This is a genomic window from Pseudomonas sp. KNUC1026, assembly GCF_021650705.1.
GTDB lineage: Bacteria > Pseudomonadota > Gammaproteobacteria > Pseudomonadales > Pseudomonadaceae > Aquipseudomonas.
In genome coordinates, this window is the sequence record NZ_CP087138.1 from 4,369,731 (window position 1) to 4,485,073 (window position 115,343).

Genomic DNA, 115,343 nt, shown 5'->3' on the forward strand with positions numbered 1-115,343 from the left:
CACAGCAGCCGACGCAGGCAAGCGCATAACCGCGCAAGCCGTGCCGCCCCGGCGCGCATAGCGCGGCAACCAGGCACAATGCGCCCACTGCGCCGATAAAGAAGCGCTGCACAATGCATAACGAACAAGGCACCAGGTTCACGACTTTTTCCAGATACAGGGCCGCGCCCAACGCTGAGACAGCGATCAGAAAACCCAGGATGAAGGGGCGACGCGAACGAACCAGCGGCATGTGCAAACCTGAAGGCCGGAAACTGGACGGCAACGGTAGAACATCGCCCGCGCCGCTATCAAGAGCGGCCCGGTCAGAGCGCTCTGAAAGTCAGCGCGCCGCAGGTAATGGCAACGCCAGCAAGCGTTCGTCGAGCAGAGCCAGGCCTTCCTGAAACAACTGATTGCTGCGTTCGGTGTCCCCCAGCCGGCCCAACAGGCGTGCCAGTTCGGCGCAGGCTTCAGGATGGCGCTGCAAGCGCAGGCTTGCTTCCAGATAATCGCGGGCCTTGCCCCACAGGCTGTTTTGCAAGCACAGCCGCCAGGGTCAGTTGCAAGCCTGGGTCGTCAGCATGCTCTTTCACCCAGCCCTCGGCGAGCTGCAGTTGCTTGAGCGGGTCCTGGCCTCGTACCAGGCCATAGAACCGCGCCAGGCGGCTGTCGTATTGGCGCTTGAGTACCCCGCGCAGCGCCGCTTCGGCTTCAGCGCTCGCCCCCTGGCGACGAAGCTGCTCGGCGTACGCAAGAACCAGTGCAGGCTCCTGGCGCTGCGCAGAGCTCAAGGCATTCCAGGATTGATCTAGCGCCTCACGCTGGCCCTGCCCCTCAAGCGGTGCAATCAGCAAGCCTTCGCGCCAGGTTTGCTGCTCCAGAGCCGCCAGCTCGCGGGCAGGCAGCGCCTTGGCCTTGCGCAGCTCGGGCAACAGGCGAATCAGCCCGGCCCAATCGTCGCGTTCGTGCATCAGCCGGTACAACTGGCGCAACACCTGCACATTGTGCGGATAGCGCTCTCGCATCACTGCCAGCGTTTCCTGGGCGGCCTCAGGCTCACCTCGGTCGACCTGCAATTGCGCGTGGCTCAGCGCTACCGCCAGCTCGGCGTCGGGTTGGCGATCGAGCGCCCGCTCGAGCAACGCGTCGCTCTTCTCGTATTCACCCAGCTCATTGGCCGCGCGTGCTGCGCCCAGGTAGTAGAACAGCGGAAACCGCTCCGCCTCGGCGGCGATTCGCAAATGGCGTTGGGCGTTGGCCCAACGCCTCGGCCAGCTCTACCTGCCCTTGGGACACCGCCGACTGAATCCGACGCCGGCGGTTGCGGCGCGACCACGGATTGACCACCCCGGTGGACGTCAGCAGCAAGCGTACGCAACCGGTAACCAACAGCACCACCAGCCCGATGGCCAACATTGCGGCCAGCGTAGACCACAGCCCCGATTCATACCTGAACACATGGGGGTAATCGATCAATACGTAACCAGGATGCTTGGCGATACCCAGGCCGATCACCAGCGCCAGAAGCACCGCGACGAAAATGATCGCGTCGAGCCGCTTCATGGCTTGGCCTCCCGCTGGAAGGCAGGTTCAGGCGCCTGGCGCTGCGCCAGATAGGCTTGAAGCGCCTTTATGCTGGGCCCTAGGTCTGGGGTTTGTACCTGCACAGGGGCCTGCGCCAGCTTGGCCACCTGTTCCGCCAGGTTGCGGGCCTGAACATTTTCCTGGTTGAAGGCAGTCTTGACCACGTCGCCTGCCTGCTTCATTGCCTGCTGATAAACCGCCTGCTGGCCATTGAGCGCCCCACTGGGCCTGCTCCAGCGCCAGGCTCGAAGCCATGCGAACCTGATCCAGCGCCTGCCCGGCAAGCAGCGGCCGCAGGTTGGCGTCAGGGTTGAAATCGACCCGGAAGAAACCGGAAATCTTTTGCCAGTACTTGCGCCAGTGCATCCAACTGTCATCGGCGGCCTCGGAAGGCTCTACCTGTTGCTGGGCCTGGAACGCTGGCGCCAGGGCCGAAAGCTCGACCGCCTGATCGCGCAGCGCGCCCAATTGCAGAAACAGCCCGGTGCGGTCGGGTTGGTCGACGCTATTGAGCGCCGCAAGGCTGCGCGCCAGTTGCTCGCGGGTGGCGAAGGCTGCAGGGTCATCTTGCTCGCGCAGGATCTGGTCAGCGCCTTCCACCAGTGCGGTTGCGCTGTTTACGTCCTGCAAGGCCGAAAGCCGAAGTGCCGCCAGACGCAACAGGTGTTCGGCCTCAGCCAGGCGCCAGCCTTGACGGCTTGAACCCAGCACGGTTTCGAGGCGCTGATTGATACGCTGCTGATCGCCCTGCAATTGCGCCACCAATTGGCGGCGCTCTTCGAGCTCTTGCGGCAACGGGAACTGTGCCAGGCGCTGATCCAGCTGCTGCTCGCTTTGCTTGAGCACCTGCGACTGGGCGCTGAGCGTCTCGATCTGCGAAGACTGCCGCTGGTGGCTCTGTGTGAGCGTATGCAACTGCCAGACGCCCCAGCCCGCCACGGCAACGCCCACGGCGGCCACCAGCAGCGCGAAAGCCGCCAACCCTTTACCACTGCGGGCCTTCGCGGGTGCCGGTGCCGGGGTTTGCTCGGCGCTGGTGATCGCCGGCTGTTCGCTCGATGTTTTTCGCTCACGTATCCATCCTTCTTCATGAGGTGGCGCCTGGGCTGTGTGCCGCCAGGGCTGACACCAGTGCCGCAGTACTGGCGCCCTGGCAGTCGATCACATGCTGCGCACCCAACTGGCGCGCCTGCGCGGCGACCCGCTGGCCCGGCACGAACAGTGCAATCCCGGCAAGCTCCGGCCAACGCTCGGCCGCCAGCGCGTGCAAGTGCTCAAGGCCCTGCCCACTGCTGACCACCAGCCCGTTCAAGCGTTCCGCTGCTACGCGGGCGGCAGGCTCGCCGGCACTGCCGGGAGGGCAGGCGCGCCGATAAAGCTCCAGATAATCCACGCGGGCGCCGCGCTCGCGCAAGCTGCCGGCCAGTAATTCCCGGCCGCCCTCTCCGCGCACGATCAACACGCGGGGGGCGGGGCCGGCCAGGGCGCAGGTTCGCGCAGGCAGCGCCAACAAGGCTTCGCTGTCCTCGCCCTGCAATGGCCAATGCGCGCCAAGCCCGGCCTCTATCAACAAGCGGCCAGTGCCCTCGCCTACCGCAAACCACTGTTCGGCAGGCCGGGGCTGGCCAGCCAGCCGCTCGAGGCACAGCCGCGCCGCAGCCTTGCTGACGACGATCGCCGCGTCATAACGGTTTGCGAGCAGCCTCTGCTGGTGGGCCGTTACAGGCAGCGGTTGAATCTCCAGTACGGGCAGCACGCTGGCGAAGACGCCCTGCGCAGCCAGCGCCAGGCATTGCTCATTGGCTTCAGGCTCGGCACGCGTGACCAGCAGCCGCCAGGGGCTCATCAGCTCTCGCCCTGGCCATAGACTGCCGCCAGAATCTCGCCCGCGCCTTGCTCAACCAGCGCCTGGGCGATGCGCTCGCCCAAGGCCTGCGCCTGCTCCTGCGGTGCGCGTGCGTTGGCCTGCAGCAAGCGCTTGCCGGAAGGGTCGCCCACCAGGCCGCGCAGCCACAACTCACCGGCCTCGAGCACTGCATAAGAGGCGATAGGCACCTGGCAGCCGCCATTGAGGGCTTTGTTCATCGCACGCTCGGCAGTCACGCACACGGCGGTGGGCAAGTGGTGAAGAGGTTCGAGCAGCGCGTGCAGGTCGGCATCGGCCGTCCGGCACTCGATCCCCACCGCACCCTGCCCACCAGCCGGGAGGCTGGCTTCGACGCTCAGGTTGCTGCGGATGCGCTCGCCAAGGCCCAGGCGGATGAGCCCCGCAGCGGCAAGAATGATCGCGTCATATTCGCCGGCATCGAGCTTGGCCAGGCGTGTGTTGACGTTGCCGCGCAGGAAGCGCACCGAAAGGTCAGGCCGCGCGGCCAGCAGCTGGGCCTGGCGGCGCAGGCTGGAAGTGCCGACCACGCTGCCGGGAGGCAGCGCGTGAAGGCTGTCGTAGGTATTGGAAACGAACGCGTCGCGGGGGTCTTCACGCTCGCAGATGCAGAACAGCCCAAGGCCCTCGGGGAAGTCCATCGGCACATCTTTCATCGAATGCACGGCGATGTCGGCAGCGCCCTCGAGCAGCGCGTTTTCCAACTCTTTGACGAACAGGCCTTTGCCACCGATCTTGGCGAGCGGCGAGTCGAGCAACTTGTCACCACGGCTGACCATCGGTACGAGCGTGACCACCAGCCCCGGGTGCGCCTGCTGCAGGCGCTCCTTGACATACTCGGCCTGCCAGAGAGCCAGCGCACTCTGGCGCGTGGCGATACGGAGGGTTCGACTAGGCATGTGATGATCCATGGCGGGTAAAGGCCGGGATGCGTGCCAGTTCAGAACTTGCGGCGCGGAGCCACCCTGCCATGTACTCTGCGCTGGATCAAAGCTGCTGCATCATCTTGCGAACGCCTGCGACATGGCGGCGGCTTACGGTCAGGGCATCACCGCCCAGGCCTTTGAGGAAGAGCTGAAAGTGCCCCAGCGGTGTACGCTGAAGGCGTTCAATGCGTTCGCGCGCCACCAGCGCATTGCGGTGAATGCGTACGAACCGATCACCGAACTCGTCTTCCAACGCCTTGAGGGGTTCGTCGAGCAGCACTTCTCCGCCCACGTGCCGCAAGGTCACGTATTTATGGTCGGCAATGAAGTAGATCACCTGATCCAGCGGAATCAGCTCGATTCCCTTGCGGGTGCGAGCGCTGATGTGGGTGCGTGGGCCAGTGCCGCTTTCCGAGGCGGGCCGGGTAAGCGCAGCCAGCTGCACGCGGTTGGGGCGCTCGGCTTTTTTCAATGCGTCGCTCAGCTCATCGGCACCCACTGGCTTGACCAGGTAGCCCACGGCGCTGACCTGAAAGGCGTTCACCGCAAACTCATCGTGGGCAGTACAGAACACCACAGCCGGTGGGGTATCGCGTTCGCACAGGCGAGCGGCGACCTGCAGGCCATCGAGCCCGGGCATGCGGATATCGAGCAACACAACGTCAGGCTTGAGGTTGTCAATCAGCGTCAAGGCCTCATCGCCATTGGAGGCGCTGGGTTCCAGGACGCTATAGCCCTCGATATTGCTGACCATCCGGGTCAGCCTTTCGCGGGCCAAGGGTTCGTCATCAACGATCAGGACATTCATAAAGGGCCGGATTCCTGCGTGAGTCTCGCACAAGGGTAGCGTAGACAAGTGGAGTGACGACCGTCACGGCGTACCACGCTCAGACTCGCCTTCGGGCCAAAAAGTGCCCCGAGCCTGGCTTCGATATTTGCCAGCGCTTGCCTCGTACCGCCCGGCAAGCGGGCAGCGGCGGCTTCGTCGTAGGGATTGGTGATGCTCAAGCTGAACTCCCCCTTGGTATTGCGCTTCGACACTCACCAACCCACCGTCGACGCGTGGGGCGATTCCATGGATCAGGGCATTCTCCAGCAACGGCTGGAGCGTCAACTGCGGGATCGGCACATCCTCAGGCACGCCGCTGATCCTCCATTCCAACTGTAGACGCTCACCGAGGCGATATTGCTCAATCGATAAATAACGCCGTGCCAGTGCCAGCTCCTGCCCCCAGGTCACCAGGCTCCCCGGCGTGCCCAGGCTTGCGCGGAACAGGCTCGACAAATCCAGCACCGCCTGCTCGGCCTTGGGCGGGTCCAGTGCAATGAGGCTGGCAATGCTATTGAGGCTGTTGAACAGGAAGTGAGGCCGGATGCGCGCCTGCAATGCCTCCAGCCGGGCGCGGAGCTCGGCCTGTTGTTGCCGGCGCCACTGGCTTTGCAAATAGAAGTAGCGCAGTGAAAGCCCGGACATGATCAGCGCGATCACGCCGTGGCGCAGGTAACGGAAGATCCCCTCCGGCGCCTGCGGCGTACTCAGGCGGTAATGGTCGGTCAGCGCGGTGCCCGCAAGGGTGAGCAGCATCACCAGCAGGCAGCACCAACCCCCGGCAACGCCGGGGTGCAGCCTGGCCAGGTGCGGGCGCAAGTAGCAGAGCGCCGCCGCCGACAGCAGCACGATCCACTGCACGAACAGCGACGTCAGCGCCAGCCGCACCCAGTTGAAACCGGCCGCCATCGACTCCGACAACACCAGTACCAGCACCAGCAGCTCGGCCAGCAGAATCAATAGCAACAAGGCCCGAGGCGCGCACAACTCAGGCAGGAAAACTCCTTGGGCTGGGCCGTGGCCGCTTCCCTGTGCATCGTTCCCTCCTGCGTGGGCGGTGTCGGTACCGCTCTTCTCTCACGCCCCGCCCGCGCCGGCAACCCTGCTATGATGTGGACCTTTCCGTTCGAGCCTTCACCGAGCCAGACCAATGAGCCTTGAAAAGACCAACCAGTCCTGGGGCGGCCGCTTCAGCGAGCCCGTGGACGCCTTCGTCGCCCGTTTCACCGCATCGGTTTCCTTCGACCAGCGCCTCTACCGCCATGACATCATGGGGTCGATCGCCCACGCCACCATGCTGGCGCGGGTAGGCGTGCTCACCGAGGCCGAACGCGACACCATCATCGATGGGCTCAAGACCATCCAGGGCGAAATCGAAGCCGGCCAGTTCGAGTGGCGCGTCGACCTCGAAGACGTGCACATGAACATCGAAGCACGCCTCACCGACCGCATCGGCGTCACTGGCAAGAAGCTGCACACCGGCCGCAGCCGCAACGACCAGGTCGCCACCGACATCCGCCTGTGGCTACGTGACGAGATCGATCTGATCCTCGGCGAAATCACCCGCCTGCAAAAGGGCCTGCTGGAATTGGCCGAGCGCGAAGCGGCCACCATCATGCCGGGCTTCACCCACCTGCAAACCGCACAGCCGGTGACCTTCGGGCACCACTTGCTGGCCTGGTTCGAAATGCTCAGCCGCGATCACGAACGCCTGGTCGACTGCCGCAAGCGCACCAACCGCATGCCCTTGGGCAGCGCCGCGCTGGCTGGCACCACCTACCCGATCGACCGCGAAGTCACCTGCGAGCTGCTGGGCTTCGAGGCCATCGGCGGCAATTCGCTGGACAGCGTTTCGGATCGCGATTTCGCCATTGAATTCTGTGCTGCCGCCAGCGTTGCGATGATGCACCTGTCGCGTTTCTCCGAAGAGCTGGTGCTTTGGACCAGCGCGCAGTTCCAGTTCATCGACCTGCCTGATCGCTTCTGCACCGGCAGCTCGATCATGCCGCAGAAGAAGAACCCCGATGTGCCGGAACTGGTGCGCGGCAAGAGCGGCCGTGTGTTCGGTGCGCTCACTGGCCTGTTGACCCTGATGAAGGGCCAGCCCCTTGCCTACAACAAGGACAACCAGGAAGACAAGGAGCCTCTGTTCGACGCCGCCGATACGCTGCGCGATTCGCTGCGCGCCTTCGCCGACATGGTGCCGGCCATCAAGCCGCGCCATGCCAACATGCGCGAGGCGGCCCTGCGCGGTTTCTCCACCGCCACGGACCTGGCCGACTACCTGGTGCGCCGCGGCCTGCCATTCCGCGATTGCCACGAAATCGTCGGGCACGCGGTCAAGTACGGCGTCGATACCGGCAAGGATCTGGCAGAAATGAGCCTCGAAGAACTGCGCCGCTTCAGTGACCGTATCGAGCAGGACGTGTTCGAGGTGCTGACTCTCGAAGGCTCGGTCAATGCCCGCGACCACATCGGTGGCACCGCCCCGGCGCAAGTGCAGGCTGCGGTGATTCGCGGCCAGGCGTTGCTGGCCAGCCGCAACGCATGACCCTCCCCTGCGGCCACGGCCGCGGGTTTTTCACGCCAGGAACCGAACATGAGCGAACAACCCGAAGACGAACAATTCGTTGAAAGCACCCTGATCCAGGCCATTGAAAACCAGATCGAAACCGGTGAGCCGGCTGCCGCAAAGGCGGTGTTCAACAAGCTCACGCTGGTGGGCTACGAGCGTGAAGAAATCCTCGAATTGATGGCGCAGGTGCTGGCCATGGAGATCGACGACATGCTCGAAACCGACCGCCCCTTCGATGGCCAGTGGTACGAAACCACGCTGCGCGGTTTGCCTGAGCTTCCCGAAAGCCGTTGAACGTCTACACTGCTCCTGAAAACAACAACACCGGAGCTGCCATGACGTTACATGCCGAACTGTTAGCAGAAGTCCAGATGCTTGCCCATTTCAACCTGGGTAACAGCCAGGAAGGGCTGAAGGTCCACCATGACGCCTCGCCCGAGCTGGTCGCAGCCACCCGGCGCCTGCATGCCAAGGGGCTGATCAGCCAGGCCGATGGCGGCTACCTCACCCACCTGGGCCTGGAAGCTGCCGAGCACGCGCAAAGCCTGCTCAGCATTCTGGAGCAAAAGGAAGAAGCGGCCTGAGGCGCTCAAACTCCGTCGCCGGCTGCCGATAACGCCGTAAAGCTGAACGTTATCGTCGGCCATCGACCGAGAGCAACATGACTCGCCACCACGAAATTCGCCCGGATCTTGACGACGGCATCGACCGCAAGGCCTTGGCGACCGTGCGCGCGCGCTTCTCGCGGCGAGCAGTGTGCGCCTGGCGCGTGCCTGCGACGGGTTCTCCACCCGGCAAAAGCAGGCGCTGGCCTTGTTGCCCCTGCTGTTTCACGTCAACCATCCGTTGCTGCCCGGTTACGTGTCGGGCTTTACGCCTGCGGGCATCAGTGGCTACGAACCCAGTGACGAAGTGCTTGCAGAGGGCCAGCGCCTGGCCCGATCGTTCGCCTACAAAACCCGCCGCAACGCACCCGCGCCCATTCTTGGGCTCTACCTGATGGGCAGCCTGGGCACGTTGGCGCAGGACGAAAGCAGCGATATGGACATGTGGGTCTGCCATGCGCCAGGCCTTGAGGCAGGCGAGCTACAGGAGCTCGATAAAAAATGCCGGCTGCTGGAGGCCTGGGCCGAGAGCCTGGGTGCCGAGGCGCATTTTTTCCTGATCGACTGCGAACGCTTCGTGCGCGAGGACCGCGACAACCGCCTGAGCTCCGAAGACAGCGGGGCTACCCAGCATTACCTTCTGCTCGACGAGTTCTACCGCACCGCGCTATGGGTCGCCGGGCGTACACCGTTGTGGTGGCTGGTGCCTGCCTACGAAGAGCACCGCTACGAGCACTTCACTCAAACGTTGCTGGGCAAGCGCTTCATCCGCGAAGACGAAGTGCTGGACCTGGGCAACCTCTCGCGTATCCCGCCGGGAGAGTTCATCGGCGCAGGGCTCTGGCAGCTGTTCAAGGGTATCGACTCGCCGTTCAAGTCGGTAATCAAGCTGCTGCTCACCGAGCTCTATGCTGCCGAGCACCCGCACGTGCGCTGCCTGGGCCTGGACTATAAACAGGCAGTCTTCGAAAACCGCCTGGCGCCGGACGAGTTGGACCCTTACTTGATGGTCTACCGGCGCATCGAAGCCTACCTGCAAGGCACCGGCGATCTGGAGCGCCTGGAACTGGTGCGGCGCGCCTTTACCTGAAGGTCAACAAGCGGCTCAGCAGCATTGCACGCAGCCGTGCCCAAGGCTGGCAACGGCCGCTGATGGAAAAACTGGTGGCCGAGTGGGGCTGGGATGACCGGCACCTTGCGGTACTCGACGCCCGCCCCTCCTGGAAGGTGCGCCAGGTGACGCTTGAGCGGCGCGGCCTGGTGGCGGCGCTCAACCAGAGCTACCGCTTCCTGACCAGCTTCGCCCGCCTGCATCCCGCAACCAGCTCTGCCAACCGCCAGGATCTGAACGTGTTGGGCCGGCGCCTGTATGCAACCTTCGAGCGCCGCGCCGGGAAGGTAGAGCTGATCAATCCGGGATCGCTCCGGACCTTTCCGAAGACACGCTCACCCTGATCCAGGCGCCCAACCGTCGTGAGGCAGGGCAAACCCAGTGGGCGCTGTTCCACGGGAACCTCAACGCACTGGAGTGGGAGCATTACGCCCCCTTCAAACGCAGCCATTGTCTGGTCGACCTGCTCGCCTGGGGCCACCGCAACGGCATCATCGACAGCAGCACGCGCCTGGCCGTGCACCCGGGCAACAGTGACGTGAACGACTTCGAGCTGTTCAATTTGCTGGGCGCTTTGCAGCAACTGATGCCGCTGCCGATGCCGCGCGTCGAGGATGCGCAGTTGCTGCAACCGGCGATCGCGACCGAGGTGCTGTTGCTGGTGAACGTCGGCGTGGACCCGCTCAAGCACCACCGGGAGCTGAACATCCTGCTGACCACTGAGCGCACCGACTCGCTCAGCTATGCCGGCGCCCGTGACAACCTGGTGCTCACGCTCGACCAGGTGACTCTCAACAGCTGGAATGAAGTCACCGTCAGCCGCTTCGATGGCCGGCATGCGCTGCTCGACTGCCTGCGTGACTTTCTCAATGGATTGCCCGAAGGCAGGCCGGCGCCGAAAGTGACTGTGCGCTGTTACTGCCAGAACCGTGCAGCCGCCATCTCGGCACGTGTAGAGGAGCTGTTCAGCACCGCGCAAACGTTGCTGGAGCGGGGCCTGGGCCATCGTTATCTGATCCAGATCCAGCAGCAATACCATGTGCTGGAGCTTGCCGCCGGGCAGGTTCGGCATTTCCCGCTGCCTGAGCCTGTCAGTGCTGCTCGATTACCTGTCGCGGCCGCTGAAGCGCTATAGCCCTCTTCACCTGGACCCTCACGCGCTGAACGATCAGGAACTGGCGCTGATCCTGCCGCATGCTCACCCCGATTGCGTGCAGGTGTTCTATTTCGCCCAGGGCGATGAGGCGCAGTTGTACGTGCTCGACGAATTCAACTCGCTCTGGCGCCAGCGCCTGCCATTTCACGATGAAGCCAGCCTGTTGCAGCCGCTGCGGCGGTTCCTGCGCGCGATTGGCGACCGCCGCGAGGCGCGCTGGGTGCTGGCCAACCCACAGCATCTGGAGACGCTGTTCTATCGGCTGCAGCCGGGCCAGGGAAACCGCGCGCGCACGGTAGAGCGCCTGGCGCTGCCGGCTGATACCGACATGACGCCGTTCTTCGACGTGCAGGCGATCATGTTCAAGAGCAACGCTCAGCAGACGCGTGTGGTGCTCTACTGCAATCAGAAGGAATTCAGCGAGCTGGAGCACGGTGTGGCGCTTTATCAGGTGGTGGCCCGGGAGATCCTCGGCCAGCGCAGCCACGCGCAGCGCTACCGCTGCTACATCACCGACCTGGACCTCTCGGCGCTGGGCAACGAGCAGGCCTTTTCGAGCAATGTGTACCTGCGCTACGAAACCGACCTGGAACAGGCGATCAATGCCGCGCTCACGGCGCTGGACTGATTTGCGCCTTGCGCAAGGCCGCCTGCTCGCAGATTTCGCGGCGGCGCTCGTCGCTCGCCGCGCGCCACTGACGGATGTGTTCCACGTGGCGGAAACATCCCAGGCAAAAGCGTTCTTCATCCAGCCGGCACAAGCTCACGCACGGTGACTTCACCGCATTGCTGGCATTGATATAGAGCGGTTTTTCGCTGGCCATTCAGATCTCGTCGAAGTCGAGCTTCTCGCCGCCCTGCTCGAAGACGATACGCACCAGCATCTCGTTGAGCAGTTCGTCGGTGCTGTCGCACATCCACTTGCCCGACTCGGCGTCGTAGTCGAAATGAAAGCCCCGGAGCGAGCGGCCAGCCACAGCTGGCGCAAGGCGGGCTGGCGGCTGAAGATCAGTTGGCTGCCGCCTTCGAAACGCATGGTCAGCACGCCGCCGGAGTTTTCCATATCGACATCCAGGTCGCTGTCGTCGAATACGTCTTCCAGGTTCTGCTGGGTCGCATCGACCAGGTCGTGGAAGCGGGCTTCGGTCAAACTCATGTGCTCACCTTCGGTTGTTGGCGCAAGCGCGGCACGATACGAGCAGGCGCAGGCGATTGCAAAGACTATCTGACCAGCCACCGCCCGCGCCGCGCCGCCCGGCGGGCGCCCATTGCGTAGGCAAGGGCGTGGTGCACCGGTATACTCGGGCGCAATTGCCGATTTGCACAAAGGATTCCCCATGAAGCGTCTGATCGCCTCGTTCGCCGCGCTGCTCGCCGTGGCCTGCCTGTTGTCCGCCTGTGGCCAGAAGGGCCCGCTCTACTTGCCGGACGGCAGCAAATCCACCGCCGAACAATCCGGCTCGCACTCGCATCAGCGTACTTTCTAAGGGCCCTCCATGAACCCGTTCCAGTACCGCGAAGGCCAGCTCTTCGCGGAGGGCGTCGCGCTGACCGATATCGCAGAGCGCTTCGGCACCCCTACCTACGTCTATTCCCGTGCTCACATCGAAGGCCAGTACCGCGCCTACACCGATGCCCTGAGCGGCACCGAGCACCTGGTGTGCTTCGCAGTCAAGGCAAACTCCAACCTGGGCGTTCTCAACGTGCTGGCGCGCCTCGGCGCAGGCTTCGACATCGTCTCCGGCGGTGAGCTGGAGCGCGTGCTGGCCGCTGGCGGGCGTGCCGACCGGGTGGTGTTCTCCGGCGTCGGCAAAACCCGCGCCGACATGCGGCGCGCTCTGGAAGTGGGCGTGCACTGCTTCAACGTCGAATCCACCAACGAGCTGGAGCGCCTGCAGGAAGTCGCCGCCGAAATGGGCGTGCGCGCACCGGTTTCGCTACGCGTGAACCCTGACGTCGACGCCGGCACCCACCCCTACATTTCCACGGGGCTGAAAGAAAACAAGTTCGGCATCAGCATCGCCGAGGCCGAGGCTGTGTATGTGCGCGCCGCGCACCTGCCGAACCTTGACGTGGTCGGTGTCGACTGCCACATCGGTTCGCAGCTGACCTCCCTGGCCCCTTTCATCGATGCCCTCGACCGCCTGCTGTTGCTGGTCGATCGCCTGGCCGAATGCGGCATTCACCTCAAACACCTCGACCTCGGCGGCGGCCTGGGCGTGCGCTACCGCGACGAAGAGCCGCCGGTCGCAGGCGACTACATGAAAGCCGTACGCGAGCGCCTCGAAGGCCGCGACCTGGCCCTGGTGTTCGAGCCGGGCCGCTTCATCGTCGCCAACGCCGGCGTGCTGCTCACGCAAGTCGAGTACCTCAAGCATACCGAGCACAAGAACTTCGCCATCATCGACGCTGCCATGAACGACCTGATCCGTCCTGCGCTGTATCAGGCGTGGATGGGTGTCGACGCCGTGGTGCCGCGCGAAGGCCAGGCCAAGGCCTATGACCTGGTCGGGCCGATCTGCGAAACCGGCGACTTCCTCGCCAAGGACCGCGAGCTGGTGCTCGAAGAAGGCGACCTGCTGGCCGTTCAGTCCGCCGGCGCCTATGGTTTCGTGATGAGCTCCAACTACAACACTCGCGGCCGTTGTGCCGAAGTGCTGGTCGACGGTGGCCAGGCATTCGAAGTGCGCCGCCGTGAAACCGTGGCCGAACTGTACGCCGGCGAAAGCCTGTTGCCGGAGTGAATCGATGCTGCTGCGCTTTACCAAGATGCATGGCCTGGGTAATGACTTCATGGTGCTCGACCTGGTCACCCAGCATGCCCATGTCACACCCAAGCACGCTCGCCAATGGGGCGACCGCAATACCGGCGTAGGCTTCGATCAGCTGCTGCTGGTCGAGGCGCCGACCAACCCGGACGTCGACTTTCGCTACCGCATCTTCAATTCCGACGGTTCGGAAGTGGAGCAGTGCGGCAACGGCGCGCGCTGCTTCGCCCGCTTCGTGCTCGACAAGCGCCTGACCACCAAGAAGCGCATTCGCGTCGAAACCAAGAGCGGCGTGATCGAGCTGGACGTGCGTAACGACGGCCAGGTGCGTGTCGACATGGGCCCGCCACGTTTCGTACCTGCCGATATCCCGTTTCAGGCTCAGGCCCAGGCGTTGGCTTACACGCTTGAAGTCGACGGCCAGGTGCTGGAAGTCGCCGCGCTGTCGATGGGCAACCCGCATTCCGTGCTGCGTGTCGAGGAAGTGAGCAGTGCCCCTGTTCGCGAGCTGGGCCCGAAGATCGAAAACCACCCGCGTTTCCCGGCGCGAGTGAATGCAGGCTTCCTGCAAGTGCTCGACCGGCACCATGGAAAGCTGCGGGTATGGGAACGCGGCGCCGGTGAAACCCAGGCGTGTGGCACGGGCGCCTGCGCCGCCGCCGTGGCGGCGATTGCTCAGGGCTGGATGGACTCGCCAGTGGAGCTGGAGCTGCCCGGAGGGCGCCTGACGCTGGAGTGGGCAGGCCCTGGCCAGCCCGTGATGATGACTGGCCCGGCCGCCCGGGTTTTCGAAGGCCAAGTACGCCTCTAAAGCGAGTGAAACCATGACCGACAAGCCCCGCGCTACCGCACGCAAGCCCTCCACCGAAGGCGCGCCGCTGGCGCCCGGGGCTGAAGCGGTCGCGCAGTTTCTGCACGCCAACCCCGACTTTTTCGTCGGCCGCGAAGAGCTGCTGGCCGAGCTGCGCATCCCGCACCGCCGTGGCGATACCATTTCGCTGGTCGAGCACCAGCTCAAGTTGTTGCGCGAACGCAACACCGAGCTGCGCCAGCGCATGGCGCAGTTGATGGATGTGGCCCGCGACAACGACCGCCTGTTCGACAAGACCCGCCGGCTGATCCTTGCCCTGCTCGACGCTACCAGCCTCGAAGAGGTGGTGATGAGCGTGGACGACAGCCTGCGCCAGGACTTCAAGGTGCCCTTCGTCAGCCTGATCCTGTTCAGCGAATTGCCTACGCCCGTCGGCCGTTCTGTGCCTCTGGCCGAAGCGCAGCAGGCTATCGCTGGGCTGCTCAACGAAGGCAAGCCGGTGAGCGGATCGCTGCGGCCCCATGAGCTGGCCTTTCTGTTCGGGGAAAAACCTGCCACGGAGATCGGCTCCACCGCCCTCGCGCCGCTGATGCACCAGGGCCTGCACGGGGTGCTCGCCATCGGCAGCGCCGACCCGAACCACTACAAAAGCTCGGTCGGCACGCTGTTTCTCAACTACATCGCCGAAGTGCTCGGCCGAGTCCTGCCGCACTTCACCCACACCCTGCGCTCGGTACGTTGAGCATGCAGGCGCAGCTGGATGCCTATTGCAACTACCTGCGCACCGAGCGGCAAAGCTCGCCCAGCACGGTGGGCGCCTATGGCCGCGACCTGGGCAAGCTGATCACCCTGTGCGAACCCGCTGGCGTGCTGCAGTGGCAACAACTGACCACCGCGCAGTTGCGGCGGCTGGTCGCCAGGCTGCACCAGCACGGCCAGGCGCCACGAAGCCTGGCGCGGCTGCTCTCTTCGGTGCGCAGCCTGTACCGCTGGCTGAACCGCGAGGGGCTGTGCGATCACAACCCGGCAATCGGCCTGAGCGCGCCGAAGGCCGAACGCAAGCTGCCCAAGGTGCTCGACACCGATCGGGCCCAGCAATTGCTCGACGGTGCGGTCGAGGAAGACTTCCTGGGCCGGCGCAATCACGCCGTGCTCGAACTGTTCTACTCCTCGGGGCTGCGCTTGTCCGAGCTGTCCGGGCTGGACGTTGACGCGCTGGATCTCAATGCCGGCCTGGTACAGGTACTCGGCAAAGGCAGCAAACAGCGGGTGGTGCCGGTGGGGCGCAAGGCTCAGGAAGCGATCCGCCAATGGTTGCCCTATCGCAGTACGGCCAGGCCAACGGACGCAGCGTTGTTCGTCAGCCAGCAGGGCCGCCGCCTTGGCCCACGCGCCATTCAGGTGATGCTGCAAAAGGCCGGGGCCAGCGAACTGGGCCAGCACCTGCATCCGCACATGCTGCGCCACTCCTTTGCCAGCCACCTGCTGGAGTCCTCGCAGGACCTGCGAGCGGTCCAGGAAATGCTCGGCCACGCCGACATCACCACCACACAGATCTACACCCATCTGGACTTCCAGCACCTGGCCTCGGTCTACGACAAGGCCCACCCCAGGGCACGCCGCGGCACCAAGGAGAAAGAAGGATGAACATCGAGCTGGTCACGTTCGACCTGGACGACACCCTGTGGGATACCGCCCCGGTGATCGGGAACGCCGAGCTGGTACTGCGCCATTGGCTTGCCGAGCACGCGCCACGGATCGGTGCTTTTCCTCCGGAGGAGCTGTTTGCGATCCGGCAACGGCTGGTAGGTACAGAGCCGGGGCTGAAGCACCGCATCAGCGAATTGCGCCGGCGCGTGCTGTTCCACGGCTTGCTTGAGGCAGGCTATCCGGAACCGGAGGCCAAGGCGCTGGCCGAACGTGCCTTCGAAGCTTTCCTGCATGCGCGCCACCAGGTGGATTTCTTCCCCGAGGTGCACCCGACGCTTGAAATGCTCGCCAACCGTTACAAGTTGGCCGCACTCACCAACGGCAATGCAGATGTGCGCCGCCTGGGCGTTGCAGATTATTTCAGTTTCGCGCTGTGTGCCGAAGATGTGGGCATTGGCAAACCAGACCCGGCTCCATTCGAAGAGGCGCTGCGCCGCGCCGGCACCCGCGCCGAGCACGCGGTGCATGTGGGCGATAACCCTAGCGATGACATCGCCGGTGCCCAGCAGGCCGGCCTGCGTGCGGTGTGGTACAACCCGCGGCAGTTGCCCTGGGAAGCCGGCACACTGCCCGATGCGCAGATCGCCAGCCTGGCCGAGCTGCCGGCATTGCTGGAGCGCTGGCAACAGGGCTGAACGCCGGCCAAGAAAAAGCCCGCGACGACGACGGGCTCGTTCAGGCCAGCAAGGCGCCTCAGATAGGGCGGCTGCCGTATTTGTTGTCGGGCTTTTTGGGTGGGTCGGAAACCACGTTGGGCTCGACCTCCTGCACCTTGCCACCACGCGCCAGGAACTCTTCCATGGCGCGAGCCAGCGCGTCACGGTCCTTTTGCTTGGCCTCAAGGCTCGGCATTTCGTCTACAGCGACCTGGGCTTTCTTGCCCTTGCCGCTCGCAGGCGCGGGTGCATCGCCCTCTTCGCTGCTGTCGTCCTCAGCCGGGACGTCCTCGGAGCCAGCCTCCAGGCCACCTTCCTCGCTATCGTCCTCGTCACCTACTTCCAGATCATCTTGTTCCAGATCGTCGTCGCTCATTGTCCTACCTCATGAATCGCCAAAGCTGAGTGTTTATAGCCCAGGCAGGCCCGGATGAAGCCTGCCAGTTTAGAAAACCTACCCCTCGCCGTTGAGGGTCGCGATCACCCGCCGGGCGCCACCGTGGTCGCGGTGCTCACCCAGGTAAACCCCTTGCCAGGTGCCTACTGCCAAGCGCCCGTCGCGTACCGGCAACGTGAGTTGGCAGCCCAGCAAGCTGGCCTTGAAATGCGCCGGGAGATCATCGTCGCCTTCGTCGTTGTGCTCGTAACCGGGCTGGCCCTGCGGCACCAGGCGGTTGAAGAAACGCTCGAAATCGCGGCGCACTGCCGGGTCGGCGTTTTCGTTCACCGTCAGTGAGGCCGAGGTGTGTTGCAGCCACAGATGTAGCAGACCGACACGGCAGCGCGACAGTTCAGGCATGCCCGCAAGCAATTCGTCGGTTACCAGATGAAAGCCCCGAGGCCGAGGTTTCAGGGTAATCGTCGCTTGTTGCCACATGGCTTTCTCCCATTACTCGGGGCGCATTCTAGCGCGCTGTGAAAAAAGCAAAGTGCTTGAACGCACGGCAAAAAATCCTACAGAGGCGATGCACTTGAAAACCGGCGCAACCCTTGCCATGTGGGCCTTCCAGGGCACCTGCGTATAACCTCATCGACACATCGCAGACAAAAAAATGCCCGGCGAGCCGGGCATTTTTTCGCAAACGGTTGATTACAGGTTGTAACCGCGCTCGTTGTGCTCGGACAAGTCCAGGCCGACCGATTCGTCTTCTTCATTGACGCGCAGGCCCATCACCACATCCAGCACCTTCAGGATCACGAAGGTGACGATAGCGGTGTAGATCACGGTGAACCCGACGCCTTTGGCTTGTACCCACAGTTGCGCGGCAACGTCGGTGACAGTGCCGAAGCCACCCATCGAAGGTGCTGCGAACACGCCAGTGAGCAGCGCGCCGAGGATGCCGCCGATGCCGTGTACACCGAAAGCGTCGAGGGAGTCGTCGTAGCCCAGCTTGCGCTTTAGGGTGGTTGCGCAGAAGAAGCACACAACGCCCGCCGCCAGGCCGATCACCAGGGCGCCCACCGGGCCTACGGTACCCGCGGCCGGGGTGATGGCGACGAGGCCTGCAACCACACCAGAGGCGATGCCCAGTGCGCTGGGTTTACCGTGGGCGATCCACTCGGCGAACATCCAGCCCAGTGCAGCAGCGGCAGTGGCGATCTGGGTAACCAGCATGGCCATACCGGCAGTGCCGTTGGCGGCTGCGGCGGAGCCTGCGTTGAAGCCGAACCAGCCGACCCACAGCATGGCCGCGCCGATCAGGGTGTAACCCAGGTTGTGAGGCGCCATCGGGGTGGTTGGGTAGCCTTTGCGCTTGCCCAGCACCAGGCATGCCACCAGGCCTGCGATACCGGCGTTGATGTGCACCACGGTACCACCGGCGAAGTCCAGCACGCCCCAGTCCCACAGCAGGCCACCATTGCCGCCCACACCATGTGCGCAATCGGTGCGTAGACGAGGGTGAACCACACGCCCATGAACACCAGCATCGCGGAGAACTTCATGCGTTCGGCGAAAGCGCCAACGATCAGCGCCGGGGTGATGATCGCGAAGGTCATCTGGAAGGTGACGAACACCGCTTCCGGGAACAAGGCCGCCGGGCCGGTGATGCTTGCGGGAGTCACGCCCTGCAGGAAGGCCTTGGCCATGCCGCCAACGAAGGAGTTGAAGTTGATCACACCCTGTTCCATGCCGGTCGTGTCGAAGGCCATCGAATAGCCGTAGACGAACCACAGGATCGAGATCAGGCCGGTGATAGCGAAGCACTGCATCATCACCGAAAGAATGTTCTTGGAACGCACCATGCCGCCGTAGAACAGCGCCAGCCCCGGGATCGTCATGAACAGCACGAGCGCGGTGGAAGTGAGCATCCAGGCGGTGTCGCCGGAATTGAGCACCGGTGCCGCGGCCTCATCGGCCAGGGCGATGCCTGGTAGAACTGCAGACAACAGGGCGCCTAGCCCTGCGAATCGACGCAGAGTCATGTTGTTTACTCCTGGGGCTTTTTTAGTTGTGTGTGTCGGCGGTCGAGGTCAGATCGCGTCGGTACCGATTTCGCCGGTACGGATTCGGATCGCCTGTTCCAACGGCACCACGAAGATCTTGCCGTCGCCGATCTTGCCGGTGTTGGCCGCCTTGGTGATGGCTTCGATCACACGATCGAGCTGGTCATCGCCAATGGCAACGTCGATTTTCACCTTGGGCAGGAAGTCGACCACGTACTCTGCGCCGCGATACAGCTCGGTATGGCCCTTCTGGCGACCGAAGCCTTTGACTTCGGTAACGGTGATGCCCTGCACGCCGATTTCAGACAGCGACTCGCGAACGTCGTCGAGCTTGAACGGCTTGATGATGGCAGTGACTAGCTTCATGAAACTCTCTCCCGAATTGGTGGACTTGCCCCAGGAAAACAAACCCGGCTCAAGTCTAAGCGCAGTGCCTGGCTTTGTAACGCTTAAGCGGCTCCAACCCTGGAGCCTTTGCCAGCGACCGCTCCTGACGAAACAGTGCCCGCTCCGCCTGCGCACTGCCTTACCTTGTGAGGCTGCTTCAGTGCAGGGTCGTGCAGGCATAAGCAGAAAGCTTGCCACTTCCTCCAAAACCACGGTTCAAGGCCATTTGGCCCGTTTCCGTGCCCTGTGGATAACGCACCACTTACCACGAGCGCACAACGCTGGTGCGCGCCGCCTCATCCGATTGCTCGAAAAGGGTGCAGCACGCCCGCGTTCCGGCAGTGCACTCCACCCATGCTAGACTGCGCCGCTCGACTTGGAGGACATCGACCATGCTTGCCCCTAAAGCTTTTCTGGACTCTCTTGCAGGCCAGGCCGCCCGCCTGATCGGTGGCGATGCCAGCGCCCCACGCGCTGAAATCGAGAGCCAGTTGCACGCACTCTTGCAGAGCGCATTCAACAAGCTCGAACTGGTCAGCCGCGACGAATTCGACAGCCAGATGGCAGTTCTCGCACGTACCCGGGCCAAGGTCGAGGCACTCGAAGCTCGCCTGGCTGAGCTAGAAGCCGCGCAGGCGCAGCGCCCAGACTGAAGGCGCGCTGGACGGGCGGCCTGCCCGCTCCCTACACTCCGAGTTGTTACAGGGTGTTTACCGGAGCCAGGATGAACCGCAACGAGTTGCGCAAGGCCGACATCAACCTGATGGTGGTGTTCGAAACCCTGATGCAGGAGCGCAACGTCACCCGCGTCGCGGAAAAACTCTTTCTTGGCCAGCCTACGGTGAGCGCTGCGCTCAACCGGCTGCGCAACCTCTTCAACGATCCACTGTTCGTGAGAGTCGGGCACCGCATGGAGCCCACTGCGCGGGCCGGGGAAATCATCAAGCACCTGTCCCCGCGCTGGACGCCATGTCCGTCGCGCTCAGCCTTTCGCACGACTTCGAGCCGCTTCAAAGCACCATGACCTTTCGCATCGGCCTGTCGGACGATGTGGAGTTCGGCCTGCTGCCGCCACTGCTGCGAGCCTTGCGCGCCGAGGCGCCGAACGTGGTAGTGGTGGTGCAACACGTGGATTACTGGCGCATCCCCGATTTACTGGCTTCAGGTGACATCACCGTAGGCATCTCGCAAACCCGAGGCCTGCCGGCCAATGCCAAGCGCAAATCGCTGCGGCGCATGTACGCACGGGTGCTGCGCGCCGACCCTTCCGATGCCCCGCTGACCCTCGATGAGTACTGCTCCCGGCCCCATGTGCTGGTGTCGCACACAGCCAATACGCGCGGCATCGCCGATGAGTGGCTCGATGAGATCGGTCGCTCCCGCCATGTGGTGCTGTCAGTGCCGCAGTTCAGCTCGCTGCCGGCCATTCTCGCGGGCACCGACCTGCTCGCCGGTTGCCCCGATTACGCCGCCACAGCGATGCTGGGCTGGGGCAACCTGTATGTGGAGCCGCTGCCGTTCGACACGCCGGCGCTGGAGTTGTCGATGGTGTGGCTGAGCATTACCGACAGTGACCCGGCAGAGCGGTGGTTGCGGTCTAGGTTGGAGTTTTATATGGGAGACCGAAAGGATGGCTTGCCTCTACCTTGATATTGGCAGGGAAACATCCCCTGACACTCCACCCCGGCAGCCCTGCCCCTTCCCGGCTACCGTTGCACCGCTCAACGGTTACCCAAGGAGGCACGGATGCCCCTCGCCATCGCCCACAGCCGCGCCCAGGTCGGTGTCAGTGCCCCTTCGGTGCTGGTCGAAGCGCACCTCTCCAACGGGCTGCCGTCTCTCACATTGGTAGGCCTGCCGGAAACCTCGGTCAAGGAAAGCAAGGACCGTGTACGCAGCGCGATCATCAACGCGGGGCTGTCCTTTCCGGCGCAGCGCATCACGCTCAACCTGGCCCCGGCCGACCTGCCCAAGGATGGCGGGCGCTTCGACCTGGCCATTGCTCTGGGCATCCTGGCCAGCAGCGGGCAGATTCCGCTTGCCGCGCTCGACAACATCGAATGCCTCGGCGAGTTGGCGCTGTCGGGTGCCATTCGTGCGGTGCAAGGCGTGCTGCCGGCAGCGCTGGCTGCGCGGGACGCCGGGCGCACGCTGGTGGTGCCGCGCGAGAACGCCGAGGAAGCGTCGTTGGCCAATGGTTTGAAGGTGCTAGCCAGTGAGCACTTGATCGAGCTGGTGGCACACTTCAATGGCAAGCAGGAGCTGCCGCTGTTTCGCTCCGACGGGCTACTGCTGGTGCCGCGTCCTTACCCTGACCTGAACGAGGTACAAGGCCAGCCAGCGGCCAAGCGCGCGCTGATCGTGGCAGCGGCCGGCTCGCATAACCTGCTGTTCAGCGGCCCGCCGGGCACCGGCAAAACCTTGCTGGCCAGCCGCTTGCCGGGCCTGCTGCCACCGTTGGCCGAACACGAGGCGCTGGAAGTGGCGGCCATCCAGTCGGTCACCAGCTACGTACCTTTGAGCAGTTGGCCGCAGCGGCCGTTTCGCCACCCGCACCACTCGGCGTCGGGCGCGGCGCTGGTGGGGGGCGGCAGCCGGCCCCAGCCAGGGGAAATCACCCTCGCCCACCACGGCGTGCTGTTTCTCGATGAACTGCCCGAGTTCGATCGCAAGGTGCTTGAAGTGCTGCGTGAGCCGCTGGAGTCTGGCGAGATCATCATCGCCCGCGCCCGCGACAAAACCCGCTTCCCTGCGCGCTTCCAGCTCGTCGCTGCGATGAACCCCTGCCCCTGCGGCTACCTGGGCGACACCACCGGTCGCTGCCGTTGTAGCCCCGACCAGATCGAGCGCTACCGCAACAAGCTCTCCGGCCCGCTACTGGACCGCATCGACCTGCACCTGACCGTGGCCCGAGAAACCACTAGCCTCAACCCAGTCCGGGGCGATGGCGAAAGCACGGCCCAGGCTGCCGAGAGGGTGTCTGCCGCACGGGATTTACAACTTCAACGCCAGGGCTGCGCCAATGCCTTTCTCGACTTGCCCGGCCTGCGCCAGCACTGCCAGTTACAACAGGCAGACGAGCAATGGCTGGAGGCGGCCTGCGAACGGCTGACGCTTTCACTGCGCGCAGCACATCGCCTGCTGAAGGTAGCCCGCACGCTGGCAGACCTGGACGGTGAAGCCTCGATTGCGCGCGCCCATGTCGCCGAGGCCCTGCAATACCGGCCGGCAGCGGGCTAGTTATCTATCCAGCTTGTGCGCATCGCAGCTTCACTTGTGCCCGCCGGCCGCAACCATAGGCAAGCCCGCCCCGCCCTGCCCTAATAGCGGCGTTTTCCTGCAACAGGCCTGCCCCATGCACCGCATCGCCCCTACTCTGCTACTCGCTCTGGTTGCGAACACCGCCCTGGCCGCTGACCAGCCACCGCTGTACGCCACCTACAAGGATTGGCTGATCGGCTGCGACAACACCCGCACCTGCACCGCCATCGGCGCCGTGCAGCAGCGCGATGACACCGGCCACGCTACCTTCAGCCTGCGCATCACCCGTGAAGCCGGGCCTGAAGGTGCGCTGCGCATCGGCGTATTCGACAGCAACCCGGCCAAAGGCCCACCTTCTCTGGACGGCAAGCCGCTGAAGGCCACCTTCGGCCCCGGCCAACTCAACGAGGGTGAAGTGCCCGAGCAATTCGCGGCTACGGGCGCACAGGCGCTGGCGCTCGTCCGCGAGCTGCGCGATGGGCACAACCTGGTGCTGCCCACCCAGGAGGGAGAGGCATTCGCCTCATTGGCTGGGATGAGCGCCGCCTTGCTGCAGATGGACGCCGTGCAGGGCCGGGTAGGCACGCAAACAGCACTGGCCCGCCCAGGCGACAACCCTGCCAGCAGTGTGCCCTTGGCGCCAGTAGCGCCTGAGCCGCCGACCTGGCAAGCGCCGGCCCCAATGAGCGAAGCCACCGCCCAGCGCATCGGCGAGGCGGCCATCGCCGCGACCCGCGAGGACTGGAAACAAACGTTGGACGACGACAGCCCTGCACAAGCACAGGCCTATGCCCTGAACGCCAGCCAGGCACTGGTGCTGATCAAGACCGGCTGCGCCGCTTACAACTGCACCTACAGCCTCTACCAGACGCCGCTGGCGCATCCCGAGCAGGCGCGGCGAATTGAGCTGCCTCAGCCAGTGCCAGTGGATGACGACATGCCGGGCGGCGATTTCCGCTTCGACCCGGCCAGCGGCGAGCTCACGAGCGAGTTCATGGCGATGGGCATGGGCGGTTGCGGCACCTCGATCCGCTGGCGCTTCGACGGCAGTGGCTTCGCCTTGGTAGACGCCCGCCAGATGAGCGCCTGCATGGGCCTGGCCCAGGCCTACTGGCCAGTGCTGTGGCGGACTTCGCCAAGCCGCTGAACGCCGGGAAACAACAACGCCAGGGTGTGCCTGGCCTGGGCGGCTTCGACATAGCTGTAAATGAGTTGGACGACTTGCCTGTGCTTCAGCGGTTCGCCGTCGAGGGTAAGGCGCACATACCACAGCTTGATCTGAAGGCCGCCTGCGATGGGCCAGGCGTCTGGCACGGCCAGCGACCTGTAACAACGGGGGCTCAGCGGTGGCGCGCCCTTGGGCGCATGCACGGTAAACGCCAGTGTGGTGTGCAGGTAACTCTGCTCCAGAACGAACTCGCTGAACTGGTACAACTGAGCCGGCTCCGGAGAGTTGGCGAAGGCCAGGGTATCAGGCGTGAGCGCCAGCACCACGCAGCCGTGCCGCCGCCACAGTGCCCGCGCGATGGCCAGCCCGGCCCCACCGGCTGCGATGAACAGCAAGGCCGGCCCCCATACCAGGATCGAATGCGCAAACGCCTGGTTGGCCCAGAGCAACCAGGCGCCGATTACCAAGGGCGCGCCTGCTGCGAGCCCCAGCAAACAGGCCTGCACTCGGCAGCGTTCACTCAGCTCGCAACTGTGTTGCGGGCCTTCGGCGGCGGTTTGCAGGGCTTGCAGATGCGCCTGCCGCTCCAGGTCATCCATCTCAGCGCAGCGTGTCGAGCTGGCGTTGCGCTTTAGCAGCCAGTACGTAGGCGTTGAGCAAGGCGCCTGCGTCTTCAGGCTTGAGCTTCTGGCCGCGAGCCATCAGCCCGGCAGACTGAATCAGGATGTGCGGTTCTGGCTTTTTCAGCGCCATGGCCTGGTTGCCGAACATCACCTTCACAGGGCGATGGGTGGGCATGGCCACCTCAGGGTCGATGGCGAGGTTCTGCACCAGTAACCAGCCGCCTTCATGCACACCGATGTCGACCACGTCGGCCAATTCCACCGGCCCGCTGAGGGCATCGTGGAACAGCTGGCGGCGGGTCAGGCGCATGAAGGGGTGTTTGCCGGCATCGCGGTGCTGCCAGGTGAGGAAGGCGAACACCAGCGCCAGGACCACACCACAGATCACCAACCCGGTTTTGCCCTGATGTACGCCCAGGAACGCGCCGATCAGCGAGAAGGCAATCAGCAGTGGGCCCACTATCAGAAAGCGCCGAGTATTGGTCAGCTCGGTCTGCTCCGGTACGTGCTCCACGACTTGCTTGAGCTCGGCTATCACACGGTGGCGCTGGGCTTCGCGCGACTGGTCGTACTCGGCACTGAGTGTGCCGGCCAGGCTGGAAAGTGGATCAGGCTGCTGCGGGGTCGTCATCGGGGCATCCTCGGGTAGGCTGGAAACCCGTCATTATCCTGCCCCGCTCGCAGGCCCGGCAGATGCCAGGCCGATGCTCACAACAATGCCCGCCGGCCTCACAAGCCCTCGCCCAGGTGCTCCTCGAACCTGAGCAGCCGCCCGGCATTGCCCAGTACCAGCAAGGTGCTCAGGTTGTGCAACACCGCGGCGATCATCGCCCCGGCAGCGCCCAGCCAGCCGAAGGCCGCAAAGGCGACGATAGCGATGGTCCAGCCGATGCCGATGATGACGTTGGCGTGCAAGGTGCGCCGGCACTGGCGGCTCAGCCGCACGCAGGTGCCGAGGCGGCGCAGGTCGCTGCCGATCAGCACGATGTCGGCCGACGCCAGGGCGATGTCGGCACCGCCGGCACCCATGGCCACACCCACCACGCCGGCCTTGAGCGCCAGCGAATCGTTGATGCCATCGCCCACCACCATCGGGCGAAAGCCTTGGTCGATTTCTGCCAGTACGCGGTTGAGCTTGTCCTCGGGCAACGCCTGCGCCTGCACTGCCTGGATGCCCACTTGCGCGGCCACTCGGTCGGCCACGCTCTGGCGGTCGCCCGTCAGCAGCAGCTGCCGGCCCAGGCCCAGTTCGGTGAGCTCGGCCAGTGCCTGCGCGGCCTCGGCCTTGGGCGTGTCGGCCAGCAACAGCCAGCCGAGGAAACGCCCGCCCAGCGCCAGCCCGGCGATAGGGCCGTCATGATCGGGCACCGGGGCGGTCGCCACGCCCAAGGCGTCGAACAATTCAGGGCGGCCCAGCGCGGCAACACCTTGCTCGGTACTGGCCAACACACCGAGGCCCTGGCGCTCCTCGATACCATCGAGCGCCAGCATCTGCTCGTGAGGCACCAGGCTCGCCAGCGCACGGCTGACCGGATGACTGCTGGCGTGGCCAAGGCTTGCGGCCAAGCGGTGCAGCGCTGCGGTGTCGCCCTGTTGTGCGTCGATGCCTTGCAGGCGCAGGGCGCCGTGGGTCAGCGTGCCGGTCTTGTCGAGCACCACACTGGTGAGGTCGGCCAACTCTTCGAGGAAGGCCGAGCCACGAATCAGAATGCCATGCCGCGCGGCCACGGCGACCCCGGCAATGGCAGTGGCCGGTGCCGACAGCACCAGCGCACATGGGCAGGCGGCCACCAGCACGGCGAGCATGGCCTGGGCATCCTGGGTCACGAACCAGGTCACCGCCGCCACCAGCAGCACCAGCACCTGATAGGCCCCGGCGTGGCGCTCCAGCAGGCGGGTAATCGGTGGCTTGGCGCGCTCGGCGCTCTGCATCAGGGCAATGACCTTGCCCAGCGTCGAATCGCTGCCGGTGCGAGTCACTTCCACGCGCAGCAAGCCGTCGAGGTTGATACTGCCGGCCAGTACGCTTTCACCCTCGCGCACGCGCTGGGGCACCGATTCGCCGGTGAGCGTTGCGGTGTCGAGGCTGGCCTGGCCACTGCGCACCACCCCATCGGCGGGCACCTGGTCGCCAGCGCGCACCTCGACCTGGTCGCCGGCCTGCAAGGTGCTGTTGTCGACTTCGCGGATGCCGCCATCGGCCAACAGGCGGGCCTGGCTGCGCGTCAGCTGGCCCAAGGCGTCGATGGCCTGCTGCGAGCCGATCACGCTGCGCTCCTCCAGCACGTGGCCGAAGATCATGATGATCGGCAGCAAGGCTGCGGTGAGCAGGTCGCCGCTGGCCCAGGCGCCGATCATCGCCAGGGCGATGAGTTGATCGGTGATGCCGTGCAGGCTGGGGTGGCGCAGGCTGAACCAGGCCGAGCGCAGCACCGGCACCGCCACCAGCAACGAGGCCAGGCCCAGCAGGCAATCGCCGACCTGAGCCTGGTCAGCCGCCCAGGCGCGCCAGCCCAGGCCCAGCAGCAACAGGCCGAGTGCGAGCATGGCCAGGGTCAGTTGCCGCGCAGCGCGGCGTTGCTCGCCCTGGCTGAGCAGGGGCGCTGTGTGTACGTGGGCGCTCATCGGTCGGCTCCCTGAAGGATCAAACGGCTGTCGTCGCGGGGGTCGACGGTGGTGACCGAGCCGGCCTTGCCGAGAATCGCCGGGAGCCTTTCGCGGTACAGGCGCAGCGCCAGGCCGGGGTCATCACTGCGGGCGAGGCCGGTGATGGTGGCCGTGGCGGCCTGGGCCTGCGCCACCTGTTCGCTGGCTTGAGCGTGGGCCACGGCGAGCAGGCGGTCAGCCTTCTGGGTAGCGGCTTGCAGGGTCTTTTGTGCGTCGTTGCGGGCGGTGGCCAAAGCCTTGTCTGCCTCCTGCGTGGCGGTGAGCACCGCATTGAACGCGCTTACCGCGTCGGCCGGCAGGCTGGACTGCACGTCCACCCGCTCCAGTTCCACACCCAGGCCCTGGCCAGTGGCCTCCAGCTCGCGCAGGCGCTGGTTGGCGCTTTGCACCAGGTCGGCGCGCAAGCGCTCACGGCGCTCGGCGGCCTGGTTGCCCTGGCTGAGCATCTCCGGGCGCGCCACCAGGATGGTATCCAGGTCACGCGCAGCAGCCAGGCCGATGGCGCTGCGGGTAATCACCCGGTCCAGCGCTGGCAGCACATGATCGCCCTGCAACACCCAGGCGCGCGGGTCGGTGACTCGGTAGAACACTTGCAGGTCCAGCTGCACCACGCCGGCATCGCCCGTGAGCAGGTAACCGGAACCGGCCAGCGCATCACTCACCGGGGTTACGTAGCTGGCTTTGAGCTCCGCGTCGCGGGCCGCGTTGCTACGTTGCAGGCCTTGCACGTGCAATTGCAGCACGCGCTCGGGGCCCGGCACGGTAACCACTTGTTCGACCGGCTGCGGCCAGGCCATCAGCAGGCCGGCGCCGGCCACCCGCTCGATGGCGCCAAAGCGCAGCACCACGGCACGATCCTGCGGCGCCACCTGGCGCACGTTGGAGAACAGCCAGGCCAGCGCCGCCAGCAGCGTCACCAGATACAGGCCGATGAAGGCCAGCCGCGTCGCTTGGTGCCAAGGGCCAACGCCCCGTTCGCTGAGCTGGCTCATGGCTGCACAGGCGCCTTGCCATCGCCAGGCGTTGGCCCTTCGACCAGCGCCCGGAACGGCGCAGCGTCGGTGCGCAGCACCAGCCGGCTGCTGGGCGTGATGATCGTGCCGAGGGTGTCCAGCGAGCGCAGCAGGTTGTACAGCTGCGGGGCGCTGGCGTAGGCCTTGCCGTAGATCTGCGCGGCTTGCACTTTGGCCTGGGCCTGGATGTCGGCGGCCTGCACCGAGGCGTCTGCCTCCATCACCCGCGCATCGCGCTCGGCCTGCGAACGAATCTGCGCGGCTTGGCGCTTGCCTTCGGCGGTGCGCTCGGTGGCGATGGTTTCGCGTTCGGCGCGCATGCGGTCGACCGTGGCGTTAAGGGTTACCGAAGGCAAGGTCAGGCGCTCGACGCCCACTTGCAGCACGCGCACACCGTAGGTGTCGAACAGGGCTTTTTCGATCTGGTCGCGCAGGCGGGTTTCGAAGGCGTTGATCTGCACCTGGCTGGCGTCGGTGTTCACCAGGCTGGCCAGGTCGAAGCTTGCTGCGGTGGTTTCCAGCGCGGAGCCCACAAACGTGCGGATCTGCCGTGCGGCTTCATCGGGCTGGTTCTGCACCGCGCGCATGAAGCGCTGCACAGCGTTCTGGTCGGCCGGCACCTGCCAGGCCACGTAAGCCTGCACGATGATGCGCAGGCCATCGCGGGTGCCGACGTCCTGCAGGCCACTCGACGTGCTGCGCAGGCGCAGGTCCACCGGCACCGCTGCCTCCAGCGGCGTGGGCAGGCGCCAGGCAAGGCCGGGCTCCAGCAGCACCCGCTGCGGGTTGCCGAAGCGCGTCACCACCATGGCCTCGCCCGAGCGTACCTGCACCAGGCTCGCGGCGATGGCCGCGAACGCGACCAGCACGAAGGCCACGGCAAAGCCGGCCCAGGGCCAGGGCCCGGCGTGCTCTGGCGCACCGTGGTGGTGATGGTGGTGGCCGTGGTGATGGTGATGATGGCCGTGGTGGTCATCGTGGGTGTGGGTCGGGTTGCTCAAGTCAGCCACTCCTTAACGAACGGCGCGCGGTGGCGTGGCGTCCACCGGGGCGAAGAAGGTGCGCAGGTCGAGGGTCGGCGCGCTGCCGCCTCCGAGCCGGTGATCGAGTATCAGCAGTTTGCCTTGGGCCAGGCCCAGGCTCAGTTGCGCCAGGTAGCGCTCGAAGATGAACGCCTGGCCGGCGCTGGCATACGCCTGGCGCTCGGCTTCGAAGGTTCGGTCGGCAGCCTGGGCGGCGGCGTGGTTCTCACGGGCCGAGGCTTCGGCCTGGGTGCTGACGTCGAACGCTACCAGCTGCGCTTGGCTCATCTGTTCGGCGGCCGCGCCGCGCTCGCGAGCCACCAGCGCCTGGGCGCTGATCTGCGCAGCCTGCACGGCATGATAGGCGTTGGCGGCACCGGCCGGCGGGTGAATGGCTTCCACCACCGTGGCCAGCACCTCCACGCCGCTACCGAGTTTGTGCAGGTCTGCCTGCACGGCCTCGCCGATGCGTTGCGACAGGCCTTGGCGATCCTCGCCCAGCAGGCCATCCAGGGTGCTGGAGGCCAGGCTGTGCACCAGCACCCGGCTGGCGGTGTCGCGGATCAGTTGCGGTACGTCGGCGCTGTGGTATGTGGCAGCCAGGGCGTCGGCGTCGCTCAGGCCGATGCGGTAGATGAAGCGCACGTCCATGTTCACCACCTGGAAATTCTGCTGCGCGCCGCTGCTGCTGGCGATCACCTGGGTGTTGTCACGCGCGTGGGTAGCGTCCCAGAGGCGGTCGGCGCTCACCGGGGCGGGGCCGTCTGCGGTGGCGGCGCTGGGCGCGGCGGCACCTTCCAGGCCGGTGGCGAGTTCGTGAACGGTGCCGTTTTCCACCGGGATCACTCGGCCCAGCGGCCAAGGCAGCCCCACATGCAGGCCCGGGCCGAGCACCCGCAGCGGGTTGCCGAACTGCTCGTACACGCCCCGGCCGTCCAGTGGCACCTGGCGTACGCCACTGAGTGCCCAGCCCAGCAGCGCCACCACGGTAAACACCGGCAGCGCGGCGCGGCGCATGTAGTTGAAGGCCCAGATCTGCCGCAGGTCGATACCGAAGCGGCCTTTGAGCTCTTGTTGCAGCGCCTGCAGCGGGCGCGGCGGCCAGCGCAGCAGCCCGGCAACGAAGCTGTCGGCCAGCATCGGCGGTTCCAGGCTGGGCCGGCGCGGGCTGAACCATGACAGCACCGCGCGCACCGCCAGCTCCAACGCAACCGCCGCCGGCAGCAGGCCACTGAGGGTCGCCACTCGCGCAGGCCAGAGGTTGTCGGGGCTGTAGAACAGCAGGCAGAGCGCATTGATCAGCAGCTCGGCCAGCGCCACCCGCAAGATCAACGCCAGTGCCCTGGCTTCGGGCCATTGCGCGAGGTTGGCCTGCGTGAGGTGGCGCTCGGCAACCAGCAGGCCGAACGCCAGCAACAGGCTCAGGGCGACGGCGATGTTGCCAGCCATCCCGGCCTGGCCACCGGGGATCGCAAGGTCCCAAGGCAGGCGGATGCACAGCATCGCCAACAGGCTCCAGCCCAGCAGCCATAGCGACGCCAGGCCCAGCCTCCGGGCGCTGCCGAGCAGGCCCCGGCTGATGCGATCCAGCGTGCGTTCGTACCAGCCAGTGGCCTCGGCAGCTACTTCAGCCTTGGCCGGCACGGTGGCGAGCAACGCCGCACGCCAGCGTGCCGGCTCCCGGGCGGCCTGTACAGCCGCCCCTGCGAGCAGAAAGCTTGCGGCCAGGTTGCACAGCACGGTCGGCCACAGCGTGGTGGCCGCGAACAAGCCTGCGAAGGTGGCCGAGGCCAGCAACACGGCTACCAGCGCGGCGCATGCCAGGCCATAACGCAACAGCACCCGCGCCTGCCCCGCCGCGCTCAGCACGCTGGGCAGCTCGCGCACCTCTGTGGCCGCTGCTTGCAGATCGATACCCATCCCCACCCCGAAACATTTCGCAATCTACCGTTACGATATAACGATGGGGGTCAAAATGTCGTGGGGCGCGAGATGAAAAAAGGGTGGTTCAGGGAGGGTTCAGGGTTTGGGGGCATGTAAATCAGCGAACAGAATGTTCAACCCGTGGGAGGTCGGCTGTGCCGAGCGACGCGGTTAGTCCGAGCACCCAGTCGGTTGGTGCTTAAGAGGGACTATCAGTAATTTTGTGTTCGGGCATCACATGCGTTTAAGGTGCATGACATGCCAAGCAAAAAGACCCCGGCCGGCAAGGCCAGAAAAGACCTCCCAGAGATCCCCAAAGACCTGGTCGAACAGTTCGTCAAAGGCCCGATGACAGCTGAGGCGATCCAGGACATCTCGATGGCCTTCAAGAAGGCGTTGGTCGAGCGCGCACTGGGTGCGGAGCTTGGCTATCACTTGGGCTATGCGTCCGGCGAGACGCGCCCGGAAGGCACCGATAACCAGCGCAACGGCACCAGCGGCAAGACAGTGCTGACTGACGATGGCCCGCTCAAGCTGGACATTCCCCGCGATCGCGACGGCAGTTTCGCGCCCATCCTGATTCCCAAGCATGAGCGCCGCTTCACAGGGTTCGACGACAAGATCATCGCCATGTATGCCCGTGGCATGACGGTACGCGAGATCCGTGCGTTTCTGCTGGAGCAGTACGGCACGGACGTCTCTCATGACTTCATCAGTTCTGTTACTGACGCCGTGATGGAAGAAGTGGGTGCATGGCAACAGCGGCCTCTGGAGCCGATGTATCCGGTCATTTTCTTCGATGCCTTGCGGGTGAAGATCCGCGATGAAGGTGTGGTCCGCAACAAGGCGATCTACTTGGCGCTGGGCGTTTTGCCGGACGGCACCCGTGACATTCTGGGTATCTGGATCGAGAACACCGAGGGTGCGAAGTTTTGGTTGAAAGTGTTCAACGACTTGCGCAACCGAGGCGTTGAGGATGTGCTGATTGCCGTCACGGACGGACTCAGGGGCATGCCGGAAGCACTGGCGGCTGTTTACCCTGAAACGACTCTGCAAACCTGCATCGTCCACCTGATCCGCAATAGCCTTGAATACGCCTCCTGGGACAAACGCAAAGGGCTGGCCAAAGCTCTGAAGCCGATTTATCAGGCACTCAATGCCGAGGCCGCCGAGCAGGCATTGAACGACTTCGAGGCTGGGCCCTGGGGCAAGCAGTATCCGACGGTTGTTGCCGCGTGGCGGCGGGCTTGGGATCGCGTGATCCCGTTCTTCGTGTTCCCGCAGGCAATACGCAAGGTGGTCTACACCACCAACGCCATCGAGAGCATCAACGCCCAGTTGCGCAAGATCATCAAGACGCGCGGGCACTTCCCGAATGACGAAGCGGCGACCAAGCTGATCTGGCTGGGACTGCGAAACATCACCGCCAACTGGGGCAAGGCTGCGCATGACTGGAAAAGTGCGATGAATCAATTTGCGATCCTGTATGAAGATCGCTTTACCAGGCCAACCTGGTGATTTCACTGTCCGTCAGGTGACGGGCGTTAACCGCCCGCACACAAAAAATCTGACAGTCCCGCTTAAGATGAGCGACAGATACACGTCGCCCGGCGCAGCCGGCCTCCCACCAAGGCTCAGCTCAGATTGCAAGAGCTAGCACTGCCCCCTCCCATTCTCTGAAACACCCGCTATCATGGCTCACCCCTTCCAGGATGGATCACCATGGACAGCAATCGACGTCCTATACGCGCACGCTCGTCGCGTTGGGCGAACAGCATCACCGCCTTTCTCATCCGCACCGGCATCTCCCCCAACCAGATTTCGCTCATCAGCATCGCTTTCGCGGCACTCGGCGCTGTGGCGATCGTGCTCGACCAGGGCATCGCAGGTTCGGTGCTGTGCATCATTGGCATCCAGGGCCGGCTGCTGTGCAATCTGTTCGACGGCATGGTGGCCATCGACGGCGGCAAGCAATCACCGCTGGGCGCGCTGTTCAATGAATTCCCCGACCGCGTGGCCGATTCACTGCTGCTGATCGCGCTGGGCTACGCCTGCGCATGGCCCGCGCTGGGCTGGTTCGCCGCCCTGGCGGCAGCGCTGACGGCTTATATCCGCGTATTCGGTGGTTCGCTCGGGCTGGCGCAGCGCTTTCTCGGCCCTTTCGCCAAGCAGCAGCGCATGGCAGTGATGACCGGCGCAATGGTGCTCAACGCATTCGAAACCCCGCTATGGGGCAGCCATCACGCGCTGCTGGCCGCGCTCTGGCTGATCGCCTTGGGCTCGGCACTCACCTGTGTTACCCGCACCCGCGCGCTTTGCCGCGACCTGGAGGCCAAGCATGTGGCTCAGTGAACTGCTGGTGGCGCTGCTGCGCCTGCTGCTGGGTATTACTGCGCGCTGGCAGAGCCCGCCGCAGCTGGGCCGCCAGCGCATCTACTTCGCCAACCATTCCAGCCACATGGACACGCTGGCGATCATCTCGGCCCTGCCCAAAGCCGCTCGCCGGCACACGCGCCCCGTGGCCGCCGCCGATTACTGGGGCAAGAACGCCTTCCTGCGCTTCATCTCCGGCCAAGGCCTGCGCGCGGTGTTGATCGAGCGCCACGGGCCGCCAGGGCGCGATGCGCTGGCGCCCGTGGTGGAGGCGCTGGCGCAGGGTGATTCGATCATCCTCTTCCCGGAGGGCACTCGCGGCGATCAGCCCCTGCCGGCGCCGTTCAAGAGCGGGCTGTTCCGCCTGCATCAGCAATTCCCTGACGTGGAGCTGGTGCCGGTGTACCTGCAGAACTTCCACCGCTCGCTGCCCAAGGGCAAGCGCGTGCCGCTGCCGATCCTGTGCAACATCCGCATCGGCGACCCGATCCCGGCGCTGCCCGGTGAAGACAAAGCGGTGTTTCTCGAACGCGCCCGCGAGGCGGTGGTGAGGTTGGCCCAATGAGCATGATGTCCAAATTTCTCTGGTTCGTCGGCATCGTGCTGGCGCTGCTGACCATCGCCTCGGCCACCGGCTGGGTGCTGGCGCGCACGCTCAAACGTGAAAGCCTGGTCGCCACGATCGTGAACCTCAACGAGCGCATCAACGCCTGGTGGTGGATGGTCATCATCTTCCTGGTGTCGTTCTGGATCGGCCCCACCGCCACGCTGGTGCTGTTCGGCTTCATCTCGCTGTTCGCGCTACGTGAATTCATCACCTTGGCGCCGACCCGGCCTGCGGACCACTACGCCTTGTTCGCGGCGTTCTTCGTGTTGATCCCGGCGCAGTACTGGCTGATCGGCACGCACTGGTACTCGATGTTCACCCTGCTGATCCCGGTGTATGCCTTCCTGCTGCTGCCGGCCATCGCCGTGCTCAGCGGCGACACCAGCCAGTTCATGGAGCGCACCGCGAAGATTCAGTGGGGGTGATGATCAGCGTCTACTGCATCAGCCACGCCCCCGCGCTGTTGCTGCTCGACCTGCCCGGCTATCAGGGCCAGAACGCCTTGCTGCTGTTCTATCTGATCTTCGTGGTGCAGATCAGTGATGTGCTGCAGTACGTGTTCGGCAAGTTGTTCGGCAAGCACAAGGTGGCGCCGTCGGTGAGCCCTTCCAAGACCGTAGAAGGCCTGGTAGGTGGAGGCCTGGCGGCGACGTTAGTGGGCGGTGGGCTGTTCTGGATGACGCCGTTTAGCTTCGTTCAGTCGCTGACCATGGCGTTGCTGATCGTGACCATGGGCTTTCTCGGTGGGCTGGTGATGTCGGCGATGAAGCGCAGCCTGAGTGCGAAGGACTGGGGGACGATGATCAAGGGGCACGGCGGGATGCTGGATCGGATGGATTCGATCTGCTTTGCGGCGCCGGTGTTTTTTCATGTGACGCGGTATTTTTTTAGTCCGTGAGGGTGGAGGGCTCTTTTGCGGGGGCCCTCGCCTTACTGCAGCCTGATCAGAAGATCTAGGCTCTGTACGTAATTGGCAGAAACTCAGCCAAACCCACACCGCAGAGCAGTTGCCGTAGAGTCTCCCGCCATCCAGGGAAAGGAATCCTCTGATGGCCAGTCGGTACGATATTTCGGATGAAGCTTGGGATTTGGTAGCGGATCTTTTCACAGGTCCGCAGCGCAAAGGTCGCCCCCGTCGTGATGATCGGCAGATGCTCAATGGCATCCTGTGGGTACTCTGTTCGGGAGCACCATGGCGCGACATGCCGGAGGATTTCGGGCCCTGGTCAAGCGTCTATCAGCGCTTTCGCGATTGGCGAAACCAACGTGTCTTCAGCCAGATGCTCAAACGGCTGCAACTGAAGCTCAACGAAAAAGGCCGGATCGATCTGAAGACCTGGATGATCGATTCAACCGCCATACGTGCCTCCCGCTCGGCCTCCGGCGCGGGTAAAAAGGGGGCCTGACGAACCCGCCGATCATGCTCTAGGCCGCAGCCGCGGAGGCTTCACCACCAAGATTCATATGCTGTGCGACGCTAACGGCATTCCTCTTCGCTTTCTGCTCTCCGGTGGCAACAGCGGATGTTCGGCTGGCTCAAAGACAACCGCAGAATTGGTACGCGCTATGACAAGCTGGCAGAGAGCTTTGCCGCTATGGTTTCGCTGGCGTGCTCGTTGCGGTGTTTAGAATAGTTGGTTTCGTACAGAGCCTAGAGATGGCGTTGTCGATCAGATACTTGAACTGCGCCGCGTTGCTGGCCAAGCCGTCGAGCAGGCTTTGGCCAGTGCGCTTTGCCTTTCAGTGACTATGTTCACGTATAAAACGTAAGCTAAATTTTTAAAATCTCCTCAATAGCAGCCCTATCATTATTTTTAAAAAAAATCTTGAGCGTATGCTTATTATCAAAACCCCAGTCCAAAACTGCATCGCGAAGAATTTCTATATACAACTTCAATTCATTTCGCGGCAAGCCAGGTAGCGATTCATGAACAACCACGATCTCATTAAGTGGAATCCAATCAAAATCTCTCAAACAATCGTATAAAGCATCCCAATTGAAACCGAAATATCCGGGAAACCAAAGCATATAATAAATTGCTTTAAATAATTCATCCTTGTCTTTAATAAAAGGATTAACTCGAACGCAGAAGCTTTCTGCGAAATCGCGAGACGGCAAATCGTCTACAAAGATAAATGGCAACATATACTTTTACTCACACATCCACTTACTTGATTTATAATTTCTTGGATTTTATCTCAGCACTTTTTTAAATCAATTTAGGATAGCCAGCTAATTTTTAATAGTAGTTTCTCCCACCAACTCAGCTTCGCCTTGCCATTTGAAAGCGCAAGGCCTATAGAAAACAGAACCTAAACAACTGAGCATCTATTTAAACTAAACCCTTGCACAGCCGGGAGTTTTCACCATGGTCAGCTTCAATGCAACCAACTTCCTGAACAGACTTTTCTGATCCTCTGCCAATCATTTACAAAAATCCGGAACGTATTCGGCGCTAGCTCATTTATTTAATTAAAAAGGTGACTTCACATCAGGCATGTATTGATAGGCCATCAGTACTGCATCCAAGGGGGCGTCAACACCGCCCAATTTGCAATTTACTATATTAATCCACTTCACTGCTGTGCTGACCTGCCCCTTGCTAAGCCAGTCTTTTTCGAGATTCTCCCTCAAGAACTTTTTCCCCATATCAAAAAGTTTGTTTTTATCGAAAACCCCTTCGATTTTGGATCTGCATAATTTATACGCATATTTGCGTTGCGATTTTCCAGGCGACTTTATTTCTGAAACACCGTGATATTTTTCATAGGCAGAAATACCTTTTTCATATTCTTCCGCAAGAAAGCATGCTGTGACATACTCGTCTAAAAACCAACTACCCAGCCCTGCCTTACCCCAATTCTGTATATTTTCGGACTTTTCCAACCAATTGGATGCTACGGCCCAACATGAAACTTCAGCCTGGTCCTGCATAACCCAAGCTCCGATACTGCGATACTGATGTAGCCGAGCCATATAAAAATCAAGATCGCCCCCGAAGCTATCCTTCCTCGATATTGCCAATTCAATTCTAGATATCATTTCGGGCATGTAACATTGAACTTGATCATAACACCCAACAAGCCACCCCCAAAATATGGTGTCTATCGAGTGACACGCTAAATTTCCAAGCGCAACACTTTGTTCCGGCTTTTCCTTTAGCGAACGCAACCCCGAACTCAACACATGTTTTTTTCTATCAAACATATCCAAGCTTTTCACATTCATATTCTCTTACCGTTAACATAAACAGCTGGGACAGAGTTTTTCGCTGCTCCAGCTCCAACAGTATTCGCCTTGAAATTTCCTGACCTTATATTCTTTAAAGCTTGATCCTTAATATCATCCAACAATGATTTTGATACTGGTTTCCCCCAGCGTCCCAATTGCACGCCCCATCGGAACAATGTATGCGCCTGGATCGCCTGCCACTGCCGGTAAGGCTCGTGCCGAGGGCTCCGAGGCGGAAAAATAGCGTCTACTTCAGATCAACCCTAGGTATTTACAGTTAGCAAGAAACATTCAAACCGCAAGCAGAGATAAAATCATGCACCGGCATATCAAGAAAGCTATTCGCCCCAGCGGAAAGAACATCTTGCAACCGGACGATGCCTTTTTCAAAATTCAAAGAAACGTCAAAGCAATTAAATTCGAATTCCCTAAGCAGGACGCTTTTTGAGCAAATTCGCTCATCAAAGGCGTTTTTCAGAATAGAGCGCACGCTGTCGTCCAACTCCTGAGCGACAAATCGATCTATTAGTGTGTCAACACTACTCATAGCCATCCCTTACTAGTATGGGAATGCAGTATGAATCACTCCATCCCGAACATTTATCTTGATTGTCGACGTTGGAGCGCCTGAAATATTAGTTCCAATCACCTTACCTGCATTGTACTCAACAATGTATCCCCCTGGGCCGTTAGGAGTTACCTTCCCATATCTTAGTGCGCTATCAACATAATTAGAGACATCTTTAATAGATGTTCCCTCCGAAAACTTACCAATATTCACAAATCCTGAATCAGGCCCATGCCGATAGAATACATGCTCGATACCTGTCATCAAACCGCCTTTTTTATATGTGTTCGCGCCCCATGATGCATCTATTTGTTTCGGCGCTGGCAATGCCTTAATTGTGTCATCGACGGCCGTCCCAGTAGCTTTTGTACCTGTTGCAGGCCCAACCAAGTCAGACGGATAATACGCTCTCTCCACCACATCGCCACCGGCAGAAACGCCCTTCCCCCCGGCCGTAACCAACCCTTTTGCCGTTGTTCCCAGCCCAACGGCAGCAAGCGCACCCGTTACTGCATTACCCGCCAACGCCCATCCATTCTTGTCGTCAATGGCCTTCAGGCCGCCAACGACTGACCCACCCCCCATCGCACTTAGCGATAAAACCTGAATCGCACGTCCTGGCAAACCACCTAAAAACTCAAGCGCCGCCTGGCCGATATTCGCCTCGCCCTGCGTATGGTTATTGATAGTGATGTATTGCTTTGCTTTGTCATAAATCTTTTCGTCGGGCCCCTTTCCTCGCAGCCAAGCAATATTGCCCAACAGGCTATCGCTGTGTTCCCGGTTTACGACTGCCTCCTGCTTCTGCGCCTCCTCGCTCGCAGCAAAGTAGTTCGGATAGGTTCGGTAGCCGGGACCTTCAGTCAACAGTCCTTTCAATAGCTGCTGGGCGACTGCAGTTCCGTACACCTGCTGCTGCTGATAGGTGTACACCTGCAGGTAGGCCTGTAAATCAGTCCTATCCTGGGCCGTCATGAGCTCAGGGCTAAGACGAGCTTTTTCCAGAAGATAATCACTTTGCTGATCGGCTTCGTAGAGTGCAATCAGTTGCGCAGAAGCAGCCGGGTCATGGTCTTCCATTACCTTTTTCTTGAGCTCTTCAAGCCGTTCTCGGGCCTGGTGGCTAGGCTCTGTACGAAACCAACTGTTTTAAACACCGCAACGAGCACGCCAGCGAAACCATAGCGGCAAAGCTCTCTGCCAGCTTGTCATAGCGCGTACCAATTCTGCGGTTGTCTTTGAGCCAGCCGAACATCCGCTCAATGATGTTCCGCTGCGCGTATTTGGGCTTGTCGAACAGGCGAGGCAAGCCCGGTTTCGGCTTGCGCTTCATCATCCGAAGGGGAATGACGGGCTGCATTCGATAGCGGTCGCAGTATTGGCGCAGCGCCTCGGCGTCATAACCTTTGTCTGCTAGTAGCCATCTGCAGCGCTTGCGTGGCCGGCCACGTACAGTCGGAAGATGGGCGCCGTCCAGGAGGGGTTGGGCGTAGTTGATGTCGCTTGCGTTGCCACCGGAGAGCAGAAAGCGAAGAGGAATGCCGTTAGCGTCGCACAGCATATGAATCTTGGTGGTGAAGCCTCCGCGGCTGCGGCCTAGAGCATGATCGGCGGGTTCGTCAGGCCCCCTTTTTTACCCGCGCCGGAGGCCGAGCGGGAGGCACGTATGGCGGTTGAATCGATCATCCAGGTCTTCAGATCGATCCGGCCTTTTTCGTTGAGCTTCAGTTGCAGCCGTTTGAGCATCTGGCTGAAGACACGTTGGTTTCGCCAATCGCGAAAGCGCTGATAGACGCTTGACCAGGGCCCGAAATCCTCCGGCATGTCGCGCCATGGTGCTCCCGAACAGAGTACCCACAGGATGCCATTGAGCATCTGCCGATCATCACGACGGGGGCGACCTTTGCGCTGCGGACCTGTGAAAAGATCCGCTACCAAATCCCAAGCTTCATCCGAAATATCGTACCGACTGGCCATTAGAGGATTCCTTTCCCTGGATGGCGGGAGACTCTACGGCAACTGCTCTGCGGTGTGGGTTTGGCTGAGTTTCTGCCAATTACGTACAGAGCCTAAGAAAGTTATATTGCGTAGCACTGGCATTCACCGCTGACGCCACTTCCACACTCTTCTGATCCCCGCCCTGCAACGACGCAGACAACACACCAATCAACTGCGAATTCATCACCAGCAGGCGTTTTTTGTCCTCTGGCGCCATACCGCTGTAGGCGTCCGACAGCGACTTCACGATCGCCTCATTCACACCGGCCGCCAGCGCACCCGTTTTGAAATCACCGCCCATGGCTTCGGCAGCCAAGCCGCCCATTAACGCGTGCAGGCCGATCTTCGCCGCTTTGCCGTCGTCGAAGCCGTAGTCCCTGCCGATGTCACCCACCAGGTTGAACCCGGCAGCCACGAAGGTGTTCACCAGGCTCTGTTGCAGCGCATCACCCAGGCTACCCTTCTGCCCCAGCGCCTTGTTCAACAGCGCGGAGGTACTGTTTTGCAGTGTCTGGCTAGCTGCGAACTGGCCAATACCCGACCAGGTGGACAGCCCGTTCTTTGCCGTGACAGCAGCGGTATTGCTGAGGGCGTTGGAAGTGCTGGAGGTTTTTGCAGCCCCTTCCACTGCGCTTTGCCCGGTTTGAGTACTGGTCCATTCGTCATACAGCCCCGCCGTCAAACCGGCCGTGATGCCGGAAACCGCATAGCCCTTGAGCGCATCCTTGGACACGACCTGTTTGAGTGTCAGCCCCAGGTCGCCGCCGTTGTTGATGAACCCGATTCCTGCATTGCTGGCCATGCCGACCAACACAGCTGAGGCTGCGGCGTTGGCCCAACCGGCCGCAGCTCCAGCAGTCGTCGCGGTTGCAGCGGTACTGGCGGCCCAGGCGCTGCCGGCAGTCACGCTCGCGCCTGCGCTGCTTGCAGCACCCGCCACCAACCCACTGGCCGCGCCCGCCGTGAAGTACGCAATGATGATCGCGATCACCAGTTGTGCCGCCCCGCCCAGCCCGGAGTGGCTGTACTTGTACGAGTCGTGCACTTCCTTGACCTGCCGCCAGTCCACGTCACCGCGGGCTTCGGCGTCTTTCAGCCAGGCCAGGTCCGGGTTCACCGCCACCATCGCGTCGATGGTCTGGTGCACGCTTTGCTGATTCACCTCCTTCACGTCCACGGTGATCCGCTGGGCGGCCTGGATCATCAGCTCGCCCTGCACCGCCATTTCGGTCTGGCGCACGGTTTCGTCGGTGCGGCCCTTGCCGCTCATGCTGTTCCAGACCGCCGAGTTGCTGCTCTTCTCGTGGCTCTCCTGATGCAGGTCCTTCACCGCCTCGAAGGTGACTGCCCCGCCGCTGTCGATGGTCAGGTCCTTCGCGGTCTCAAGCCGGGCGCCCTGATAGGTCTGGTCGCCACCGCTGGCCAGGGTGATATCCCCGCCCGCCTTGACCTGGCTGCCAACGTTGGTGACATCCGTCACCTCATCGCGCTGGGTCTTCTTGCTGCCGAAGCCGCCCTTCTTCTTCATGTCGTACAGCGAGTAGTCGCTGTCCTGGGCGGCGAGCAGGTTCAGTTTCCCGCCGGCCACCAGGTACGCTTCGTTCGCGGCGGTTAGGTTGCTGGCGGTGACGGTCATGTCCTGCCCAGCGCTCAGATCGAGGTTGCCGCCAGAGGTGATGGTGGTGCTCACCTGGCTGACATGATCCTCCTGCGCCGTCACCTTCTTCGTCTTGGCATACAGGTGCGACTCATCCGCCGCCGCGCTCACCAGCAGGTTCTCACCCGCCGCCACCGCCACATCACGCTTGGCCTCCAGCTGGCTCGCGACCAGGCTCACGTCGCGCCCGGCCTGGATGCTCAGGTCACGCCCGGCGGTGGCGCGAGCCCCTAGCTGGGTGATGTCGCTGCTGTTGCGGTTGCTGTCCAGGTACAGGCTGTTGTTCACCTGGGTGGCGTCGACATTCACATCGCGGCCGGCGCGCAGCGCCAGGTCGCGGCCGCTTTGCAGCACGCCGCCGGTGTTGCTGATGTCACGCCCGGCGCTGATCGCCAGGTCGTTGGCCGCTTCGATGCGCGCGGCGCTGTCGGCGAAGCCGCGCTGTTCGGTCTTGGTGCCGGCGCTGCTTTGGTGGGTGGTCAGCGTACGTTCGTTGATCACGTCGCCGTTGATCGCCGTGGCGCTCACGTCGCGCCCGGCGATGATGCCGCCGGCCTTGTTGACGATGGTGTTGCCTGCCAGCAGGTCCAGGCTGCCGCCGGCCTGGATCAGCCCGCTGTTGGTCAGGTCGCCGGCGGCCTTGGCGCTCAGGTTGTTGCTGGCCTTGAGGGTGCCGACGTTGGTCAGGTCCTTGCCGGCGATCAGGCTCACGTCGTTGCCGGCGATCAGTGCGCCGTTGGGGCCCAGCCGGCCGTTGGCCTGGGCAAGGTACACCACCGGCACCAGTACCTGCTCGCCGTTCACTTCCTGGCTCTCCAGCCAGACGATGTCGTCGAGATCGTAACCGAGCTTGCCGAGCAGGTAGTCCGAGTTCAGGAGCTGGTGCAGGTCGGTGAGGGCTGGATCGGTTTTGATCGGGCGGGTTGCTGGTATGGAAAGGAATCGCTACCCTTGCGCGTCGCTGTCAATCCAGCGACCGGGTTTGGCGACTCGGACAGGCAAAGGCGTATCAGCGCCTACCGCTCTTAACCTTGGGCGCTTTTTTGTGCCTCGAGTTAAGTGTTATGGCGGCTGTGCGCGGGAGACTTTCGGGTCTGCCGGGTTCCTTTGCCCCGGTTCGCCAACCTGCGTACAGCTGCCACCCATCTCGTTTGGCGACGGGAGTGGCAGCTTCAATCGGCAAAGGCGTATAGAAATGAATTACTCGAATATTGGAAAGGTGCATCCACTAACTCATGGCCCGAAAGGGCTAAATGAAACAAGGGGATATTTCAATCGCCTGCCACCGGGCACTCAAGTGAATATGGTGATGCTTGGAGGTGCGAAATGAGTTCAGTCTCCCAAATTTGCACCTATCTAGAAACGCTATCCGGTGGGTTGCCACAAAATTTCAGGCATGCCTTAAGACTCGAAATCGAGTCTCTCAAAGAAATCAATAAGCTTCTGGAAGACTCACGGCAGCGACTGAGCGATAACTGTTGTGCAGCAACTGTATTTCTAAAGGTACTGGATGCTGCGGATAGCACACAGATTGGGAGCAACGACCTGCACTGTTTGTTGTTACCTGTGAAAAACTCAATCTACCGGGCGTGTTGTATTCTGGATGAGGCGCTCGGATAGTCGGCTGTTGTTTTCAAAACAGTCCTCATTAGCTACTGTAACTAAGCCTTGTGTTTCGATGACGCAAGGCTTTGCGAACTCATGAATACTTCGCCATTCCACTCCAATAAACCTTCCGCATTTAAAAATTCAAGATTCTATTCATGAAAGTCATACAGCTGGGAATGATTCAAAGCCACACGCAGTGAGCAGATAGTCGCCAACCCCACATTGCAGTTAAGCGTTGGTGAAATTTTCACACCACGACCTGCTCATACACTCGAGCGTTTTTCAATCAATGTCTTTATGTATTTCAGCTTTTCCAATATAAAATCAGAAAATGTTTGACTCAGAACATCAAGCTCATCCCACTCAGAGTTGATCTCTATAATCCTCCAATCATTTTCGCGTCAAAAGCATACAACACATCACTTGAGTTTCCGCCAAATACATATAAAGCTTCATACCCTTCAATTGGGCGACCACATATATCTGAATATTTATTCAGCCCGTCATCGAGATAGAATGCTGCGTCTAGCTCTCCATATCCAAACTCACGGACAAATTCTAAGTAATCTGATGGAACCCTATGCTGAAGCGATTTATCAATATCTACCGACACCACACTTACATCTTTCACGCGATAACCGAAATTACCTTCATACTTTTCAGAGGACACAATTGCTTCGATCAAAAACATTAGCTCGTTATTATTCTTCATATTAAGTACCAAATGCTTTTTCAGCTGCTCCCTAGCCCTTTGAATAACACGCTGATGCTTGCAAAGGTTAATCTTCTGCAACCGCTTACGACTTTTCCCCATTCCCGACCACGCTTACTGCGCAGGTAGCGACCATCGATCTAACAGCATCCGCCACAGCCGACTAATCTCAGATCGCGCAGACTACAGGCTCTTATTCAGAACGCCCTAATTAATGAAGTCGATCAAATTTATCGAACGGCAGTCACTGGATTCAATTTCATCAATTCAGAACTCTACCCTTTGAGCAAATGCACGAAAAGTTCTAGTCATTAAGATCGACCAGTTCGAGCCTTGTCTTCACCACGGGATCATATAAACAAAAACTTCCAATAATCATCACCATCAACCATCCAATATCGCTCGGAGGTTGGAATCAGAAAATTAAAATCTGCACATTGAGCGAACCAGTCCGGGTATGCTGAGCTTTCATGGTCACGATAATCATCCATGTGCATGAATATTTTTCTGTCGAAATTTATGTAAAATCCTGGAAGTCTGGATTTTACTACGTTAGCTTGCTCAAATAACTTCTGCGTCAGACCTTCACCGGTCAAGAAATAACGCTCAATATCTTCGAATATTTTCTGGCCTCCGCCTAAGCATCCTCTTAAATCATCTGAAGATAGGATTTTTACGCTCGAAGAAGTTAGATATTGCAAGAAGTTATCAGCGGTTAATTTCAATACCCCACCTCGGAACTCTCTACATGATTGCTCGTATTGCTCTTGCGTTATTTCCCCATCCTTAAGATAAGATTGATAGTCTCTTTCCGCATCGAGGCAAATATTGTACTTTTCATCCACGACCCAGTAGCTTCTTCCAAAATGCACATAGAAACAAATTCCTTTGTCTCCGTTCCAGAGGTCCTTGAGAATAGATTCTTCAAGCATAATGTTCAAAAGCCAATTAAAAATTGCACCTAGAAAATAAAAACCTCATTATAGGCATCTTCTACTTTTTGAGAAACCTCATCGGAAACCGCATTAAATGAAGCGCATGCACTTAAGCAAAAATCAATTAGTTCATTATTAGGTAGGGCAGCTGTCCCAACGACCTTGGCAAATGCAACAACCTCAAAAACGAAAACATTGAAGGGTGAGAATATAAACTCTGCTCGCCACTGATCGTTCCCATCACTGGAGTGGGCTTTATGATAGTCAACGAGCTCGAAAAATCCTTGAACAGATACCCTAGCGAACTCAACAGAAACTGTCTTAAAGATACTATCTTGAATATCCACGCTGACCTGAGATGGATCTTTCTTCATCATATATAGCCAGACCATAAAAGATTCAAAAGGCCTTTTTTTAAAATAAACCTCTCGAAGAGATTCAAAACGGTAAACCCTCAGCAGCATCTCTCCCAATTCGTCGGACAAGTATCTCTCGTTCACAGCAATGACAGCCGCAAGAGTACAACAAAGTAAATCAATGACATGAAGTAATCTTGTGCTTTTCTCTTCCTGACTCCCAAATCCAGCCATTATGCACTCGATTGAGATTTTAATACTCCAGTACGAATATATAATAGACTTCGAAAAGACCACCCCTTGATCAAGGTCACTATCGTAGCAATAAACTTGGGCCTGCGTCCCATGATGAACTGATAATGCTCTAAGGTGGCTGGCCACGCTCATCATGCTAGGTCGGTCTTTCTTAGAAAGGGCCAGCATAAGACCCTGTGTGTAGAGATCGAGGCCTTCCTCGTTATTAGCTAGCCACTTTCGCGCGGCCTTGATATTTGAATCGAGATAGCTAGACATATTTATCTTACCCACAGAGAAACACGGACAACCTTATTCCGAAGGTCGACTCCAATTGCATTTCCACTAACACTCTGTAGACCCAACTCCTTATCAGCCAGCACCTCGTCAAGCAAGGTCTGAGCTTTATATTTTTCAGCAACTGGCATATTTTTATATTTCCCCTGCCCGTTTGCTGCTTGTTCCAACACATCTTGAACAAAAAAGTCCATAGACTTTTGCCGATCCGATAAATTTGCGATATTCCCCACTGATGAACTTTTCACTTCTGAGAACACCAGTCTACCATCAGAGGATTCCTTTCAATTAATAGCGGGAAACTCTACGGCAAATGGCCTGCGGTACGGGTTTGGCTGAGTTTCTGCCAATTACGCACAGAGCCTAAGCCAGCCCCAAGATAGGCTTGATCTGTTCATTCATTTGTACAAAAGTCTCATAGCACATGTTCGGGTCATCGTTGAGAATTAAATAGACCCCCCCATCAGCGGTACCGCCATACGACACTTTCCTTCCAGTCGTGCAATGACTTCATCAGGGCCATAGCCTAGAGCGCTCTGACAAAGGTCTGCATCCCAGAACTGGGCAGGATGTAGAGTATAGATATTGTTGCGACCATCAACGTCTAAAGTTTTATCTTCTCGCAACCGATTATAAGTCGCATTGTTATCGCTTAGTCCTCCTTGGTAATAAAGACTATATAGGTCATAGGATACATGGGCCCTATAACCCTTGAAAGCCTCAATTAATCTTGGCAAGTACACATTCACAATAAGCCTATAATCAATAGCCTTGTTTGATGCCTTAAACCCAAACCGCAAGTGTTCGTCATAGGATGCCCTATCTTCATATATGTATCGATCACCACGGTATGCATAATCCCCCACGCACCGGAGCCCTCTGATGGGAAATTTAACTGTATAGGTAGCAACTAACCCGTCGCCACAACTCGGAGCAGCCGGAAGCTCAAGACCCGCAAACCCTAAAGGAGCGTCAATCCGGGACATCCTATCGATGATTTCAGCATGTCGCTGATTTATAGATAGCGCTCTATCAGGACGCGCATAAAACCATAGCTCTATATCTGCTGCACTCATGGGGTTCTCGTCCTAGTACTAACAATGCTATCGAAACCATTGGATCGGATAAAAACTTTAGCCTGCGCCTCGACTTTTTGGTTTGGAAACTCATATACAACTTTATACCCGGGATTCTGCTCAACGGCAGATTTAACACGCTGCAGAGTATCCAAAACCGCCTTCTGCGTTGAGGGGCTCCAGATGGCCAGCTTTGTCTTTGCATCAATTAACATAACCAACGAACCATCAGCTGCCGCCTCAATCCCATCAAATTTTACAAAATTGACGCCGTTTTCATTAGGGTGGGTGTAGCGCAGCGCCGGCACCCCCTCCCTTACCTGTCGATAAATCAGTAAACGGGCCATTGGTACCCGCCTGAAAGTCCTGCGCCGCAGGCTTTCCTTTTGGACCTTCCGCAACATAAATCAGACCTTTATTTTCACCAACTAAGGCTCTTGCCTCAGTCTCGGTAAATACCCGAGTATTGAGGTTTGGGAGTAGATCATCGACCTTGCTTCCGGGCCCTTTTGCACCGTTGGAAGGTATGGTTTCAGAGTCGGGTAGTGGGCTCGGCAAGCTTGCCTTGGGCAAGTCACCAACCGATGCCGAATAGCTTCCCTCGAATACCTTACCATCCGGCATGGTGACCTTCATCGTATCACCATCCACTACAACCAAACTGCCCCTGGGTGCAGCTGATCCCATTTTTCAGCAAAACGTCATTGGTCAAAAGAACAGTCGTGTCCTTTTGAATCTCAGCACTGCCAAGCTTCTCGGCACTTCCCACCAATATGAAATTCGGAATCTCTGACTTGGCCAGCTCCTTGCCAGCCACTTCTACTGCGGCCTTTTCAGCGCTGTTACGCAAGAACGCCTTGATCACAGAGCCCGCGCCGCCGGGCCCGGCCAAAGCTAGAATGATTTCAATGTCAGCGGTGAACGGCCTACCCCCACCAATGGCAGCAAGCGCCAAATCCTCATACATTTCAGAAAGATGAGATGGATTCGTCGATCCATAGGCGATTTCGAAAAACTTCTTCGCTGCTGTCGCATCACCGAATTGCGCTTTCCACGTCTCCGGGACCGGGTCCTGACCGGGCAGCGCCCCGTCCAGATCGAACGTGACATCACGCGCCAGGGTGTTGAACAGCAGAGCATCCTTGTATTGCGCCTTGGACGCCTGGAATGCATAGACAGGCTCGCCATCTGCAACTATCGGGCTGCCATCTGCCCAGGTAACAGCGGTCTTTGTATCTGCCATCCTTTGCACAGAGTTGTAGGCAGTGGCCAGGACATTCAGGAAAACCTGATAGCTGTTTGATCCTTTGTCCCTTTGGGCGGCTATCAAATCGCTGAGCTTCTGAGACTCCTTCTCATCGACAGTGGCGCTGCTAACAATCAGCAGCAGGTCCTTCCAGGTCAGGCTATTCAGAGCCAACTCTGTCTTGGTCAACTCGGCGAGGCGGTCAGCCTCTTCCGCGATCAGCTTCTTTTCTTTCTCATGAAGCTGACGGTTGAAGGCCTCCACAGTTGCAGCTGCCTGCCCGGCCGTAGCTCGGCCAGCGGTGTCGGTAGCACTCGCTGCACCTAAGGAAGCGGCGACCAAGGTAGAGATGGCTTTACGGTTCAACTCATCCTTGGCAAGCCCGCTCTTCCCAAGCATGTCCTCGATGCCTGGCATCAATGCTGCTGAAAGCCCCGCACCGATCGCACCACTTTGCACACTCCCGCCCGCAAGGCCTTGCAATGCACCAGCGGCCGCGTGGAGCGCCACGCGTGCAGCTCCGCCCTCCTCCCATGCCGCGCGAGTCGAGGCATCCGTGGCTTCCTGAGCCTTGCTGTCGGAGTAGTCGGCGATGCGTTTGGCAACGTCCTGAGCAGTCGTGTTGGCGACGATACCCACGGTCGTTGCAGCACCGGTTCCGCCTAAACCTGCTGCAAGAGCGGTTTTTAAAACAGTTGGTTTCGTACAGAGCCTAGCGAACTGCGCTTTAGGCTCTGTACGTAATTGGCAGAAACTCAGCCAAGCCCATGCTTCAGGCCATTTGCCGTAGAGTCTCCCGCCATCCAGGGAAAGGAATCCTCTGATGGCCAGTCGATACGATATTTCAGATGAAGCTTGGGATTTGATTGCGGATCTTTTCATAGGCCCGCAGCGCAAAGGCCGCCCGCGTCGTGATGACCGGCAGATGCTCAATGGCATCCTGTGGGTACTCTGTTCGGGAGCACCATGGCGCGACATGCCGGAGGATTTCGGGCCCTGGTCAAGCGTCTATCAGCGCTTTCGCGATTGGCGAAACCAACGTGTCTTCAGCCAGATGCTCAAACGGCTGCAACTGAAGCTCAATGAAAAAGGCCGCATCGATCTGAAGACCTGGATGATTGACTCGACCGCCATACGCGCATCCCGCTCGGCTTCCGGCGCGGGTAAAAAAGGGGGCCTGACGAACCTGCCGACCATGCTCTAGGCCGCAGCCGCGGGGGCTTCACGACCAAGATTCACATGCTGTGCGACGCTAACGGCATTCCTCTTCGCTTTCTGCTCTCCGGCGGCAATGCCAGCGACATCAACTACGCCCAACCCCTCCTGGACGGCGCCCACCTCCCGACTGTTCGTGGCCGGCCACGCAAGCGCTGCAGATGGCTTCTGGCAGACAAAGGCTATGACGCCGAGGCGCTACGCCAATACTGCGACCGCTATCGAATGCAGCCCGTCATTCCCCTTCGGATGATGAAGCGCAAGCCGAAACCGGGCTTGCCTCGCCTGTTCGACAAGCCGAAATACGCGCAACGGAACATCATCGAGCGGATGTTTGGCTGGCTAAAAGACAACCGCCGAATTGGTACGCGCTACGACAAGCTGGCGGAGAGCTTTGCCGCTATGGTCTCGCTGGCGTGCTCTTTACGATGTTTAAAACAGTTGGTTTCGTACAGAGCCTAGTACTACAGTTAGAGCAAACATTCCAGCTTGATTATTTTTCATTACCGCCCATGATAAAAAAATCATCACCAAACAATAGCTTCAATTCATTTTTTTCTCGTAAAAATACGAAGACTGCTCAACCACGTCGTGAATGCTGTCCGTCACTGTAATAAGAGCCCCTTCTCCTATTTTTTGCACAGCGAATCCTCTGCTCCTAAACTCGGAAAGGTCAAACCCTAAAGAAACACTCTTACCCAAAAACATACCCCAACTCACATCTGCAACTTTACCCTGTTGCAGAACACCTGAAAAAAAATAACTTTCCAGGCTTCCCGGCCTAAAGTTCGAGCGCGCCTCTTTGGAAAAAAAATGCATGGACGCATATATCGGAGAAAGTATCTCGCATATCCTTTTAAAAATCTCAAACCAGTTTACCTTCTGATTAAAATCTGCCTGAACCCTTAACTTTCCATTGATTTTCTCCCCTTTCAAATTTCGTCGAGTATGATTTATTTCAGCATCATACTTGACTACTTTTCTCTTCCATCTAAGACCAATGGGAAAACTTAACTCAATACCCTGAGCTTTGACGGAACCTGACGGCGCCCAGTAGGGTTCGCATGCAGCAACGCTTTCGAAGTCGCCAAGCTTATTCTCCCATTGAAACAATACTTCAGGGGCAAGTCGTGGATTTTCATCCACAAACATGGATATCAACCTAGACCCCACAGACCACGGAGTTGTATCTGCATCCGTCGTTACTGAAATAACTATCATAAAAACCCCTTTAGAACTTTGAAAGCTCGCCGATGGATGGGTCATACCTATATATTCCACCGCCAACCTTACTTGTTACTTCGTCAATTCTTGCTTGCAAGGGGGCACTAATTCTCTGGGTCCTAGGGCTGACTACTAAATTAAAAGGCTGCCCAGTAATTTCTGAGAGCTCCAACTGAGCACGCAGCTGATCAGACATGGAAAGCTCCCTAATATTTTTAACCTCAAGTATTCCGCCTGAGTTCCTTCCCCACATATCAGGATATGTCTTAACTTCTTTTCCGTTCGGCAACTGCACAGTGATCGGTGTGTTATTTTTCTCTCCCCCGACATGTTCAAAGGCATCGATCACCTGTTTTTCAAATGCAGAACCATTTTGTCGATTTTCCATAATTTGTGAAAACTTATCGACTGGGGTTCCATTTCCGTCAACTTTGCTTAGCCTATCAGCCTCCGCCTTAGCTTCCTTCGACGCAACAGCCTCCAGCTTCCCACCCACCCGGGTCAGCAATTCGTCCACAATCGTGTCCACCACTGCACTGGTGATCACTTGGGTCAGGCTTTGCTCCTCGGGGAACGTCTCGGGCTTGAGCGAGGCCAATACCAGCTTTCCTTCCTCGCTGGTAAACCCATCCGCAATTTTATTCAAGCCGTCACGGTATTGGTCGATGCCTGCAGCGAACCCGATACCGGCCAAAATACAACCCACGCCGGTTTCACGCGTCAGTACGGCGCCTACGCCGCTGGTGACTGTCAACAAGCCTCCCTTCGCAACATCGCTGCTGGCATTGACGTAATAGCGTCCCTCCCATGGCTGGAGTACCAATCCGCAACAGACTCGTTCCACGTCCGCTGGGACATCCCCTGCGAGCCCAAGCTCGCTTGCAGGTCTGGGTATTTCGCCTCTTCCAGTTCCAGCGCATGCAGGCTTGCGTACTCTGGGTCGGACTCCGGCACACCCGCGCGACACGACACCATCGCGCACGCGGCGTCTCTCCATCGGTGGGCGCACTGTGGGTCTTCTTTTTCCAGCGCACTCAGCACTGCCGATTCATCGGCATGCAAACGCCGGTTGTAGAGCTCAACCCCGGTCGCGGCATTCACCGCAACTGCACCACCTGAGATGCAGTTGCCGGTGGCAAGCCCAAGCGACGTGGCACTCAGGTTGTTGCTGGCCTTGAGGGGTGCCGACGTTGGTCAGGTCCTTGCCGGCGATCAGGCTCACGTCGTTGCCCAAGCGCTTGGCGCTGTCGTCGGGATCGTAGCCGAGCTTGGCCAGCAGGCAGTCCGAGTTCAGGAACTGGTGCAGGTCGGTGAGCGCGGGATTAGTTTCGATCAGGTACTTGTTGGGGTTGCTTTTGCCGGCGGTGGTCGGCAACCCCTGGAATCGGGCGATGGTACCTGCGCCCGGCAGGCCGTTGGTGTCGCCAAGGCGAACGAGGTTCTCTGCGCCGCCCGGGACGTTGGTGTCCAGTGCGGAAGCGCTAGCGATGCCGCCGGAAGCCTAGTGGCCGGTGCTGGAGAGCTGGCCAGCGGTAGCGACCTGGATGTCTCGCCGCCAAAAGGTATTGATCGTACTGTTTGAAATTTGAGTAGCGGCGCCCTAAATTAAGCTCCCAAGTAGGAAAACTGAAATCATAGCGCGACAGAATGTTGTACTTAGCCTCTGTTGTCGTTAATGGCAACGATACAGCGACACCGTGCAAGGACGGCTAGGGGTTGCACTCAGTATTTGCCGCCGTCCTTTGATCGCTCAGGCCGTGACTAAAGCGAATAGCGAAGGAAGGGTAGTGTTGCAGTAAAGCGGAAAAACAACACCGGCACGAGGCCGGTGTCAGATCGAGTATGATTCTATATAAATCTGTTACCCACCATCAAAAATTAGCCGACAACATTTAATCTAATCTGGGAACCGTCCGGCAGTTCTTTAATTTGACTGGCTATATCAGCTCTAAATCTCATCCCCTCTACAGCATCAGCCAAGTACAAATTATCCAGCACAAATTCACCACCCAGTACGAACGGTACCTTAGGTAACAAACGCTTCCCGGCAGGGAGCCAACCGTTCTGCTTTTGCCATTGATGCGCTAACGGATAGCCCGTAAGTACCTCATAATCACTGAGGAGTATTTGCACCCAGCTTTCAATATCATCAGCCAAGTACTCTAACGAGCCTGTTTCTGGGTCAAAAGTATAGACCTTGCTATCCTTAATGCAAAACTGCCCACCAAAAACATCTTCAGCAAAAAAAGGCAACCATCGGCCATGCCTTTGTAGCAGCTGCGCCACAGAGCACTCTCGTTCCAATCACAAATACCAATTTCGTTCTGACTAGAGTGTGTTGGAAATACATGCAAAGCGCTTTCTAGAGCATAAAAACCATTACGCTGACACAGCATTCTCAAAAGTTGATCGACTAAATCACCTGCCAACCTACGCGATTGCCCTAACATTTCCGGCTCATGCTCGCTCAAAGATGAACTTGCGTTCAATAACAATTTATTCAAACTAGTCATATTCTAATCCACCACGTCTATTCGAACCTTTGCTCCGTTTGGCAACCCTCTACATTGAGCACCAATACAAGCACCAGCCCCACGGTTGTCGCTAGGGTTGATATGTCTTACAGAGGCCCCTTGACCACCTTCTTGGAACATTGCAGGTGGATACTCATCACGATCAAGGCCTGGTTTAGTTTCAATACCGCGCAAAGAATCACGCCTATTTGATGCCGTATTCGCGCGATCTATGGTCAGAATGTCAGGCTTACCCGCGTCAATAGCATCTTCGATGTGTTGTGCTGACTCAGGAAAGCGGCCTTTGCTGACTGTTACAACCTTTTCAACATCACTCCCAGCGGCACCTGCGCCTTTTGCCCCTTTCGTGACCTTGGAAGCCAGCCCCAAACCCGGCACCAACCCCAGCAGCAACCCTGCCCCAGAAACTATCCGTTGTTCAAGAGAGTCTTGCTCCCCAGTAAACGGATTGGTCCCACCGGCCGTAAAGTACGCCTGACAGAGCGCGCTTGCTGCACCTACTCCCCACAACCACTCTCGAACAATTTCTGCCCGAGCTCCTGAGCGCTTTTATCCGCTTGCGCACTCAGCGCAGCATCCTCTGCCATCTGCGCTTGGGCGACGATATCAGTGGCCGGGGCGAGTTTCCATTCCTGGCCGTCGGGCGTCTGTTTGGTTTCGCTGGTGACGACGCAATAACCGTTGGCGGAACCTGCGCAGGGCACCACAGATCCTAGGGTGTGCGTCAATTCCAAGTCGGTACCCATATCGCTACCGACTGAAATCAGTTCCTCCTGCAGTATGCTCGCCCCTTTATCCTCCAGCGCATTGATCTCGGTACGCAGCTTCTGGCACTCGGTAGAAGCTCCCGCAGCGCCTTGACATCCCTGGGCGTATTTTTCCGATCCATGTCGAGAGACACACGCTCGATGTCGCTCAGATGGTTGTTATCCACCGCGTTCTGCCCAGCCTGCGCACCGGCCATCGCACTGGCCGCGTCTCCTCCGGCCAGCCCACCAGCCAGCCCTGCCGCCAACGTTGACAAGGCAGATACCGTTTGGCGTTGCTCGTCGGTCAGATCCGCAGTCTTGGTATTGGGGTAAAGCGTTGCTGCGATCAATTCGCCCGTGGCTGCTCCAGCCGCGCCGGCCGCTGCTGAATTGCCTTGTGCTTTAGCTACGAAGGCGCCGAGCACAGCCTGAGCCATGATCCGGGCTTCATCGTTGTCGCCAGTGATCTGCTTGATCGTGTTGGCTAGATAAGGCGCTGCGGCTCCGCTGATCGCTGCTTGAACACTTCCGCCAGCCAAGCCTTGGATGGCCGCAGTTACAGCTTGGGCCGCGCGCTGAAGAGAGCTACCAGTGCCATATTGCGAGAGTGCTTTCTCATACGCTTTACTGGCTTGCAACTGCTCCAGAGTAGGAGTCGCATTCCCCTGAGACTTTAACTCTTGCCGGGCAGCTTTCAGGGCGGCGATCTGACCCTGTGTGCGTATTGCATCCATTGCCTGGCTGCCAAGCTCCGCAATCGCTTGAGCTTGTTGCAAGCGCCGTTGTTCTTTCTCCTTGTCGAAAATAGGGCTCAAAGCATTAGCAGCATGTTCCGCATCACGGTTGAGTGATTCGATGTCCTGCGCCTGTTGGGCAGGTTTGGTCAGCAGAATCGACCCCGGAGAAACCGCTGCATAGGTAGTGCTGCTGTCATGACCACTGCTGTTGGCACCAGAAAGCAAGCCGTTAGCCATATTGCCCAGAAATTGGCTGCCTACCCCACCGCCGCTGCTGACTGCTATGCCTTGATGTTGCGCCTTGTAGTCAGCTTTGTTTTCAACATCGCTCCAACCCGACGTACCGGTAGCCAGGCTGTTCTTCGAGCGATCTGCAGTGCTTGCGATAACGGCCGCGTCCAGCTGGGTGTGGTTGCCCACCTCAACCTGGTACCCGCCTTTACCCGCAAACAAACCTGTTTGCTCTTGTACGCTATCGAAGTTGGACTTGAGCCGATCCAGAGTGACGCTTAGGTAACCACTGAGGTTCATTGTCCCAATCGTGAAGCTCAGGCCACCGCTTACATTCTGCTGCCGCGCGTCATAGCTGTTGTTGTCTTGAACACTCCGTACCAAGAGGTCACGGCCAACATTTGCGACCACTTGCTCAGCAGTGACTTGTGCGCCCTCCAGTGCGGTATCCCTGCCACTGTGCAAATTGGCCTGGCGTCCTGCGTCCAGCGTGGTCTCATTCCAGGTGACACCGCTGCCCTTCTCGCTACCTTTGCCCGCGTTGCCGTTGGCGAAGATACTCAGCCCGGCGCCGTTGGTGCCGCCACCCAATGAAATCCCTACATTGCCGCCGCCGCTGGTGTTGTTTCCAGAGACGGTTTCGGGTGTCCGCCGAAGCGTTAAGCAGAATGTCCCGATTGGCGTTGAGCACCACATCTCGGCCTGCCTTCGCCTTGGCCCCCTGAACGAAAATATCACCACCGAGGCCTGCATCGCCGGTCGCATTGATCGTGATATCACGGCCAGCTGTAAGGGAGGTGCCTTGTTGGGTAGTCTGCGTTTGAGCCAAGACAGACTGGGCATGCTGGGCTCCCAAGGACAGGCTGATGCCCCAGTAGGCGCCAGCATCACCTGTCGGAGATGAAGCATCTGCCACCTGAGCGGCTTGCCATGCCTGGTAGCTGCTCAGCCCTGCCTTGATGCCTTGAAGAGCATTTAGCCGGCTATCCCCGGTGTCGGCCTTGCGTGCTTCATTGGTGTTTTGAACAGCCGTATTCAAGGCACTGCCAACGACCCCGGACAGCGCCAAGGTCAGGCCGCTCTTGCGGCTTTCAGTGGTTTGCCGTTGGTCAACCTGGCTGGCGGCTGCCAATACACTTACATTCTGGCCGGTAAAGCTGATGTCTTTACCCGCAATCACGTCAGCGCCACGCACCACTACATCGTGCGCGGCGATCACACTCACATTGCCCTCCACGCTTCCAAGCGTGCTTGCTTTCTGGCTTTGCGCAGTGGCGTCCTGAGTGGCTTTATTGAGAGAACTACCGACGGTAACGCCGATACCGCCGGTTCCCATCAGGCCTGATCGCTTCACACTTTGAAGGTGTTGCGAGCGTTCAGCTTCAGCACTGGTGTCTACCAGTACATTTCGGCCTGCAACGACTGTCGTCTGCTCAGTAGATACAACGTTACTGCCTTGGATAGTCGCATCGCGCCCTGCACTCAACGAAGTAGTGTTGCCACTGAACGTCGAGCTTTCGGCTACGGACTGCTGGCTCGCATCATTTTTCAGCTTGGAAGAGCCAGACAATACGCCCCGTTTGGAAGTACTGCTGCCGTTGAGTGAGGCATAGGTGCTTTGTGCCGCCTCGATAGTAATGTCTCGGCCTGCACTGGCTTTGAGTGCGCCACTGGTACTGGAAACACTTGCACCTGAAGCTTTCAAGTCATTGACTGCGGCCAGCGTGACGGCGTTGCCAGCAGTAATCGACGCACCCACTGCCAAAGCGTTATCGGTTTCAGTCAGAGTGGTTTTGCTACTGCTACTGAATGCACCGCTCTTCTTTTTGGTTTTCTCGTAGTAGCTGTAGTCTTTGTTCTGTGCCGCCAACAACTCAAGGTTATTGCCCGCATAAACATACGCTTCATCTGCGGCCTTCAATTGGCTACCAACCACAGCCACGTTATTAGCCGCCGTCGCGATCACGGAGCCGCCAGCAGTAATGCCACTCGCCACCTGGCTGACATGATCCTCCTGCGCCGTCACCTTCTTCGTCTTGGCATACAGGTGCGACTCATCCGCCGCCGCGCTCACCAGCAGGTTCTCACCCGCCGCCACCGCCACATCACGCTTGGCCTCCAGCTGGCTCGCGACCAGGCTCACGTCGCGCCCGGCCTGGATGCTCAGGTCACGCCCGGCGGTGGCGCGAGCCCCTAGCTGGGTGATGTCGCTGCTGTTGCGGTTGCTGTCCAGGTACAGGCTGTTGTTCACCTGGGTGGCGTCGACATTCACATCGCGGCCGGCGCGCAGCGCCAGGTCGCGGCCGCTTTGCAGCACGCCGCCGGTGTTGCTGATGTCACGCCCGGCGCTGATCGCCAGGTCGTTGGCCGCTTCGATGCGCGCGGCGCTGTCGGCGAAGCCGCGCTGTTCGGTCTTGGTGCCGGCGCTGCTTTGGTGGGTGGTCAGCGTACGTTCGTTGATCACGTCGCCGTTGATCGCCGTGGCGCTCACGTCGCGCCCGGCGATGATGCCGCCGGCCTTGTTGACGATGGTGTTGCCTGCCAGCAGGTCCAGGCTGCCGCCGGCCTGGATCAGCCCGCTGTTGGTCAGGTCGCCGGCGGCCTTGGCGCTCAGGTTGTTGCTGGCCTTGAGGGTGCCGACGTTGGTCAGGTCCTTGCCGGCGATCAGGCTCACGTCGTTGCCGGCGATCAGTGCGCCGTTGGGCGCCAGCCGGCCGCTGGCCTGGGCCAGGTACACCACCGGCACCAGCACCTGCTCGCCGTTCACTTCCTGGCTCTCCAGCCAGACGATGTCGTGAGTCAGCGCCGCCACCTGCTCGGAGGTCAACGTCACGCCCACGCTGAGGTTCAGCTCATCCTTGCTGGCGATGGCGTTGTTCATCAGGTACTTGAACTGCGCCTCGTTGCTGGCTTGCCCATCGAGCAAGGCCTGGCCGGTGCGGGCGGTAATGGCTTGCTGAACGAGGCGCTGCTCGTAGAGGCCGTCCCCAGGCGCTTGGCGCTGTCGTCGGGGTTGTAGCCGAGCTTGCCGAGCAGGTAGTCCGAGTTGAGGAATTGGTGCAGGTCGGTGAGCGCGGGGTTGGTTTCGATCAGGTACTTGTTGGGGTTGCTCTTGCTGGCGGTAGTCGGCAGCCCTTGAACTCTGGAGACGGTCTGGTCGGTGGCGGCCTGCGCGGGGGTTGCTGTGCTGCCGCTGGCAACGGCGCCAACGGCGGGCGCGCCGGCGATGTCGGCAAGGCGCACTGATGCCGCCGCGCCGGGCGCCGCCGCGCCGCCCGGGACGCTGGTGTCCAGTGCCGAAGCGCTGGCCATGCCGCCAGAAGCCTGGTGGCCGGTGCTGGAGAGCTGGCCGAGCGCGGCGCCCTGAATGTCTCTGACCGGTGCCGCCGAGAGGGTTTGGTCGCGCTGGGCGGTGGTCAGGGTGGCGCCGGTCATTGTCCAGCTTTGGGCAGTGGCGCCGGGCTGGGTTGCCGTAGCCGCAGTGCCAGCGGTGCCGCTCAGGCGGAACAGGCCGTTCTGTCCGGTGGGCAGGCTGAAGCCGGGCAGGCTCAGGGGGTTGATCTGGCGCTGTGCCAGGTCGGGGGCGAGTTGCTGGTTGAGGGTAACGCGGGTGGCGTGTTGGGTGCCGACGGCGGTGGTGTCGGTGCGGGTGCCGCTGCCGATGTAGCTGTAGCCGGCGCGCACCACACTGTTGTTCACGTTGTTCTGGGCGGCCACGCTCACATTGCCCGCGGCCTGGATCACGGCGGCGTAGCTCTGCCCGCCTGACGACAGGTTGCGGGTGGTTTGGAACTGGGTCAGTTCGGCTTCGGTAGAGGCGATGAAGCGGGCGATGGCGCCTTCCATGCCGCTCAGGTCATTGGCGTTGTAGCCGGCGCTTTGATACCAGTACTTGCTGGTGACAGCGTTAGCCAGTGCCTGGTAGCCGCTGGCGTTGTTGACGCGCTGGGTGCGGAAGATCCGCGAGGTTTCGGTATCGGAGCTTTCCACGCCCGTGTTGTCGAGGTTGTTGAGCGTGGCCTGGAAGTTGCCGCCAGTGGAGAGCGTACTGCTCTTGTTGAGCAGGTCGCCCCCGGTCAGGGTCATGTTGCCGCCAGCGGTGATGCTCGATGCCGCGCTGGCTTGGGTCACTTCCAGCTTGTCACGCTGCACCAGCTCCCATACGTGGTTGCGTTTGCCGCTGCAGTCGCCCGCGTTGTAGCCCTCGATGCAGGCGGTCTCGGTCACTTTGGCGGTGTAGATGCCGGAATTGCTGACGGTCAGGATGGCCCGGACGTTCTGGATGGTGCTGGCCGCCAGGCGCATGCTGCCGTCGCTCTGGATCGAGGCGGAGCTGTTGACGATGCTGTCGGCAAGGCCCCCCGCGCCGTCACGGTCGATGCTCAGGTTGGCCAGGCTGTAGACGTCTGCATAGGTGTTGTTGAAGCTGGTGACACGCAGCGACATGTCGTCGCCGCTGAAGATGAGCCCGTGATCGTTGGTCAAGGCGCCGGTGGTGAGCACAAGCTTGCCGGTGCTGCCGATCGTGCCGCTGTTGTCGACACGGCCTGCCGTCAGCGCCATATCGCCTGCGGAGGTCAACCGGCCGCTGTTGGCCAGGGTGCCGCTGAGGTTGAGCGTGGCCTGGGTGCCGCCGGCGATGCTGCCTGCACTGCCCAGCGAGAGTTGCCCGGCACTGATGCCCAGCGCGCCCAATGCGCTCGCCCGGCCGTTGCCCGAATACCCGCCAGTCAGGCTGAGGTTCAGCGTGCCGTCACTGGCGAGCACACCGTCGTTGGCCCAGTTTGCGCCGGTGCCCACCAGCGCCGTGGAAGCCAGCAACTGCCCGGTTGCGGTCTGGGTGAAGGTGCCGACGTTAATGGTCAAACGCCCGGCCTGGAGCACGCTGCTGTTGGTCCAGCTGTCGGCGTTGAGGGTCAGGCCGCCACGGGTGACCAGGCTGCCGCCGGCGTTGATGACGTTGGTTGTGGACAGGCCAAAGGTGCCGCTGCCCACGTGCAGCACGCTGCCCCCGGCGTTGAGCAGGTTGGCGGCGTTCAGGGCCAGGTCGGTGTTGGCGGTTTCGAGGGTGCCGTTGCGGTTGTCGAACAGGCCGCTGATGTTCAGTTGGGTGGCACCACTGCGGCCCAGGGCACGAATGGCGCCGGTCTGGTTGTCGAGGCTGGTAGCGGCGATGCTGAGCGTGCTGTCGCTTTCGATCACACCGAGGCGGTTGTTGAGCGCTCCGCTGAGGCCGAGGTCGATCTGCTGCCCAGCGATCTGGCCGTCGTTGTCGCCACTGTTGTCGAAATCGTGGCCCGTTACCCGGGTGAGGCCGCTGGCGTAAACGCCGCCGTTGCGGTTGTCGATGTTGGCGTTGCCGGTGTCTATGAGCGCATCACCGGCTTGGGCGGCGACGCGCCCGCCGTAGTTGTCCAGCCCGCCGAGGGCGCGGATGTCCAGGCGCTGCGCTTGCACAACACCGCCCTGGCGGTTGAGGTCGTAGCCGTTCTTCAGCACGCCGGTGAGGCGTGCCGTCATCGCATTGCGCAGGCTGGTAAGCATCCCGCCACGGTTGTCGAGGGCGTTGGCGCTGGCGTTCAACGCGCCGTTTTGCGCGATCAGCTTGCCGCCCTGGTTGTCCAGGTCACCCGTGAGGGCCAGGGTCATCGCACCCAGGCTTTGCAGGGTGCCCTGGCCGTTGCCGAGGCTGGCGGCTTGCACGCTGAGGCCTGCGTTTTTGCTGTAGAGCTGGCCGCCATTGCCGTTCTGCACGGCGCCAGTGGCGCTGACGGTAACCGCCTCGGCCGCAGCGATGGTGCCGCCATTGCGGTTGTCCAGCCCGCCTGTGGCCAAGGTCATGTTGCGCTGGCTGGCGAGCTGGCCGCCCTGATTGTCGACCTGTGCTGCACGGGCGAGCACCAGGTCGCCGCCACTGGCGAGGGTGCCGAGGGTGTTGTCGAGGCTGCCGAGCAGGTCGAGGCTGAGGTCGGCGTTGCCGATCAGGTGACCGCTGCGGTTGTTGAGGTCGCCACCGGCCACGCTCAGGGCCTGTTGTGCGTTGAGGGTGCCGGCGGCGTTGTTCAGGGTCGCTGCACGGGCAGCCAGGGTGGTGCCGGCATCGATCAGGCCGTTGTCGCTGTTGTCGAGCACACCGCTGACGGCCAGGGTTTGCTCGGCGGCGCTGGAGAGGATGCCGCCGCGGTTGTCGACGCTCGCAGCGTTGACGCTAAGCGCCTGCTGGCTGACCAGCGCACCGCCATTGCCGTTGAGCAAGGCTCCGGCGAGGCTCACGCTCACGTCGCGGTTGCGGCTTGAGAGGGTGCCGCTGTTGCGGTTGTCCAGGTTGGCTGCGGTGACGCTCAGGCCTTCCCAGCCGGAGAGCAAACCGGCCTGGTTGCTGATGTTGCCGGCGCTCAGGGTCAATTGCCGGTTGCTGATCAACCGGCCGTTGTCGTTGCTCAGGTTGCCGAGGGCGAGGCTGAAGCTTTCGGTGCTTGAAACCTGCCCGGCGCGGTTGTCGAGGTCACGCAGTGCGTTGAAGGTCAGCTGGCCTTGGGCGCTGATCAAACCGTTCTGGTTGTTCAGGTCGCCGCCATTGAGGCTGAGGTTCACCGCGCGCTCGCCGATCAGGCGGCCGCCGTTCTGGCTGAAGCTGGCGAGGTTCAGGGCCAGGTCGCCCTTGGCCGACACTTCGCCGCCATTACCGGAGTCCAGGCTTGTGGCCACGAGGTCCAGGCCACCCTGGCTGTTGATCAGGCCGTTATCGCTGTTGTTCAGCGTGGTGGCGTGCAGGGCCAGGCCGCTGCCGCCCAGCAGGCGCCCGCCCTGGTTGGCGAGGCCGGCGGCGCTCACATCGAGCAGGCCCTGAGCCTTGATCAGGCCATCGGCATGGTTGGCCAGCCCGCCATCGACGCTCAGGCCGAGCTGGCTGCGGCTGATCACTTGCCCGGCCTGGTTGTCCATCTCACCGGCGTGCGCAGCGAGGCTCGCGGCGGCGATCAGGCCGCTGACGTTGTTCAGGGCATTGGCTACGCGCACGCTGAGTGCCTGGTCGCTCAACAGCTTGCCGCTGCGGTTGTTCAGGCTCAGGGCCGCCACGTCGAAGCTTTGGCTGCTGGAGATTTCGCCGCTCTGGTTGTTGACTCCGGCCAACTGCCGCAAAAGCAAGGCGCCGGGGGTGTTGATCACGCCGTTCTGGTTGTCGAGCTGGCCGTGGTTCAGGTCCAGGGTGAGGTCGCTGTCGCTGAAGAGCAGGCCGCCGTTTTGATCCAGGCCGGCGACGCTGGCGCTCAACCGGCCGTGGCTGCCGATGCTGCCGCCGTCCTGGTTGGTCAGTTGTGCGGTGCTCAGTTGCAGCGTGTCGGCGCTGCTCAGGCGGCCGCTGTGGCTGTTGTCGAGGCTGCCTGTGCGCAGGGCCAGCGGGCCTTTGCTGCTGAGGGTGCCGCCGTGGCTGTTGTCCAGGCTGGCGCTGTGCAAGTCGAGGGCGCCGTCGGTGACCAGCGTGCCGCCGCGGTTGCTGAAGGCGCCAGTGCTGTCGAGAACCAGGGCGCCGGCGCTGGAGAAACGGCCGCCGTCGTTGCTGAGGGTTGCGCTGTGCGCGCTGAGGGTGCCTTCGCTGCTGACCTGCCCGGCTTCGTTGAGCAGGTCGCCGCTCGAACGCAGGTCGATGGCCTGGTTGCTGGAGCACGGTGCCGCCACGGTTGCTCAGTTGCGTGCCGGCAAGCGACAGGCCGGTACGGCCAGACAGCACGCCGCCGTTCTGGTTGGTCAGCCGGCCGACCGCAAGCGTGAGGGCTTTTTCGCCGATCACGCGCCCTGCGTCGCTGTTCCAGCTGCTGAGCGGTGAGGTGCAGCGCGTCTTTGCTGGAGACCTCGCCGCCCCGGTTGTCGACAGTGTCGACGTTCAGAGCCAGGGCACCGTTGCTGCTGACCAGGCCGTTCTGGCGGTTGTCCAGCTGGGTGCCGGCCAGGGTGAGGCTGCCGAGAGAGCTCAACTGGCCGCCGCTGTTATCCAGGCTCAGCGCGGTAAGCTCGAAGCCTTGATCACTGGAAATTTCACCGCCGTGGTTGTTCACCGCCGGCAAGAGCGCTCGGCAAGAGTGCGCCGGGAGTATGGATCAGGCCGTTCTGGTTGTTGAGCTGGCCGTGGTTCAGGTTCAAGGCCAGGCGGCCCTGGCTGAACAGCTCACCGCCTTGCTGGTCGAGCCCGGTTACGCTGGCGTTTACCGCTTGGGCCGCAGCGAGCCGGCCACGGTCCTGGTTGGTGACCTGGCCTGCGGTGAGGGTCAGGGTGCCGAGACTGGTCAGTTGGCCGCCGTGGCTGTTGTCGAAGGCACCGGTGGTGACGTTGCTGGCCAGTTTGCCGCTCAGGCTTGCCTGGTTGCGGTTGTCGAGGCTCGCACTGGCCAGGGCCAGGTTGCGGTCGGTGCTGATCGTTCCCTGCTGGTTGTTGACTGCGCCGCTGGCGGTGATCGTAAGGTCACCTGCGCTTGAGAGGCTACCGGCAGTGTTGTCGAGCATTGCGGCAGTGACGCTCAAGGCCGCTTCGCTGCCGATGCGCCCGGCGGCGTTGAGCAGGCTGCCGGTGAGGTCGAAAATGGCGCCGTTCTGGGCCGTCGCCCGGCCGCCGCTGTTGTCCAGCTGATTGCCATCGAGGCGCAGGGTGCCGCCGCTGAGCAAGCCTTGGGTGTTGTTGATAACCCGCGCAACCGCCAGCTGCAGGGCGGTGCCGGCGATCAGCTTGCCGCCGTCGCTGTTGTCCAGTTGCTGCCCGCTCAGGGCCACCCCGGCATGGCTGGAGATTTCACCGGCGCGGTTGTCCACCTGGCCGACGGTCAGGTTCAGCGCGTTGTTTGCGCCGATCAGGCCGCCCAGGCGGTTGTCCAGGGCGCTGGCGTTGACGGCCAGGCTGCCGCCGGCCATCAGCTTGCCGCCTTGCTGGCTCAGGGTGCCGGTGGTGAGGTTGAGGTCGTGCTGGCTGGATAGCCGGCCGGCATCGTTCTGTACGCTGGCGGCCTGCACGCTCAAGGCGCCCAGGGCACGCACGTTACCGGCCTGGTTGGCCAAGGCGCCACTGAGGACAAGGTTGAGCTCACCGTCGGTGAGCGCGTCGCCCGCCTGGCGGTTGTCCAGGCTACCCGCCTGAAGGTCGAGGCCGCTGCCGGCGCCGAGGGTGCCGGCGCGGTTGTCGAGGGCGTGCGCCACATTCAGTGCCAGGCGCTGATCGGCGCTGACCTGCCCACCGGCATTGTCGAGGCTGCCAGCGTTCACGGTAGCGTTGCCGCTGGCAAGCAGCTCACCGTTCTGGTTGGAGAGTGCTGCATCGGACGTCACCGCCAGGGCCGCCGTGCTGCGCAGGCTGCCGCTGTCGTTGAGCAGGGTGCCAGCTCGCAGGTCCAGGCCGTTGCCGCTGACCACACCGCTTGCGCTGTTATCGAGCAGTTGGTGGATACGCACGCTCAGCGCCTGCCCGCTGAGCAGCGAGCCATGGCTGTTCTGCAGGGTGTCGGCTTCGAGGGCGAAGGCGCGCTGGCTGGAAATCTCGCCCTGCTGGTTGTTCACGGCGGCGAGGTTGCGCGACGACAACGCCCAGGGCGTTGATCAAGCCGCCCTGGTTGTCGAGCTGGCCGTGGTTGAGGTCCAGGCTCAGGTCGCTATTGCTGAACAGCTGCCCGCCGGAGTGCTGATCCAGCCCCGTCATGCTCGCGGTGAGCGCCATGGCGCTGGCGATCCGGCCTGCCGCGCTGTTGTCGACCTGGGCGGCGGTGAGCGCAAGCGCCCCGCTGCTCGTCAGGCTGGCGCCCCGGTTGTTGAGCGCTCCGGTCTGGACTGCCACGCCGGCACCCGCGATACGCCCGTTCTGGCTGTTGTCCAGGCTGGCGCTGGCCAGCGTGAGGGCGCTACCAGCAACCAATTCGCCGCCCTGGCTGTTGTTCACCGCACCAGTGGCGGCCAGGTTTACGTTACGTGCAGCCTTCACACTGCCCTGCGCGCTGTTGTCCAGGCTGCCAAGGTTGAGGTTTACCGACTGCTGGCCGGCAATCCTGCCGCCCTGGTTGGCCAGGGTGGCGTAATTCAGGGTGAGGTCACCGTTGGCGAGCACGCGGCCGTTGCTGCTGTTGTCGGCCTGGCGGCCTTGGGCAGTGAGGGTGCCTTGGCTTGAGATTTCGCCGCCGCCATTGCTCAGTTGGTCGGCGTTGAGGGTCACGGTATTCGCGCTGCCGATCAGCCCACCCTGCCCATTGAGTACCTGGCCTGCGGTCGCGGTAAGCGCGTTCTGGCTCAGTACGCGGCCACTGCGGTTGTCCAGGGTGCCCGCGCTCACCTGTGTGCTTGCCTGGCCGCTCAGGGTGCCGCCCTGGTTGTTCAGCGCCTGGCTGGCCGTCGCCTGCACGGTGTGGCTGGCGCTCAGGCTGCCGCTGTTGCGCAGGTTCTGCGCCGTAACGGTCAGCTGTGCGGTGGCGTTGCGGCTGTTGTCGGCATTCACGCCGGCTTCGACGATGGCGCTGTTGGTGATCTGGCCATTGCTGGCCAGGTTGATACGGTCGCGGGCGGCGACGTTCTGCTGGATGTTCAGCGCGCCGGTGGTTTGCACGTCGACGCTGCTGCCGTACACAGTGCCCTGAATGTTGGCACTGGCGGCCTTGGCGCTCACCGCGCCGGTGGCGGCCACCTGGCCAACGGTCAGTTGCCCGTTGGCACCCAGCTGGATATCGCCCGCACTGGCCGCCAGGTTCCCCGCTACCCGCACGCCCACTCCGGCTTCGGTGCCCACCAGCTTGATGGAACCGGCGTACATGCCGCCCAGGGCCGAGCTGTCGATGGCCACCGTCGGAGCGGCGCTGCCGTTACCCGCCCTCGGCGTGGCGTTGAGGGTTTGCGCATCGACATCGTTGCGCCCCGCCACCACCGCCAACTGTTGCGCGTTGATCTGGGCGTTGATCTGCGCGGCGCGGGTGATGATCTCGAACTGGCCGACCTGGCTGGCATCCAGCCCTTGGCCTTCGATGGCAACGTTGCCGTCGTCTACCTGGAAGTGGTCCAGCTGGCCGTTGCCATTGAGCACCGGCGTACCGGTGGTGAGGGTGGCGCGTGGCGTGTTGATGAAGCCGCAGCCGTCGCACGTCACACCATGGGGGTTGGCGACGATGACCCGCGCGCCCTGCCCCGCAACTTCCGTATAGCCCTTGAGCTGGGAGGGGTTTGCGCCAACCACTTCGTTGAGAATGGTGCCGGCCGCCCGGCCACCGAGGTTGCCGTTGCCCAGAATGATGCCGCCTTGCTGGGTGCTGGCCGTTTTGCCCGTGGCGTTGTTGAGGATCACGCCCTCGCTGCCCACGTTGTATTGCTGATACTGGTTGTGCGAAAGCCCGGCCGCGTTGGGCGCAGCGATATTGACGATCGGCACGCCATTGCCGGCCTGCGACACCGACGTGTTGGTGCCGCCGCTGACCGCGATGCCCTCTGCCTGTGCCCAGATCGGTTGCCAGAACAACGCATTGATCAGGATGAGCGCGATCCCGCGCTTGGGCAGGCCCCAGAAACGCTGGCGCTCGATCAGGCGGGCAGAGGGCAGTCGGGCGAGAAAAGCCAGTTGGCGGGCGTCCATGTCGCAGGTCTCGAAAGGTGTTGAGCGAGAAATTCGGGCAAAGCAAGGCAGCGCTCAGGCAAACGGCCAGGAGCGTGCGTGGATCAGGTGCGGAGAAATGACGGGAAGGAAAAAACGCGCCCAGAACATCCCTGAAATGGCACATTGATATCGAAAATTCTATTTCGACGTGTTTCTGTCGTCAATGTTCCGACAATGCCATATGTCAGGTTTTGCCGCGAACGGGCAAATCAGCCGCAGCCGTTGGCAGGGATGCCACCGCAATTTCGGAGAGTTGGGCGTTGAAAATTACGCTCGCCATCGGTTGTGCGGGTGGGCAATGGCGAGCGCTTGAACTAGAGAACCACCCGCAGGCACTGCCCTGCGTGGTACAGCGAAAACCCGGTCTCGTAGAACGCCGTCCGCAATGCCGGCACGCTGACTGGCGTATTGGCCGAGAACGGCACTGGCAGCTCATCGGCCCGCTGCGTCAGCAGAAACTGCGCCAACGCCCGCCCGAGCACGGTGCCGGTGGTATTGCCGCGGCCGTTGTAACCGGTCACGGCCACCAGGCCGGCCGCCGGCTCGTAGAGGCGCATCAGGTGGTCGGGGGTGAAGTCGATCACGCCGGTCCAGTGCATTTCCCACTCCACCTTGCCGAGGCTGGGGAAGTAGTGGCGCTGGATGCGATCGGCCCAGCCCTTGATGAACCAGCCGGGTTTGTTGTCCACCCGGCCCAGGCTGCCCAGCAGCAGGCGGCCCTGCTCATCGCGGCGGATGCTGCTGAGCACGGTGCGGGTGTCCCAGGAGCCTTGGCCGTGAGGCAGTACGCGCTCAGCCGCGGCCCCTTCCAGCGGGCGCGATGCGACCTGGTAGTAATAGCCGCGGAAGTGGTTGTTGCGGATCTGGCTCCATTCACCTTCGGTATAAGCGCCGGTCGACAGCACCACCTGGTCGGCGAGCACGCTGCCGTTGGCGGCTTTGACCCGCCAGGCGAAGCCTTCACGCACCAGGGCGGTAACAGGCGAATCTTCCAACAGCACGCCGCCCAGGCGCCTCACCGCATCGGCCAGGCCACGGGTGTAGGCCATGGGGTTGATGGTGCCGGCGCGGTGGTCGAGCAGTGCGGCGTCGACCTTGTCGGTGCCACAGTATTCGACGCAACGGGCGCCGGTGAGCAGCTCGACGTGAGCGCCACGCCGGCTCCATTGCTCGTGGCGCGCCTGCAGGTCGGCAACGCCGGTGGCGTTGTGGGCCATGTGCAAGGTGCCTTCGTTGCGCGCCTGGCAGTTGATGCCGTGGCGGCGGATCATCTCGAAGACTTCGGCAGGGGCGTTGCCCAGCACGCTGTTCAATCGCTCGCCCTGAGTGGTGCCGAGGGTGGCGGCCACGTCGTCGGGCTTGATCCAGGTGCCGGCGTTCACCAGCCCGACGTTGCGGCCCGAGCCGCCGTGGCCGACACGGTGAGCGTCGAGCAGGATGACGCGCTTGCCTTGTTCGAGCAGGTGAATGGCTGCGCACAGGCCGGTGATGCCGGCGCCGATCACGCAGACGTCGGCGCTGTGCTCACCGGTGAGCGGCTGGGCCGGCGCAGGTGGGGGGAGTATGTGTTCCCACAGGCATTTCTGGTGGAGCGCGTTGGTGGCCATGGTCTTGAAGTCCTGGGGAAGGCCTGGAGGCCGCATCGCCCGGCGAGCCGGCCTCCCACGTCGTGCCCCTGAAACTTGGTGGGAGGGCGGCTTGCCGCGCGACGTGCCGGCAAGGTCGGCGTCAGTCGAACACGATGCCCTGCGCTAGCGGCAGTTCGCGGGAGTAGTTGATGGTGTTGGTCTGGCGGCGCATGTAGGCCTTCCAGGCATCGGAGCCGGATTCACGGCCGCCGCCGGTTTCCTTCTCGCCACCGAAGGCACCGCCGATCTCGGCGCCGCTGGTGCCGATGTTGACGTTGGCGATGCCGCAGTCGCTGCCGGCCGCGCTCTGGAAACGCTCGGCCTCGCGCAGGTCGGTGGTGAAGATGCACGACGACAGGCCCTGCGGCACTTCGTTGTTCAGCGCCAGCGCCTGTTCGAAATCGTCATAGCCCAGCACATAAAGAATCGGCGCAAAGGTTTCATGGCGCACCACGGCGCTCTGCCCGGGCATTTCGACGATGGCCGGCGCCACGTAGTAGCCGTTGGGGTAGCGCTCGGCCAGTTGGCGCTCGCCGCCGAACACTGCACCGCCTTCGTCGCGGGCCTGGGCCAAGGCGTTCTGCATGGCCTGGAACGAGGCTTTGTCGATCAGCGGGCCTACCAGGTTGTTTTCACGCGGGTCGCCGATGCGCACCTTGCCGTAGGCGGCCTTGACGCGCTCGACCAGCTCGGCCCTGATCGAGTTGTGCACGATCACCCGGCGCAGGGTGGTGCAGCGCTGGCCGGCGGTGCCGACGGCAGAGAAGAGAATGCCGCGAACGGCCAGGTCCAGGTCGGCGCTCGGGGCGACGATCATGGCGTTGTTGCCGCCCAGCTCCAGGATGCTGCGGCCGAAGCGGGCCGCCACGCGTGGGCCCACTTCACGGCCCATGCGGGTGCTGCCGGTGGCACTGACCACGGGTACGCGCGGGTCGTCAACCAGGGCTTCGCCCGCATCGCGTGCACCGATCAGCACCTGCGCCAGGTTGGCGGGCGCGCCTTCGAAACGGGCCAGGGCCTTGTCGAAGAGTGCCTGGCAGGCGATGGCGGTAAGCGGGGTTTTCTCGGAAGGCTTCCATACCACCGAGTTTCCGCACACCAGCGCCAGGGCGGTGTTCCAGGCCCACACCGCGACCGGGAAGTTGAAGGCGCTGATCACCCCGACCACACCGACCGGGTGCCAGGTTTCACGCATGTGGTGGCCTGGGCGTTCGGAGGCGATGGTCAGGCCGTAGAGCTGGCGCGACAGGCCGACGGCGAAGTCGCAGATGTCGATCATTTCCTGCACTTCACCCAGGCCTTCCTGGGTGATCTTGCCGGCTTCGACACTGACCAGCTCGCCCAGGTCGGCCTTGTGTTCGCGCAACACCTCGCCGAACAGGCGCACCAGCTCTCCACGGCGCGGCGCCGGTACGCTGCGCCAGGCAAGGAAGGCCTCATGCGCCAGGCCGATGCTGCGCTCTGCCTCAGCCTTGCTCACCAGCGCAACAGCACCGAGCTGGCTGCCGTCGATGGGGGTGAAGACAGGGTGGCCACCTTGCTGGTAGGCAGTGGCGGGAACACCCAGGCGCTTGAGCAGGCCGTCGATCATGAGAACTCTCCTGTGAAACCGGTGAATAAACGGAACATGGCAGCGAGTATCAGCTGGGCTGCACAAGGCAACAAGCGAGGAATAGGCAGCACATCATTCCCTGGCGGAATCCGAAAACATCCGTCCATACAGCTTGAAGGAGCGCACTTCGCCACTTTCAGGAATGACCCCACGCCTTTTTTTCGCTTGCGGGCGGTGCCGGTTCAACGCTTTGATGATAGCCATCCCACCCGCCGGAGACAGCCCATGCCCGCTTCAGGTTTTGCCCACCCAGATGACATCCGCGCCCGCTTTTCACGTGCGATGTCCGAGATGTACAAGCAGGAGGTGCCGCTGTACGGCACGCTGCTGGAGCTGGTGGCGCAAACCAACGAACAGGTGCTGGCGGCAGATCCCGCGCTGCACGAGCGGCTGCGCCACAACGGCGAGCTGGAGCGCCTCGACGCTGAGCGCCATGGCGCGATCCGGGTGGGCACGGCGCAGGAGCTGGCCACCCTCGCCCGCCTGTTCGCCGTGATGGGCATGCAGCCGGTGGGCTATTACGACCTCACGCCGGCCGGGGTGCCGGTGCATTCCACCGCGTTCCGAGCGGTGCACGAGCAATCTCTGGCGGTCAGCCCGTTCCGGGTGTTCACCTCGCTGCTGCGCCTGGAGTTGGTCGACAACGCCGAGCTGCGCGAACAGGCCGCCGCCATTCTTGCGCGCCGGCAGATCTTTACCCCGCGCGCGCTGGCGTTGATCGAACAGCACGAACGCGTCGGCGGGTTGGATGAAGCCCAGGCCGAGGAATTCGTAGAGCAGGCGCTGGAAACCTTCCGCTGGCACCAGCGCGCGACGGTCACCGCGCAGCAGTATCAACAGTTGCACGACCAGCACCGGCTGATCGCCGACGTGGTGGCGTTCAAAGGCCCGCACATCAACCACCTGACGCCGCGCACGCTGGACATCGACCAGATCCAGGCCGGGATGCCAGCGCGCGGGATCACCCCCAAGGCCGTGATCGAAGGCCCACCGCCGCGCAAGGAGCCGATCCTGCTGCGCCAGACCAGCTTCAAGGCGCTGCAGGAGCGTGTCGCGTTCACCGACCAGGCGGGCACGGAGGGCAGCCACACCGCCCGCTTCGGCGAAATCGAACAGCGCGGCGCAGCGCTTACGCCAAAAGGGCGCGCGCTTTACGACGAGCTGCTGGCAACCTCGCGCGATGCACTGGCCGGTGTGCCCAGCGAAGGCAACGCCGAGCAGTACATGCGCTTGCTGGGCGAGCACTTCTCAGCGTTCCCGGACGATGCCCGCCAGATGCGCGAACAAGGCCTCGCCTGGTTTCGCTATGTACCGACGGCCAGCGGGCTGCGCCTGCGGCCATTGCAGGGTGGGCTGGATGAGTGGATTGCCGCCGGCCATGTGGCGTTCGAACCTATCGTTTACGAAGACTTTTTGCCGGTCAGCGCGGCAGGGATTTTCCAGTCGAACCTGGGTGATGGCGCGCAAAACGATTACGGGCAGAACGCCAACCAGGCGCAGTTCCAGCACGCGCTGGGGCGCGAGGTGATCGATGAAATGGCGCTGTATGACGCCACCGAACGGCGCTCGATCGAGGCTTGCCTTGCACAGCTGCGCTGATCAGGGAATGCGGGTGAACAAGCCGGGGTAGTCGATCACGACGCCATCGTTATCCAGTTCTATCTGGGCCTTGAAGGGTGTGTCGAGGCTCTCGTAGAGAAACCATTTGTTCGGCTCGATGCAGGTGTAACGTTGCTCGACAGCGCGCACCTCAAGGCTCGGCACACTGACATACGCCATGCGCAAGGTGCGGCTCTGGCCGGCCTGCCAGTCGAGCCGGCGGATCGGCAGGGTGTTGGTGAAGGGGGTGATGGCGATGTCGGCATCGATACAGCCGTCGAGCGCGGGCAGCGGAACATCGCTTTCCACATCTCGCCAATGGCCGTTGCCGTCAGACCATAACCGCAGTGAGGGGGTGCCGGACGGGCTGGCGATATCGAGCAGGCGCGTTTGCCACTGCGCATCGACGCTAAGGGTGTAGATGAAGGCGTAGTCGTCGCCGATCACAACACTGTTGGCCATGACCTGGCTTTCGCGAAACGTCAGCGCCAGGTGCTCGATGCCCCGCCCCTGTTGAGCTTCCCAGCGAAATACCTTACTCATCAGCGCCTACCCCCGGCATCGCGACCGTGTACCACAGTGACACGGCCGCTGCGCTGCAGGTTCCTGGCCGGTCAGGAGACCAGGCACTCCTTGAGGAACTTGCCCGGCTTGAAGGCCACGGTGTTGCTTGCGCGGATCTTCACCGGCTCACCGGTTTGCGGATTCTTGCCCTGGCGCGCGCCACGGTGGCGTTTTTCGAACGTACCAAAGCCGACCAGGGTGACGTTCTCGCCCTTGCTGACCCCCAGCGTGATCTGCTCCAGCAGCACGTTCAGCACTTCGTTGGCTTTGTCTTTGGTGAGATCGGCGCGCTCAGCGATAACGGCGGCCAGTTCGGGTTTGCGCATGTAAGAAACCTCTTTTCGGTTTTTGTTGTTATGCGCCCCGCGCTCTGGCGGGGCTGGCCCGGGCGCAGGCTCTGCCGCGCGGCGGGTAGCGGTGAGAATGGCATGGCCCTGCCTGCCGCGCCAGTGGGCTTTGCCGCTTTGCTGCGCTCGGGCAATGCTGTTTCGGACGGAGTGCAGGCTATTTTCGCCAAGGGCCAGCCGTAGCCGCCCCAGGGCAGGCGCCGCAGCGGCTCAACCCGCTTGGCAAACATGCTAAGCTCCAGGCCCTTATCATTGCCTGCCAATGCCACCGTGCCAGCCTCTTTCTCGCCAGACGAGCCCGTTATCTGGGCACCCGATGCCGACCAAGCCTCCGCCAGCGTGCGGCAATGGCTGTTCGACGCAGGTTCCTTGACCCAGCGCCTCACCCTTGCCTCCGAGCACCGCTTTACCGTCACGCCCTTGCGTGAAGGTTGGCAGCCTTTGCGCACCGACGAGTGCCAGGCACTGGGCCTTGCCCAGGGCAGCGAGGGTTGGGTGCGTGAGGTGTTTCTGCGCGGGCGTGGCGAGCCCTGGGTGTTCGCCCGCAGCGTCGCCGGCCGCCAGGCGCTGGAGGCATGTGACTTCGCATTGCAGGCTTTGGGTACTCGGTCGCTGGGGCAACTGCTGTTCAGCGACCCGGCCTTCGCCCGCCAGCCGTTCGAAACCTGCCGTTATCCCTACCGCTGGTTGCCGCGCGAAGTGGCTGCTCACGATCTGTGGGCGCGGCGGTCGCGCTTCGACCGCCAGGCCGCTGGCCAGCCGGGGCTTGCAGTACTGGTAACCGAGGTGTTCCTGCCTACCCTGTGGCGTGCCACCGGGTTGCCCGAGCGAGGCCTGCTGATGCTTTACCAACAGATGTTGCGCTCACTCAACCGCCTGCACCCGCGCGCCTGGGACTTCATCCAGCTGGCCCGGGTCGACAAGCCCATCGGCATCTACCTGCTGCTGTGGCCCACACTCTGGGCGCTGTGGATTGCCGGCGATGGCTCACCGTCGCTTGGCAACGTGCTGATCTTCGTACTCGGCGTGTTCATGATGCGAGCCGCCGGTTGCGTCATCAACGACTTCGCCGACCGCAAGGTCGACGGCCACGTCGAACGCACCGAGCAGCGCCCACTGGTCAGCGGCCGGGTGCGCAGGCCGCGAGGCGCTGGTGTTCTTCGCCGTATTGGTGCTGGCCAGCTTCGCGCTGGTGCTGTGCACCAATGCTACCACCGTATGGCTGTCGTTCGGGGGCTTGCTGATCGCCTTCTGCTACCCGTTCATGAAGCGCTATACCCACTACCCGCAAGTGGTGTTGGGCGCGGCCTTTTCCTGGGGCATGCCGATGGCGTTCACCGCCGAAACCGGCCACGTGCCCTCCGCCGCGTGGTTGCTGTACCTGGCCAACCTGGCCTGGACGGTCGCCTACGACACTTACTACGCCATGACCGACCGCGACGACGACCTGCGCATCGGCGTTAAGTCCACTGCAATCCTGTTCGGCAACTCCGACCGCCTGATCATCGCCATCCTTCAAGGGCTGATGGTGGCTTGCCTGTTGCTGGCAGGTGTGCGCTTCGGGCTGGGCGGCTGGTTTCACCTCGGCATTGCCGTGGCAGTGGGCTGTTTCGCCTGGCAATCCTGGAAAACCCGTACCCGCGAACGCATGGCCTGCTTCGAAGCGTTCCTGCATAACCACTGGGCGGGGTTGGCCATTTTCGTGGGGCTGGTGCTGGACTACGCCCTGCGCTGACGTGCCCTGGCGGGCATTTCAGGCAAGTGCCCAAGGAACATCTGTCACATCGCTGCAATAATTCCGTTATCTAATGCTGCGCATTGCAGAAGATTGACACGAGGTTAAGCATGGTTGGCAGAAGCATTCTCATCGTCGACGACGAAGCCCCGATCCGCGAGATGATCGCCGTCGCCCTTGAAATGGCTGGCTATGATTGCCTCGAGGCCGAAAGCGCGCCCCAGGCTCACGCCATCATCGTCGACCGCAAGCCCGACCTCATCCTGCTCGACTGGATGCTGCCCGGCACCTCCGGCATCGAGCTGGCGCGCCGCCTCAAGCGTGACGAGCTCACTGCGGGCACGCCGATCATCATGCTCACGGCCAAAGGTGAGGAAGACAACAAGATCCAGGGCCTGGAAGTGGGCGCCGATGACTACATCACCAAGCCTTTCTCCCCGCGCGAACTGGTAGCACGTCTGAAGGCTGTACTGCGCCGTGCCGGCGCCAGCGATGGCGAAACGCCGATCGAGGTGGGCGGGCTGCTGCTGGATCCTGTGAGCCATCGCGTGACCATCGACGGCCGCCCGGCCGAAATGGGCCCTACCGAATACCGCCTGCTGCAGTTCTTCATGACCCACCAGGAACGCGCTTATACTCGTGGCCAGCTGCTCGACCAGGTCTGGGGCGGCAACGTCTACGTGGAAGAGCGAACGGTCGATGTGCATATCCGCCGCCTGCGCAAGGCACTGGGCGACGCCTACGAGAACCTGGTACAGACCGTTCGCGGCACGGGTTACCGTTTCTCCACCAAGAGCTAGCACGCCTGGCTCTGCCGAAGGGATGCGCGGTAATTGAATCAGAACTGGCTCGGTATCCTGATACGCCACCTGGCGCTTCTGGTTACCGCGTGCCTGCTGGTGGGCCTTATCACCAACCACTACGGTGCCAGCCTGGCCGTAGGCCTGGGGCTTTACCTGGCCGCCACGCTCAAGCAATTGCTGCGCCTGAACCACTGGCTCAAACACCAGAAGCCCGATGAGCCGCCGCCCGAAGCCGGCGGCCTGTGGGGCGATGTGTTCGACAGCATCTACACCGTGCAACGTCGCGACATCCGTGCCCGCGACCGCCTGCAAGCCTTGATCGACCGTGTACAGGACTCCACCGCCGCCCTGCGCGATGGGGTGATCATGCTCGACAGCGACGGCAACCTGGAGTGGTGGAACAACGCCGCCGAAACCCTCCTGGGGCTGCGCTCGCCCGGCGACGGCGGCCAGCCGATCACCAACCTGGTGCGCAACCCGCGGTTTTTCGAGTACTTCCACGCGGGCAACTATGCCGAGCCCATCGAGATGGCCTCGCCCATTCAGGATCAGGTGCGCATTCAGCTGGTCATCACCCGCTACGGCAACAACGAACACCTGCTGGTGGTGCGCGACGTGACCCGTGTTCACCAGCTGGAGCAGATGCGCAAGGATTTCGTTGCCAACGTTTCCCATGAGCTGCGCACACCCCTGACGGTGATTACCGGTTACCTGGAAACCCTGCTCGACAACAGCGACGGCATCAACCCGCGCTGGCTGCGCGCCCTGCAGCAGATGCAGCAACAAGGCGGGCGCATGCAGACGCTGCTCAACGACCTGCTGCTATTGGCGCGCCTTGAAGCCACCGATTACCCCTCGGAAAACCAGCCCGTGGACGTACAGGCCCTGCTCAAGAGCATCGTCAGCGACGCCCGCGCGCTCTCCGGCGCGCGTGGCCATGACATCACTCTGGAAGTGGATGCCAACTGCTGGCTCAAGGGTAGCGAGCCGGAGTTGCGCAGCGCCTTCTCGAACCTGGTGTTCAACGCGGTGAAATACACCCCGGACAAGGGCCGGGTGCTGGTGCGTTTCTGGCAGGATGGCCAGGGCGCGCACCTGAGCGTGAAAGACTCGGGTATTGGTATCGAGGCGATGCACATCCCGCGGTTGACCGAACGCTTCTACCGTGTCGACTCCAGCCGAAACTCCAACACCGGCGGCACCGGCCTGGGCCTTGCGATCGTCAAGCACGTGCTGATGCGCCACCGTGGGCGCATGGAAATCGCCAGCGTGCCCAACCACGGCAGCACCTTCATCTGCCACTTCGCCCCGGCGCAGATCCCGCAGGCTCGTAACTTGCGTGCTGCCCGTTCGGTTGATCCAGAACAGGCCGATGGAACCCAAGGCTGATATTTGTTCTAGGCAATGCTTGCATCAGTCGCTAAATTGCAACGTTCGCGTGGGATTTTTCCCGTGCGTGCATCTCTAACGCTCTCTACGGACTACCAAACACCCCATCATGGACCCTTCCCCCGGTTTATCGCTGTACGCCCTGTTCGCCGACTTCGGCATGATCATCTTCGCTTTCGTCCTGGTACTGCTCAACGGCTTCTTCGTGGCCGCCGAGTTCGCCATGGTCAAGCTGCGCGCCACCAAGGTCGAAGGCATCGCCAAGCGCCATGGCTGGCGCGGGCGCATCCTGCGCACCGTTCACAGCCAGCTCGATGCCTACCTCTCTGCCTGCCAACTGGGCATCACCCTTGCCTCTCTGGGCCTGGGCTGGGTCGGCGAGCCGGCCTTCGCGCACCTGCTGGAGCCCGCCCTGGCGGCGGTGGGTGTGCAATCGCCGGAGGTCATCAAGGGTGCGTCGTTCTTCACCGCATTCTTCGTGATCTCCTACCTGCACATCGTGGTCGGCGAGCTGGCGCCCAAGTCCTGGGCGATTCGCAAGCCCGAGCTGCTGTCGCTGTGGACGGCAGTGCCGCTGTACCTGTTCTACTGGATGATGTACCCGGCCATCTGGCTGCTCAACGCCAGCGCCAACGCCATCCTGCGCATCGCAGGCCAGGGCGAGCCCGGGCCGCATCACGAACACCATTACAGCCGCGACGAACTCAAGCTGATCCTGCACTCCAGCCGTGGCCAGGACCCTTCCGACCAAGGCATGCGCGTGCTCGCCTCGGCGGTGGAGATGGGCGAACTCGAAGTGGTGGACTGGGCGAACTCCCGCGAAGACCTGGTGAGCCTTGAGCACAACGCCACGTTGCCGGAGATCCTGGAGCGGTTCCGCCGCCACAAGTACAGCCGCTTCCCGGTGTACAACAGCGACCTGGGCGAGTTCGTCGGCCTGTTGCACATCAAGGACCTGCTGCTGGAGCTCGCCGCCAAGGACTACACGCCCGAGCGTTTCGAGCTCGATGAGCTGCTGCGCCCGGTGGAGCGTGTCTCGCGGCATATGCCGTTGTCCGCCTTGCTGGAGCAGTTTCGCCAGGGCTCGGCGCACTTCGCATTGGTCGAGGAGGCCGATGGCAAGGTGATCGGCTACCTGACCATGGAAGATGTGCTGGAAGTGCTGGTCGGCGACATCCAGGACGAGCACCGCAAGGCCGAGCGCGGCGTGCTGGCCTACCAGCCTGGCAAACTGCTGGTGCGCGGCGACACACCGCTGTTCAAGCTGGAACGCCTCCTGGGCGTTGACCTGGACCACATCGAGGCGGAAACCCTCGCAGGGCTGGTTTACGACAGCCTCAAGCGCGTGCCCGAGGATGAGGAAGTGCTGGAGGTCGAAGGCCTGCGCATCATCATCAAGAAGATGAAAGGCCCGAAGATCGTGCTGGCCAAGGTGCTCAAGCTCGATTGATCAACGCTTGCCCAACGCGAAGTTGGGCAACGGCGCCACCGGCCGGTCGAACTGGTACGGGATCGACTCCAGCGCAAGGCCCGTATTGCGCTGCACCACGAAGTGCAGATGCGGGCCGGTGCTGTTGCCGGTATTGCCCGACTGGGCCAGCGCTGTGCCAACGCTCACACGCTGGCCTTCACGCACCACCACAGAACCCTGCATCAGGTGCAGGTAAACGCCCATGCTGCCGTCGTCGTGCAGGATGCGCACGAAGTTGCCTGCAGGGTTCTGCCCTCGCCCGCTCTGGCTGTTCTCCACCTTCACCACGGTGCCGGCGCGTGCGGCGATGATCGGCGTGCCCACCGGCATGGCGATGTCGAGGGCGTAGCGGCTTTTCGGCCCCGTATGGCTGTATTGGCCGTTGGCACCCTGGCTGATGTAGAAAGGCCCGCCCACCCACGGCAATGCATAGCGATAGCCGCCGACAGCGGAGCCGGGGTCGCCGAGGAAGTAATTGAATACCGGTGTGTAGCGAAGGGGGCGGCCAGCGTCCTGGGCCGCCAGGGTGAGCAGCGTGACCTGACCACGCGCCGGGATCACCCGGCTGATGCTCGCAGGCGCCCCCGCCACATTGCCCAGGCCCTTGAAGCTCAGGCGCACCTGCACCGGCGCGAACAGATCGTTGCGCGCGGTGAAGGTCACTTTGCCCCGTGCCTTGGTTTGCTCAAGGTGAACCTGGCGCTCAAGGTGCTCGTCCATGCGGTCGTTGAACACGAACACCTGCGCGCCCTTGGTGGGCTTGTCGGTGTAGTTGGTCACGCCGTTGGCATCGACGAATTTATAGACGGTAGGCCGCGCCCCGGCCGGTTGCGCAGCGAGGGCCAGAAGAAGCAATAGCAGGGTCGGGCGAATCGGCATGGCTATACCGCAGCAGTTGGCCCCCCGGAGCATAGCCGGGGGCCAATGCCGAGTCATGCCCCTGGGACGAAATGCTTCTGCGCGGTGCCGCGGGCGATCAGCCGCGACAGGTAGTCGAGCTTCTGCGCATCCTGGTCGACGAAGCGGAAGCTCAGCTGCAACCAGTCGCTATCGGGCTTGGGCTCGAAGGCCATGATGGCATGCAGATAACCATTGAGGCGCGCGGTCTCTGCGTTGTCACCCTGCTCGAGGTCGATCACTGCGTGCTCGAGCACCTGTGGCAATTGTTCGCCACGTTTGACCAGCAGCAGGGCCTCCTTGAGGCTCAGCGCTTTGATCACCGCCTGCATCGAGCCACCGCTGGCCAGGCGCAGTTGAGCCTGCCCGCGGCCGGACGGTGCTGCCGAGGCCGCTGCCGAGGCCGCTGCCGGGGCGGGCCGAGGTGCGGCTGCAGTCGCCGGAGCTGGCGCTGCCGCACGTGGGGCGACGGCCTCGGGGCGCCCACCGGTGAGGGCACTGAGCGACTCGTTCAAGGCGCTGGTCGGCGCCGGGCGTGCGCCACCACCGAGCAGCAAGTCGAGCTTGCCCGCCCGGTGCATGGCCTTTTTGATCTTGGTCAGCAATTGCTCGTTGGTGAACGGCTTGCCCACATAATCGGAAACGCCGGCCTGAATGGCCTGCACCACGTTTTCCTTGTCGCCACGGCTGGTTACCATAATGAATGGAACGCCCTTGCCGCTCTCCTGCTGGCGAAACCAGGTCAGCAACTCGAGGCCGGACATTTCCGGCATCTCCCAATCGCACAGCACCAGGTCGAAGCTTTCCTTGGCCAGCATGGCCTGGGCCTTGCGGCCGTTGACGGCGTCTTCGGTATGGATACCCGGAAACGCATTGCGCAGACACTTCTTCACCAGGTCGCGGATGAAGGGCGCATCATCCACAACCAGAACACTGACCTTAGCCATCGACCACTCCTGAAGATTACCCGCCCAGCATACCGCTGCTTAATGGCCAATTGCCAAACCAACGCCAAGCCAATGCCAAAAAAAGGGATGCCGCCCGCCGGCGGAACGTCAGCCTGCGTGTGACCCAGACAAAAACGCCCGGCCAAAGCCGGGCGCGGGAACGCAGGCAATCTCAGTTATCGCCCGCTTCAGGGGAAACATTAGCCCGTTCGGCACCGCCACGCTGAACTTCTTCGCGCATGCGCTCAAGGCCCAGATGGCGCACATCGGTGCCTTGCACCAGATAGATCACCAGCTCCGAAATGTTGCGCGCGTGATCACCGATGCGCTCCAGCGAACGCAGTACCCAGATCACGTTCAGCACGCGCGAGATCGAGCGCGGGTCTTCCATCATGAAGGTGACCAGCTCGCGCAACGCGGACTTGTATTCGCGATCGATGGTCTTGTCGTACTGAGCCACCGACAGGGCGAGGTCGGCATCGAAGCGGGCGAACGCATCCAGCGCATCACGCACCATCGCACGTACCTGGCCGCTGATGTGGCGTACTTCCACGTAGCCACGCGGCGACTCGCCTTCTTCGCACAGCTGGATCGCGCGCCGGGCGATCTTGGTGGATTCGTCACCGATGCGCTCCAGGTCGATCACCGACTTGGAGATGCTGATGATCAGCCGCAGATCGGAAGCGGCCGGTTGGCGGCGAGCGAGGATGCGCAGGCATTCCTCGTCGATGGTGCGCTCCATCTGGTTGATCTCGTCGTCGATATCACGCACTTGCTGGGCAAGGCCCGAATCGGCCTCGATCAGCGCGGTGACGGCGTCGTTGACCTGCTTCTCGACCAGGCCGCCCATGGCCAGCAGGTGGCTGCGAACCTCTTCGAGCTCGGCGTTGTACTGCTGGGAGATGTGGTGGGTGAGGCTGTGCTTGTCAATCATGATCTAAGCCCTTTGGAGCGTCCGGTGGGAGGGATAAGACAGCGTGCTGGGTTGTGTTCAGCCATAACGGCCGGTGATGTAGTCTTCGGTGTGCTTTTTGGCCGGGTTGGTGAACAAGGTGTCGGTATCGCCGAACTCCACCAGCCGGCCCATGTGCATGAAGGCGGTGTAGTCCGATACCCGCGCCGCCTGCTGCATGTTGTGCGTCACGATCACGATGGTGTAGCGCGATTTCAGTTCGTAGATCAGCTCTTCGACTTTCAGCGTAGAGATCGGGTCTAGCGCCGAGCATGGCTCATCGAGCAACAGCACCTGCGGCTCTACGGCGATAGTGCGGGCGATCACCAGGCGCTGCTGCTGGCCGCCCGACAAACCCAGCGCCGACTCGTGCAGGCGGTCCTTGACCTCATCCCACAGGGCCGCCCCGCGCAGCGCCCACTCCACCGATTCATCGAGCGCGCGTTTCTTGTTCATCCCCTGCAGGCGCAGCCCATAAACCACGTTCTCATAGATGGTCTTGGGGAACGGGTTGGGCTTCTGGAACACCATGCCCACACGGCGGCGCAGCTCCGCCACGTCCTGGCCCTTGGCATAGATGTTCTGGCCTTCCAGGCATACTTCGCCGGCCACGCGGCAGTCGTCGACCAGGTCGTTCATGCGATTGAAGGTGCGCAACAGGGTGGACTTGCCGCAACCCGACGGGCCGATGAAGGCCGTCACTCGCTGGCGCGGGATGCTCAGGGAAATGTCGAACAACGCCTGGCTCTTGGCGTAATGCAGGTTCAGCCCGCTGACCTGCAAGGCGATGTTCTGCGGCTCCAGCGCCTGGCTGCGGCTGCGTCGCTGGGCCGCCAGTTCCGCGCGGCCTCGTGGGGGTTGGGTATAACGCTCCATGGCAACTCTCTTCGATGCCCGGGCAGCCTCAGCTGTCCAGTGCCTTGTACTTCTCCCGCAGGCGGTTACGAATCGCCACGGCAGACAGGTTGAGCAGCGCGATCACCAGCACCAGCAACAAGGCGGTAGCGTAGACCAGCGGCCGCGCCGCTTCGACGTTGGGGCTCTGGAAGCCCACGTCGTAGATGTGAAAACCCAGGTGCATGATCTTCTGATCCAGGTGCACATAGGGGAAATTGCCATCGACCGGCAGTGAAGGGGCCAGCTTGACCACCCCCACCAACATCAGCGGGGCCACCTCGCCTGCGGCGCGCGCCACGGCCAGGATCATGCCGGTCATCATCGCCGGGCTCGCCATGGGCAGCACGACCTTCCACAGGGTTTCGGCCTGGGTAGCGCCCAGCGCCAGCGAGCCTTCGCGCAGGCTGCGCGGAATACGCGCCAGGCCCTCTTCGGTAGACACGATCACCACCGGCACCGCCAGCAATGCGAGGGTGAGCGAAGCCCAGAGCAGGCCCGGCGTGCCCAGCGTCGGCGCCGGCAGTGCCTCGGGAAAGAACAGCTGGTCGAGCGAGCCGCCGACCATGTAAACGAAAAAGCCCAGGCCGAACACACCGTAGACGATGGCCGGGACACCGGCCAGGTTGTTCACCGCGATGCGGATCAGCCGGGTCACCAGATTCTGCCGCGCGTACTCGCGCAGGTAGACCGCTGCAAGCACACCGAACGGCGTCACGATAATGGCCATGATCAGAGTCATCATCACCGTGCCGAAGATGGCCGGGAAAACACCACCCTCGGTATTGGCCTCTCGTGGCCCGGTACTGAGGAACTCCCAAAGCTTGGTGAAGTAAAAACCCGTTTTGTCCCACACGCCCATGCCGTTGGGCTGATAGGCATGCACCACTTGGCCGAGGTTGACCGTTACGGCTTTGCCGCCGGCCTCGGCCAGGGTGATGCTGTCGCGCTCGATCTGCTGGCGCAAGGTGTTGAGATGCGCCTCGACCTGTTGATAACTGGCCTTGAGCTCAGCCTCACGCGCTTCGCGGTCGGCCTGCGCTGATGCGTTGTGCTCGCCTTGCAACTGGTCCTTGCGCGCCTGCAGGCGCAAGCGCTCAAGCTGGTGGTTGATCGCGCTGATGTCCTTGCCCTGCAAGCGGTCGAGGTCAGCCTGCAACTGCTGCACACGCAGCAAACGCGGCTGCAGGGCGGCCCAGGCATCATTGCCTTGGGCTACGACCCGGCCATCCTCGCGCACGTCCATCAGCCGGCCGTAGAAGTTGCCCCATTCCCGCCGCTCCAATGCCACCAGGTCGGCGGGCGCCTGCGGTGCCTTCAGCCAATCGGCGATCACCCAGACGAAATCACTGCCGTAGACGTCGCGGTTGCCCACCTTGAGCAGCTCGCGGGTCATCATCGGCGGGCCATCGGCGCTCACCGGCAAGCCATTGGCCTGCAGCCGCTCGCGCGGCACGTCTTCACGCTGTACCACCTCGCCCACCAGCACCTGCGCCGGCAGGCCCGGCACCTGATAACTCGCTTGCTGAAGGTCGGCAGGCCAGAAATGCCCCAGGCCGCGTACTGCAATCACCAGCAGCAGGCCGACGGTCATGATGACGGCAGCCGAGACGGCGCCGGCGCTGAGCCACACCGCTGGCGCGCCACTGCTGACCCAACCGGTAATGTCTGTTTCTTCACCCTGCCTACCTTGATCACAGCGAGGAGTACTTCTTGCGAAGACGCTGGCGGATCACCTCGGCCAGGGTGTTCATCACGAAGGTGAACAGCAGCAACACCAACGCTGCCAGGAACAGCACCCGATAGTGGCTGGAGCCCACCTCAGCCTCGGGCATTTCGACGGCCACGTTGGCCGCCAGGGTACGCATGCCTTCGAACAGGTTCATGTCCATGATCGGCGTGTTGCCGGTGGCCATCAGCACGATCATGGTTTCACCGACCGCGCGGCCCAGGCCGATCATCAGCGCCGAGAAAATACCGGGGCTCGCGGTGAGGATCACTACACGCGTGAGCGTTTGCCAGGGCGTAGCGCCCAGTGCGAGCGAGCCGTGGGTAAGGCCGCGTGGCACGCTGAAGATGGCGTCTTCGGCGATCGAGTAGATGTTGGGGATCACCGCAAAGCCCATCGCCAGGCCCACCACCAACGCGTTGCGCTGGTCGAAGCCAAGGCCCAGATAAGTCCCCACCCACTGGCGCATGTCGCCATCGAACAGCAGGGTTTCGAGGCGCGGGCTCAGCCACAGCGACAACCCGGCCACCCCGAGAATGACTGGAATCAGAACCGCACTCTCCCAGCCAGGCTTCAGGCTCAGCCGCCAATCGGCCGGCAGGCGACTCCAGCACCAGCCTGCGAGCACAATGCCCACAGGCGTAAACAGCAACAGCGCAAATATGCCGGGCAGGTGCCCTTCGACGTAGGGCGCCAGGAACAGCCCGGCGATAAAGCCCAGGATCACCGTGGGCATCGCCTCCATCATCTCGATCACCGGCTTGACCTTGCGGCGCATGGGCGCGGCCATGAAATAGGCGGTGTAGATAGCGGCCGAGATGGCCAGCGGCGCAGCCAGCAGCATGGCGTAGAACGCAGCCTTCAGGGTGCCGAAGGTCAGCGGCGCAAGGCTCAGCTTGGGCTCGAAATCACTGTTGGCGGCGGTCGACTGCCAGACGTACTCGGGCTTGTCGTAGTTCTCGTACCACACCTTGTCCCAGAGCGCGCTCCAGGACACCTCCGGGTGCGGGTTGTGCAATGCGAAAGGGAACCAGCGGCCCTGCTCTTCGACCAGCACGTGGTCGGCCCGCGGCGACAGCGCCAGCGCTTCGCCGTGGCGCACCACCTGCTGGGTCAGCAGTGTGCGGTGTGCTGTGCTGTGGAACACTCCAAGCACGCCGTCGCGGTCCAGGGCAATGAAGCCCTTGCGGCGCTCTTCGGCACGGATGAAATCGATGGGCGCATCGCCGAGCTTGAAGTCGCGGATGTGGTTCAGCCGCGGCTCGCCGTCTACGTCCCGGGCCATGAACCATTGGCTGATGACGCCTTTGGAGGTGCCGATCATCAAGGAGGTGCCGCCCACCAGCTGGCGGCTGGCGGTCACTTCCGACTTGCCATCTTCGAGCAGCTTGTAGCGGCCATTGAGGCTGCGCTTGCGAAGGTCGAATACATCCGCCTGAGCGCGCCCGTTGAGTACGTAGAGCCATTGCTGGCGCGGGTCGAGAAACAGGGCTTTGGCCGGCTCGGCCATTTGCGGGAGCACGATATTGGCCTGCTCGCGGCGGGTTTGCCCGGCCAGATTGTCTTCGCGCTCGGCCACCGACAGCACGCTGAGCGTGGCGCCGCTTGAGGCAGCGATCAGCAGCGTGGTGTCCGATACGGTGATCGCTACGTTTTCCAACGGTTGGCCTTGGGTGTCCACTGTCAGTGGGGCCCTGCCGTAGGGAAACTCAAGCACCGGGCTGACCGTCTTGACGTTATCCGGGTACTCCAGCTTGTAGCTGCTGCGCATTACCAACGCCTCGCCGTTGGAAAGGCCCGCAACCAACCATGGCGTACCCGGCTGGCCCTTGGCGACCGAAACCAAGTGCGTGCCCGCAGGCACCGGCAGGGTGATGCGCTGCAGCGGCGCACCGCTTTGCGTATTGAAGAACACTGCCTCGCCCTGGCTCGATACCCGCAGCCCGACGAGGTTCTGTTCCTCGACGGTGAGCAACAGCGGCTTGCCGCTGTCCTTGAGCCAGGCAGGCGCCACCATGGGCTGAGCGCTGAGGCTGGCTCCCTGGAACAGGGGCAGCACGACCCATGCGAGGTAAAAGAAGATCAGAGTGACCGCCGCCAGAACACTCAGGCCGCCTACCAGCACATAGCCCCGCGTCAGCCGGTCGACCCACGCGCGCAGCCGGCGCTTGCGGCGAAACGCCGGCGCATTGAAGTCGATGCGGGGCGCCGGGTAGCCGGGCGCCACCGGTGGAGGGGTCAGGTCGTTCATCCGCACACCCTAACGGCGTCATGTGACAGAAAGATTACATCGATCAGGCATGCCAAACCCCCGTCGGCGCTAGGCGAAACGGGGGTCGGGCGTTGCCTGCCGTCAGAGAGCGGCAGGCGTTTTACCGGCGTTGAGCCCAAGCTCGGCCAGGGTGCGCTGCACCACTTTGGCCGGCAAAGGAATATAGCCATCCCTGACCACTACCTGCTGCCCCGCCTGGGACAGCATCAGCTTGATGAACTCGCCTTCCAGCGCAGGCAACGGCTGGTTGGGCGCCTTGTTCACATAAACGTACAGGTAACGCGCCAATGGATAGCTGCCATTGAGCGCGTTGGTTTCGTTGTCTTCTACATAAGGCCCGCCGGCCTGGCGCGCCAAGGGTACCGTGCGCACGCTGGCGGTGCGATAGCCGATCCCGAATAACCGATACCGTTGAGCGAACTGCTGATCGCCTGCACAACGGCCGCCGAACCCGGCTGCTCGTTGACGTTGGGCTTGAAGTCGCCCTTGCACAGCGCCTGTTCCTTGAAAAAGCCGTAGGTACCTGACACCGAATTGCGCCCGAACAATTGCAGGGACTTGTTCGCGAGGTCTCCCTTCACGCCCAGGTCACCCCAGCTCTTGACCTCGGCCGGCGCGCCACAGAGCCGGGTCGAGGAAAAGATCGCATCGGCCTGGGCCAGGGTCAGCCCGGGGATAGGATTGTCCTTGTGCACGAACAGCGCCAGGGCATCTACCGCGACCGGAACGGGCGTTGGCTTGTAGCCGTACTTCTGTTCGAAGGCCTGCAGCTCGACGTCCTTCATCTTGCGGCTCATCGGCCCCAGGTTGGAGGTGCCCGCAGTCAGTGCCGGGGGCGCCGTGGATGAGCCGGCTGCCTGGACCTGCACATTCACGCTGGGGTATTCGCGGCGAAAGGCCTCGGCCCAGAGTGTCATCACGTTGGCCAGCGTGTCGGAGCCGACGCTGTTGAGGTTGCCCGCGATACCGCTGGTTTTCTGGTACACCGCCAGGGCGGGGTCGACCTCGGCCTGCGCAACATTCAGGCCTGCCATGGCCAGGGCGAACACGCCCGCGTACAGCTTGAAGGTCATACCCGTACTCCCGGCAGGCTTTTGGAAAGGGCCAGAACGAGAGGTATCCGGCGGCGCCACTTTATGAAACTTGCATGACACTAATATGACTGGCCAGCTGCCACCCCGCCTGGGCCCACCTCGCTCAGCGTTTTTTAGCCAGCAGGTAAAGCCCCACCAGCACACCGATCACACACACGCCTGCTACATAAACGGCCGGGCCCATCGGATTGGTCTTCATCATGATACTGACCGCCATGGGCGTAAGGCCGCCGAAAATGGCATAGGCCAGGTTGTAGGAGAACGACAGCCCGCTGAAGCGGACCACCGGCGGGAATGCCTTCACCATCACATAAGGCACCGCACCGATGGTCCCGACCATCAGGCCTGTCAGGGCATAGAGCGGGAACAGCCAGTTCGGGTGGTCACCCAAGGTGTGATAGAGCAGCCAGGTGCACACGCCCAACCCCAGGCTCCCCACCACGAAGACTCGCCCGGCGCCGGCGCGATCCGCCCAATAGCCGGCACCGATGCAGCCCAGGCTCAGGAACACGATGGCAATGCTGTTGGCCTGCAACGCCTCGCGCGGGCTGAAGCCGAACAGCTTCTGCAACAGCGTGGGCGTCATCAGGATCACCACCACGATCGCGGCCGACAGCAGCCAGGTCAGCAGCATCGACACCACGACTGCACCCGGGTGGTCGCGCAGCACGGCGCGCAGTGGCAGTTCAGCGGCGAGGGCCTTGCGCTGCTGCAGCTCGGCGAACACTGGAGTTTCGTGCAGCCAACGGCGCAGGTAAACGGCGAAGAAGCCGAACACCCCGCCCAGCAGGAACGGGATGCGCCAGGCAAAATCCGCAAGCTGCTGAGCGTCATAAATGCTGTTGATGGCGGTGGCCACCAGCGAGCCGAGCAAGATGCCTGAGGTCAGGCCACAGGTCAGTGTGCCGCAGGCAAAGCCCACATTACGCCCGGGCACATGCTCGGAGACGAACACCCAGGCACCCGGCACTTCTCCGCCGATGGCAGCGCCCTGGATCACCCGCAGCACCAGCAGCAGAATCGGGGCGGCCATGCCAATCTGTGCGTACGTGGGTAACAGGCCCATCAGCAGGGTCGGCAACGCCATCATGAAGATGCTCAGGGTGAACATCTTCTTGCGCCCCAGCAGGTCACCGAAGTGCGCCATCACAATCCCGCCCAGCGGCCGGGCCAGGTAGCCCGCAGCGAAAATACCGAACGTCTGCACCTGGCGCAGCCAGTCAGGCATTTCAGCCGGGAAGAACAGGTTCCCCACCACCGTCGCGAAGAACACGAAGATGATGAAGTCGTAAAACTCGAGGGCGCCGCCCAAAGCGGCCAGGGAAAGCGTTTTGTAATCACTGCGAGTCAACGGCCGCGCGCTGGGCACGGCGTCGGAGGGCACACTGCTCATGGGATTTCTCTTATAAGTGAAGGCTGGCAGGCGTGCGAAGATAGCAAATAGCTTGAAAAAGCACATATATCTGTGGTTGAACGGTTATGCGCGCTAGTACAGCTCTATATACTGAGCCGCTTACCATCGTTCAACGCCTGGGCCAGAGGCACCCCGCATGATCGAACTCGAACAGGAAGATCCGATACCGCAAGGCGATCTGGCCTTGCAGATCACCGCCCTGCCGCGCGAAACCAACGGTTTCGGCGATATCTTCGGCGGCTGGCTGGTACAGCAGATGGACCTTGCCGGCACCGCCATGGCCAGCAAGCTGGCAGGTGGGCGCGTAGCAACGGTAGCCATCGACCGCATGGCCTTCCTGGTGCCTGTTTCGGTTGGCGCGCAGTTGTCGTTCTATACCCGCACACTGGAAACCGGCCGTAGCTCGATCCGCATGATGGTCGAGGTGTGGAGCGACGATCCGCTGTCCAGCGAGTGGCGCAAGGTCACCGAAGCCACCTTCGTGTTCGTTGCCATCGACAGCCGCGGCCGCACCCGCTCGGTGCCACGGCGCAGCTAAACTTGCCGGCGTGCGCGTGGTCAATCGCCCACGCAAAGCTCTCTGAACGAGGAAGTTCGAATGCCAACGCCGAAGGTCGAAGCCGTAACCCTGGGTGAACTCAAATGCTGGCGCATCGACGATGGCCGTGCTGAATTGCTGGTCACCGAGCAGGGTGCGCAGGTCGTCAGCTACCGCCGCCACGGCGAACAGCCGCTGATCTGGCTCAACGACCAGGCCACCTTCAAGCCTGGCACCCCGATCCGGGGCGGTGTGCCTGTTTGCTGGCCATGGTTCGGTAACCTTTCGAAGAACCCGGATTCGGTCCAGGCCATGCGCCAGGCAGAAGACGCAGCGCCAGCCCACGGCCTGGTACGTGCGATGAACTGGGTACTCGAGGGGATCGAAAGCGATCGTAGCCCAGTGCGCGTGACCTTCAGCCTGCCCCAGGCCAATGGCCAACTGCCTGGCTGGCCCCAGCAGGCCGAGCTGCGCCTGACCATCGAGCTAGGTGACGACCTGTCGATAGACCTGGCCACACGCAACCTCGGCCAACAGCCGATCACGCTGAGCCAGGCGCTGCACACCTACTTCGCCGTGAGCGACGTACGCCAGATCAGCGTGGACGAAGTCGACGGCCTGGATTACATCGAAACCCTCGAGAACTGGGAAACCCGTACCCAGGAAGGAGCACTGGAAGTGGCCGGGGAAACCGACCGCATCTACCTCGATACGCCCAAGCGCCTGGCCATCACCGACCACGAATGGAAGCGCCGAGTGCTGATCGACACTCACGGCTCGGCTTCAGCCGTTATCTGGAACCCATGGATCGAGCGCGCTGCCGCGTTCGTGGACATGGCCAACGACGGCTGGCAGCACATGTTCTGCATCGAGACTGCAAACGTGTTGGGCGATGTGGCCACCCTCGCACCGGGTGAAAGCCATAGCCTGGGCTATCGCCTGAGCAGCGAGCCGCTTTAAAGATCTTCTTCCTTCACGACGCGCACGGTCGACGCATCCATCGCATACGCAGCGTCGGCCATGTCGTTGCTCACCTTTTCCACCTTCAGCGTGCCGATCGCCCAAAGCGGCGTGTAGATATCAGCAAGCTTCAGCCCCTTGGGATAGCGCACCAGGATCAGCTGGTTAGGCGGTGGCGGCGGCACATGGATGCAGGCGCCCGGGTAGGGCACCAGGAAGAACAGCGTGCCTCGGCCCTTGGCGTCGGTCTCCAACGGCACCGGGTAGCCACCGATGCGGATCAGCTTGCCGTCCATGGCCGGGACTGTCTTTGTCGAGTACATCACCGCCGGCAAGCCCTTGGGGTTTTCCAGGCCGCCCTTGCCAGTGAATTGGCCAGCCGACTCCGGAGAGTTGTGGTCGATCTCGGGCATCTGCTCCAGCGCCTTCTGATCGGACTTGGGCATCAACGCCAACCAGTCGGTTTCCGGTGGCTCGGCAGCGATGGCCACGCCCGCCCATACACAAAGCCCGCATAACAACATTCGAAGCATCGATTACGCACCTATATCAAAAACGCGAAGATTGGTCTGACAGCTCGCTTTGAGTACTCCTACCCGCTCGAACTCTCAACTACCCCGCAGGTTCAGGGCCGAGCTCTGCACAATCACCGCCCCTTCACAACATGGACGTTGATTACATGCTTGCATTGCTTAAAACCCTGGCACTTGCCCTCGCCGTGGCCTTCGCGGCCGGAGCACAGGCCAATAGCCTGAAGGTGTATGTGTTCATCCACGACGATGTGCCCGAGCCCATCGCGGCATCGCCACAGGAGTACTTCGACCCCTGGCTGGACGAGATGCACAAAATACAGCCGTACCCGGTAGAGATCGACTACCGGCGCTCTGTGCCCGGCATCACCGACGTGCCATACCAGGCCCCGGATGAAGCACGGGCCATCAGGCAGTTCCGCCAAGCGGTGGGAGGCACCGACGACGCTACCTTCAGCACGCGGGACCACAACGGGGCAAAGCTGTACTTGCTGTTTACAGGAGATGACATCAATGACCGGCTACGCGGCGTTGCGGAAATTGGCGGGGCTTACGGGATCGCCAGCACCTCTGCCTATGCAGCACCCGGGCACGAGCTGGGGCATATGCTCACAGCTACCCATGAAGCCAGCCAGGTACTGAACAACCCTTGGTTCTGCGAGACCTACATGATCCCGGAGCGCGTGAGTTTACGCTCCAACTGCTACCGATACAGCGACCAGAATCGGGCCATCATCGGAGATCACATCCACAAGCGGTTCTGACGCAGCGGCGCCCGCAAGGGCGCCCCTGGCAAGGCTCAGTTTTTCCTGGTGATCAATCCGTAGATGACCAACAGCACGATCGCGCCAACCAGCGCGCCGAGGAAACCTGCCGCCTGGCCGGCCTGGTAGATACCCAGCGCCTGGCCACCATAAGTGGCCAGCAGCGAACCGCCGATCCCCAGCAGCACGGTCATGATGAAGCCCATGCTGTCATCGCCTGGCTTCAGAAACCGGGCCAGCAGGCCAACGATGAAACCGATGATGATCGTTCCGATAATCCCCATGACACTCTCCTGATAGCGTGCCGCGTAGCGCGGCGTCAGCCATCAGAGGCCCGGGGCCGGGCGTTGGTTCCAGCTCAGCCCAGGGCCTGCACTTGCGCGATGCGTTTTTCCAGAGTGGCCGCGTCTTCGCTGCGCAGCGTGGCGTGGCCTACCTTGCGGCCGGCCTTGAAGGCTTTGCCGTAATGGTGCAGGTGGCAATCCTCGACTGCCAGCACCGCCGACACATCCGGAACGTTGCCGATGAAGTTGATCATCGCACTCTCACCCACCTTGGCCGTGGAGCCCAGCGGCAGGCCGGCAACGGCACGCAGGTGGTTTTCGAACTGGCTGCACTCGGCGCCTTCGATGGTCCAGTGCCCGGAGTTGTGCACGCGCGGTGCGATTTCGTTGGCCTTAAGCCCCCCATCGACCTCGAAGAACTCGAATGCCAGCACGCCGACATAGCCCAGCTTGTCCAGCACGCGGCCTGCGTAGTCTTCAGCCAGCGCCTGCAGCGGGTGACTGGAACTGGCTACGGACAAACGCAGGATGCCGGCTTCATGGGTGTTGTGCACCAACGGGTAGAAGGCGGTTTCACCGTCGCGGCCACGAACGGCCACCAGCGACACCTCGCCGGTGAAAGGCACGAAGCCTTCGAGCAGGCAAGGCACGCTGCCGAGTTCGGCGAAAGTGCCGGCCACATCATCAGTGCTGCGCAGCACTTTCTGGCCTTTGCCGTCGTAGCCGAGCGTACGGGTTTTGAGTACCGCCGGCAGGCCGATGCTCGCCACGGCCGCGTCCAGGTCGGCCTGGGAGAGGATGTCGGCGAACGCGGGCGTCGGGATGCCGAGGTCCTTGAACATCGACTTCTCGAACAGGCGATCGCGAGCGATGCGCAAGGCTTCGGCACTGGGGAAAACAGGCACGAATTGCGAAAGGAAGGCGACGGTTTCAGCCGGTACGCTTTCGAACTCGAACGTCACCAGGTCGACTTCGTCGGCCAGTTGGCGCAAGTGATCCTGGTCGCCGTAGTCGGCGCGCAGGTGCTCGCCGAGCGCCGCCGCGCATGCGTCAGGCGCTGGGTCGAGAAACGCGAAATTCATGCCCAGCGGAGTACCCGCCAAGGCCAGCATGCGGCCCAGCTGGCCGCCACCGATGACACCGATCTTCATGGTCTGAACCTCAAGCCTGGCGCGGGTCGCTGTTGTCGAGCACCGTACGGGTCTGCTCGTCGCGGAACTGCTTGAGCGCCTGATGGAATTGGGGGTGCCTGGCACCGAGGATGCTCGCCGAGAGCAGCGCGGCGTTGATCGCGCCCGCCTTGCCGATAGCCAGAGTGGCCACTGGCACGCCAGCGGGCATCTGCACGATCGACAGCAGCGAATCTACGCCCGACAGCATCGACGACTGCACAGGAACGCCCAGCACAGGCAGGTGGGTTTTGGCCGCACACATGCCCGGCAGGTGAGCCGCGCCGCCGGCACCGGCGATGATGACCTCGATGCCGCGGCCTTCGGCCTGCTCGGCATACTGGAACAGCAGGTCGGGGGTCCGGTGGGCCGAGACCACCTTCACTTCGAAGGGGATACCGAGCTTTTCCAGCATATCGGCGGTGTGGCTAAGGGTGGACCAATCGGACTTGGAGCCCATGATCACGCCAACCAGTGCACTCATCGTCGAGCCTCATTCATCGTGGCGCCGCGCGGCGCGTCAAAAAACAACAAGCCACGCAGCAGGGCGTGGCTTGGGAAAAGGGCCGGCCTGTACGCTGACCGGCCGAAGGCCGCGCAGTATATCGCAATCATTTGCCATGCGCGCGCAGCAATCGTCGGCTATTCGCCCTGAGCCGCCTTGGCTTCGAGCTTGCGCCACAGCAGGCGAACATTGGCCTTGCGCACCAGCGCACAGCGGTACAGCCGGATTTCCAGCGGCACCTGCCAATGCGGCTCACCGCACACCACCAGCTCGCCACGCGCCAGTTCCGAACGCACGCTCAATCGCGGCACCCAGGCCACGCCCATGCCCTCCAGCGCCATGGATTTATGGCTGTCGGCCATCGCGGTCTCGTAAACCGTGGTGTATCGCAAATTGCGCTGGCGCAGCAGGCCGCTGACAGATCGGCCCAGGAAAGCCCCGGCGCTGTATGCCAGCAGCGGCACGCTGGCGTCGGCATCGAGGTTGTACAGCGGCCGCCCTTCAGCGTCGGCCGCGCACACCGGGAGCATTTCGGTAGTGCCCAGGTGCAGCGAGGGGAAGATCTCCGGGTCCATCTGCATCGCAGAATCCGGGTCGTAGAAGGCCAGCATGATGTCGCAGCCGCCTTCGCGCAGAGCGTGCACAGCATCCCCGACGTTGGTCGCTACCAGGCGCGTAGCCATGGGCAACCCCTCGTTGCGCAACTGCGCGACCCAGCCCGGGAAGAACCCCAGTGCCAGCGAATGCGCAGCGGCGACCTGCACCACCTCGCCCTGCCCGCCCTCCAGATGATGAAGGTGGCGCAGCACTTCGGCCAATTGGTCGACCACCGTGCGTGCGCTGACCAGAAACAGCTGGCCTGCCTCCGTGAGCTCGACCGGCGTTCGCGAGCGGTTTACCAGTGTCAGGCCCAAGGCCGCTTCCAGGCTGCGGATGCGCCGGCTGAACGCCGGTTGGGTCACGAAGCGCCGCTCGGCAGCCTGGGAGAAACTGCGAGTAGCGGCCAGGGCGCTGAAATCTTCCAGCCATTTGGTTTCAAGGTTCATCAAGCTCGCTCGGAGTTGCACCTGGTTGCACACGCTCGTGCACAAGAGCAGGTCACACGTATCGTTATGCCGTTTGTGCATAGGCCAGCGAGGAACAGCATTGGCCTGTTTCGGGCTCCAGGCGCAGTATTACCTGCATTCCGGCACTGGCCGGGCCAACACAGAGACTACCTCTATCATGTCCTCCGCTGCATCCTTTCGCATCGAAAAAGATCTGCTCGGCGTTCTCGAAGTTCCGGCCGATGCCTACTACGGCATTCAGACCCTGCGGGCGGTCAACAACTTCCGCCTGACCGGCGTTCCGCTGTCGCACTACCCCAAGCTGGTAGTGGGCCTGGCGATGGTCAAGCAGGCTGCCGCCGATGCCAACCGCGAGCTGGGCCACTTGAGCGATGCCAAGCATGCGGCGATCAGCGAAGCCTGCGCACGGCTGATTCGCGGTGATTTCCACGATCAGTTCCGTGGTGGACATGATTCAGGGCGGTGCCGGCACCTCTACCAACATGAACGCCAACGAGGTGATTGCCAACATCGCTCTGGAAGCGATGGGCAAGCAAAAGGGTGAATACAAGCACCTGCACCCCAACAATGACGTGAACATGGCGCAGTCGACCAACGACGCTTACCCAACCGCCATTCGCCTGGGTTTGCTGCTGGGCCACGACGCGTTGCTGGCCAGCCTCGACAGCCTCATCCAGGCTTTCGCAGCCAAGGGCCAGGAGTTCTCGCACGTGCTGAAGATGGGCCGCACCCAGCTTCAGGACGCCGTGCCGATGACCTTGGGCCAGGAATTCCACGCCTTCGCCACCACCCTGACCGAAGACCTGAACCGCCTGCGCAGCCTGGCGCCTGAGCTGCTGACCGAGGTCAACCTGGGCGGCACCGCCATCGGTACTGGCATCAACGCCGACCCGCGCTACCAGGCCCTGGCCGTACAGCGCCTGGCGACCATCAGTGGCCAGCCGCTGGTACCGGCTGCCGACCTGATCGAAGCCACCTCCGACATGGGTGCCTTCGTGCTGTTCTCCGGCATGCTCAAGCGCACCGCGGTCAAGTTGTCGAAGATCTGCAACGACCTGCGCCTGCTCTCCAGCGGCCCGCGCACCGGCATCAACGAGATCAACCTGCCGGCCCGCCAGCCAGGCAGCTCGATCATGCCGGGCAAGGTCAACCCGGTAATCCCGGAAGCGGTGAACATGGTCGCCTTCGAAATCATGGGCAACGACCTGGCGCTGACCGTCGCCGCAGAAGGTGGCCAGCTGCAACTGAACGTGATGGAGCCGCTGATCGCCTACAAGATCTTCGACTCGATCCGCCTGCTGCAACGGGCCATGGACATGCTGCGTGAGCATTGCATCGTCGGCATCACCGCCAACGAACAGCGCTGCCGCGAGCTGGTGGAACACTCCATCGGCCTGGTCACTGCACTGAACCCCTACATCGGCTACGAGAACGCCACCCGCGTCGCCCGCACTGCGCTGGAAACCGGCCGCGGCGTGCTGGAACTGGTCCGTGAAGAGGGCTTGCTCGATGAGGCCATGCTGGCCGACATTCTGCGCCCGGAAAACATGATCGCGCCGCGGCTGGTGCCGCTGAAGGCCTGATCGCCGAACCGTCTCACCAGGTCGAGGGACTAGACACCTCTCACCTTTCAAGCCCCGAAGGCGCTGCCTTTGGGGCTTTTTTTACAGCATCGGAAACCTTGGTCTTGCCGGCAAAGACCAGGGTGATTAACAGACCGTAAAAAAGGTTCACAAGCTTCGATGCATACGTCGCAAGGCTTGAGGACGCTCTCATGCCCTATCTTTACATTCCGCGCTTACCGAATAGCTTCACAAAAACCGTGTGTTTCGCGTCACGCCATGTTCTAGTCAAGTCACCATTAAGCTCCAGCGCATCAAAGATACTCTTGACCTGGCAATTATCAATTAGCTTGGCCGTGAGCATTTTTTCGAGCAGCTCAGGACCATGCCATACCGAAATATCGAAATCTGCCGCCAGGGTGTGCATACCTAAGTCGTCTGTCACAACGACAGAGTTTCTGATCTGACCAAAAGCAAGCACTCGACAGTCTGTCGGCGAAGGTGGTGATCTGCCGCCAGTGGTATAGATCGCCGAATTCATGAGAACCCAGCCTCTCAAAACACTTTGGGCTACCTCCAGCTGAGCTTTTTCTTCGCCGCTCAGGCGAATCCGTTTTGCAAGTCGTTCTGCCGCCAGGTCCTCAGCATCGAACCATGGAAACTTCGACTTGAGCGTGCTGCTTCGATGCATCTCGGATTCCACGTCATCCAGAATGGTCAGAACATATCTCTTCTGACCAAACGCAATGCCGAGCATGGGGCGTATGCGTTTCGCAAGCCTCAGGTAGGCATTGGTATCAAGCAGGACAAGCGTGGACGGACCGCTCAACGTGCCATCTCTCCGTGCAGAGCGATTGAGTCACGGAGCGAAACGTCCATGATCTGCTGCACATACGACGGCCCGGTTGAGTGCTCGCGGATCATGCGCCTGAGTGCCAAAAAAAACTCCGACTGAAAAATATTCGATGCTGCGGCGAGATACTGGGCGGGCTCGGGTGGTGTCGGCTCGAACAACGTCGAGCTGACCATCTTAGGCTCGCGACGGTTACGTACTTGATGAATCGTCTTCTCATCCACCAGCAACGGCGGCAGGCCTTTTTCGGCGGCAAATCGTCGCGTTTGCTGAAACACCGTATTCAAAGAGATTTGATGATGCCTGGCATGGCGCTGAAAGGCTTCAATCTCACCAGCAATGCTCTTTGCCTGTTTGACTTGTTCGTAGGCGTAGCGTGCACACGCCTCGGGAAATAACAAGGTTGCAGCGAAAGCATCCGCAAAATCCTCTCCTTCGTTACTTCCAGCCAGCTCAGGGGTATAGACATGCGCTAGCTCGTGAGCCATCCAGAACTTGAAATCCTCCAGCTTCGTATCGAGGTTGACGAATACAAAAGTGACATCAGAGGCCGGCAGCAAAATGTGCAGAGCATTTTTGTGTTGTTGTTTGTGCCCCCACAGGACCGGCACAAGCACAGCTCCACATGCCTTGAATTCGGAAATCAACGCCTCGTAGCCCAGCACGCTTAGCTCACCAACACCCAGCTTGTTACGCACCTGCAAAGCGTCGCTTTGCAAGCGTGAGTAGGCCAGGGAAGGCAGCGAAATTTTCGTGCGCAGGGTTGGCAGCCTGGGCAGGAATGCGACAAGGGGCACAAGCAGGCTACCGATACCCATAGCCTTGGATATGTGCTGATCGGTGGTCTTGGTGCCGGCTTTTTTACGAAAGGCCACTACCGGTTGCCCCTCTGGAGGAACAACCAGTTGAGAAAACGAAAGCTGGAGCAGGGTAGCTAGCTTGAGAAGCTTGTCAGGACGAGGAAAGTCCTTTCCCTTCAGCCAGTTAGTGACCGACTGCGCTGACACGCCGACCTGTTCTGCTAGCTCTTTTTGCGTCCAGCCACGTTGAGAAAGGGCTGCACGTAGCGACTCGGTATGTAGGGTGTTTTGCATGGACGGAAATGTAGGGATTGGCAGGTTGGAAATCAAGTTTAGTCAAGTTTTCTAACAATTGGGTACTCCGAACAGGTCGATCACCGGTGAGCCTTGGGCGATGGCTGAAGAACCGCGGCGGCAAATCACATCAGTAGTGAAAGCGCGTAATCGCTTCCGGCAGGCTGAACGTTGCTGGCACCGGTTGCTCGGCGCGGCGCGCGACGATGAACAGCTTGTTCACGTCATGTACGCCGTGCTCCAGGAAACAATGCACCATCCGATAGCGCTCCAGGCTGAACCAGCGGTTCATGATGCGCACCTTTTCTTCCATGTCACCGTCATCGCCCTCCCCGCCGGTGCCCGGGCCGTAGACATTGTGGCTTTCGAACAGCAGGTAGCCACCCGGTTTGAGCAGGCTGGCGATTTTTTCCATGTAATTGGCAAAACCCATGTTCAGGTTGCCGTCGATCGTGTGGTGGTTGGAAAACGACAGCACCACGTCGAAGGTCCGCTCGCAGTCGAAGCGAGCGAAGTCAGCCTCGACGACAGTGACGTTGTTCAGTTTCAGGTACTGCGCCGTGTCGACGGCGATTCGGTTCAGATAAGGGTTCAGCTCTACTGCCGTTACCGAACGCGCCCGCTTGGCGCAGTAGGCGCTGACGAATCCACAGTTGCTGCCGATATCCAGCACATCGGCGTTGGCCAGCAAGGGGTCGACGTCGTATTGGCGAAAGCGGAAACCGGTGGGTTTGGCCCCGGTGATGCCCAACTCTTCCAGCCCCTGGTAGTAATAACCCTGGGTGTATTGCTTGTGCTTGGGCCAGTTTTCACGTTGTGCCTTGAGGTGTTTCATCAGGCGCCGCTGGATCAGCAGGCGCCCTTTGAACAGGCCCTTGAAAAAGTCCAGGAACGACATCTTTACGCTTAAGGGGATGGCCATGTGCAGTCTCTTGCTCGGTCCGGGGTCGGCGGGCGTCAATTAGCCCGCGCAGCGTCATTACCTGGCCACCTGAGGCAAGGATCATGCCCCGCGCTTTTACAGCGGCGTGAGCACCACCTGCCCGGTCCGCGCTGCCTCGGCGATAGCGTCGACGATAATCAGGTTGCGCAGGCCATCATGCACGCTGACCAGAGGAGCGGCGTTGCCCTGAATCACTTGGCAGAAGTGCGCCAGTTGCGCCACCAGCGGGTCCTGGCGCTCGAAACTCTCAATTTCGCTCTGCATAGGTTGCCACCAGGAGCGGCTTTCCGGTTTGGCGTGGTATTTCAGGCGCAGGGTCGGGATCGCCAGTGAGCCACCTTTGCCGCAGATCACATAGCAGTCTTCATCGTCATAACGGGGATAGTCGGGGTTCTCCCCTGATGTCTGCTCCCAGCTGCGTGCACTGCTGGCCGAGTCCGACAGCAGGAAGCTGCCCAAGGCCCCGTTCGCGAAGCGCAGGCCAACGCTGACGGTGTCTTCGACGGTAAAGCCCCGTGCGGCGCTCGACTGCAAGGCCTGAACCGCCACGATCTCGCCACACAGCGAGCGCAGGTTGCCGATTTCGTGAACCATGTTGATCAACACCGGCCCGCCACCGGGCTGCTGCCGCCAGGGCGCTGCATCGAAGTACTCCGTGGGCTTGTAGAACAGCGCACTGCCTTGCACTGCCACCAGATCGCCCAGCACGCCGCTGGCGATAATCTCGCGGGCCTTGGCCAGCACGGGGCTATGGGCACGATGGTGGCCGACCAGCACGGGCGTCTTCGAGGATTGTGCGAGCTGGAGCAGTTGGCGGCCCTCCTCGACACTGTGAGCCACGGGTTTCTCCACCAGCACCGCGACACCGGCCTCGATGCACTGCCGAGCCTGGCTGGCGTGCAAGGCGTTCGGGGTGGCCAGAATCACACCGTCAGGCCGCGCCTGAGCCAGCAGGCTGGGCAGGTCTGCGTACCGAGGAACATTCAGATCGCCAACGGCCAGCGCCACCGGATCGGCCACTGCAATCAATTCGCAGTCGGGGCTTTGCCCGATCAGCTCGATATGGCGGCGGCCCATTGCGCCGGTACCGGCTACAGCAAGCTTCAAGCGTGGCATCGGAAACCTCCTTTTTCATTATTGTTATGCCCGGCGACGAACGGCGCCGCGCTGGATTCCTGCTCCTGCGGACTTCAACTGCCGATCTGGAACAACCCATTGTTCAAGCGCGTATCGGCCAGCCGAGCCTTGATGTCGTCATCGATATCGGGTGAGTCCGGGGTATGCAAGCGCACCTTGCGGTAGGTGCTTACCCGGTTGATCTGCTGGCCCAGGAACTCCCACACCACGCGGCTGCAGGCCGGTGCGCGGTGGTCGGTGGAAGAAACGCCAATCTTCAGGCCGTTGAGCCGAGTGATGCGTGACTTGTAACTGGGGATGAGAACTGTCTGAGAAAATCTCGTTGGACGTCAGCGACTCGTAGTCGAGGAAAAACAGCCGATTCTGCAGGTAATAGGCCACGCCCAGGTATCGATAGCGCTCGAACTCCTCACTGGGCCCGGCCCGGCTTTGCAGACGTTCGCTGCGTTCATAGGTATAGTGCCCGCCCTCTTCGCGCAGGTGAACCAGCGCGCAGAGGATGTACCCGGGCATGGACATGGAATGGTAGTACTCGTAGTAGTACCCCGTCAGGGCCCTCAGTTCAGGGGACGAACACTGCCGCAGGTGCTCGAGAATGCCACGCGGGGCGGACTTGTCCGCCTTCACGCTGGACGGGCGCCGGCGTACGCCGATCAATCGGGAGAACTGCTCTTCCGGCAGGCCGATTTCATACTCCTCGACCCCGAAGAAGTCGCAGATGCGCTTGAGGTTGAAGGGGGTGGGCTGGGTCTGGCCGCTGAGGTATTTGTTGAACTGGGCACGGTTGATGCCCAGTTGCCGGCAAACCTCGGCGATTGAGCGGTAGTGACGGCAAAGCAACTGCAGGTTGGTCGGAAAATGCTCGCGCATGATTCGGCTCGTCGGATTGGCGCTGGATGGTGCGAAGGTAGCATCAACCAGCGCCATTTTCTAACAACCCGCGAACTTGTTAGCGGCGGCACAATCGCCAACCATTTGCGCCCTCGGATCGGGGTTGCGGCCACAAGCCCGCACCGGCCGAGTTCGCCATCAGAAAAAGAACATCAGCGAGGTTTACTCAATGCTGGAAGCCCTAAACGACTTCCTCTCCGGCAAGGTACTGATCGTACTCATCGTCGGCCTGGGCAGTTATTTCACGATTCGTTCGCGATTCGTCCAAATGCGTCATTTCGGCCACATGTTCGCGGTGTTCCGCGACAGCTTGCGCAGCAGCTCCTCCCAACTGTCGTCGTTCCAGGCCCTGATGCTCAGCCTGGCAGGCCGCGTCGGCGCAGGTAACATCGCAGGTGTCGGCGTCGCCGTTACCCTCGGCGGCCCAGGCGCCGTGTTCTGGATGTGGGTCACCGCCCTGGTCGGCATGGCCAGCAGCTTCTTCGAATGCTCCCTGGCGCAGTTGTACAAGCGCTGCGGCTCCGATGGCCAGTACATCGGCGGCCCTTCCTACTACATCCAGCACGGCCTGAAAAAGCGCTGGCTGGGCATGGTCATGGCCTTCCTGCTGCTGATAACGTTCGGCTTCGCCTTCAACGGCCTGCAATCGCACGCCGTCACCACCTCGCTCAACGATGCCTTCGCCTTCGACACCCGCTACTCGGGCATCGCCCTGGCGGTGCTGATGGCCCTGGTGTTCATCGGCGGCATCAAGCGCATCGCCAAGGTCGCCGACCTGCTGGTACCGGTCAAAACCCTGGCCTACATCTGCGTAACCCTCTACGTGATCGTGCTGCAACACGAGCTGGTTCCCGAGATGTTGATGACCATCGTCAAGAGCGCCCTGGGCCTGGACCAGGTGTTCGGTGGCCTGGTCGGCAGCGCCATCATCATGGGCGTCAAGCGCGGCGTGTTCGCGAACGAAGCGGGCCTGGGCAGTGCGCCCAACGTCGCCGCCGTGGCTTCGGTCGAGCACCCGGTTGCACAGGGCGTAGTCCAGGCGTTCAGCGTGTTCCTCGACACCTTCGTGATCTGCACCTGCACCGCGCTGCTGATCCTGCTGTCGGGCATCTACACCGCCGGCTCGACCATCAACGGCATCGTCCTGACCCAGGATGCACTGGCTGCTGTGGTAGGCCCATGGGGCAAGATCTTCATCAGCGTGGCACTGTCGCTCTTCGTGTTCACCTCGATGCTCTACAACTACTACCTGGGCGAGAACAACCTGCGCTTCATCGTGGGTGAGCGCAAGGATGCCGTCTGGGCCTACCGCGCGCTGGTGCTGGCACTGGTGGTGTGGGGCGCGATGGAAGACCTGACGACCGTCTTCGCCTTCGCCGACATCACCATGACCCTGCTGGCATTCGTGAACCTGATCGCGCTGTTCCTGCTGTTCAACATCGGCCTGCGCCTGCTGGCCGATTACGACGGCCAGCGCAAGGCGGGCGTGAAGGTGCCGGTGTTCGACGCCAGCAAGTTCGCCGACCTCGATCTGGACCCCCAGGCCTGGCCGACCAAGCCTGGCGCCAACGCCCAGGCCAACACTCAAGCCGCGCCGCAGGCGCAACACTGATGAGCGACACCGACCTGTCGGGCGCGCTGTACAAAGCGCGCCCGCGGTTGGGAATCATCACCGGCTCCGGCCCCGAAGCGGGCATGGACATGTGGGCCAAGCTGCTGGTGGAAAACCGCCGGCGGCTGGGCTCGGCCTTCCGGGGCGACATCGACGCCCCGGCAGTGCGCCTGGTTTCCGAGCCGGAACTGGGCCTGTCGATGGAACTGGAAAGAACCGAAGAAAAGGTCTGGCAGGCACTGCGCGATGCGATCTACGCACTCGACGGCCAGGTGGCCGCTTTCGCCATCGCCTGCAATACCTTGAACCTATTCGCCGAACGCATCCTCGACCTGCGACTCAACAGTGAGTTCGTGTCGTTTCAGGGGGTGCTCGAACACTGGATACACCGCAGCGGAACGCGCCGGCTATGCCTGCTGGGCGGGCGCCAGGTCGCAGCACTGGGCAACTGGTCGCCCTACCGCAACCTGCCGCAAGTGGCCGTTTGCGAAGCAGCCCCCAACAGCGAGGCATTGCACCAGCTGATCTACGACATCAAGGCTCACGGCGCCGCCTATCCGGGCCTGAACGCGCGCTTCGAGGCGCTGCTGTCGCAGATCGAGGCCGACACCGTCCTGCTGGCATGCACCGAGCTGCCGCTGCTGGCCTCCTTGAACACCAACAAAACGTTGGTTGATGTTACCCAACTGGTGGCCCAGGCCCTGCTCGACCGCAGCGGCGTGATCGCCACGGAGAACTGATCATGACCGCGACTCCCGCCCAGCACGTTCGCGTGCTCTACACCGGTGGCACCATTGGCATGCTGCAAAATGCCAACGGCAGCCTGGCCCCAGCCTCAGGCTTCGAAGCGCGCATGCGCGAGCAGCTGGCCAGCCTGCCTGCGCAGAACGTGCCGCACTGGAGCTTTCGCGAGATGCAGCCGCTGATCGACAGCGCCAACATGACCCCTGCCTACTGGCAGCAACTGCGCGAGGCCATCGTGCAGGCGGTCGACGCCGACGGCTGTGACGCGGTACTGGTGCTGCACGGCACCGATACGCTGGCGTACAGTGCCGCAGCGATGAGCTTCCAGTTGCTTGGGCTGCCTGCTCCGGTGCTGTTCACCGGCTCCATGCTGCCTGCGGGCGCACGCGACAGCGATGCCTGGGAGAACGTCAACGGTGCCTTGAGTGCATTGGCCCAAGGCCAGCCTGCCGGAGTGCGCCTGTACTTTCATGGCGAGCTGATCTCGCCCAGCCGCTGTGCCAAGATCCGCAGCTTCGGCCGCCGCCCGTTCGCGGCGCTGCAGCGCAACGGCGGCGTGAAGCCGGCCGAGCATTTGCCCCCACAACTCACCTATCGCCAGCAAAAGGCATTGGCGAAGGTTGCCACCCTGCCGCTCACGCCCGGCTTCGACGCACAGTTGCTGCGCGCGGCGGTCGACAGCGGCATCGAGGGCCTGTTGCTGGAGTGCTACGGCAGTGGCACAGGGCCCAGCGACAATCCGGCGTTCATCGAGGCACTGGAACACGCCCGGCGCCACGATGTAGTGGTGGTGGCGATCACCCAGTGCCATGAAGGCGGTGTGGAACTGGATGTGTACGAAGCGGGCAGCCGCTTGCGTGAAGCCGGCGTGCTCTCCGGCGGCGGCATGACCCGAGAAGCCGCCTTCGGCAAGCTGCACGGGCTGTTGGGCATCGGCCTGAGCCAGCGTGAGGTGCGCACGCTGGTCGAGCAGGACCTCTGCGGCGAGTTGCGCTAAACGCCTTCGGCTGGCGCGGCGCCCACCTTCTGGGCGTCGCGCAGCATGGTCAGCAGGTTGCCTTCGATGTTGTCGCACAGATCGTTGGTACGGATCTGGTGCTCGCTGGGCTGGAAGGGGCTCTGCAGGTCGGTGCCGATGCGCTCGATTGCGAGCAGCATGAACCCCACCACCGTGGACGCCAGCGGCGTGTACCACTCCAGCGTTTCCACCAGGCCGATCGGCACTATCATGCAGAACAGCGTGATGAACAGCCGCGGAAACGCCACGTAAGGGTAAGGCAGCGGCGTGTTGGCGATCCGCTCCATGCCGCCCTGGGCATTGGAAATATCCACCAATGTCGACTCGATCCGCGCCAGGCGGATGCTGTCCAGGCGCCCGGCCTTGTACTCCTGCGCAATGAGCCCGGCCGTGAAGTTGAGAATGTCGTTCGGGTAGTTCTTGGTCTGCTGGCGGCGAGCATACTCGGCCGGTGTCAGCAGCGCTTCAACGCTCTCGGGCATCGGTTCGCCCCGCAAATGCGCCGCCAGGCAGCGCACATATGCGACGTGCCGGCGCAGCAGCACAGCCTTGAGCGGGTTCTGGCCGTCCTGGTCGTCGATCAGCGTGAGCACCTGGCGGCCGAAGCTGCGCGAACTGTTGACCATGGTCCCCCAGAGCGTGCGCGCCTCCCACCAGCGGGCGTAGGCGCTGGAGTTGCGAAAGCTCGTCAGAACCACCAGTGCCGAGCCCAGCAATGTCAGCGGCAGGTTCGGGAGTTTGATCTTGCGGTCGAGGAAGATCATGTAGTCGACCGTGACGATCACGTCCCAGACCAACAGCCATACCAGCGACCAGCCTACATAGCGCAGCATTTTTTGCGCGATGTGAAATCTGTTTTCGAGGCTTTTGCCCATTGAGTTTCCCCCTAATAGTTCCAAGCTTCGAATGCAAAGTGCTGGAAGGGTTCAGCGGCGCCATGCATTGCGTAGCAGACGGCAAGCCTGCGCAATCACGGCTTCATCCACGCCCGCGAACCCCAGAACCAACCCCGCGAGGTTATCCACAGCCGCTTGATTGGAGGGCCAGGCGTTGGCCGACAAAGGGTTCATCTCCACGCCCACTGCAGCAGCCTGTTCAATCAGCTCGGCTTCACGCGCCAGGCTTTCCACCCTGACCGCTACGTGCAACCCAGCGTCAACGGCTGGCATGGGCGCGCACCCGGAAATTGCGTCAGGCCAGTGTTTCAAAAGCGCATCACGCCGGCTTGCCGCAACCTTGCGCATACGGCGGATATGCCGATGGAAATGCCCCTGCACGATGAATTGCGCCATCACTTTCTGAGTGCCGACTTCGTGGTGGCGGACCGAGCAGGCCGAGCGCTGCACGAATGCCCCCACCAACGCCTCTGGCAACACCAGGTAACCCAGCCGCAGTGCAGGAAAGGCCACTTTGCCGAAGGTGCCGATGTAGATCACTCGCCCGGCCCGGTCGAGCGCAGCCAGTGGGGCCAACGGCGCGCCACTGTAGCGGTACTCGCCGTCGTAATCGTCTTCCAGCACCCAGCCTTGCTGGCGCTGCGCCCATTCGAGCAACGCCAGGCGCCGGGGCAGGCTCAAAGTGCCGCCGCTGGGGTATTGATGCGCGGGTGTCACATAGGCCAGGCGACAGCCGGGCAGTTTGGCCAATGCGTCGACCTGAATGCCGTCAGCATCAACAGCCACGCCATGCACGGTTGCGCCACTGCTTGCCAAGGCCAGAGCCCCAGCGCGGTAGCCGGGGTTTTCCACAGCCGCCTCCGCCCCCGGCCCCAGCAGCACTTGTGAACAAAGCTCAATACCGTGCTGGGCGCCGCAGGTGAGCAGAATTTGTTCAGCTGAGCAGTTCAGGCCACGGGAGCTGCGCAGATAGGCTGCGATCAGCTCGCGTAGCGATTCATCCCCGCAGGATGCTGGTAGCCCAGTTGCGCTGGAGATGGAGAGCGCCAGAAGGCTGCGCTGAGCTTGCTCCATATGGGAAAAGGAAACAGATCGATAGCGGGGATGCCCACTCTGAACGCCCGGGGTGGCCCGCCACGCGGATAGGCCAGAGGGGGTAAAACGCAGCTTTGCAATGGGAGGATAGGGTCTGGGATCAGCGAGTTCTCCGGCTCACCTGTGGATAAGGCTGTAGATAACAGGGGGTTAAAACCTGTGGATATTTTTGTGGATTGTTTCACGCTACGTAACGCCAGTTGTGAAACATAGGTGCCGTCCCCCACGCGCCCCTCGATGAAGCCTTCAGCGAACAGCTGGTCGTAGGCCCTCACGACGCTGTTGCGGGAAATCCCGAGTGCCTGTGCAAGTACTCTGCTCGCTGGCATGCGCACCCCGCTGGCGAGTCGGCCGTCCAGTATGCGCGCGCGCAAGCCTTGGTAAAGCTGCCGGCTGAGCCCGCCCTGAGGATCGAGGCTCAACCCTGCCGGGTCGAAGGGAAGCGTTGGGGGCTGCATCTTCAATGGACTCCCTTAACTGCATGAAAATGGACCTTACACAGGGCCAATCTGCCGCCTAGCATGGGGTGAACTCATTGGATGGGCAATGCCATGTACACTCCCGCCGCCTTTCGTGACACCGATCCTGCCTCCTTGCGCCGGCATCTGCTGGCAGCGCGGCTGGCGATTCTGGTGACTCAGGACAAAGGCGACCTGCAGGCCACTCACCTGCCGCTGCTGATCGAAGACAGTGGCCCCCATGGCACCTTGCTGGGGCACCTGGCGCGCGCGAACGACCAATGGAAAATCTTGGCTCAGGGCGGCAGCGCATTGGTGATCTTTCCGGGCGAAGACGCCTACGTGAGCCCTTCGGCCTATGCAGCCAAGGCCGAGCACGGCAAGGTCGTGCCCACGTGGAACTACACCGCGGTGCACGCCTGGGCCAAGCCCGAGGTGTTCGACGATGCGGCGCGGTTACTGGGGGTAGTGCAAGGCCTGACCGAGCGGCACGAAGCGGGCCAGGCACAGCCATGGGCCGTCGGCGACGCCCCCGCTGGCTACATCGCCGGCATGCTCAAGGCCATTGTCGGCGTGCAGTTGGTCATCGAGCGCATCGAGGGCAAGCGGAAACTCAGCCAGAACCGCGCTCAACTCGACATCGACGGCGTTCGGCAGCGCCTGGCAGACAGCGCCGACCCGCGTGATCGCGCCCTCGCAGCATTCATGTAAATGACTTATCCACAGGAGCTACGCTTATGTCTATGATCCAGATTCGTGCTGTCATCCGTGAAGACCACTCCGCCTGGCTGCCGTTGTGGCAGGCGTACCAGCGTTTTTACAACGTGCAGATTCCTGACCACGTGACCGAAAGCACCTGGCAACGCATGCACGACGCCTACGAGCCGGTGAACGCTGCGCTGGCCTGGCATGACGGCAAGGCGGTGGGCATGGTGCATTACATCTTTCACCGCTCCTGCTGGACCATCGAACCCTCCTGCTATCTGCAGGATCTGCTGGTCAACGAAGGCCAGCGCGGCCTGGGCATTGGGCGGCAGTTGATCGAGTACGTCTACGCTCAAGCCAAAACGGCGGGCTGCACGCGTGTCCATTGGCTAACGCAGGAAACCAACACCACAGCGATTGGTCTGTACGAACACGTGGCCGACAGGCCAGGTTTCATCCAATTTCGCAAAACGCTCTAGGAGGCACTCATGCCTGATACCTTGCAGTGGAGCCCCCCTCAGGCTTTGGTAGCGCAAACGCTCGAAGGCCGCTTCATGCGCCTGGAAAAGCTCGACCCCGCAAGGCATGGCGACGACCTCTGGACGCTGCTGCAAGGCGAAGATGCCGACCCGAAGCTCTGGGATTACCTGCCCTACGGGCCCTTCGCAGATCGCGAGCGTTTCGACATCTGGCTCGATGGTTATGCGGTCAGCCCCGATCCCTGGGGGTTCTGCGTTGTGGATAACGCCACAGGCCAGGCACAGGGCATCATGAGCCTGATGTCCATCGTGCCGGCTCACGGCCGCATCGAGATCGGCCATGTGGCGTTTTCCTCGGCGATGCAACGTACGCCCAAGGGTACTGAAGCCATCTACCGGCTGGCTCGCTTTGCGTTCGAGCATGGCTACCGGCGCGTGGAGTGGAAGTGCGACAACGCCAACGAGCGTTCACGGCGTGCAGCGCAACGCAGTGGTTTCATCTTCGAGGGGGCGTTCCGCCAGCACATGGTGGTCAAGGGCCAGAACCGCGACACGGCGTGGTTCAGCATGCTCGACAACGAGTGGCCGGCGTTGCAGGCCTCGTTTGAGGCCTGGCTGAGCGATGGCAACTTCGAGCAAGGCAGACAATTACGTACGCTCGAAGAGATTCGCGGGCGCTGAGCAAAGCACGGGGCAGCTTTCATACACACGTTTTTCAGGCTTGCGCCTAATTGCCCCACCACCCTCACTCCCTATAATGAGCGCTCACCCCTCCCCGAAGGCGCGGCCGTGATCCACGGCCTGCCAACGGCTCACGAGCGCGATCATGGACGTCACCTGGCATTACTGGCTGGTCTTCGGGCTGGCCCTGGCGGTACTGGAAATTTTCACCGGCACCTTCGCCCTGCTCTGCTTCGGCATAGGTGCGGCACTGGTGAGCCTTGTGCTGCTGCTGATCCCCTCGCTGGCTCTATGGGCCTGTCTGCTCATCTGGCTGATGCTCAGCGCTCCGATCTTCGCAGGCTTCCTGTGGCGAGCTCGCAACAAACCTGCAGACAAACGCTGGACAGCCGATGAGGCCTTGGGCGAAGTCGGCCTGCTCACGGTTGCGGCCGACGCCTTCGAAAAAGGCCGCGTGCGTTTTCAAAAGCCCATCCTGGGCAGCGACGAATGGCCATGCGTCGCCGATATCCCCATCCGTGCCGGCGAACGCGTGCGCGTGACCGCCGTGCTCGGCGGCGCCATGCGTGTCGAACCCCTCTCCCCGGCCTCAAGCAAAGGACTCACTCCATGACCGGCAGCCTGATCATTACCCTGGCGTTGATCGCCTTCGTCTTCGTTACCCTGCTCAAGGGTGTGCGTATCGTTCCGCAAGGTGAGGAGCGCATCGTAGAGCGCCTTGGCCGCTACCACGTGACCCTCAAGCCCGGCTTGAACTTCACCATTCCTTACGTTGACCGGGTGCGCTACACGCTGCCGACCAAAGACATCATCCTGGATATCAAGCAGCAGGAAATCATCACCCGCGATAACGCGGTGATCGTTGCCAATGCGCTGTGTTTCGCCAAGGTGGTAGATCCGAAGAAGGCCGCCTATGGGGTGGAGAACTATCAGTTCGCAGTGGCCAGCCTGACCATGACCGCACTGCGCGCGATCATCGGCACCATGGACCTGGACGAAGCCCTTTCGAGCCGCGAGATCATCAAGGCCCGGCTGGCCGAAGCGATGACGGTGCAGACCGACGACTGGGGCATCGCTGTGCGCTCGGTGGAAATCCAGGACATCAAGCCATCCGAATCCATGCAGGTGGCGATGGAGCGCCAGGCTGCGGCCGAGCGTGAGCGTAAAGCGGCGGTCACGCGCGCCGAGGGTGAGCGCCAGGCCGCAGTGCTGGCGGCCCAGGCACGCAAGGAAGCTGCCGAGCGTGATGCGGCGGCCACCGTGCAACTGGCCGAAGCTTCGGCCATAGCGATCGAGCGTGTATCCAGGGCCGTTGGCACCGAAACCGCGCCCGCGCTGTTCTTGCTGGGCGAGCGTTACATCACCGCGATGCAGGCGCTGGCGACCAGCAGCAACAGCAAGACGGTGGTTTTGCCGGCGGATATTCAGCAAACACTGGGCGGATTGCTGGGCAAGGTGAAGCTGTAGGTGGAGCTCCCCTGTAGTTGGTCGGTGTGTCCAACTTCAGGGGCGCAGATCAACAAGCGGGAGGGCGGCCTGCCACGCGATGTGCATATCCCGAGCTTAAAAAAGGGGGCCGAAGCCCCCTGAGGTGAACCAGTGAACAGCAGTGTCGAGCTCAGCCTTCGATCTCGACCAATACCTCGCCAGGGTTGACCCGGTCACCCTTGGCAACGTGGATGCCCACGACCTTACCGGCGATCGGCGCCTGTACCTCGGTTTCCATCTTCATCGCCTCGGTGATCAGCACGGCCTGGCCGGCCTTGACCTGGTCACCTTCCTTGACCAGAACGTCGACGATGTTGCCCGGCATGGTCGTGCTGACATGCCCAGGCGCACTGGCCTGCTGGCGTTTGCCGCTGGCGCCGCTGGCGATGAATTCGTTGAGCGGCTCGAACACAACCTCTTCCGGAACGCCGTCGATGGACAGGTAAAAGTGGCGCTTGCCTTCTGCCTTGACGCCCACACCGGTGATATCTACGCGATAGCTTTCACCGTGCACGTCAACGATGAATTCGGTCGGCACGCCGCCACTGCCCGCAGCGGTAGTGGGTGCGCCAGCCTCGGGAATCGGCAGCAGCACTTCCGGGGTCAGCGTGCCCGCAGCGCGCTCTTCCAGGAATTTGCGGCCGATGTCGGGGAACATGGCGAACGTCAGCACGTCCTCCTCGCTGCGTGCCAGGTCACCGATGTCAGCACGCAACTTGTCCATTTCCGGCTTGAGCAGGTCGGCCGGGCGCACGTCGATGATGTCTTCGCTACCGATGGCCTGTTGTTGCAGCTGATGGTTGATCTGGCCGGGCGCCTTGCCGTAGCCGCCCTGCAAATAGAGCTTCACCTCGTTGGTGATGGTCTTGTAGCGCTCGCCGGCCAGCACGTTGAAAAACGCCTGGGTGCCTACGATCTGCGAGGTCGGGGTCACCAACGGTGGAAAGCCCAGGTCTTCACGCACACGCGGGATCTCGGCCAGCACTTCGTTCATGCGATTGAGCGCGCCCTGCTCCTTGAGCTGGTTGGCCAGGTTCGAAATCATGCCGCCGGGCACCTGATTGACCTGCACACGCGTGTCGACGGAGGTGAATTCGCTTTCGAACTGGTGGTACTTCTTGCGCACGGCATAGAAGTACAGGCCGATCTCTTGCAGCAGCTCAAGGTCCAGGCCGGTATCGAACTCGCTGCCCTTGAGGGCGGCGACCATCGACTCGGTACCAGGGTGGCTGGTGCCCCAGGCGAAGCTCGAAATGGCCGTATCGATGTGGTCTGCGCCATTTTCCACTGCCTTGAGCTGGCACATGGCAGCCAGGCCTGCGGTGTCATGGGAGTGGATGAACACTGGCAGCGATTGTTCGGCCTTGAGTGCCTTGACCAGCTCGCCGGTGGCGAAAGGGGTCAGCAAGCCTGCCATGTCCTTGATCGCGACCGAATCGCAACCCATGGCTTCCATCTGTTTGGCCTGGGCGACGAAGGCGCCGATGGTGTGAACCGGGCTGGTGGTGTAAGCGATGGTGCCCTGAGCGTGTTTGCCGGAGGCTTTGACCGCTTCGATGGCCACCTGCAGGTTACGCACATCGTTCATGGCATCGAAAATGCGGAATACGTCGATGCCGCTCTCGGCCGCCTTGGCCACGAAGGCACGTACCACGTCATCGCTGTAATGGCGGTACCCCAGCAGGTTCTGCCCGCGCAACAGCATTTGCAGGCGCGTATTGGGCAACGCGGCACGTAGCTGGCGCAGGCGCTCCCACGGGTCTTCCTTCAGGAAGCGCACACAGGCGTCGAAAGTCGCACCGCCCCACACTTCCAGCGACCAGTAGCCGACCTTGTCGAGCTTGTCGCAGATCGGCAGCATGTCTTCAGTGCGCATGCGGGTGGCCAGCAAGGACTGGTGGGCGTCACGCAGGATGGTGTCGGTAACGAAGATCTTCTTGGACATTGGTATCTCCTCATCAGCCGCAAGCTTCGGCGCGGGGCCTGAAGCTTTCAGCTACTCATTCATAGGCCTGCGTGGGCGGCGATCGCGGCGGCAATGGCCAGGGCCAGCTCTTCGGGTTTGCGCTTGATCGAGTAGTTGGTCAGCTCCGGATGGCTTTCCACGAAGCTGGTGTTGAACTGCCCACTACGAAATTCCGAGTTGCGCAGGATTTCCTGGTAGTACGCGGCGGTGGTCTTCACGCCCTGCACCCGCATGTCGTCCAGCGCGCGCAGGCCGCGGTCCATGGCCTCTTCCCAGGTCAACGCCCACACCACCAGTTTCAGGCACATCGAGTCGTAGTACGGCGGAATGGTATAGCCGGTGTAAATGGCGGTATCGGTGCGCACGCCCGGGCCGCCGGGGGCGTAGTAGCGCGTAATCTTGCCGAAGCTGGGCAGGAAGTTGTTCTTGGGGTCTTCGGCGTTGATACGAAACTGCAACGCGAAGCCTCGGTGAATGATGTCTTCCTGCTTGACCGAAAGCGGCTGCCCCGAAGCGATGCGAATCTGCTCTCGGACAATATCGATACCGGTGATTTCTTCGGTGATGGTGTGCTCGACCTGCACGCGGGTGTTCATTTCCATGAAGTACACCTCGCCTTCGGCGAGCAGAAACTCCACGGTACCTGCGTTCTCGTAGTTCACGGCCTTGGCAGCGCGCACGGCCAGGTCGCCGATGTAGGCGCGTTGCTCGGGGGTGAGTTGGGGGCTCGGAGCGATCTCGATGAGCTTCTGGTTGCGCCGCTGGATCGAACAATCGCGCTCGAACAGGTGCACCACATTGCCAAAGCTGTCGCCGAGGATCTGCGCCTCGATGTGCTTGGGGTTGACGATGCACTTTTCCAGAAACACTTCCGCAGAGCCAAAGGCCTTGGTGGCCTCGGAGATCACCCGGGGGTAGGCCTGCTCGAGCTCTTCGCGGCTGTTGCAGCGGCGGATACCGCGGCCGCCACCGCCGGAGGTAGCCTTGAGCATTACCGGATAACCGATGCGGTCGCCCTCGCTCAGCGCTTCCTCGATACTGCCTACGTTGCCTTCGGTGCCGGGTGTGCAGGGCACGCCGGCAGCCATCATGGTACGCCGGGCCTCGGTCTTGTCGCCCATTCGGCGGATGACTTCGGCACTCGACCCGATGAATTTCACACCTCGCTCGGCGCAGATTTCCGCCAGCTCAGCGTTTTCCGAGAGGAACCCATAACCGGGGTGCAGCGCGTCACAGCCAGTCTCGACTGCCAGGTTCACCAGCTTGCGCGGGTTCAGATATCCGGCGAGCGGCTCGGCACCGATGCTGTGCGCCTCATCGGCGCGCTTGACGTGCAGAGCATGGCGGTCTGCATCGGAATAGATCGCGACGGACCGGATACCCATTTCGGCGCAAGCGCGTACGATTCGCACGGCAATTTCACCACGGTTGGCGATGAGGATTTTTCTTATCACTTGGGCTCACCTCGACCTGAAATCGAAAAGGGCCAGCAGAGCTGGCCCACGACCGGAACGCCAGTAACCTGTCGCACCGCCAAAGTAACGCTGCGCAACAATTAACTAAAATCAATCTTTGTTAGGTTACACATAAGCAATCGCTTATATTCCTGCGCTTCAACGTTTACAGGCGTCCATTGCTCATGCGTAAGTCATTGATGCGTATCACCTTGCGCCAGCTTCAGGTGTTCAACGAAGTCTGCGATCTGCGCTCCTACAGCCGTGCGGCGCAGGAAATGTCTTTGACGCAACCGGCCGTCAGCCTTCAGATACGCCAGCTCGAAGACGTTGTGGGGCAGCCATTGTTCGAATACGTGGGCAAAAAGCTCTACCTCACCGAAGCGGCCGAAGCACTGCAACGGGCCAGCCGCGACATCTTCGGCCGGCTCGAAAGCTTCGACATGCAACTGGCTGACATGCAGGGTGCGCTGCAAGGGCAATTGAAGCTGGCGGTGGAGTCCAGTGCCAAGTATTTCGTCCCTCACCTGTTTGCCGCGTTCAAGCGCCAGTATCCGGAAGTGAACCTCAACCTGACGGTAGCCAACCGTGCTCAGGTGATCCGCCGCCTGTCGGATAACCGCGACGACCTGATCATCATGTCGATGGTGCCCAGGACATGGGCCTGGACTTCCTGCCGTTCCTGAACAACCCCTTGGTAGCGCTGGCCCCACCCGAACACCCGCTATGCCGGCGCCAGCACCTGAAACTCCACGAGCTGGAAGCCGAAACACTGCTACTGCGCGAACAGGGCTCGGGCACGCGCCAGGCCTGCGAAGATTTTTTCAAGGAAAAGCGCGTGCACTTCAGCCAGACCCTGGAAGTGGCGTCTCAGGAGGCCCAGAAGGAGTGCGTGATCGCAGGCCTTGGGATTGCCTTGATGACGCGCCACGCCGCGAGCCTGGAGCTACGCACGGGTGTGCTGCGCGAGCTGCCGGTCGATGAGCTGCCGATCTACCGCAGCTGGTGCATCGTCAAGTCCAAGCTCCGGCGCCAGTCGCCGGTATCCATGGCGTTCCTGGCGTTCATCCGCGAGCAACGCCAGCAGATCAGTGTGCTGGCTGAGCGCTTTGCCAATCCTTCAGCGCCACACCCTGCCACAGCGTCGAATCTGGAAAGTCACTGAGCATGTCAGTGAGGCGGCGTTCGTCTTCGCGGCTTTCGATGGCACGGCGAAAGGCCATGCGGCGCGAGTCTTCCTGTTGGCGGCGGGTCTTGCTGTTGACCTGAACGTCGTAAGGACGAGCCATGACAAGCATCCTGTTGAGCTACGGGAAGCTTGAGCATGGCGAGCGAGCGTGACGATTTGACGGCGTGCCTGTGACCGGCAGATGAACGGTTCGAAGGTCAGTCTTCGTGAGGCTTGTGCAGCGACTTGGGCGACAGGCGCAGCCCGCGCAAGCTGCGTTTGACACTCTTGAGGTGGTTGACCAGTGCCGGGCCGCGAGCCATGGCAACGCCCATGGCCAGCACGTCGATCACCACCAGGTGAGCGATACGAGAGGTCAGTGGCGTGTAGATTTCAGTGTCTTCATGCACATCGATCGCCAGGTTCACTGTCGAGAGCTCTGCCAATGGCGTCTGGCTGGGGCACAGGGTAATCAGCGAAGCGCCGGTCTCACGCACCAGGTTGGCGGTGATGAGCAAGTCTTTGGAGCGGCCCGACTGCGAGATGCACACGGCCACATCACCGGGTTTGAGCGTGACCGCCGACATCGCCTGCATGTGGGGGTCGGAATAGGCTGCCGCGCTGAGCAACAGGCGAAAGAACTTGTGCTGGGCATCGGCGGCGACCGCGCCGGAGGCGCCGAAACCATAGAACTCGACGCGCTGAGCCTGGGCCATGGCGGTCACGGCGCGCTGCAAGGCTTGCGTATCGAGCTGCTCGCGCACTTCCATCAGAGTATGCAGCGTGGTATCGAAGATCTTCAGGCTGAAGTCTTCGACCGAGTCGTCTTCGTGGATCGCGAACTGGCCGAAGCTGGCGCCCGCTGCCAGGCTCTGCGCGAGCTTGAGTTTGAGGTCCTGGAAACCGCCACAACCGATCGCCCGGCAAAAACGCACGATGGTGGGTTCGCTGATACCCACATGGTGTGCCAGATCAGCCATCGAGCTGTGCATGACCGCGGCGGGGTCCTGCAGTACATGATCGGCCACCTTCAGTTCCGATTTACGAAGCAGGTGGCGTGACTGGGTGATGTGCTGCAAAAGATTCAATGGAGGACTCGACTTTTATTTGGCTGGCCTTGTGGGCCAAGTTTTGTAGTTATACTACATGCCTGCTCGCGCGCCCAGCACAACCCACGAGCAGCGCTGGTTACAGGTGCAAACCCAACGCCTGCGCGGGTACGGGCCTTCCGTACAGGTACCCTTGAACCTGGTCACACCCCTGCTGCGCCAGAATGTCGCGCTGTTCGGCGGTTTCGACGCCTTCGGCCACTACCTCCAGTTTCAGCGCGTGGGCAAGGTCGATGATCGCCTGAGTAATCGCAGCATCCTGGCGCGCGTTCCCCAGCTCCATGATGAATGAGCGGTCGATCTTCACGTAGTCCACCGGCAGGCGCTTGAGGTAGCTGAGCGAGGAATAGCCCGTACCAAAATCATCGATACTGACCTTCACGCCCATCGCACGCAGTTGCTCGAACGTAGCCCGAACGGCGTCGATGTTCTCCAACCATTGGCTTTCCGTGAGTTCCAGCTCCAGCAGCTTAGCCGAAACCCCATGCTCGGCCAGTGCCTGGCGCACCAGGCTGACCA

The 115,343-nt window shown here is 61.7% G+C and carries 96 protein-coding genes and 20 pseudogenes (2 of these 116 cut by a window edge); 41 read left to right on the top strand and 75 right to left on the bottom strand.

Annotation, left to right across the window (positions count from 1 at the left end):
- From LN139_RS20615 to LN139_RS20645, 7 genes and pseudogenes are all read right to left on the bottom strand, one after another.
- On the bottom strand, positions 1–232 hold the beginning of the coding sequence (locus LN139_RS20615; RefSeq protein ID WP_236356384.1) for a disulfide bond formation protein B. 257 nt of this gene lie to the left of the window's left edge; 232 of the gene's 489 nt are visible here — the first part of the coding sequence; the start codon lies at positions 230–232; the stop codon falls past the left edge of the window.
- Positions 233–322: 90 nt separating this feature from the next.
- A pseudogene (locus LN139_RS20620) lies at positions 323–1,545 on the bottom strand (heme biosynthesis HemY N-terminal domain-containing protein).
- A pseudogene (locus LN139_RS20625) lies at positions 1,542–2,643 on the bottom strand (uroporphyrinogen-III C-methyltransferase). The pseudogenes LN139_RS20620 and LN139_RS20625 overlap by 4 nt, the downstream one beginning before the upstream one ends.
- Before the next feature lie 10 nt (positions 2,644–2,653).
- Positions 2,654–3,412, bottom strand: coding sequence for a uroporphyrinogen-III synthase (locus LN139_RS20630; RefSeq protein WP_236356394.1), 759 nt, complete (start codon positions 3,410–3,412; stop codon positions 2,654–2,656).
- The gene (gene hemC / locus LN139_RS20635; protein WP_236356405.1) at positions 3,412–4,350 is read right to left on the bottom strand and encodes a hydroxymethylbilane synthase; all 939 of its coding nucleotides are present in this window, start codon (positions 4,348–4,350) and stop codon (positions 3,412–3,414) included. The genes LN139_RS20630 and hemC overlap by 1 nt, the downstream gene beginning before the upstream one ends.
- An 88-nt stretch (positions 4,351–4,438) precedes the next feature.
- Positions 4,439–5,185, bottom strand: coding sequence for a LytR/AlgR family response regulator transcription factor (locus LN139_RS20640; protein ID WP_236356407.1), 747 nt, complete (start codon positions 5,183–5,185; stop codon positions 4,439–4,441).
- Positions 5,182–6,202: pseudogene (locus LN139_RS20645) on the bottom strand (sensor histidine kinase). Before LN139_RS20645 ends, LN139_RS20640 begins: the two are co-directional and overlap by 4 nt.
- 154 nt (positions 6,203–6,356) lie before the next feature.
- Between LN139_RS20645 and argH the strand changes: the two are divergent.
- From argH to LN139_RS20665, 4 genes and pseudogenes are all read left to right on the top strand, one after another.
- A complete protein-coding gene (gene argH / locus LN139_RS20650; protein WP_236356409.1) occupies positions 6,357–7,757 on the top strand; it encodes an argininosuccinate lyase in 1,401 nt (466 codons plus the stop codon).
- Positions 7,758–7,805: 48 nt separating this feature from the next.
- A complete protein-coding gene (locus LN139_RS20655; RefSeq protein ID WP_236356411.1) occupies positions 7,806–8,075 on the top strand; it encodes a hypothetical protein in 270 nt (89 codons plus the stop codon).
- 41 nt (positions 8,076–8,116) lie between these two features.
- On the top strand, positions 8,117–8,365 hold the full coding sequence (locus LN139_RS20660; protein ID WP_236356412.1) for a TIGR02647 family protein: 249 nt from the start codon (positions 8,117–8,119) through the stop codon (positions 8,363–8,365).
- A 77-nt stretch (positions 8,366–8,442) separates the two neighbouring features.
- A pseudogene (locus LN139_RS20665) lies at positions 8,443–11,281 on the top strand (class I adenylate cyclase).
- Here the strand turns inward: LN139_RS20665 and LN139_RS20670 are convergent.
- Both LN139_RS20670 and cyaY read right to left on the bottom strand, forming a co-directional pair.
- On the bottom strand, positions 11,265–11,477 hold the full coding sequence (locus LN139_RS20670; RefSeq protein WP_236356414.1) for a DUF1289 domain-containing protein: 213 nt from the start codon (positions 11,475–11,477) through the stop codon (positions 11,265–11,267). The pseudogene LN139_RS20665 and the gene LN139_RS20670 sit on opposite strands and share 17 nt — an antisense overlap.
- Positions 11,478–11,779: pseudogene (gene cyaY / locus LN139_RS20675) on the bottom strand (iron donor protein CyaY).
- On the opposite strand from cyaY, the gene LN139_RS20680 reads away from it, so the two are divergent.
- From LN139_RS20680 to LN139_RS20710, 7 genes are all read left to right on the top strand, one after another.
- Positions 11,666–11,929: a hypothetical protein gene (locus LN139_RS20680; protein ID WP_236360611.1), complete on the top strand. Its 264-nt coding sequence runs from the start codon at positions 11,666–11,668 to the stop codon at positions 11,927–11,929. The pseudogene cyaY and the gene LN139_RS20680 overlap by 114 nt on opposite strands.
- Before the next feature lie 61 nt (positions 11,930–11,990).
- Entirely contained in the window at positions 11,991–12,140 is a 150-nt protein-coding gene (lptM, locus tag LN139_RS20685; RefSeq protein ID WP_236356426.1) for an LPS translocon maturation chaperone LptM, read from the top strand.
- Between the two features lie 9 nt (positions 12,141–12,149).
- Entirely contained in the window at positions 12,150–13,397 is a 1,248-nt protein-coding gene (gene lysA / locus LN139_RS20690; protein ID WP_236356428.1) for a diaminopimelate decarboxylase, read from the top strand.
- A gap of 4 nt (positions 13,398–13,401) precedes the next feature.
- Complete coding sequence (gene dapF / locus LN139_RS20695; protein WP_236356436.1) at positions 13,402–14,232, top strand: diaminopimelate epimerase; 831 nt, start codon at positions 13,402–13,404, stop codon at positions 14,230–14,232.
- A gap of 13 nt (positions 14,233–14,245) precedes the next feature.
- On the top strand, positions 14,246–14,974 hold the full coding sequence (locus LN139_RS20700; protein ID WP_236356438.1) for a DUF484 family protein: 729 nt from the start codon (positions 14,246–14,248) through the stop codon (positions 14,972–14,974).
- A gap of 2 nt (positions 14,975–14,976) precedes the next feature.
- Positions 14,977–15,879, top strand: coding sequence for a tyrosine recombinase XerC (gene xerC / locus LN139_RS20705; protein WP_236356440.1), 903 nt, complete (start codon positions 14,977–14,979; stop codon positions 15,877–15,879).
- Positions 15,876–16,577 carry an HAD family hydrolase gene (locus LN139_RS20710; RefSeq protein ID WP_236356442.1) on the top strand — a complete coding sequence of 234 codons (702 nt, stop codon included), beginning with the start codon at positions 15,876–15,878 and terminating at the stop codon, positions 16,575–16,577. The genes xerC and LN139_RS20710 overlap by 4 nt, the downstream gene beginning before the upstream one ends.
- Before the next feature lie 58 nt (positions 16,578–16,635).
- Here the strand turns inward: LN139_RS20710 and sutA are convergent, their stop codons facing one another.
- The 4 genes and pseudogenes from sutA to glnK all read right to left on the bottom strand — a co-directional run bounded on the left by sutA (position 16,636) and on the right by glnK (position 19,409).
- On the bottom strand, positions 16,636–16,974 hold the full coding sequence (gene sutA, locus LN139_RS20715) for a transcriptional regulator SutA (RefSeq protein ID WP_236356444.1): 339 nt from the start codon (positions 16,972–16,974) through the stop codon (positions 16,636–16,638).
- Positions 16,975–17,052: 78 nt separating this feature from the next.
- Complete coding sequence (locus LN139_RS20720) at positions 17,053–17,475, bottom strand: secondary thiamine-phosphate synthase enzyme YjbQ (protein ID WP_236356454.1); 423 nt, start codon at positions 17,473–17,475, stop codon at positions 17,053–17,055.
- 213 nt (positions 17,476–17,688) lie between these two features.
- Positions 17,689–19,022 (bottom strand): annotated as a pseudogene (locus tag LN139_RS20725) (ammonium transporter).
- A 48-nt stretch (positions 19,023–19,070) separates the two neighbouring features.
- Positions 19,071–19,409 (bottom strand): P-II family nitrogen regulator, encoded by a 339-nt coding sequence (gene glnK, locus LN139_RS20730; RefSeq protein ID WP_097088114.1) that lies wholly within the window; start codon positions 19,407–19,409, stop codon positions 19,071–19,073.
- Positions 19,410–19,822: 413 nt separating this feature from the next.
- Here glnK and LN139_RS20735 point away from each other — a divergent pair, with 413 nt between their 5' ends.
- From LN139_RS20735 to LN139_RS20750, 4 genes and pseudogenes are all read left to right on the top strand, one after another.
- Positions 19,823–20,083 carry an accessory factor UbiK family protein gene (locus LN139_RS20735; protein WP_236356464.1) on the top strand — a complete coding sequence of 87 codons (261 nt, stop codon included), beginning with the start codon at positions 19,823–19,825 and terminating at the stop codon, positions 20,081–20,083.
- Positions 20,084–20,154: 71 nt separating this feature from the next.
- Positions 20,155–21,080 (top strand): annotated as a pseudogene (locus tag LN139_RS20740) (LysR substrate-binding domain-containing protein).
- Positions 21,081–21,176: 96 nt separating this feature from the next.
- Positions 21,177–22,670, top strand: coding sequence for a YifB family Mg chelatase-like AAA ATPase (locus tag LN139_RS20745; RefSeq protein ID WP_236356468.1), 1,494 nt, complete (start codon positions 21,177–21,179; stop codon positions 22,668–22,670).
- 115 nt (positions 22,671–22,785) lie between these two features.
- On the top strand, positions 22,786–23,838 hold the full coding sequence (locus tag LN139_RS20750; protein ID WP_236356470.1) for a DUF1176 domain-containing protein: 1,053 nt from the start codon (positions 22,786–22,788) through the stop codon (positions 23,836–23,838).
- Here the strand turns inward: LN139_RS20750 and LN139_RS20755 are convergent.
- The 6 genes from LN139_RS20755 to LN139_RS20780 form a co-directional block, all read right to left on the bottom strand.
- Complete coding sequence (locus LN139_RS20755; protein ID WP_236356472.1) at positions 23,799–24,458, bottom strand: hypothetical protein; 660 nt, start codon at positions 24,456–24,458, stop codon at positions 23,799–23,801. The two genes, LN139_RS20750 and LN139_RS20755, sit on opposite strands and share 40 nt — an antisense overlap.
- 1 nt (position 24,459) lies before the next feature.
- The gene (locus LN139_RS20760; protein ID WP_236356474.1) at positions 24,460–25,113 is read right to left on the bottom strand and encodes a hypothetical protein; all 654 of its coding nucleotides are present in this window, start codon (positions 25,111–25,113) and stop codon (positions 24,460–24,462) included.
- 98 nt (positions 25,114–25,211) lie between these two features.
- Positions 25,212–27,107, bottom strand: a complete 1,896-nt coding sequence (locus LN139_RS20765; RefSeq protein ID WP_236356475.1) for a heavy metal translocating P-type ATPase — start codon at positions 27,105–27,107, stop codon at positions 25,212–25,214.
- Positions 27,104–28,141: an SPFH domain-containing protein gene (locus tag LN139_RS20770; RefSeq protein ID WP_236356477.1), complete on the bottom strand. Its 1,038-nt coding sequence runs from the start codon at positions 28,139–28,141 to the stop codon at positions 27,104–27,106. Before LN139_RS20770 ends, LN139_RS20765 begins: the two co-directional genes overlap by 4 nt.
- The gene (gene hflC, locus LN139_RS20775) at positions 28,138–29,163 is read right to left on the bottom strand and encodes a protease modulator HflC (RefSeq protein ID WP_236356479.1); all 1,026 of its coding nucleotides are present in this window, start codon (positions 29,161–29,163) and stop codon (positions 28,138–28,140) included. The genes LN139_RS20770 and hflC overlap by 4 nt, the downstream gene beginning before the upstream one ends.
- A gap of 12 nt (positions 29,164–29,175) precedes the next feature.
- Positions 29,176–31,104, bottom strand: coding sequence for a protease modulator HflK (locus tag LN139_RS20780; RefSeq protein ID WP_236356481.1), 1,929 nt, complete (start codon positions 31,102–31,104; stop codon positions 29,176–29,178).
- Positions 31,105–31,365: 261 nt separating this feature from the next.
- Between LN139_RS20780 and LN139_RS20785 the strand changes: the two genes are divergently transcribed.
- The 5 genes and pseudogenes from LN139_RS20785 (at position 31,366) to LN139_RS20805 (ending at position 35,721) form a co-directional block, all read left to right on the top strand.
- Complete coding sequence (locus LN139_RS20785) at positions 31,366–32,625, top strand: IS256 family transposase (protein WP_236355438.1); 1,260 nt, start codon at positions 31,366–31,368, stop codon at positions 32,623–32,625.
- A gap of 204 nt (positions 32,626–32,829) precedes the next feature.
- Positions 32,830–33,459, top strand: coding sequence for a CDP-alcohol phosphatidyltransferase family protein (locus LN139_RS20790; protein ID WP_236356482.1), 630 nt, complete (start codon positions 32,830–32,832; stop codon positions 33,457–33,459).
- Positions 33,446–34,045: a lysophospholipid acyltransferase family protein gene (locus tag LN139_RS20795; RefSeq protein ID WP_236356484.1), complete on the top strand. Its 600-nt coding sequence runs from the start codon at positions 33,446–33,448 to the stop codon at positions 34,043–34,045. The genes LN139_RS20790 and LN139_RS20795 overlap by 14 nt, the downstream gene beginning before the upstream one ends.
- Positions 34,042–34,985: pseudogene (locus LN139_RS20800) on the top strand (phosphatidate cytidylyltransferase). Before LN139_RS20795 ends, LN139_RS20800 begins: the two are co-directional and overlap by 4 nt.
- Positions 34,986–35,136: 151 nt before the next feature.
- A pseudogene (locus LN139_RS20805) lies at positions 35,137–35,721 on the top strand (IS5 family transposase).
- Positions 35,722–35,858: 137 nt separating this feature from the next.
- Here the strand turns inward: LN139_RS20805 and LN139_RS20810 are convergent.
- The 13 genes and pseudogenes from LN139_RS20810 to LN139_RS20870 form a co-directional block, all read right to left on the bottom strand.
- Positions 35,859–36,233: a barstar family protein gene (locus LN139_RS20810; protein ID WP_236356486.1), complete on the bottom strand. Its 375-nt coding sequence runs from the start codon at positions 36,231–36,233 to the stop codon at positions 35,859–35,861.
- 327 nt (positions 36,234–36,560) lie between these two features.
- Positions 36,561–37,316 (bottom strand): hypothetical protein, encoded by a 756-nt coding sequence (locus LN139_RS20815; RefSeq protein ID WP_236356494.1) that lies wholly within the window; start codon positions 37,314–37,316, stop codon positions 36,561–36,563.
- A 280-nt stretch (positions 37,317–37,596) separates the two neighbouring features.
- Positions 37,597–37,866 carry a hypothetical protein gene (locus LN139_RS20820; protein WP_236356496.1) on the bottom strand — a complete coding sequence of 90 codons (270 nt, stop codon included), beginning with the start codon at positions 37,864–37,866 and terminating at the stop codon, positions 37,597–37,599.
- Between the two features lie 12 nt (positions 37,867–37,878).
- Complete coding sequence (locus LN139_RS20825) at positions 37,879–38,967, bottom strand: hypothetical protein (RefSeq protein WP_236356498.1); 1,089 nt, start codon at positions 38,965–38,967, stop codon at positions 37,879–37,881.
- A gap of 43 nt (positions 38,968–39,010) precedes the next feature.
- Positions 39,011–39,864 (bottom strand): IS5 family transposase gene (locus LN139_RS20830; RefSeq protein ID WP_442964345.1). Its coding sequence is split into 2 segments (ribosomal slippage): positions 39,011–39,520 and positions 39,523–39,864, totalling 852 coding nucleotides; the frame shifts between segments, so codons are not numbered across the junction.
- A 94-nt stretch (positions 39,865–39,958) separates the two neighbouring features.
- Positions 39,959–42,457: pseudogene (locus tag LN139_RS20835) on the bottom strand (DUF637 domain-containing protein); the annotation flags it as partial.
- 1,069 nt (positions 42,458–43,526) lie between these two features.
- Positions 43,527–43,943 carry an SMI1/KNR4 family protein gene (locus LN139_RS20840; protein WP_236356500.1) on the bottom strand — a complete coding sequence of 139 codons (417 nt, stop codon included), beginning with the start codon at positions 43,941–43,943 and terminating at the stop codon, positions 43,527–43,529.
- Between the two features lie 269 nt (positions 43,944–44,212).
- Positions 44,213–44,707, bottom strand: a complete 495-nt coding sequence (locus tag LN139_RS20845) for a hypothetical protein (protein ID WP_329610977.1) — start codon at positions 44,705–44,707, stop codon at positions 44,213–44,215.
- A gap of 116 nt (positions 44,708–44,823) precedes the next feature.
- Positions 44,824–45,666, bottom strand: a complete 843-nt coding sequence (locus tag LN139_RS20850) for a hypothetical protein (protein WP_236356504.1) — start codon at positions 45,664–45,666, stop codon at positions 44,824–44,826.
- Between the two features lie 2 nt (positions 45,667–45,668).
- Positions 45,669–45,944 carry a hypothetical protein gene (locus tag LN139_RS20855; RefSeq protein ID WP_236356505.1) on the bottom strand — a complete coding sequence of 92 codons (276 nt, stop codon included), beginning with the start codon at positions 45,942–45,944 and terminating at the stop codon, positions 45,669–45,671.
- Positions 45,945–46,130: 186 nt separating this feature from the next.
- The gene (locus LN139_RS20860) at positions 46,131–46,760 is read right to left on the bottom strand and encodes a hypothetical protein (RefSeq protein WP_236356507.1); all 630 of its coding nucleotides are present in this window, start codon (positions 46,758–46,760) and stop codon (positions 46,131–46,133) included.
- The gene (locus tag LN139_RS20865; RefSeq protein WP_236356509.1) at positions 46,757–47,107 is read right to left on the bottom strand and encodes a hypothetical protein; all 351 of its coding nucleotides are present in this window, start codon (positions 47,105–47,107) and stop codon (positions 46,757–46,759) included. Before LN139_RS20865 ends, LN139_RS20860 begins: the two co-directional genes overlap by 4 nt.
- Before the next feature lie 293 nt (positions 47,108–47,400).
- Entirely contained in the window at positions 47,401–48,645 is a 1,245-nt protein-coding gene (locus LN139_RS20870; protein ID WP_236356511.1) for a hypothetical protein, read from the bottom strand.
- Between the two features lie 184 nt (positions 48,646–48,829).
- Here LN139_RS20870 and LN139_RS20875 point away from each other — a divergent pair.
- Positions 48,830–49,683, top strand: a protein-coding gene (locus LN139_RS20875) for an IS5 family transposase (protein ID WP_442964346.1) whose coding sequence is annotated in 2 segments (ribosomal slippage) — positions 48,830–49,171 and positions 49,174–49,683 — 852 coding nt in all. Because the reading frame shifts where the segments join, the coding sequence is not laid out codon by codon here.
- An 81-nt stretch (positions 49,684–49,764) separates the two neighbouring features.
- On the opposite strand, the gene LN139_RS20880 is transcribed toward LN139_RS20875, so the two are convergent.
- The 16 genes and pseudogenes from LN139_RS20880 to LN139_RS24985 all read right to left on the bottom strand — a co-directional run bounded on the left by LN139_RS20880 (position 49,765) and on the right by LN139_RS24985 (position 69,751).
- Positions 49,765–50,487: a hypothetical protein gene (locus LN139_RS20880; RefSeq protein WP_236356513.1), complete on the bottom strand. Its 723-nt coding sequence runs from the start codon at positions 50,485–50,487 to the stop codon at positions 49,765–49,767.
- A complete protein-coding gene (locus tag LN139_RS20885) occupies positions 50,453–51,199 on the bottom strand; it encodes a putative toxin (RefSeq protein ID WP_236356521.1) in 747 nt (248 codons plus the stop codon). The genes LN139_RS20880 and LN139_RS20885 overlap by 35 nt, the downstream gene beginning before the upstream one ends.
- A 471-nt stretch (positions 51,200–51,670) precedes the next feature.
- Positions 51,671–51,841 (bottom strand): annotated as a pseudogene (locus LN139_RS25860) (hypothetical protein); the annotation flags it as partial.
- A gap of 482 nt (positions 51,842–52,323) precedes the next feature.
- Positions 52,324–52,731: a hypothetical protein gene (locus LN139_RS20895; protein WP_236356525.1), complete on the bottom strand. Its 408-nt coding sequence runs from the start codon at positions 52,729–52,731 to the stop codon at positions 52,324–52,326.
- Between the two features lie 230 nt (positions 52,732–52,961).
- Positions 52,962–53,372, bottom strand: a complete 411-nt coding sequence (locus LN139_RS20900; RefSeq protein WP_236356531.1) for a NucA/NucB deoxyribonuclease domain-containing protein — start codon at positions 53,370–53,372, stop codon at positions 52,962–52,964.
- Between the two features lie 104 nt (positions 53,373–53,476).
- Entirely contained in the window at positions 53,477–53,683 is a 207-nt protein-coding gene (locus LN139_RS20905; protein ID WP_236356533.1) for a hypothetical protein, read from the bottom strand.
- Between the two features lie 59 nt (positions 53,684–53,742).
- Entirely contained in the window at positions 53,743–55,287 is a 1,545-nt protein-coding gene (locus tag LN139_RS24980; RefSeq protein ID WP_268944776.1) for a hemagglutinin repeat-containing protein, read from the bottom strand.
- Positions 55,223–57,622, bottom strand: a complete 2,400-nt coding sequence (locus LN139_RS20915; RefSeq protein ID WP_268944777.1) for a hemagglutinin repeat-containing protein — start codon at positions 57,620–57,622, stop codon at positions 55,223–55,225. The genes LN139_RS24980 and LN139_RS20915 overlap by 65 nt, the downstream gene beginning before the upstream one ends.
- Entirely contained in the window at positions 57,577–62,376 is a 4,800-nt protein-coding gene (locus LN139_RS20920) for a beta strand repeat-containing protein (RefSeq protein ID WP_236356540.1), read from the bottom strand. Before LN139_RS20920 ends, LN139_RS20915 begins: the two co-directional genes overlap by 46 nt.
- A 52-nt stretch (positions 62,377–62,428) precedes the next feature.
- Positions 62,429–62,488 (bottom strand): annotated as a pseudogene (locus LN139_RS25865) (hypothetical protein); the annotation flags it as partial.
- 70 nt (positions 62,489–62,558) lie between these two features.
- Positions 62,559–62,753: pseudogene (locus tag LN139_RS25870) on the bottom strand (hypothetical protein); the annotation flags it as partial.
- Complete coding sequence (locus LN139_RS20925; RefSeq protein ID WP_236360546.1) at positions 62,734–64,218, bottom strand: hypothetical protein; 1,485 nt, start codon at positions 64,216–64,218, stop codon at positions 62,734–62,736. The pseudogene LN139_RS25870 and the gene LN139_RS20925, both read right to left, overlap by 20 nt.
- Positions 64,109–66,286 (bottom strand): two-partner secretion domain-containing protein, encoded by a 2,178-nt coding sequence (locus tag LN139_RS20930; RefSeq protein WP_236356541.1) that lies wholly within the window; start codon positions 66,284–66,286, stop codon positions 64,109–64,111. The genes LN139_RS20925 and LN139_RS20930 overlap by 110 nt, the downstream gene beginning before the upstream one ends.
- Before the next feature lie 335 nt (positions 66,287–66,621).
- Positions 66,622–67,914 (bottom strand): L-pipecolate oxidase, encoded by a 1,293-nt coding sequence (gene amaA, locus LN139_RS20935; protein WP_236356543.1) that lies wholly within the window; start codon positions 67,912–67,914, stop codon positions 66,622–66,624.
- 121 nt (positions 67,915–68,035) lie between these two features.
- Positions 68,036–69,526, bottom strand: a complete 1,491-nt coding sequence (gene amaB / locus LN139_RS20940; RefSeq protein ID WP_236356545.1) for an L-piperidine-6-carboxylate dehydrogenase — start codon at positions 69,524–69,526, stop codon at positions 68,036–68,038.
- A 93-nt stretch (positions 69,527–69,619) separates the two neighbouring features.
- Entirely contained in the window at positions 69,620–69,751 is a 132-nt protein-coding gene (locus LN139_RS24985) for a hypothetical protein (protein ID WP_268944778.1), read from the bottom strand.
- 21 nt (positions 69,752–69,772) lie between these two features.
- Here LN139_RS24985 and hglS point away from each other — a divergent pair, with 21 nt between their 5' ends.
- The gene (hglS, locus tag LN139_RS20945; protein ID WP_236356547.1) at positions 69,773–71,146 is read left to right on the top strand and encodes a 2-oxoadipate dioxygenase/decarboxylase HglS; all 1,374 of its coding nucleotides are present in this window, start codon (positions 69,773–69,775) and stop codon (positions 71,144–71,146) included.
- On the opposite strand, the gene LN139_RS20950 is transcribed toward hglS, so the two are convergent.
- Positions 71,147–71,689, bottom strand: coding sequence for a putative glycolipid-binding domain-containing protein (locus LN139_RS20950; RefSeq protein ID WP_236356549.1), 543 nt, complete (start codon positions 71,687–71,689; stop codon positions 71,147–71,149).
- Positions 71,690–71,760: 71 nt separating this feature from the next.
- On the bottom strand, positions 71,761–72,036 hold the full coding sequence (locus tag LN139_RS20955) for an HU family DNA-binding protein (protein WP_236356551.1): 276 nt from the start codon (positions 72,034–72,036) through the stop codon (positions 71,761–71,763).
- A gap of 291 nt (positions 72,037–72,327) precedes the next feature.
- On the opposite strand from LN139_RS20955, the pseudogene LN139_RS20960 reads away from it, so the two are divergent.
- From LN139_RS20960 to LN139_RS20980, 5 genes and pseudogenes are all read left to right on the top strand, one after another.
- Positions 72,328–72,870, top strand: a pseudogene (locus LN139_RS20960) (chorismate--pyruvate lyase family protein); the annotation flags it as partial.
- A gap of 27 nt (positions 72,871–72,897) precedes the next feature.
- A pseudogene (ubiA, locus tag LN139_RS20965) lies at positions 72,898–73,792 on the top strand (4-hydroxybenzoate octaprenyltransferase).
- A 110-nt stretch (positions 73,793–73,902) separates the two neighbouring features.
- Complete coding sequence (gene phoB / locus LN139_RS20970) at positions 73,903–74,592, top strand: phosphate regulon transcriptional regulator PhoB (protein ID WP_236356552.1); 690 nt, start codon at positions 73,903–73,905, stop codon at positions 74,590–74,592.
- 33 nt (positions 74,593–74,625) lie between these two features.
- Positions 74,626–75,984: a phosphate regulon sensor histidine kinase PhoR gene (gene phoR, locus LN139_RS20975; protein ID WP_236356553.1), complete on the top strand. Its 1,359-nt coding sequence runs from the start codon at positions 74,626–74,628 to the stop codon at positions 75,982–75,984.
- A gap of 109 nt (positions 75,985–76,093) precedes the next feature.
- Positions 76,094–77,434 carry a hemolysin family protein gene (locus LN139_RS20980; protein ID WP_236356554.1) on the top strand — a complete coding sequence of 447 codons (1,341 nt, stop codon included), beginning with the start codon at positions 76,094–76,096 and terminating at the stop codon, positions 77,432–77,434.
- On the opposite strand, the gene LN139_RS20985 is transcribed toward LN139_RS20980, so the two are convergent.
- The 8 genes and pseudogenes from LN139_RS20985 to LN139_RS21020 all read right to left on the bottom strand — a co-directional run bounded on the left by LN139_RS20985 (position 77,435) and on the right by LN139_RS21020 (position 87,633).
- On the bottom strand, positions 77,435–78,334 hold the full coding sequence (locus LN139_RS20985; RefSeq protein WP_236356555.1) for a peptidoglycan DD-metalloendopeptidase family protein: 900 nt from the start codon (positions 78,332–78,334) through the stop codon (positions 77,435–77,437).
- Between the two features lie 53 nt (positions 78,335–78,387).
- Positions 78,388–79,299 carry a response regulator gene (locus tag LN139_RS20990; RefSeq protein ID WP_236356556.1) on the bottom strand — a complete coding sequence of 304 codons (912 nt, stop codon included), beginning with the start codon at positions 79,297–79,299 and terminating at the stop codon, positions 78,388–78,390.
- A gap of 172 nt (positions 79,300–79,471) precedes the next feature.
- The gene (gene phoU, locus LN139_RS20995; RefSeq protein ID WP_236356559.1) at positions 79,472–80,233 is read right to left on the bottom strand and encodes a phosphate signaling complex protein PhoU; all 762 of its coding nucleotides are present in this window, start codon (positions 80,231–80,233) and stop codon (positions 79,472–79,474) included.
- A 57-nt stretch (positions 80,234–80,290) separates the two neighbouring features.
- On the bottom strand, positions 80,291–81,127 hold the full coding sequence (gene pstB, locus LN139_RS21000) for a phosphate ABC transporter ATP-binding protein PstB (RefSeq protein ID WP_236356568.1): 837 nt from the start codon (positions 81,125–81,127) through the stop codon (positions 80,291–80,293).
- Positions 81,128–81,155: 28 nt separating this feature from the next.
- On the bottom strand, positions 81,156–82,811 hold the full coding sequence (gene pstA / locus LN139_RS21005) for a phosphate ABC transporter permease PstA (RefSeq protein WP_236360548.1): 1,656 nt from the start codon (positions 82,809–82,811) through the stop codon (positions 81,156–81,158).
- 28 nt (positions 82,812–82,839) lie between these two features.
- Complete coding sequence (locus LN139_RS21010) at positions 82,840–85,125, bottom strand: ABC transporter permease subunit (RefSeq protein ID WP_236356570.1); 2,286 nt, start codon at positions 85,123–85,125, stop codon at positions 82,840–82,842.
- A 102-nt stretch (positions 85,126–85,227) separates the two neighbouring features.
- Positions 85,228–86,156, bottom strand: a pseudogene (locus LN139_RS21015) (phosphate ABC transporter substrate-binding protein PstS family protein); the annotation flags it as partial.
- A 187-nt stretch (positions 86,157–86,343) separates the two neighbouring features.
- On the bottom strand, positions 86,344–87,633 hold the full coding sequence (locus LN139_RS21020) for an MFS transporter (protein ID WP_236356572.1): 1,290 nt from the start codon (positions 87,631–87,633) through the stop codon (positions 86,344–86,346).
- Positions 87,634–87,790: 157 nt separating this feature from the next.
- Here LN139_RS21020 and LN139_RS21025 point away from each other — a divergent pair, with 157 nt between their 5' ends.
- Both LN139_RS21025 and LN139_RS21030 read left to right on the top strand, forming a co-directional pair.
- Entirely contained in the window at positions 87,791–88,192 is a 402-nt protein-coding gene (locus LN139_RS21025) for an acyl-CoA thioesterase (protein WP_097088042.1), read from the top strand.
- Positions 88,193–88,252: 60 nt separating this feature from the next.
- Entirely contained in the window at positions 88,253–89,152 is a 900-nt protein-coding gene (locus tag LN139_RS21030; RefSeq protein WP_236356574.1) for a D-hexose-6-phosphate mutarotase, read from the top strand.
- Here LN139_RS21030 and LN139_RS21035 read toward each other — a convergent pair.
- Positions 89,149–89,685, bottom strand: a complete 537-nt coding sequence (locus LN139_RS21035; RefSeq protein WP_236356576.1) for a DUF3299 domain-containing protein — start codon at positions 89,683–89,685, stop codon at positions 89,149–89,151. The two genes, LN139_RS21030 and LN139_RS21035, sit on opposite strands and share 4 nt — an antisense overlap.
- 146 nt (positions 89,686–89,831) lie before the next feature.
- On the opposite strand from LN139_RS21035, the gene LN139_RS21040 reads away from it, so the two are divergent.
- Positions 89,832–90,446, top strand: coding sequence for a hypothetical protein (locus tag LN139_RS21040; RefSeq protein WP_236356578.1), 615 nt, complete (start codon positions 89,832–89,834; stop codon positions 90,444–90,446).
- 35 nt (positions 90,447–90,481) lie between these two features.
- Here the strand turns inward: LN139_RS21040 and LN139_RS21045 are convergent, their stop codons facing one another.
- The 4 genes from LN139_RS21045 to LN139_RS21060 all read right to left on the bottom strand — a co-directional run bounded on the left by LN139_RS21045 (position 90,482) and on the right by LN139_RS21060 (position 93,450).
- Positions 90,482–90,730, bottom strand: a complete 249-nt coding sequence (locus LN139_RS21045; RefSeq protein WP_236356580.1) for a GlsB/YeaQ/YmgE family stress response membrane protein — start codon at positions 90,728–90,730, stop codon at positions 90,482–90,484.
- A 74-nt stretch (positions 90,731–90,804) separates the two neighbouring features.
- Positions 90,805–91,881, bottom strand: a complete 1,077-nt coding sequence (locus tag LN139_RS21050) for a 5-(carboxyamino)imidazole ribonucleotide synthase (RefSeq protein WP_236356582.1) — start codon at positions 91,879–91,881, stop codon at positions 90,805–90,807.
- Between the two features lie 10 nt (positions 91,882–91,891).
- On the bottom strand, positions 91,892–92,383 hold the full coding sequence (purE, locus tag LN139_RS21055) for a 5-(carboxyamino)imidazole ribonucleotide mutase (protein WP_236356584.1): 492 nt from the start codon (positions 92,381–92,383) through the stop codon (positions 91,892–91,894).
- Positions 92,384–92,541: 158 nt separating this feature from the next.
- On the bottom strand, positions 92,542–93,450 hold the full coding sequence (locus LN139_RS21060) for a LysR substrate-binding domain-containing protein (protein ID WP_236356586.1): 909 nt from the start codon (positions 93,448–93,450) through the stop codon (positions 92,542–92,544).
- Positions 93,451–93,628: 178 nt separating this feature from the next.
- Between LN139_RS21060 and LN139_RS21065 the strand changes: the two are divergent.
- Positions 93,629–95,054: pseudogene (locus LN139_RS21065) on the top strand (aspartate ammonia-lyase).
- A gap of 202 nt (positions 95,055–95,256) precedes the next feature.
- On the opposite strand, the gene LN139_RS21070 reads toward LN139_RS21065, so the two are convergent.
- The 4 genes from LN139_RS21070 to LN139_RS21085 all read right to left on the bottom strand — a co-directional run bounded on the left by LN139_RS21070 (position 95,257) and on the right by LN139_RS21085 (position 99,039).
- Complete coding sequence (locus LN139_RS21070) at positions 95,257–95,862, bottom strand: hypothetical protein (RefSeq protein ID WP_236356588.1); 606 nt, start codon at positions 95,860–95,862, stop codon at positions 95,257–95,259.
- Positions 95,859–97,016, bottom strand: coding sequence for an XRE family transcriptional regulator (locus LN139_RS21075; protein ID WP_236356589.1), 1,158 nt, complete (start codon positions 97,014–97,016; stop codon positions 95,859–95,861). The genes LN139_RS21070 and LN139_RS21075 overlap by 4 nt, the downstream gene beginning before the upstream one ends.
- Positions 97,017–97,110: 94 nt before the next feature.
- On the bottom strand, positions 97,111–97,902 hold the full coding sequence (locus LN139_RS21080; RefSeq protein WP_236356591.1) for a class I SAM-dependent methyltransferase: 792 nt from the start codon (positions 97,900–97,902) through the stop codon (positions 97,111–97,113).
- Between the two features lie 96 nt (positions 97,903–97,998).
- The gene (locus LN139_RS21085) at positions 97,999–99,039 is read right to left on the bottom strand and encodes a Gfo/Idh/MocA family protein (protein WP_236356593.1); all 1,041 of its coding nucleotides are present in this window, start codon (positions 99,037–99,039) and stop codon (positions 97,999–98,001) included.
- Here LN139_RS21085 and LN139_RS21090 point away from each other — a divergent pair.
- On the top strand, positions 99,033–99,194 hold the full coding sequence (locus LN139_RS21090) for a hypothetical protein (RefSeq protein ID WP_236360613.1): 162 nt from the start codon (positions 99,033–99,035) through the stop codon (positions 99,192–99,194). The genes LN139_RS21085 and LN139_RS21090 overlap by 7 nt on opposite strands.
- Here the strand turns inward: LN139_RS21090 and LN139_RS21095 are convergent.
- Positions 99,114–99,930 (bottom strand): annotated as a pseudogene (locus LN139_RS21095) (helix-turn-helix domain-containing protein). The gene LN139_RS21090 and the pseudogene LN139_RS21095 overlap by 81 nt on opposite strands.
- Before the next feature lie 190 nt (positions 99,931–100,120).
- On the opposite strand from LN139_RS21095, the gene LN139_RS21100 reads away from it, so the two are divergent.
- The 3 genes from LN139_RS21100 to LN139_RS21110 are packed head-to-tail and all read left to right on the top strand — an operon-like array spanning position 100,121 to position 103,304.
- Positions 100,121–101,563: an alanine/glycine:cation symporter family protein gene (locus tag LN139_RS21100; RefSeq protein ID WP_236356595.1), complete on the top strand. Its 1,443-nt coding sequence runs from the start codon at positions 100,121–100,123 to the stop codon at positions 101,561–101,563.
- Complete coding sequence (locus LN139_RS21105) at positions 101,563–102,303, top strand: aspartate/glutamate racemase family protein (RefSeq protein ID WP_236356597.1); 741 nt, start codon at positions 101,563–101,565, stop codon at positions 102,301–102,303. Before LN139_RS21100 ends, LN139_RS21105 begins: the two co-directional genes overlap by 1 nt.
- Before the next feature lie 2 nt (positions 102,304–102,305).
- Positions 102,306–103,304: an asparaginase gene (locus LN139_RS21110; RefSeq protein WP_236356599.1), complete on the top strand. Its 999-nt coding sequence runs from the start codon at positions 102,306–102,308 to the stop codon at positions 103,302–103,304.
- Here the strand turns inward: LN139_RS21110 and LN139_RS21115 are convergent.
- A complete protein-coding gene (locus tag LN139_RS21115) occupies positions 103,301–104,200 on the bottom strand; it encodes a bestrophin family protein (RefSeq protein WP_236356601.1) in 900 nt (299 codons plus the stop codon). The genes LN139_RS21110 and LN139_RS21115 overlap by 4 nt on opposite strands.
- A gap of 51 nt (positions 104,201–104,251) precedes the next feature.
- Positions 104,252–105,774: pseudogene (gene pdxR, locus LN139_RS21120) on the bottom strand (MocR-like pyridoxine biosynthesis transcription factor PdxR).
- A 93-nt stretch (positions 105,775–105,867) separates the two neighbouring features.
- On the opposite strand from pdxR, the gene LN139_RS21125 reads away from it, so the two are divergent.
- The 5 genes from LN139_RS21125 (at position 105,868) to LN139_RS21145 (ending at position 109,106) form a co-directional block, all read left to right on the top strand.
- Positions 105,868–106,485 (top strand): FMN-binding negative transcriptional regulator, encoded by a 618-nt coding sequence (locus LN139_RS21125; RefSeq protein ID WP_236356603.1) that lies wholly within the window; start codon positions 105,868–105,870, stop codon positions 106,483–106,485.
- Positions 106,486–106,511: 26 nt separating this feature from the next.
- Entirely contained in the window at positions 106,512–106,958 is a 447-nt protein-coding gene (locus LN139_RS21130; RefSeq protein WP_236356605.1) for a GNAT family N-acetyltransferase, read from the top strand.
- A 9-nt stretch (positions 106,959–106,967) separates the two neighbouring features.
- Positions 106,968–107,639, top strand: coding sequence for a GNAT family N-acetyltransferase (locus tag LN139_RS21135; protein WP_236356607.1), 672 nt, complete (start codon positions 106,968–106,970; stop codon positions 107,637–107,639).
- Positions 107,640–107,784: 145 nt separating this feature from the next.
- Positions 107,785–108,252, top strand: a complete 468-nt coding sequence (locus tag LN139_RS21140) for an NfeD family protein (protein ID WP_236356609.1) — start codon at positions 107,785–107,787, stop codon at positions 108,250–108,252.
- Complete coding sequence (locus LN139_RS21145; protein WP_236356611.1) at positions 108,249–109,106, top strand: SPFH domain-containing protein; 858 nt, start codon at positions 108,249–108,251, stop codon at positions 109,104–109,106. Before LN139_RS21140 ends, LN139_RS21145 begins: the two co-directional genes overlap by 4 nt.
- A 151-nt stretch (positions 109,107–109,257) precedes the next feature.
- On the opposite strand, the gene oadA is transcribed toward LN139_RS21145, so the two are convergent.
- Both oadA and LN139_RS21155 read right to left on the bottom strand, forming a co-directional pair.
- Entirely contained in the window at positions 109,258–111,072 is a 1,815-nt protein-coding gene (gene oadA / locus LN139_RS21150; protein WP_236356613.1) for a sodium-extruding oxaloacetate decarboxylase subunit alpha, read from the bottom strand.
- A 59-nt stretch (positions 111,073–111,131) separates the two neighbouring features.
- Positions 111,132–112,547 (bottom strand): acetyl-CoA carboxylase biotin carboxylase subunit, encoded by a 1,416-nt coding sequence (locus tag LN139_RS21155; RefSeq protein ID WP_236356624.1) that lies wholly within the window; start codon positions 112,545–112,547, stop codon positions 111,132–111,134.
- A 185-nt stretch (positions 112,548–112,732) separates the two neighbouring features.
- Here LN139_RS21155 and LN139_RS21160 point away from each other — a divergent pair.
- Positions 112,733–113,712: pseudogene (locus LN139_RS21160) on the top strand (LysR family transcriptional regulator).
- Here the strand turns inward: LN139_RS21160 and LN139_RS25875 are convergent.
- From LN139_RS25875 to LN139_RS21170, 3 genes are all read right to left on the bottom strand, one after another.
- Complete coding sequence (locus tag LN139_RS25875; protein WP_442964347.1) at positions 113,636–113,845, bottom strand: PA3496 family putative envelope integrity protein; 210 nt, start codon at positions 113,843–113,845, stop codon at positions 113,636–113,638. The pseudogene LN139_RS21160 and the gene LN139_RS25875 overlap by 77 nt on opposite strands.
- Before the next feature lie 88 nt (positions 113,846–113,933).
- Complete coding sequence (gene hexR, locus LN139_RS21165) at positions 113,934–114,803, bottom strand: transcriptional regulator HexR (RefSeq protein ID WP_236356627.1); 870 nt, start codon at positions 114,801–114,803, stop codon at positions 113,934–113,936.
- 100 nt (positions 114,804–114,903) lie between these two features.
- Positions 114,904–115,343, bottom strand: the end of a protein-coding gene (locus LN139_RS21170) for an EAL domain-containing protein (protein WP_236356629.1). 2,401 nt of this gene lie beyond the right edge of the window; the window shows 440 of its 2,841 coding nt (coding positions 2,402–2,841); the start codon falls outside the window, past its right edge — the gene reads right to left on this strand; its stop codon occupies positions 114,904–114,906.

Bases quoted from the DNA above. Each gene is read 5' to 3' on its own strand.
- LN139_RS20795 (WP_236356484.1), top strand. From the start codon at position 33,446: ATGTGGCTCAGTGAACTGCTGGTGGCGCTGCTGCGCCTGCTGCTGGGT.
- LN139_RS20955 (WP_236356551.1), bottom strand. From the start codon at position 72,036: ATGCGCAAACCCGAACTGGCCGCCGTTATCGCTGAGCGCGCCGATCTC.
- purE (WP_236356584.1), bottom strand. From the start codon at position 92,383: ATGAGTGCACTGGTTGGCGTGATCATGGGCTCCAAGTCCGATTGGTCC.
- LN139_RS20820 (WP_236356496.1), bottom strand. From the start codon at position 37,866: ATGAGTAGTGTTGACACACTAATAGATCGATTTGTCGCTCAGGAGTTG.
- LN139_RS20710 (WP_236356442.1), top strand. From the start codon at position 15,876: ATGAACATCGAGCTGGTCACGTTCGACCTGGACGACACCCTGTGGGAT.
- sutA (WP_236356444.1), bottom strand. From the start codon at position 16,974: ATGAGCGACGACGATCTGGAACAAGATGATCTGGAAGTAGGTGACGAG.
- LN139_RS20930 (WP_236356541.1), bottom strand. From the start codon at position 66,286: ATGGACGCCCGCCAACTGGCTTTTCTCGCCCGACTGCCCTCTGCCCGC.
- LN139_RS21040 (WP_236356578.1), top strand. From the start codon at position 89,832: ATGCTTGCATTGCTTAAAACCCTGGCACTTGCCCTCGCCGTGGCCTTC.
- oadA (WP_236356613.1), bottom strand. From the start codon at position 111,072: ATGTCCAAGAAGATCTTCGTTACCGACACCATCCTGCGTGACGCCCAC.
- LN139_RS21100 (WP_236356595.1), top strand. From the start codon at position 100,121: ATGCTGGAAGCCCTAAACGACTTCCTCTCCGGCAAGGTACTGATCGTA.
- argH (WP_236356409.1), top strand. From the start codon at position 6,357: ATGAGCCTTGAAAAGACCAACCAGTCCTGGGGCGGCCGCTTCAGCGAG.
- LN139_RS20655 (WP_236356411.1), top strand. From the start codon at position 7,806: ATGAGCGAACAACCCGAAGACGAACAATTCGTTGAAAGCACCCTGATC.
- LN139_RS21135 (WP_236356607.1), top strand. From the start codon at position 106,968: ATGCCTGATACCTTGCAGTGGAGCCCCCCTCAGGCTTTGGTAGCGCAA.
- LN139_RS20990 (WP_236356556.1), bottom strand. From the start codon at position 79,299: ATGGCTAAGGTCAGTGTTCTGGTTGTGGATGATGCGCCCTTCATCCGC.
- lptM (WP_236356426.1), top strand. From the start codon at position 11,991: ATGAAGCGTCTGATCGCCTCGTTCGCCGCGCTGCTCGCCGTGGCCTGC.
- LN139_RS21085 (WP_236356593.1), bottom strand. From the start codon at position 99,039: ATGCCACGCTTGAAGCTTGCTGTAGCCGGTACCGGCGCAATGGGCCGC.
- LN139_RS21050 (WP_236356582.1), bottom strand. From the start codon at position 91,881: ATGAAGATCGGTGTCATCGGTGGCGGCCAGCTGGGCCGCATGCTGGCC.
- LN139_RS21060 (WP_236356586.1), bottom strand. From the start codon at position 93,450: ATGAACCTTGAAACCAAATGGCTGGAAGATTTCAGCGCCCTGGCCGCT.
- LN139_RS20880 (WP_236356513.1), bottom strand. From the start codon at position 50,487: ATGACCCATCCATCGGCGAGCTTTCAAAGTTCTAAAGGGGTTTTTATG.
- LN139_RS24985 (WP_268944778.1), bottom strand. From the start codon at position 69,751: ATGGCTATCATCAAAGCGTTGAACCGGCACCGCCCGCAAGCGAAAAAA.
- phoB (WP_236356552.1), top strand. From the start codon at position 73,903: ATGGTTGGCAGAAGCATTCTCATCGTCGACGACGAAGCCCCGATCCGC.
- LN139_RS20700 (WP_236356438.1), top strand. From the start codon at position 14,246: ATGACCGACAAGCCCCGCGCTACCGCACGCAAGCCCTCCACCGAAGGC.
- LN139_RS20770 (WP_236356477.1), bottom strand. From the start codon at position 28,141: ATGAGCCAGCTCAGCGAACGGGGCGTTGGCCCTTGGCACCAAGCGACG.
- hemC (WP_236356405.1), bottom strand. From the start codon at position 4,350: ATGCCTAGTCGAACCCTCCGTATCGCCACGCGCCAGAGTGCGCTGGCT.
- LN139_RS20670 (WP_236356414.1), bottom strand. From the start codon at position 11,477: ATGGCCAGCGAAAAACCGCTCTATATCAATGCCAGCAATGCGGTGAAG.
- xerC (WP_236356440.1), top strand. From the start codon at position 14,977: ATGCAGGCGCAGCTGGATGCCTATTGCAACTACCTGCGCACCGAGCGG.
- pstB (WP_236356568.1), bottom strand. From the start codon at position 81,127: ATGGAGCGTTATACCCAACCCCCACGAGGCCGCGCGGAACTGGCGGCC.
- LN139_RS21045 (WP_236356580.1), bottom strand. From the start codon at position 90,730: ATGGGGATTATCGGAACGATCATCATCGGTTTCATCGTTGGCCTGCTG.
- LN139_RS21080 (WP_236356591.1), bottom strand. From the start codon at position 97,902: ATGGCCATCCCCTTAAGCGTAAAGATGTCGTTCCTGGACTTTTTCAAG.
- LN139_RS20720 (WP_236356454.1), bottom strand. From the start codon at position 17,475: ATGTGGCAACAAGCGACGATTACCCTGAAACCTCGGCCTCGGGGCTTT.
- LN139_RS21010 (WP_236356570.1), bottom strand. From the start codon at position 85,125: ATGAACGACCTGACCCCTCCACCGGTGGCGCCCGGCTACCCGGCGCCC.
- LN139_RS21125 (WP_236356603.1), top strand. From the start codon at position 105,868: ATGTACACTCCCGCCGCCTTTCGTGACACCGATCCTGCCTCCTTGCGC.
- LN139_RS20660 (WP_236356412.1), top strand. From the start codon at position 8,117: ATGACGTTACATGCCGAACTGTTAGCAGAAGTCCAGATGCTTGCCCAT.
- glnK (WP_097088114.1), bottom strand. From the start codon at position 19,409: ATGAAGCTAGTCACTGCCATCATCAAGCCGTTCAAGCTCGACGACGTT.
- LN139_RS21030 (WP_236356574.1), top strand. From the start codon at position 88,253: ATGCCAACGCCGAAGGTCGAAGCCGTAACCCTGGGTGAACTCAAATGC.
- LN139_RS20630 (WP_236356394.1), bottom strand. From the start codon at position 3,412: ATGAGCCCCTGGCGGCTGCTGGTCACGCGTGCCGAGCCTGAAGCCAAT.
- LN139_RS20745 (WP_236356468.1), top strand. From the start codon at position 21,177: ATGCCCCTCGCCATCGCCCACAGCCGCGCCCAGGTCGGTGTCAGTGCC.
- LN139_RS21035 (WP_236356576.1), bottom strand. From the start codon at position 89,685: ATGCTTCGAATGTTGTTATGCGGGCTTTGTGTATGGGCGGGCGTGGCC.
- LN139_RS21130 (WP_236356605.1), top strand. From the start codon at position 106,512: ATGTCTATGATCCAGATTCGTGCTGTCATCCGTGAAGACCACTCCGCC.
- LN139_RS20755 (WP_236356472.1), bottom strand. From the start codon at position 24,458: ATGGATGACCTGGAGCGGCAGGCGCATCTGCAAGCCCTGCAAACCGCC.
- LN139_RS21140 (WP_236356609.1), top strand. From the start codon at position 107,785: ATGGACGTCACCTGGCATTACTGGCTGGTCTTCGGGCTGGCCCTGGCG.
- LN139_RS20850 (WP_236356504.1), bottom strand. From the start codon at position 45,666: ATGTCTAGCTATCTCGATTCAAATATCAAGGCCGCGCGAAAGTGGCTA.
- LN139_RS20825 (WP_236356498.1), bottom strand. From the start codon at position 38,967: ATGGAAGACCATGACCCGGCTGCTTCTGCGCAACTGATTGCACTCTAC.
- LN139_RS20750 (WP_236356470.1), top strand. From the start codon at position 22,786: ATGCACCGCATCGCCCCTACTCTGCTACTCGCTCTGGTTGCGAACACC.
- LN139_RS20815 (WP_236356494.1), bottom strand. From the start codon at position 37,316: ATGAATGTGAAAAGCTTGGATATGTTTGATAGAAAAAAACATGTGTTG.
- amaB (WP_236356545.1), bottom strand. From the start codon at position 69,526: ATGATCGACGGCCTGCTCAAGCGCCTGGGTGTTCCCGCCACTGCCTAC.
- LN139_RS20785 (WP_236355438.1), top strand. From the start codon at position 31,366: ATGCCAAGCAAAAAGACCCCGGCCGGCAAGGCCAGAAAAGACCTCCCA.
- hglS (WP_236356547.1), top strand. From the start codon at position 69,773: ATGCCCGCTTCAGGTTTTGCCCACCCAGATGACATCCGCGCCCGCTTT.
- LN139_RS20765 (WP_236356475.1), bottom strand. From the start codon at position 27,107: ATGAGCGCCCACGTACACACAGCGCCCCTGCTCAGCCAGGGCGAGCAA.
- LN139_RS20760 (WP_236356474.1), bottom strand. From the start codon at position 25,113: ATGACGACCCCGCAGCAGCCTGATCCACTTTCCAGCCTGGCCGGCACA.
- LN139_RS20980 (WP_236356554.1), top strand. From the start codon at position 76,094: ATGGACCCTTCCCCCGGTTTATCGCTGTACGCCCTGTTCGCCGACTTC.
- LN139_RS21025 (WP_097088042.1), top strand. From the start codon at position 87,791: ATGATCGAACTCGAACAGGAAGATCCGATACCGCAAGGCGATCTGGCC.
- LN139_RS21105 (WP_236356597.1), top strand. From the start codon at position 101,563: ATGAGCGACACCGACCTGTCGGGCGCGCTGTACAAAGCGCGCCCGCGG.
- phoU (WP_236356559.1), bottom strand. From the start codon at position 80,233: ATGATTGACAAGCACAGCCTCACCCACCACATCTCCCAGCAGTACAAC.
- LN139_RS20735 (WP_236356464.1), top strand. From the start codon at position 19,823: ATGCTTGCCCCTAAAGCTTTTCTGGACTCTCTTGCAGGCCAGGCCGCC.
- LN139_RS21110 (WP_236356599.1), top strand. From the start codon at position 102,306: ATGACCGCGACTCCCGCCCAGCACGTTCGCGTGCTCTACACCGGTGGC.
- LN139_RS21145 (WP_236356611.1), top strand. From the start codon at position 108,249: ATGACCGGCAGCCTGATCATTACCCTGGCGTTGATCGCCTTCGTCTTC.
- LN139_RS20780 (WP_236356481.1), bottom strand. From the start codon at position 31,104: ATGGGTATCGATCTGCAAGCAGCGGCCACAGAGGTGCGCGAGCTGCCC.
- LN139_RS21020 (WP_236356572.1), bottom strand. From the start codon at position 87,633: ATGAGCAGTGTGCCCTCCGACGCCGTGCCCAGCGCGCGGCCGTTGACT.
- dapF (WP_236356436.1), top strand. From the start codon at position 13,402: ATGCTGCTGCGCTTTACCAAGATGCATGGCCTGGGTAATGACTTCATG.
- LN139_RS20640 (WP_236356407.1), bottom strand. From the start codon at position 5,185: ATGAATGTCCTGATCGTTGATGACGAACCCTTGGCCCGCGAAAGGCTG.
- lysA (WP_236356428.1), top strand. From the start codon at position 12,150: ATGAACCCGTTCCAGTACCGCGAAGGCCAGCTCTTCGCGGAGGGCGTC.
- LN139_RS20790 (WP_236356482.1), top strand. From the start codon at position 32,830: ATGGACAGCAATCGACGTCCTATACGCGCACGCTCGTCGCGTTGGGCG.
- LN139_RS20865 (WP_236356509.1), bottom strand. From the start codon at position 47,107: ATGGCCCGTTTACTGATTTATCGACAGGTAAGGGAGGGGGTGCCGGCG.
- LN139_RS25875 (WP_442964347.1), bottom strand. From the start codon at position 113,845: ATGCTTGTCATGGCTCGTCCTTACGACGTTCAGGTCAACAGCAAGACC.
- LN139_RS20985 (WP_236356555.1), bottom strand. From the start codon at position 78,334: ATGCCGATTCGCCCGACCCTGCTATTGCTTCTTCTGGCCCTCGCTGCG.
- LN139_RS21115 (WP_236356601.1), bottom strand. From the start codon at position 104,200: ATGGGCAAAAGCCTCGAAAACAGATTTCACATCGCGCAAAAAATGCTG.
- LN139_RS20860 (WP_236356507.1), bottom strand. From the start codon at position 46,760: ATGAGTGCAGCAGATATAGAGCTATGGTTTTATGCGCGTCCTGATAGA.
- LN139_RS20950 (WP_236356549.1), bottom strand. From the start codon at position 71,689: ATGAGTAAGGTATTTCGCTGGGAAGCTCAACAGGGGCGGGGCATCGAG.
- amaA (WP_236356543.1), bottom strand. From the start codon at position 67,914: ATGGCCACCAACGCGCTCCACCAGAAATGCCTGTGGGAACACATACTC.
- LN139_RS20810 (WP_236356486.1), bottom strand. From the start codon at position 36,233: ATGTTGCCATTTATCTTTGTAGACGATTTGCCGTCTCGCGATTTCGCA.